This window comes from Providencia sp. PROV073 (assembly GCF_033688125.1).
In the GTDB taxonomy this organism is placed as follows: Bacteria; Pseudomonadota; Gammaproteobacteria; order Enterobacterales; family Enterobacteriaceae; genus Providencia; species Providencia hangzhouensis.
Window position 1 is genome coordinate 980,416 of the sequence record NZ_CP096353.1, and the last position, 115,343, is coordinate 1,095,758.

A 115,343-nucleotide genomic window follows, 5' to 3' on the forward strand; every position below is an offset into this window, starting at 1 on the left:
GCGGTAACTATGGGCTTTTTTATGAAAACAATCATTACATATGGTACTTTCGATCTATTTCATGTTGGTCACATAAGACTTCTAAAAAGATTGAAAGAGTTAGGTGATAGATTAATAGTTGGCATTTCATCTGATTCTTTTAATAGCATTAAAGGCAAAAAGTCTTTTTTTTCCTATGAAGAAAGAGCTGAAATAGTTTTAAGTTGCAAATATGTTGATTTGGTTTTTCCTGAAAATAATTGGGAACAAAAAGAAAGTGATATTTTAAAATATAATGCAAACATTTTTGCTATCGGAGATGACTGGAAGGGTAAATTTGATTATTTAAAACCTCTCTGCGATGTAATTTATTTACCAAGAACAGAAAATATTTCAACAACAGATATAAAAAAACAATTATCTAATATTAGTAAAGATGATTTAAAAAAAATAGAAACTTATCTATCTCAAGTTAATGAAATTATTTTGGCCATTTCACGATGAAAAATTAATGAATAAAAAAATCTATTTTGAGATACAATCAATTATATCTCAAATACATCATAGCTGCCAATTAAAAAATGCAACAACTAGCTCACAGTCTTCTTATGTTATAAGTTTAACTTCATACCATAAGAGATTAAAAACATTACATATAACCTGTGAAAGTTTGCTTAGGCAATCTCTTCCTCCAAAGTCAATATATGTTTGGCTTAGTGAGGAAGAGATTAAAAAATCTGATGGAATACCTAAAAAGATGAAAACCCTTGAAAGTAGGGGGCATTAAAATAAAGTCTGAAAATATTTATTCATATAAAAAACTTTCATATTTTAATGAAATAGATATTAATAATATAACTCATATATTAACAGCTGATGGTCGAGTATTCAATGAGTTGATAATGAGGTAAACTGAGCTTTTCTGTTGAGGCTTAGTATGGCTACCATTTCAGTAAAATGCCGATTCTGTGGATTAACCGCCCCTGTTAAAAAACATGGCACCGGCAATGGAGGTCATCCCCGTTATCGCTGTCAGGCCTGTTGCCGCACTTTTCAACTCGATTATACCTACAACGCTTGTCAGCCCGGCATCAAAGAGCAAGTGGTTGAGCTTGCCATGAATAATGCGGGTATTCGTGACACCGCTAGGGCATTACATATCAGTATCAATGCCGTCGTCCGCACTTTAAAAAACTCTCGCCACGGAATGTAACAACACTGCCCCTAGATAACCTACAAATTCAGCTCATTTGTGAGGTCGATGAGATGTGGTCATTTATCGGTAACAAAAAACGTCAGCGTTGGTTGTGGTATGCATGGGAGCCTCGCTTAAAGCGGATTATCGCTCATGTATTTGGTTCCCGAAGCAAGAAAACACTGGGGAAATTGTTAAAACTGCTGTCTGGGTTCCGTATCGCTTTTTGGTGTACGGATGGTTACAGGGCGAACAAAGAGACACTCCCTAGCGAAAAACATATTTTAGGAAAGCTATACACACAGCGAATTGAGCGTGAAAATCTGACGTTGCGTAACCGATTGAAACGACTTAATCGCAAGACGTTAGGGTATTCAAAATCATCCGGCATGCATGACAAGATCATTGGGACTTTCATTGAGCGAGAGTATTACGTTTGAAATGCCATCAACCCTTTGGATACGTGACCAAAATTCATTCATAAAAATACAAATCAACATATTGGATACTTGACCCAAATGAACATGAAAAAAATAAAACAAACATTAATAAACCTACCAAATAAAAGTAAATTAGCAGCTAGTCTATTAAAATTTATAAATATATTTAGACCTAAAAAGAAAATTATAAATCAGGCTAGCCACGCAGAGAATGTTTTTAACCTAATAAATTCACTAAGCGTTCCAGTGATCCCATTCTTTGGGACATTGTTAAGTATTTATAGAGAAAAGAATATTACTTATGCAGATGACTTTGATTTTGCGACCACTAACACAAATGTGTTTACATCTGATTTTATAGAAGAAATAGAAAATAAAGGGGCTGCGCTAATTGCAGTTTCAGTTGTAGATAAAGAATTAGTTGAATTAACGTTTGATTTAAATGGTGCTAAAATTGATATATTCTATTTAGACAGTGATGATGAATATTATATTCATCGGTGTCCAAACTTCAGAAAAGAAAGAGCACAAAAAGAATTCACTCTTATCGAGAAAAGTATCTATACTTCCTACTTTCAAGTTAAATATCCAATATTTGGATTAAAGAAAGATGATTTTTCAAAACTTTCGATTCCTGATAATTGCCCAGAAATCTTTATTCGGCATTATGGTAATGATTGGATGATCCCCAAAAAAAATAACTTTATTGACTTTAAATCATACGAATTTATTAATAAAGAAAGCTACACTGCTTTTGGTTGTAGCGAAAATATTAAAAAACACCTCTTAGATAATAACTTATTAAGTAACAAATGAAAAAAAACATTATCTCTAGAGCGTATTTATCTTTGTAGTGCATATTTCAATCGACTCACATTGGGAGCCACATGATTGAAAATGCTAAAGCAACAACACTTTCATAATTTCGGGCTAATTTGTCATACCGAGTCGCCACTGCTCGGTATTTCTTTATTTTTAGGAAGGCATTTTCAACTAAATGACGATATCGATATAAGCACCAATCAATATCTTTATTCCCTTGTTTACTATTCCCTTTTCTTGGGATGACATGCTGACCCCGACGGCTTTTTATCAACTGTCGTAAGGCTTCACAGTCATAGCCTTTATCTGCAATAACAACTTCGGCTTCCGGTGAAGAGGTAACCAATGTTTCTGCATAACTCACATCATGGGCTTGCCCACCTGACAACTCAAAATGAACCGGAAGACCACTGCTATCTACCGCTAAATGTATTTTAGTTGAGTTGCCGCCTCGACTTTTGCCTATAGCCTGCTTTGAAGCATCTTTAACGTTGGCTCCATCTTGATGCGTTTTCACGATACTGGCATCAATAAATAGCCACTGAGGATCATTTAAGCGAGATAGAAATTGGAAAATTTCCATCATCACGCCTTTCTTTGACCAAAGGTTAAAACGTCTAAATACCGTATTCCATTCACCAAATTGACGAGGTAAATCGCGCCATGGAATGCCTGTTCTTATTCGGAATAAAATACCTTCAAGGGTCATTCTATGTGCTGGTTTGTTATAAATACGTCCGGTTAGGTGCATGATCTTTGATAGTAACTTCCAGCTATCATCTGTTAACATAAGTCTCGGCATTTGGGGGTGTTTTTTTGATTTTTGGCGAAACCATTATAACAGCCCCATTTGCTGTCTGCTTTTTATACCGAAAAGATCAACACGCTCTAGTCTGATTTATAGATAATTTGCTTAAAAACTATCTTTCTCAAGTTTATTTAGATATAATACCCCAAAATTATTAGAGTTAATTAAGAATAATCAGTGAACTGGTAGCTGTAAGCCCGGGGCGGTAGCGTACAAAAATTATGTGATAACTACTTCAGTGTCTGTTTTCTATGATTAAAATTCGATTCATTATTCCAAAATGAAAATATTAGTTACTGGTGGGGCAGGCTTTATTGGTTCAGCAGTTATTCGCTTTCGCTGAATTACTAATAACATCAATGACACCTTTATTAATGTTGATAAATTAACTTCTGTAGGAAGCTTAGACTCTATCTCAATAGGACTTTATTCCAGACGATGAGATCACAGGCAAAATGCAACATCGCCTCGTAATTTTCGATCTTTTTATCCTATCGGGCCAGTATTCGGCGAAAGCGATTCATCCAACAGTGCGTTTTTTCGACGACCCAACGATGGGCGTTGAAGTCCGTGTTTTTACTGGCATCAGACTCTTCTTTACGGGACTGAATATATGGCTCGTAACGACGGTTCTGTAGATAGGTTTTCAGCCAGCCTGCATCACGCCGCTCCGGTGTGCAGAACTCGTTGAACATATCCCAGTGGCGTTGAGCGCGTTACACTGGCAGCCAGTCTTGAGTACAAATAATATGGTATCCATGGTAGCACGGTTATCAACTCGTTTGCGGTGAGTGCCGAGCGGATGATTGGTTTTGTGTTCAGGGATAAGCGGTGCTAGTTTTTCCCAGAGTTCATAACTGATACGCCATCTGCTACCTGTCATATTTTCACCTTCAGAAATTACCTGTTACGACATTCTGATAATCCCTTTTAGGATAGGTTCTTAGTGATACTATTAGGTACTAACAGTTCGCTTAGGCATGGAAGTTTTGCGGCATTCTGGCTACACAATAACAAGAGAAGACTTACTCGTGGCTGCAACCCTGCTTACTCAAAATCTATTCAAACATGGTTACGCTTTGGGGAAATTATGAGGGGATCTCTCAGTACTAAGCATATTATTGACCCTTATCCAGATGAAATTTCAATTCCTATATCTTTTTTATATTAACGATGACAATTAAAAAAAAATTAATCAGTAACTTTTCCTATTTAAGTATTATACAAATAGTAACGTTATTAATTCCATTTATATATTACCCATACATAATTAGAAAATTCAGTATAGAATCTTATGGATTAGTCATTTTCATTCAAAGTATAATTATGCTTATGTCTATAATTGTTGATTTTGGTTTCAACATTTATGGAACTAGAATTGCATCAGAAAATGCTCATAGCAAGAAGAAACTATCTATTATATATAGTAGTATAACTTATATAAAACTATTATTGGTTTTAATATCTTTTTTAATATTCCAAACTTTTATTTGTTTTAATAGCAAGTTAAATGAAAACTATTATCTTTCTAATATTTTATTTTTTATTGTATTGGGTGAGGCTTTATTTTCACAATGGTTATATCTTGGTTTGGAAAAAATAAAATATGCAGCATTAATTAATCTTTTTTCAAGATTATGTATGTTGTTAATAATATTTATAGGCTCTTATACTTTTATTGGATTTTATTCATTCCCTCTAGCATTGGTTTTTTCTTCTTTGATTAATGGAATGTTATCATTATGGTTCGTGAACATTAAATTGAAATTGAAATTTATACCAGTATCTTTGAAAAGGATAAAGAAAGATATTAAAGAGTCATATTCATTTTTATTATCTCGTTCTATTGGCATTATAATTTTAAAATTAAACACCTATTTAATTGGTAATTATATCGGATTTGCTCAGGTTGCCTATTATGATCTAGCTGAAAAACTAATTAATTTAGCACTAATTCCTATAAATTTACTAAATCAAGTACTCTATCCTTATATTGCAAGAACAAAAAACTTTGGTGTAACATTTTCAACTATTAAGTACTTAATAGTTATTTATTTACTAATATATCCCATATTGCTTTTGTTTGGAGAGGATTTTATCATCTTATTCGCAGGCGATGATATGGCAAAATCTTATACCTATTTATTAATATTGTATTTTATACCTTTGTTAAATATACTTTCATATTTTTTAGGAAACTGTGCATTAGTTCTTATAGATAGAAAGAAAGATTTTAATAATAGTATCTATATTGCTGCATTTTTTTATATCTCATTTATTTTACTCATGAGCCAATTTGGATATGTAACTATAAGTACTCTTTGTTGGGCTATTGTATTGAATGCATTCATTACTAGTTTATACAGAACTTTAAAATGTATAAAATATAAAAACTTACTTAAGGAATAATATGTTAATTAATTTTTTACGCAAAATTTAAAAATTCTATTAAGTCTGCATATTGTACTTTTCCTCTTACTCGACTTAACCAGTACCAACCCAGCTTCTCAACGGATTTATACCATGGCACTTTAAAGCCAGCATCACTGACAATGAGCGGTGTGGTGTTACTCGGTAGAATGCTCGCAAGGTCGGCTAGAAATTGGTCATGAGCTTTCTTTGAACATTGCTCTGAAAGAGGGAACGCTTTCTCATAAAGAGTAACAGAACGACCGTGTAGTGCGACTGAAGCTCGCAATACCATAAGCCGTTTTTGCTCACGAATATCAGACCAGTCAACAAGTACAATGGGCATCGTATTGCCCGAACAGATAAAGCTAGCATGCCAACGGTATACAGCGAGTCGCTCTTTGTGGAGGTGACGATTACCTAACAATCGGTCGATTCGTTTGATGTTATGTTTTGTTCTCGCTTTGGTTGGCAGGTTACGGCCAAGTTCGGTAAGAGTGAGAGTTTTACAGTCAAGTAATGCGTGGCAAGCCAACGTTAAGCTGTTGAGTCGTTTTAAGTGTAATTCGGGGCAGAATTGGTAAAGAGAGTCGTGTAAAATATCGAGTTCGCACATCTTGTTGTCCGATTATTGATTTTTCGCGAAACCATTTGAACATATGACAAGATGTGTATCTACCTTAACTTAATGATTTTTATCAAAATCATTAGGGGATTCATCAGGTTAAAGTATCAATAAATTTACATCCGGAAACAAATTATTTAATTAAAAGTAAAGAAACATCTAAAACATTCAAAATATTATTCAAGTTAAATAACCTTAAAATGAATTTTTTATGCAAGATACTACTAAAAATTTACCTAGTCCACCTTGAAATAAAAAGAACAAAACTAATCTTAATTTATAATTCATTAATGAGCAATTTTAAAAAAATTAATCATAGCTCAATCAAGATTTAATAAGTGCTAATAAAATGAAAAATAAACCTTTAAATATCTAGAATTTAGCATTTATAGCTCTAACAAAAAAATAAAAAAAAACTTATTAAAAATGTAATGGGTTTTTCATTTATTCAATATTTTCAATAGTAACTTATCTATCAGGAATAAATATGCCATTAGTAAGCGTCATTGTCCCAGTATATAACACTAGTAAATACTTAAAAAAGTGCATTGATAGTATCCTTGCTCAAACACTAAAAGATATTGAAGTAATTATTGTAAACGATGGTTCTACTGATGATAGCTTATCTATCATTAACCAATACTCTGATGATAGAATAGTTATAATAAATAAAGAGAATGGTGGATTATCATCCGCTAGAAATAGTGGGATAGAAGAAGCTAAGGGAGATTATATTCTTCATGTTGACAGCGATGATTGGATTGATACTGATTATTGCCTAGATACTTATTGTTACGCAAAAAAAAATGACCTTGATATGGTTATTACTAATTTAAATATGTTATGGAATGGTATTGAAAAAGAAAAAAAATCTATTGAAAATTTACCGACAAAAGAAATAATAACAAACTTAGAATACTTGGATTTTTGGAGTAAGAACAAAGTTATCTCTAATTGTGTTAATAGGCTAATACGAACATCTTTATATAAAGATAATGATATATTACACCCAGAACATATATCTTTAGGAGAAGATTTAGTAACTACACCAAGGTTATCTTTTTATTCTAAGAAAATTGGAATTATCGATAAGGCATATTATAATTACATTCAAAACTCCGAAAGCATAATGAATTCAGGAACAATACGCAAGATATATGATATCATATATGTATTTTCTATATTAGATAATTTTTTCGAACAAAAAAAAATAAATATGAACACTAGCTATCTTAAAGCTTATTATTATTCTACGTTAATATCTAGAAAATACGATGTTAATGATGTGTTTTATAATGAAGCCATAAGCGAGTATATATGTGTGATGAAGAAAAGTAAAATACCATATCAACTTAACTTACATAGTGTAAAATTCATTCTAATCAAGATCCTATTGAATATTAGAGGTACAAAAAACACGGTTAAGTTTATTAGAGATATAAATTGCTTTTTCATTTCAATAAAACATCATCTTAATAAATAAAGATATAATATGTCAAAGAATTTAAGTTATTATTTTTTATGCATACCTCCATTGTTCTATTTAAATATTTTTGGATATGATAATATTGGCTCTATATTATCATTGGTTGGTTTGACCATAGCAATTATTTTTTATTTTCCTTTTAATTTAAGCCTTAACCAAAAAAAAATAACATTATTATTTTTTATTTTTATTTTTATTTTTTATTTATTTTCTAATAATATACTACTTAACCCTCAATTAAATGCATTTTCTGGCACTTACTGGTGGATTTATCTTTTTATATCAATATTGATATTCTCTCCTCCACCAAAAAGGCTACTAGAAAAATTATCACACTGTACGATTATTACTAGTATTTTTATTTTGCTTTTGGATTGTTATTATCGTTTCTTTATTAATACAATAGAAAAAAACGATGTAGGAAGATATGCTTATAAATTCGGATTAATTGATATGGATTCAAACTTTTCTGGTATTTATGCATCCTTGATTTTTTTTTATTGCTTATTTTTGCGTAAAGTTTGCTATAAATATACTCTAATTTATATGATAGTACTGTATATGCTCGTATTATCTTCTTTATCATTAGCAGCTATATCTATTACAACTATCTTATTTATCTATTTCCGTTTATCTAAAAAGATTAAAATATATTTATTACCTATCGGAATATTTTGCATGATATTATCATCATCATTCATTATTCACATGATAGAAATGGATGGTAGTGGTTCTACTAAAATCAATTTTATTAAACGTGGATTTGAAATGTTGATATCTCGTGATATTTTTACAACATTATTTGGAACAGGCCTTTTTAGTGTTAAGTTAAATGGATATGACCCGCATATTGTTATATTGCAATTGCTATTGCAGTTAGGATTAATTGGGTTTATATTATATTATCTGATTCAGTTCATTCTCATAATTAATTACAAACGTATTCTTATATATGTGGTACTTCCTTTTTTTCTTATTGGCCTTTCTGTTGCCTCAATTTCTAGTCCTATATTCACTACTATTATTATTTTGTTATACTATCAATCTTTTTATATTCAGAATGATGACTCTAAATTCCATGTTCCTTATAGAGAACTAATTAATAATTAATGGCTTATATTTTATGAAGATAATTGCTTTTTTAGGTGAGAAGTATTTTCACTATAATAACGAATATTTTGCAAATCCAACATCAGCAGCTTTCTTACAAAAAATGCTAGGTGATGAAAATATATATGTAATTTCACCGTCTATTGGTGTCTCTGAAAAACCTATAACTTTCAGTTCTAAAGTCAGAGAGGATAAATTTACGACATCTCCTTATTATACTTCGACTCTATTTCATTATGGCATAGCTATTCTTGCACTACTTTTTATTTTCTCAAGGAAATTAAACTATCACTATTTAATTATTAATAAAGCAAAAGGATTCTTATTATTAATATCATCGATTATGCTAATAAATTTAGTAGTATTAAATATAGAAAGTATAATTTAATTTACCCGATTTAAATATTATATTGGCTCAGACTCCTATCTTGGAAATAAATCATGGTCTTCAATTCTATTTACATTCGTCTTTTTGGCATTATTACTTTATGGAATAAAAGTAAATGTTAGTTATAGAATACCTATAGTCAAATTATCTATTATCATTCTTGTTTTTTGTTTATCTACACCTTCAATTGCAGTCTTATCTGGACGAGCTTTACTTGTCTTCTTAGCTATTTCTCCCATATTGATATATGAATTATTTAGAATATCAAAATTGAATTTATATACTGCTCTACTGCTAATCGTATACATTATAACGAACATATCCTTTTATATTAAAAATGACTATTACTTTTATTAAATGAAACTATTACACTTATACCATAAAACATATAATGCCGGTGATGGTATTACTAATGTTGTATCTAATTTATCTAAATATCAGAATAAAATACCACATATAGAAAGTCTCCACCTTGCTTTTTCCTCTGATGATAAGTTAAAGCAAAAAGCTGAATTTAAAACAATTTCTTTTTTTAAATTACTCTTTCAGATAAAGTCTTACTCTCCAGATTTTATCTATGTGCATGGTATTTTTAAAATAAAATCACCTATTTTAATTACATCACTGAAACTGATGGGATTCAAAATAATACTTGTCCCTCATTGTTCTTTAATGAAAAGAACTATACTTCATAAAAAAATAAAGAAGTCAATTTACCTTTCTATATTTAAAAAAATATCATTTCAACATGTTAACTTCATACAATACTTAAATGAAGAAGAAAAAAATGATTCTATTTTTATTTCTAATAAAATAAAAACATATATTTTACCTAATGGAGTGGGTGTGAATACTCCCATAAAGCAAAAAAACTTTAAAAAAATAAAACCTTTCTATTTAGGTAGGTGTGATATTTACCACAAAGGATTGGATCTATTAATAAACAGTCTTAACATTTTTTATAAAAAAACACAAAGTAATATTTTATTTAATATCTACGGTGCTGATAAAAAACAAACTATTGAATTAACAAATCTAAAACCCAATAAAAACATTATAATTAGGCCACCTATATTTGGACTTAAAAAAGAAGAAGTTTTAGAAAGTAATAATATATTTATTATGACCTCTCGTTACGAAGGCCTACCAGTATCAGTATTAGAAGCACTAGCGTATGGAAACATTTGCTTACTAACTGAAGGAACTAATATGGCGAAAATTGTAAAAAAATATAACTGTGGCTTTGTTATAAAAAATATCAACGACATTTATTATACTTTAAACAAAATAAAAAATATGCCTGAGAACGAATTAATAGAAATGTCAACTAATGCAAAAAATTTAGTAAATGAAAGTTATAATTGGCAGTCAATTGCTAATTTATCTATAAAAAAAATAATTAGTTAATTTATATTCTATACTATTGAGGTAACTACTTTCAACGAAATTAAAACAACTATAGCATAATGCGACCCTAATTCTAAATGAAGTAAAAATTTAATATTTTTTATGAAAAAGATTAGTGTGTATTAACCTTTCCGGTATAAAAAATAGCTGGCAGATGGAGCTATTATAATGGTTTCGCCAAAAATAAAAAATGCCTCCAAATACTGAGCAATGACGGCTCGGTATGAAAAATGAGCCAAAAAATCAAAAAAGACTATAATGGCCTGCATGTTCTAGTTATAGAATATACTATGTCAAACTCAGAGTATTAAAATAGATATTACTATGCTTCGTTTAGTTATAAATTTAGAATCTATCCCAAAAGGAGTTGTCAGATAATACATAATGATAATTTATGACGGCAAAGCATGGTGGGCAACAAGTGGCAAATCAGTGATGAACTGTGGGAGAAAATGGCTCCTCTCATCCCGGAGCATAGAACTCAACACCCGCTGGGTACGCACCGCAAGCGGGTTGATAATCGCTCTGCAATGAACGCCATTTTCTTCGTACTCAGGACCAGTTGCCAGTGGAATGCGCTAAATGCCACCGGTATATGCTCGTCAAGCTCTGCTCATCGCCGATTTCAGGAATGGCGGGATGCTGGCGTATTTGAACGCTTCTGGCAAAACGGGTTGCTTGCTTGCGAACAGTTGGACGCTATTGACTGGTCGTGGCTGTCGATGGATGGTTGTATGACCAAATCACCGCTGGCAGGCTCAAAAAAACAGGCAGGAACCCAACAGACCGGGGAAAACGGGGCGTAAAGCGCAGTCTGATGACTGACGGGAACGGGCTTCCTCTTGCGCTGGTTGTCGCTGGAGCAAATACGCACGACATAAAGCTGGTTGCGGATACGCTCGATGCCCTCCAGACGGGCAGACCGGGCAAGAGGCTCCGGTTGTGCATGGACAAAGGGTATGAAGCGGAATGGTTGGGAGCGTATCTGAACAACAAGGGCTATGAGCCTCATATCCAGTCACGGAAGGATGAATCAGAAGCCATCAAACACACGGATTTTAAGGCTCACCGCTGGGTTGTAGAGAGAACACACAGTTGGATGAATCGCTACCGTCGTATCCTGACTTGTTGGGAGAAGAAGGTCTAGAATTATGAGGCGATGCTGCATTTTGCCTGTGGTATCATTGTCTGGAATAAAACTCTATTGGGATAGGTTCTTACTGGTCTATTTGTGATATGAAACGTTTTTTGAACGAGAAAAATATTTTTCATCAATATGAAAAAAACATTAATAATGCATATCTCGTTCACTATGTATACAGAATAGCAAAACTATCTATGATGCATGGTCAAAATATTAACTATCTAGATAAATATAAAAAATCTGAATAAAAATATTTTTACTTTTAAAAACACACCATTACCTTTAAAAAAATTGGGAGCTCCTTGTTCTTATTAAAAGTAAACACATTATTGTTTTTACTCACTCGTTAAACTAAAAGCATAGCTTTAAAGGAGAGTATAAAAATTGAACTATATACTTCTTTAGAGCCTATCTCAATAGGGATTAATTATCGCATAAAAAATATATTATCACTGTAACCAAAACCTTATACAGCCTGACTTTTAAACATCGATATGGCTGGGTAAGGTGATGAATTTACCTCCTATTGAAATAGGCTCTTAATATACAAATAGGTAAACCAATGAAAACTGCAGTTTTAATCCAAACACACAAAAACTCAAAATATCTTTGCATATTAGCAAAGAAAAATCCTACGATTAGGTTCTATATACATGTTGATAAAAAAAGCCCATTAATTTATGAAGAAATCAAATCACAAAATATACCGAATATTACCTTATTAGAAGATCGAATTGATGTATATTGGGGGGGGTATAGTCAAGTCGCTGCTACTTTAAAACTATTAACAACTGCACTATTAGAACCTAATAATAAATATTTTCATTTTTTGAGTAGTGAGTGCTACCCACTAAAAAGATTTAATGAAATTGAGGAAGAATGGAATATAACACCTCAAAATAACTATATTGAAAGTCATCTTAATAAGAGCAATGATTGGAGGTTAAAAGTTTTAATTCCTCATGTTGATACTCATTTTTTTCGTTCTTTTCTAGGTAGAGTTTTAAATAAACTAATAAAATTATCATCATTTATAGTTCACAATTCTAAAATACCAAAAGATAATTTTTATTTTGGTTCGTCCTGGTTTTCAATAAATAGAGATTTAGCACAATCTATTATAGACATAAACAATTCAACCACATTCTTCCATGACTTCAAAAAAATAACTTGCAGTGATGAACATGCATTTCAAATTTTAGTTAGAAAATTTAATATTCAAGGCATCACTGATGATAATAAAAGATTTGTTATTTTTAAAGGAAAAGCGAATCCAGAATATCTTACCATCCAACAAATAAAGGAGGTGCAAGAAAAAAATAATTACTGGTTCATTAGGAAAGTAGATGAGAAAACGAGTTTATCTCTATTAGATAACAAATAATTATCTAAGTATTATAATGTAAAATTGTTAATTCACTGATGGTAAAAATGCTAAAATTTTCAGTTCTTTTATCCGTATATAAAAATGAAAAACCTCAATATCTAGGACAGGCACTTAGAACCTATCCCAAAAGGAATTGTTAGATAATACATAATGATAATTTATGAGGGCAAAGCATGGTGGGTAACAAGTGGCAAATCAGTGATGAACTCTGGGAGAAAATGGCTCCTCTCATCCCGGAGCATAGAACTCAACACCCGCTGGGTACGCTCCGCAATCGGGTTGATAATCGCGCTGCAATGAACGCCATTTTCTTCGTACTCAGGACGGGTTGCCAGTGGAATGCGCTAAATGCCACCGGAATGCGCTAAATGCCACCGGTATATGCTCGTCAAGCTCTGCTCATCGCCGATTTCAGGAATGGCGGGATGCTGGAGTATTTGAACGCTTCTGGCAAAACGGGTTGCTTGCTTGCGAACAGTTGGATGCTATTGACTGGTCGTGGCTGTCGATGGATGGTTGTATGACCAAATCACCGCTGGCAGGCTCAAAAAAACAGGCAGGAACCCAACAGACCGGGGAAAACGGGGCGTAAAGCGCAGTCTGATGACTGACGGGAACGGACTTCCTCTTGCGCTGGTTGTCGCTGGAGCAAATACGCACGACATAAAGCTGGTTGCGGATACGCTCGATGCCCTCCAGACGGGCAGACCGGGCAAGAGGCTCCGGTTGTGCATGGACAAAGGGTATGAAGCGGAATGGTTGGGAGCGTATCTGAAAAGTCGTCGCTATGAACCTCATATCCAGTCACGGAAGGATGAATCAGAAGCCATCAAAAACACGGATTTTAAGGCCCATCGCTGGGTTGTAGAGAGAACACACAGTTGGATGAATCGCTACCGTCGTGTCCTGACTCGTTGGGAGAAGAAGGTCGAGAATTATGAGGCGATGCTGCATTTTGTCTGTGGTATCATTGTCTGGAATAAAATCCTATTGGGATAGGTTCTTATACATGGAAGATTATAATTTGTGGATTAGGATTATTGCCGCTGGCCACAAAGTTGCTAACTTACAAGATTGCTTAGTTAAAGTAAGAGGCGGTGATTCAATGGTAAAAAGGCGCAAAGGCATAGCTTATATAAAAAGTGAATTTCAACTAGCTAAATTGAAGATTGAGAAAAAAAATTGATTCACCCGTCAATGCATATACTAATTTCATCATGCGTAGTATCCCTAGGTTATTACCGACCTCAATACTTTCAACGCTTTACAAAAAATTAAGAAAATAAAGGTTTATTATGTTAACAATCATCGGTGGCTCTGGTTTTATCGGTACTCGCCTATCTAACCAACTAAAATCCCAAAACATTGATTTTAAAATCGTCGACATTCAAAAAAGTGAAGCTCACCCTGAAAAGTGGGAGTTTGGGGATGTGACTAAACCTGAAACACTTGTTGAGCCATTAAAAGGAAGTGATGTAATCATTAACCTTTCCGCCCAACATAAAGATAACGTTCATCCTATTAGCCTATACTACGAAGTAAACGTGGATGGAGCGAAAAATGTCTGTGATGTCGCTGAACAACTTGGTATTAAACATATCGTATTTACCTCTTCCGTTGCTGTTTATGGCTTTGTAGAAAAAGAGACTGGTGAAGATGGTGAATATCATCCATTTAATGATTATGGAAAATCAAAATTACAAGCCGAACATGTGTATGATGCTTGGCAAACTAAATCAAGTGACAATATACTAGTTACTATTCGTCCAACGGTGGTATTTGTCGAGAATAATCGTGGAAATGTTTATAATCTATTCCGTCAAATTGCTTCCGGTCGTTTTTTAATGATTGGTGGTGGTAATAACCAAAAATCGATGGCATATGTTGAAAACGTTGCAGCATTTATCCATTTCGCTACTACCTTCACTGAAGGTAAACACGTTTTTAACTATATTGATAAGCCAGATTTTACGATGGATGAACTAACTACCGTCATTTGTAATGCTTTAGGTAAGTCCAAATCTAATATTCGTATTCCTTATCCTATCGGTATTATGGGCGGGTATTGTTTCGATATCTTATCTAAACTGACAGGTAAAGAATTTTCAGTAAGCAGTATTCGAGTGAAAAAATTTTGTGCTAGAACACAGTTTAAGTCAAACTATATTGCTGACACCTCTTTCACACCGCCAGTCACACTGGAGAAAGGGATTGCTAATACTGTTCAGTATGAATTTAAATAAATAAAATATTTTTAATCATCTTGCCAAAGGGATCGCGAGTGTTTATGAAACGTCTTTCTGTTATTGCAATCATGCTCACAGCATTAACTGGCTGTACTGTTACCCCTGGTGTCTATATGTCTACCTCGGGAAAAAATGTCGTCGACACTGGCGATCGTGATATTTCTAAATTTGTCGATATCTACCCGATCTCGCCAAAACTATTAGATGAGATGTATACCCCACAAGTTATTGCAAAACCCAACCCAACCCTAGAGAAGCAACTGGCAACCTATGAGTACCGTGTTGGTGTGGGTGATGTATTAACCATTACGGTATGGGATCACCCTGAGTTAACCATTCCTGCCGGCTCTTACCGTAGCGCTGCGGACTCCGGTAACTGGGTGCATTCCGATGGTACTATCTACTATCCGTATATCGGTAAAGTGAAAGTCATAGGCAAAACGGTCACTGAAATCCGTAATCTAGTGAGTAACCGTCTATCGACTTATATCGAATCACCACAAGTGGATGTCAGTATTGCCGCCTTCCGCTCACAGAAAATGTATGTTTCAGGTGAAGTGGCTAAACCCGGTACATTACCGATTACTAACGTGCCGCTAACAGTTTTAGAGGCTTTTAATAATGCAGGCGGCCTGACTGAAAAAGCCGATTGGGACAATGTCGTACTCACCCGAAATGGCAAAGAGATAAAAATCTCACTGCAAGCATTAGTTCAGTATGGCGACCTAACCCAAAACCATCTGATGCTACCGGGTGATGTACTATATGTACCACGTAATGACGGGCAAAAAGTGTTTGTGATGGGCGAAGTGGGTCAGCCAAACACCCTAACCATTGACCGTGCTGGCATGAGTATTACTGAGGCACTGAGTAAAGCAGGCGGTACAGATCAAAATACCGCTAATGCAACTGGCGTATTTGTCATCCGTCCAATTAAAAACCAAACCTCAGGGGATAAAGAGCTGGATGCCCTACTGCCGAAAAAAATGGCGGCGGTCTATCAGTTAGATTTATCCGATGCCACTGCCATGGTGATGGGAACGGAATTTAAACTGCAACCTTATGACTTAGTTTATGTTACTGCCGCTCCAGTTGTACGTTGGAACCGCCTAATCACCCAATTGCTACCAACCATCGCGTCATATAATCAGTTAACCGAAGGGACTAAACGTATTCATGACTGGTAATCCATATGTTTAATAATATTCTCGTTGTCTGTATGGGGAATATTTGCCGCTCCCCCACGGGGGAGCGCCTATTACAAACCCATTTCCCCGATAAAAAAGTGCACTCCGCAGGCATTATCGCCAAAGAGGATCGCCCCGCTTATGATAGCGCCATCCGTATTGCACAAAACCACAATCTCTCTTTAGATGGTCATCAATCACGTCGTTTAACCAGTGAATTATGTAAAGAAGCAGACTTAATCCTAGTGATGGAAAACGACCATATTGATAGAATCCATCAACAATTCCCCGAGACGCGTGGCAAAGTCATGCTGTTCGGCCAGTGGCTAAATAAAACCGAGATCCCAGATCCGCATAAACGCAGTGATGAAATGTTCGAGCATGTTTATCAACTGATGGAAAAAGCCGTTATACAGTGGCAAGGGAAAATTTAATTTTACTATTTGAAGGCTTAACGTTAATTGATTATGAACACGACAAAAACCAGCTCCGCTGCCTCTGACGAAATCGATCTGCTGGCGCTCTTTAAGATACTCAAATCCAGCTACCTTAAAATCGGCTTTTTTACCCTCTTTTTTATTGTTATTGGTGCCGCTTATAGTTTTCTAGCGACACCAATCTATCAAGCCAATGCGACACTGCAATACGATAAAATGAGCCAAGTTTCATTGTTAGATCAAATGAGCGATGTGATGCCATTTGCTAATAGTAATAGCCAAGCCGATTCCGAAATCGAGGTCATTAAGTCTCGGATGGTGCTCGGTAAAACGGTTGCAGACCTTAATTTAGATACCCACACCGCACCGGCTGGTTTTTTCGATAGGCTTTGGGGAGACAAAGCTTCTATCGCTATTTCCCTCTATTCTTTACCTGAACATCTTATTGGTGAACCCGCTATTGTGACCTATTTAGGCGAAAACCGTTATGCTCTTCATATTGATAACCAAACCTTTGAAGGCAAAGTGGGCGAACTCCTAAAACAAGATGAAATCAGCTTGCTGGTATCCTCAATCAATGCTGAAGTCGGACAAGAATTTACCTTATCTAAAGATGCCCGTTATTCGACCATTGAAAACCTACGTAATACCTTAACGATTGCAGAAGTCGGTAAAGGCACGGGGATTATTAATCTTGCTATTAAAGGTGCCGATAAAGCGAAAAATGTGCAAATTCTGAATAGTATTATTCAAAATTATGTGGCTCAAAATACCGAGCGCAAAAAAGAGGTTACCAACAATACTCTACTATTCCTAGATGAATACTTACCGAAAGTAAAAACTAAATTGGACAACTATGAAAACCAATTAAATGCTTTCCGTAAAAAGAATGAATCTATCGACCTGTCCTTAGAGGCTAAATCAGCTCTTGATAGCGCCTTGCAAGTCGAAGAAAAACTCAATGAATTAACCTTTAAAGAGGTAGAGATCCAGCAGCTCTATACCCGTAACCACCCTGCTTACCAATCATTGTTGGATAAGCGTCAGCAACTGTTACGTGAAAAAGAGAAAATCAGTAAAAATATCCAAAAACTTCCCAATACCCAGCAACAGATAGTACGTTTAACCCGTGATGTAGAGTCCGAGCAAGCTATCTATAATCAGCTAGTGGCCAAACAGCAAGAGCTGAGCGTATTAAACTCCGGGATCACCGCCGATGTGCGTATTATTGACTCGGCAGAATCCCAACCTAATGCCGTGGCACCGAAAAAAGCGCTCATAATGGTTCTGGCGACGATCCTCGGTTTTATTGTGGGTTGCGCTTATGTGATCGCCCGTGAGTTCTTTAATAATAAGATTAAAGGTACTGAAGATATCGATGCATTAGGTGTTAACGTCTATGCCACTATTCCATTCTCTACTCATGAGAAAAAATTAATTGCAGCGGGGAATAAGCGCCCACTTGCATTGGAAAACCCAGCCGATACGGCAGTAGAAGCCATCCGTTCCCTGCGTACCAGCGTTTACTTCTCGGTGATGAACCAAGGGAATAACTTGGTGATGATCAGTAGTGCGTCACCGGGCGTAGGTAAAAGCTTTGTTACCTCTAATATGGCGGTTGTATTAGCTAATGCGGGTAAAAAAGTCCTCTTAATTGATACCGACTTACGTAAAGGCCGTATTCATAAAGCCTTTGGTTTAAGCAATAAAGCGGGGTTATCCGAATATTTGGCTCAGCAGGACATTACGCAACCGACCATCCACCGTGGTGTGATTGAAAACCTAGATGTGATCTGCCGTGGTAAAAATGTCACTCACTCTTCTGAGTTACTGATGGGAGAACGTTTTAAACACCTGCTCGACACGGTGAAAGGGCAATATGATATCGTGGTTATCGATACCGCCCCAATCTTAGCAATCACTGACTCCGCGATTATCGGTAAGTACGTCGGCACCTCACTGCTTATTGCCTACTATGGTGTCAATACGGTGAAAGATATTGAGCTATCGCTAAAACGCTTTAAACAAAACGATATCGAAATCACAGGCGTGATCCTCAATGGTATCGATGCGAAATCAGACGACTATAACTATGTCTATGAGTACTAGTCGTACAGGAATTTAAAATGAATCATACAAAGGTCTTAGTCACAGGCGGTCTTGGCTACATTGGTAGCCATACCTGTGTGCAGATGATTGAACAAGGCATGCAGCCAATTATTTTAGATAATTTATGTAATGCCAACCCAGAAGTACTCAACCGCATTGAAACCATCACAGGTAAAAAACCTGTCTTCTATGCCGGTGATGTACGTGATAACGCTATTCTGGATACGATTTTTGCTGAGCACCAAATCACATCGGTGATCCACTTTGCTGGGTTAAAAGCGGTTGGTGAATCCGTTCAAAAACCGATTGAGTATTATGATAATAACGTCAATGGCACGTTAGTATTACTTGCCAGTATGCAAAAAGCGGGCGTCAAAAGCTTAATTTTTAGCTCATCGGCTACTGTGTATGGTGATCCAGAAGAAGTACCATTAACCGAAGACTCTAAAGTCGGTGGTACTACCAACCCATATGGCACCAGTAAATATATGGTTGAGCGTATTCTTGCTGATCTATATATTGCACATAACGATTGGTCGGTTACTTTACTACGCTACTTTAATCCCGTTGGCGCACACCAATCAGGTTTAATTGGTGAAGACCCACAGGGTATTCCAAATAACCTAACACCTTATATCGCTCAAGTAGCAGTTGGTCGTCATAAAGAAGTCATGGTATTTGGCTCTGATTACCCAACTCCAGATGGTACTGGCGTACGTGATTATATCCATGTTATGGATTTAGCTAGCGGTCATATTGCAGCATTAAATAATGTCAGCCATCAAGCAGGCCTACATATCTATAACCTAGGTACGGGTAAAGGAACGAGTGTATTAGAGATGATTGCTGCTTTTGAAAAAGCATCAGGTAAACCTATCCCGTATAAAATTGTTGAGCGCCGCCCTGGCGATATCGCTGAATGTTGGTCTAGCCCTAAAAAGGCCTTTAATGATTTAGGATGGAAAGCACAATATTCAGTACAAGATATGGTTAATGACAGCTGGCGTTGGCAATCGCAAAACCCCAACGGCTATAAATAGTTTTATTTGACTTAGGTTAAGATGTGAATATTGATATAGATTCTTTTGCTCTATATATTGGTGTTAAGGCAGAATATTTAGCCATGTTATATAGAACAACGTGTGAATTAGAAGGATTATCGTTACCGAAAAGAAATAGGCATGGTAAGGTAAAAATGAGTGAGGTTTTGGTTTTTAAACAACACTTTGAAGATAAAACAAAGAATATCAATGAAAATAAAACGTTAACTTAAACGATGGCTACAGCTCAAAGAGCTGATGGATAAAATATGCAAATTATTACTTTAAGAGTCTATCCCAAAAAGATTTGTTGTATAATGAACTAAGATAATTTCTAAGAATAATGGGCAGCAGGTAGTAAGTGATAAATATTAGCTATGAACGCTGGAATAACATGGCTTCGCTTATCCTAGAATATAAAATCCACCATTCTCTTGTAGCATATCACAGACGCATAGATAATATGACTGTAATGAATAGTATTTTTATTTGCTCAGAACTGGTTAGCAGTGGAGTATTCTAAATGCAACAGGTATCTGTTCATACAGTATTGCTTATCGTCGTTTTCAGGCTTGGCATGATGCTTACGTTTATGAATTCTTCTAGCTGAATGGGTTACTGGCTTGCGATAGATGGCTGAATGACTAAATCGATACATGCAAGTTCCAAAAAAATGGGAAGAAGTCTCATTAACTGGGAAAATCAAGGCGTAAAACATAATTTAATCACATAGAGATATTTCATCAGTGTTTAAAAAAAATATCATTAAAAATAAATAGAAAATTAAAAAATATAGTCAGTAATAAGTTTATTAGAAATGTTATAATTATAGCAAGTGGCACAGCTGGTGCTCAAATAATAAGTATGCTGTTTTCACCAATTATAACTCGCTTATATGGCCCTGAAGTATTTGGTATATTAGGAACATTTACAGCTGTTTTAACAGTATTAGCGCCAATAGCAGCCCTTACTTATCCCATTGCTATTGTGTTGCCTAAATCAGACGCAAATGCTAAAGGTATTGCTATTCTTAGTATTAGATTGGCAATCTTAGTATCGGTATTAATAGCATTGATCTTGTTAATAGAAAATGATTGGATAGCTAACATTTTAAGACTTGGGATTATAAAAGAATTTTTACTTTTTATTCCGATGGTGATGTTTTTTTCAGCATATCAAGAAACACTTACTCAATGGTGCATTAGGAAAAAACAATTTAAACTCACAGCTCGTGTAACAATTATACAGGCAATTATACTTAGAACCTATCCCAAAAGGAATTGTCAGATAATACATAATGATAATTTATGACGGCAAAGCGGTCATGTATTCAATCCGGTGATTAACCTGTAATATAGGGTAATTTATCGGAGAATATTCATGGCTAAAGTCGATGTAAGGTGCCCATTTTGTCAACAAACGCCCCCAGTGAAAAAACATGGATTAGGTAGCACTGGTCATCAACGTTATCGTTGCCAAGATTGCTGACGAAGCTTCCAACTCGATTATAAATATCGTGCTTGCCAACCCGGAACTAAAGATAAAATTATCGACCTCACGATGAATAATGCCGGTATTCGTGATACTGCTAGGGCCCTTCATATCAGCATTAATGCGGTTGTTCGCACTTTAAAAAACTCTCGCCACGGAATGTAACAACACTGCCCCTAGATAACCTACAAATTCAACTCATTTGTGAGGTCGATGAGATGTGGTCATTTATCGGTAACAAAAAACGTCAGCGTTGGTTGTGGTATGCATGGGAGCCTCGCTTAAAGCGGTTTGACTATCATGTTGTTGTCCTATCCCCCCGTATGATAAACATGCTCTGCTATCAGCACTTTGAGCCGATGAAAATAGTATGCGGCAGTGTTCCTGTGGACACCAACCAGCTCTGCGGCAATACGGGCTGTAGAGCCTGCAATAAACAGCTCAAGTAACCGTTCCTGTTTGTACTGACTGAGTCTGCTTTTTCTCATGAAACTATCCTAGACGATCTTAGTTATCTAGGACAGCCCCAAATGAATTTATTTATTAAAATGACGCCTAAAACTCCATGTTGTATAATGGAAGATATCTATTTTTAATTGTTATAATCTATGAGTAACACGATGACCTTACGTACTGATAATATCGCTGTCATTATGAGTATTTATAAAAATGATAAGTTGGAATATATCAAAGATGCCATCAACAGTATTTGTCAGCAAGAAAATATCATCCCTCTTATACTTATATATGTTGATGGTATCATCCCAAAACAAGAATTTGAATACCTAGAATGTTTACACAAACAGCATATTATTGAATTAATACATTCCGAATATAATAGAGGGTTATCATTTGCACTTAATGCACTAATTGATAAAGTTCTTATGTATCCTCATATAGAGTATATCGCCCGCATGGATAGTGATGATATTTCATTACCACGACGTCTAGAAAAGCAAAAGCAGTTCATGGATATCCATACTGAAATTGATATTCTAGGTACAGCTTGTGAGGAATTTGGAACATCTTATGCTCTTGTTGAAAAAAAATTACCTTCTCAGCATTCAGAATTAGAAGATTTCAGTATAACTAGATGTCCATTTATTCATCCCTCCGTCATGTTTAGAAGACGTGTATTTGAAAAAGGAAACCGGTATCCAACTCACACTTGCTTTACAGAAGATATGGCTTTTTGGTTAGAACTACTTTATAAAAACTATAAATTCCATAATTTACCTGATGTTTTACTACGATATAGACTGGAAGAAAATACGATGACTCGTCGAGCTGGACTTTCAAAGGCTAAAAGCGAAGTATCCTTAAGATTAGGCTATATGTTTTTGCTGAATAAGTTTAGCTTAAAAAATATGCTGTTAATATACAGTCGCTATTGTTTTCATTTGTTACCCCCTAAGCTAATGAGCTTAGCTTATAAATATTTAAGATAATTTTGCAAAAGGATTCTTAGAACCTATCCCAAAAGGAATTGTCAGATAATACATAATGATAATTTATGAGGGCAAAGCATGGTGGGGAACAAGTGGCAAATCAGTGATGAACTCTGGGAGAAAATGGCTCCACTGATTCCGGAGCATAAAACTCAACACCCGCTGGGTACGCACTGCAAGCGGGTTGATAATCGCGCTGCAATGAACGCCATTTTCTTCGTACTCAGGACGGGTTGCCAGTGGAATGCGCTAAATGCCACCGGTATATGCTCGTCAAGCTCTGCTCATCGCCGATTTCAGGAGTGGCGGGATGCTGGCGTATTTGAACGCTTCTGGCAAAACGGGTTGCTTGCTTGCGATAGATAATTTCGGCAACTACATTTGTTTTAACAAGGAAAATGATACGGTCGTCTTTCTGGATTTTGAGACAGGAGAAACAGAGCTGATCGACAATACGTTTTCTGATTTCTTGCTCAAAATCAATAGGTAATATAAAAGAAACTTAAAGCGAGAATATTAGTAGAAATAAAGGGCCAAACTGGTCACTTAATTGGCTTATTAAAGCGACCAGTTTGCAATATTTTTCTACTTCTTATAGGAGCAATCAGTTATTCCCCGAAATTTCTTCCGTCGCCTCCTGACGCAGTTTCTGGGCATCCATTCCGTTTAGCCGTTCAATGGCTCTGTCTGCGGCACTTTGACGGTTTCCATCCACGTTTAGCGTACTTCCTGAGCCAGTGACGGTACTTCGGGTAGGTTGCCCGTGATCGACAAAATAGGTATCCATTCATCCAGATTGACTTGGCTCCAATCTACCTGATTTAACTGACTCGCGGTCAAACCTTCACAGTTTGGTGACTTCACACTGCCCCAACCAAGACCCAATTGCGGACGCACTTGAATGATCCGTGAAAGTGGCGAAGTAAAGCAGCAATATGACTGCCGTTTTTCAACACAGGCACCTAAGAACTTAGACTTGCGGTTAGAGCCTACATAATGGCAACTCTTCAATACCCGCTTAGCGTTCATTTCAAACTCACTCAGCTCACATTTCCAGATAAGTTGAATGAGGATCATGGTGACTGAATAAATCATGTAGGCCGTCAGATAAGTATCCATTTAATAGTTTGAATTAAATAAAAAAAGAATACCATAATATCCATCTTTACGGATATCCGTAAAGATGGCTTAAAATAGAGTTTAGTTTGATTAATGTTCTAGCTTATGGATGTCATTGGGGTACCACGACATTCTTTATTTCCCGCCTTAAGGGATGAAAGCGGTTTGACTCTCATGTTGTTGTCCTATCTATCCCCCCGTATGATAAACATATCCTCCACTGTGAAAAATCCCCCCTTGTTCAAGGCAAACATCTCGTCCATAGCGTTCATAGTCAAAGTAATGGGATAAATGCCCCAGTTGTGCTAAATCATAACAACCACTTTCTTCTATCCAGTAATAACCTAAATCATATTCATTATTGACCCCCGCTAATTGCTGGAAAGAATCTAAATTATCCGCTAAATGAATTAAATCATGAATTGAACTCGTTGAAGAACAGATTTCAATGGCTGCCTGATAAAGGTCAATTTCATCAGGCGATAACATGGCTAATCGCGAGGCTAACTCGTTCAACTCATCTAAAAGGCTATATTCTGAAATGTAAGAAGAAAGGCCATCAATTGAAGATTCATAGTCGGTCAAGAAATACTCTTCATAGTGAATATCATCAATGCCAATCCGCATTAAACACTGTTCGATCTCTTTTGAGGTTGCTGGAAGCTCAAGCCACTCACCGACCAGTTCACCTTCGTTATATTTACCTAAATTCGTAATAAAAACAGAAATCATCCCCGATTTTAGGTATGGGGAAGCCGTCGCAGTTATACGCATATTCATGTCCTATTATTGATGTATTGTGATTTAATTAATGTCGATATTTTGATAAAGGGATCTATTTCCCTTTAGAAGCTGATGTTGATATAAAATCCCCATCAGCTGAAAATAGATAATCTGCTTTAAAGCGTGATTAATGACGGTTTAGAGCAAGATAATGAGTTGCCTTACAATCCCGATAACATGTTATGCTTTCTATCATGATCTCAATTTGCGTGGGTTAAAACGAAAAAAGCCCCTGTCCAATAAACTAGGGGCAGTTCAGACTCACAGACTCCTAAGAGATGAAACCCCATCAGGGGTTTCCGTTAATTTATCGCTATCAATCAAACGTGTATTCACACTCGATACATTCATAACGATCAAATACCACGCCATCTAAAGCTGAACCACTCACAGCCCCAGCAGTAGCTCCAGCGACTAAACGTCCAAATAGAGCGCCTACCGCAGCACCAGCAATCGTCCCTACAACAGGAATAGCAGAGCCGATAGACGCTCCAGCTAGTGCGCCTGATACGCCACCAGCAACAGCTCCGGTCTTTTTCCCGATATGACGTTCACGAATACGGGTTGAATCGCAGGCCGGGCAACGAATGTAATTTTCCATGATAATTTCCTTTTAGGTTGATTTAAAAGCAAAAAAGCCCCTGTCCGTGAGGACAGAGGCTTATGAGATAATGGTTAATTATTGAATGAGACGTATTACTGTTAGATGAATTATACCTTAAATGGGTTATTCACTTTGGCATAGTCAAATGGTGAGATAGCTTGTTCTCTATTGGCATCGAGGAAATCAGCCCACCATTGCACCATTAATCGACGTTCATCAATATGTTCTGCCTTATGAATATAAGCAGCCCTCACTGAGTTACGTTCTTGGTGGCTCATTTGTCTTTCTACTGCATCCTTCGACCATAAACCTGATTCAACTAATGAACTACACGCCATCGTTCTAAAACCGTGCCCACAAATTTCAGTCTTCGTATCATAGCCCATCACACGTAAGGCTTTATTGACTGTATTTTCGCTCATAGGCTTAAAGGGATTATGAGCGCCCGTTAGGATCAATTCATGTTCACCCGTCCATGCCCAAATTTCTTTCAGTATAGTGATGGCTTGGTGGCTAAGGGGAACTAAATGCGGAGTGCGCATTTTAGCGCCTCTATGAGAGAATTTAACGCCGGGTATAGGCTTTCGCTGAGCAGGAATCGTCCATAAGGCTTTATCGAAGTCAATTTCAGACCAACGCGCATAGCGAAGTTCGCTTGACCTAATAAACACTAATAAATTTAACATCACAGCTAGGCGAGTGACGGGTTGCCCTTTATAAGCATCGATACGGGCAATGAGTTCAGGTAGACGGTCAAGGTTAAGAGCTGGACGATGTTGGCGTTGTACCGTCGTTACAGCCCCTGCGGTATCAATGGCAGGGTTATAACCAATAATACCGGATTGCACCGCATAACGCATGACAGCAGCGATACGTTGCTGTAAACGCGCAGCTATCTCATAAATCTCTTTACTTTCTGCTGCACGGATAGGAATAAGCAGGTCAGGGGTTTTGAGGGTAGTGATATCGCGTAATCCAATATAAGGAAAGACATGCGACTCCAAACTCTTTAAAACCTTTTCACTGTGTGATTCAGACCATTTTTTATTGCTGGCATGCCATTGTCTTGCGATGGTTTCAAAAGAGAGATTTGCATCAGAAGCTGCTTTAGCCACACGTTTTTGTTCGCACGGGTCAATACCGTCAGCAATCAACTTTCTTGCTTCATCACGTTTTAAACGCGCCTCTGATAAAGAGACATCAGGGTATAAACCCAATGCTAAGGTTTTCTCTTTACCTAAGTGGCGATAGCGTAATCGCCAGTACTTAGAACCATTAGTGTGAACCAATAAGTGCAGACCTGCACCATCGGTTAATTTATAGGATTTCACATCGGGTTTCGCCGCCCGAATTTTAGCGTCAGTCAGTGCCATAGTGAGCTTCCTGAAAGATAAAATGGGTACAAAATTCTATCGAACTAGTGTATACCCGCAATTGTACCCGCACAATGGGGTTGATGTGGGTAGAATCGAGTAGAATTCAGTGGAGTTGAAACTTTGGGAGAGTGTTGATTTTAGCGGGCTTTACAAACAAAAACAGACGTCGGTTGACGTCTGTTGATAATAAGGTGGTGCCCGGACTCGGAATCGAACCAAGGACACGGGGATTTTCAATCCCCTGCTCTACCGACTGAGCTATCCGGGCAACGGAGCGTATTAAACCTGATTTCATTGGTTGAGTCAAGGCGCTTTCAATAAACTTTTGACTGTATGCGCTTTTTTTCAACATGTTAGCTAGTTTTTAATCGAAAACACATAAAATTATTAAGGTTAATGACTAATGCCAGCCTTAAATCAGATTTTGGCTGGCATTCACTATTGGAAAATTTTAACGTAGATAATTTTTCTGTGCTTTGTTCACTTTAATCAGGTAATTACGTGACTCAGCTGCAGGGTGCTTAGTGGACAAGGTTTCATACACTTCACCCGGTTCTAAATTATTAATACGCTGCGCGGCTTGCTTTTTATCGCTGTGGAACACCCGCAGAACGCTGCCTGCGCCGCCATTATATGCGGTAATAACAGCATAACGGCGTGAGGTTTGATTACGAATATCGCCTAAGTAGCTGTTTTGCAATATGGCTAAGTAAGCCGTACCCGTATCAATATTTTTTTCTGGGTCAAACAAATAGCTACGGCTAGGAACACCGGATTTCCCTTGTGAGCGGAAAACATCTTTGCCGGCGGTATTTGGCATAATTTGCATTAAACCAAGCGCATCAGAGCGGCTAACTGCATAAGGGTTGAAACTCGACTCAATTTGCATAATCGCGAGGATTAATGACTCATCAACACCATATTTGGCCGCAGATTTCTTAATATAAGGTAAATATTTATGAGCCCGTTTATCTAAATGGTTTGGTACTAATTGCATAGTCACGGACCAAACAATATTCATACCAGACTGTCTGCGCTGCATTTTATTTTCAATCAGATAATCAGCAAACTTTGTGGCTCTCCATTCCCAACGAATCGCTTCTCCTGTGTTATCGAGCACTTGGCCAAATAAAAAGGGTTCTTTGCTGTGAGGAATATCATTGATATCAGAATAGAGGTCAATGGAATTGGGGTCGTCCCCCATTAATAAGGTGGTGACAATAGCTTTCTTTAAGTGCTGTGAAGGCTCTACCGCTGAAATAGTCTCAACCGTAATGGTCCCTGCATCAAAATTAATATGGCTACGAGTTCGGTATTCATCGGTATATTTTACGTAGTCTTTTGGACCCGCAATTAATACTTCTTTAATGCCCCAAATATTTTCAATATTGTGGGCAAATTGACCCATTAATATATCGAACCCATTGGTATCTTTGACATAATCAGGGTTAAAGTCAGATTTTTGCTTGCTAGAACAAGAAATAATTAGAGGGATCAACAAACTCAGCGCAAATAGTTTTTTCATACGATTCACAGTCTTGGGGCAAAAGTCTACCTACTAAGTAGGTAGACAAACAGATTATTTTTCAGGTGTATAGCCATCAATATGGATATCGTGGCCTTCAAACAAGAACTTAATCATTTCTTGTTCTAACATTTTACGGTCATCAGGGTTCATCGTATTAAGTTTCTTTTCATTAATGAGCATGGTTTGCTTTGCCATCCACTGGCTCCACGCCTCTTTTGAAATCTCGTTAAAAATACGTTTTCCTAACTCACCTGGGTAAAGCTGAAAATCTTGCCCATCTGCATCACGTTGTAAAAATGTACAAAAAATGGTTCTACTCATTAATTTTTCCTCAAATATCAGGTAGTAAGGCGAGCTGTTTTAGTAAACTTTCAACTGGGGCAGCAAGGCCGATAGTTGCGCCTAAGTGTAAGTTATACCAGAGTCCTTTGCCTTCATCCATGGCAGAATTAAATGCCTGAATCTTAACTTTTACAGGGATAATATCTAAATGAAAATGGCTAAATGTGTGACGGAAAGAAATTAATTGCTCTAATTGAGTATACTCAAAGCCAGATTCGTTCAGCCAATCATTGAGTTGCTCTAAAGAATCAAACTGTGGAAAGGCAAATAATCCCCCCCAAATACCGGATGGTGGGCGTTGTTCTAACCACACATCATCGTCGTGCTGAATAATTAGAAACCAAGCACTCTTTTCAGGGATTTTCTGTTTTGGTTTTTTACCTGGGTAGTTTTGCCATGAATGATTAGCATAGGCCATACAGCCAAAATTAAGCGGGCATAGTTCGCATTTTGGTTTACTGCGAGTGCAGATCATTGCGCCTAAATCCATCATCGCTTGGTTAAAAAATTCAACTCCCACTTGTGGGGTGACATCAGTGCTGATTTCCCACAAACGGTTTTCGACTTCTTTTTTACCCGGCCAGCCATCAACCGCATAAGCTCGAGCTAATACGCGTTTAACATTACCATCGAGGATAGGGTAATGCTGTTTTTGCGATAATGATAAAATTGCCCCAGCAGTGGACCGGCCAACCCCGGGCAGCGCTAAAACCTCATCAAATGTAGTGGGAAATGAGCCACCATATTGAGTCGCGATCACTTGAGCGGTTTTATGGAGATTTCTAGCCCGGGCGTAATAGCCGAGCCCTGTCCATAAGTGCAAAACTTCATCAAGAGGAGCGTTGGCAAGGGCGGTCACATCCTCAAAGCGAGAGATAAACTTCTCAAAATAAGGGATTACAGTACTCACTTGGGTTTGTTGCAGCATAACTTCTGATAACCAAACATGGTAGGACGATTTTTCCTGTTGCCATGGCAACGTCTTACGACCATATTTGTGATACCAGTTAAGTACTGCAGATGAAAATTGTTGAGCTTCCATTAATAATTTTATTTTTTATTGATATTTCCAGTCATGGTAGGAATTGCAACATAGACGAAGGGGGCTGTAAACCGCTATTGTGTTGTTTAGTGTAAAGTTAGCGAATTATCAACTGCATCCTTGTGGAAGTTTTGCTAAACTCCGATATCCATCATGCCTCAAGGGTAAAGTTAATCACTACAACTTGGGCATTTAGGGCTGTAAATTGATAGGTTTGGTAACCAATCACCTTATAAACTTGATTGTTGGCACATTAACTTAATTGGGCACTCATTTTAGAACCTTTATTATGATCAATAATGTTATCTCCCCCGAATATAATGAAGATGGGCGGGTTATGCGCCGAGTCCGTAGTTTTGTCCGCCGTCAAGGGCGTCTGACAAAACGTCAGGAAGACGCATTAGAAAAAGAATGGGCAGAAAAAGGCATCGATTTTATCAATGAACCTTTTGATTTTGCCAAAGTATTCAATAACTCAAATCCAGTTACCTTGGAAATTGGGTTTGGGATGGGCGCCTCATTGGTGACCATGGCATCTCAGAATGCAGATAAAAACTTTTTAGGTATTGAAGTTCATGCTCCCGGTGTTGGCGCATGTTTAGCATCAGCAAAAGAAGAAAACGTCACCAATTTACGTGTGATGTGCCATGATGCAATAGAAGTTTTAGACTGCATGATCCCAAACGGCAGCCTTGCGATGGTTCAGTTATTTTTCCCTGACCCATGGCATAAAGCGAAACATAATAAGCGCCGTATTGTGCAAGTTCCGTTTGCAGAAAAAATTCGTAGCAAACTAGCTATCGGCGGTGTTTTCCATATGGCAACAGATTGGCAGCCTTATGCAGAGCATATGCTTGAAGTGATGACGAGTGTCGAAGGGTATAAAAACTTATCACCATCAGGTGATTACGTTCCTCGTCCAGAAACAAGACCAGAAACAAAATTTGAAAAGCGCGGCCAGCGGTTAGGGCACGGTGTATGGGATTTAATGTTTGAGAGGATCAAATAATGGCTAAACAACCACGTAGTCGTCGTTTACGTAAAAAATTACGCTTGGATGAGTTCCAAGAGTTAGGCTTTACTGTTAAGTGGAGCTTTAAAGAAGGTACGCCGATTGAGGAAGTTGACAGCACCGTTGACCAACTGATTGCAGAAGCGATTGAACCGAATGGTTTGGCGTTTGAAGCAAGTGGCTATATGAACTGGGAAGGGATCGTTTGCTTACAAAAAATTGGCAAATGTACCGAAGAGCACCGTCAACTTGTTGAAAATTGGCTAAAATCAAAAGGCATGAATGACGTCGTCGTTTCTGAGCTGTTTGATGTTTGGTGGGAAGAATAATTTTATTGAGTCAATCTCAATAAATAAACTGAGCTTTCAGTCGCTTGAAGAGGCATCCAAAAATTGGGTGCCTTTATTTTCTGTTGAAAATACTATCTGGAGTCAACGTTTTGAGCGCCATGTTTTCTAACCAGCTACTCAACGATATCCTAGACCAAGTTCGCCCACTGATTGGGCAAGGTTGTGTTGCAAATTATATTCCTGCTTTAGGTTGCGTACCTTCCCACCATTTAGGCATTGCGGTATCCACGATTGACGGTGATATTTTCACCGCAGGGGACGCATATCAACGTTTTTCAATTCAATCTATTTCAAAAGTATTAAGCCTCACGCTTGCAATGACACGTTATGAGGAAGAGGAAATTTGGAGCCGCGTAGGTAAAGAACCCTCAGGGCTACCCTTTAATTCGTTAATTCAAATTGAAATGGAAAAGGGGATACCTCGAAACCCGTTTATCAATGCGGGAGCCATTGTTATTGCTGATATGTTGCAATCACGCCTAAGCGCACCTAAACAGCGCATGCTAGAGTTTGTCCGAAAGTTGTCCTGCGAACCGGATATCATTTATGACACGGTTGTCGCTCGTTCAGAATTGGAACACGCCAGTCGTAATGCAGCTATTGCTTATCTTATGAAATCTTTTGGGAATTTTGAAAATGATGTTTTAACGGTTCTCGAAACTTATTTTCATTATTGCTCTCTAAGTATGAACTGTGTTGAATTAGCGAGGTGTTTTTCCTATTTAACATCGCAAGGGATGTCATCTTGCTCCATTGACCCCATTATCACGCCACTACAATCAAGGCAAATCAATGCATTAATGATGACTTGTGGTATGTATGACGGTTCTGGTGAGTTTGCATTTCGGATAGGAATGCCCGGCAAGTCTGGTGTTGGTGGCGGTATTGTTTGTGTGGTTCCAAACCAATTTACCGTAGCGGTTTGGTCACCTGAGCTAGACTCGGCGGGGAACTCTTTAGTCGGTTGTGCGGCTTTAGAGTTATTATCGAAACGAATTGGGCGTTCTGTTTTTTAATTAATGCTCTACTAGGAGATTTTATGTTACGCCGTACATTAATTGCATTTTCACTCCTTGCTTGTGCGACGAGCCAAGCTGCAGATTATAACTGTTCTGTAACACCAAAGGATGACATCGTTATGACACCTGAAAGTGTGCAAGTTATTGGTGCAAGTGGCGATTTAAAAATTACGCCAAATGGTGATATCACGCTTAACGGTAAAAATGTTGCTGCAACAGAGGCCCAAAAGCAGCAAGCGATTCGTTACCAAGCCGCTATCCGTCAGGATTTACCTTGGATAAAACAAGAATCAGAAAAAAAATTATCAACTTCAAGGGAAACGATAGACAAAGTTGTCGTTAAAGTGGTCGGTAGCGATAGCAATATCCGTAACCGGTTAACAAAATTAGAAAAAGAGCTTAATGGGCAAATCAACCAAATTATTGAGACTCGCCCTAGTGGTTATGTGTTTCACCATGAAGCCATGAAAACCGTTGAAGCGAAAGGGCGAGAGCTAGTTAATGAAAGCTTAGGCGGCATTTTACAAGACAGCATCAACGAAATGGGGCGCAAGCAATTATTATCGGGTGGTGATGCTAATAAAGCGCTACAAGGTATGTTAGGGAACTTAGGCGGGTTACAACAAGAGCTCGAATCTGAATGGAAAAAACAAGAAAAAAGCTTCCAGCAATTTGGCCAACAAGTTTGTTCTAAAGTAACCTCAATAGAGCAACAACGCGTCTCATTACTTAATTCAATCAAAAGTAGCTGATAGCACTAAAATCACAATAACCTTATGAGCAGTAATGTATTTTTTGTACATTACTGTTTTTTTATTTTATCTCTATCATCAATTTGTGTGATATTAATTCCATTAATGGGAATGAAAATGAAATTGATTCTTATTTGATTGACATCTAAGCTGCTCACTTTACAATGCGGGTTTGGCTTAATGACTAAATTGGGATCATTTAAATGAAAAAGTTCATTCCTGCTCTGCTTGTTTCTGTGTTGTCATTCTCTGCGCCTTTCGCTCTCAGCGCTGAATCTACCACTTTCACGCCAAATGCGGTGATAGCACAAGGTGTTGAAAAAGTGACGATCAAACACCTATCAGGTGAAACTGAAGTCGTGAAAAAACCACAAAAAGTGGTTCTGTTTGATTTCGGTGTTTATGACTCAATGCAAAAACTCGGCTTAGGTGACAAGGTTGTTGCACTACCAACTGGCAATGCTCCCGCTTATATAAAAGGCAGCATCCCTGCATCAATGGAAAATGCAGGTGGAATGAAACAACCTGATTTAGCCAAAATCGCGCAATTAAAACCTGACCTGATTGTGATCACGGGTCGTCAAGGTAAGTCTTATGATGAGTTATCAAAAATTGCACCCACCATCAATTTAGGCTCTGATAGCAAGCACTATATTGATTCTGTAAAAGCCAACATTGGTGTGATTGGTGAGCTCTATGGTAACCAAAAAGCGGTTGATGAGCAGTTGGTTCAATTAGATAAAGTCATCGCAGACGCCCAGAAGAAAGCGGCTGATTCTAATAAAAAAGTGTTAGTGCTGATGCATAATGACGGCAAATTAATTCCAAACAGCCAAGCTGTTGTTTACAACGTTGTGAAAGCGCAACGCGCTGACCTACCTGTTGATGAAAGTGCAGATAAAGCAAAACGTCGTGTAGTGGATACCAAAACTATTGCTCAAGCGAATCCAGACGTGATCCTGATTGTTGACCGTAGCGAAGCGATTGGTGCAGGTAAACTGGATAAAACGGTATTTGAAGACAGCAATATTCAAGAAACCAAAGCTTATAAAGACGGCAAAATTACTTACCTGCAATCTGACTTATGGTATTTGTCAGGTGGTGGTTTAGTTAGCTTAACTGAACAAGTTAATGCGGTAGTTAATGCCCTGTAACTGATATCTGCCACTGTCTTATTGATAGTGGCAATATGTATTACCTCAATTGTTATTCTTGTCTATTTCATTTTTATCTCTAAACAAAAGCCCACGTCAAATAAAGTGGGCTTTCATCTAATTTATAAGTGAAATGATATTATAAATAAATCGAATAACCGCTACTCTTCACCTAAAAATAACTCTAATAGGGAATTGAGAAACAATTTTCCATGCTCAGTGATCTGCCATTCATCCACAGTTTCTGTGATATAGCTTTTCGCTAAGGCTTCATCAATAGCCGCTCTAACTGTTGATTCTGGTAACCCTGTATATTGGGTAAATTCAGCGCGAGGCATAGCTTCAAGCAGGCGAAAGCGGTTCATGAAATATTCAAATGGCCTATCGGAGGCATCAACATCATAGGATTGGTGCATATAACGCGCCTCCATATAACCTCGAGGGTGTTTTGTTTTTACGGTTCGTAAAATTTGACCATCTTCAAAAGAAATTTTTCCATGAGCACCACAACCGATGCCTAAATAGTCACCAAAGCGCCAGTAATTGAGATTGTGTTGACATTGGTAACCGGGTTTAGCATAGGCGGATGTTTCATATTGCTGATAACCTGCCGCGCTCAATAATTTATGGCCTTCGGTGTAAATATCCCATAGTGTATCGTCATCGGGTAATACCGGAGGACGTGAGCCAAACTGAGTGTTGGGTTCAATGGTTAATTGGTACCAAGACAGGTGCGGAGGTGCAAGTTCAATGGCTTGGCGCAGGTCAGATAAACCTTCAATTTGAGTTTGCGCAGGTAACCCATGCATTAAATCGAGGTTAAAGCTTCTTAAATTAAGATTAGTGGCCAACTGAGCGGCGCGCTTCGCTTCATCAGCGCCATGAATTCGTCCTAAAGTGATTAATTTGTCATTACCGAAACTTTGTACGCCAATAGAAATACGGTTGATTCCTGCTGCTTGGTAACCTGCAAAACGGTCAGCCTCAACAGTGCCGGGGTTTGCTTCCATGGTGACTTCTGCGTGAGGGTCTAAATCAACTCTCTGACGTACGCCATCCATTAATGCTTGCATTGACTCAGCACTTAATAAACTGGGCGTTCCACCCCCAATAAAAATGGTTTTTACCGAACGCCCTGCAACTAATTTTGCATCAATGTCTAAATCGGCCAACAAGTGTGCCACATATTCTTGCTGAGGAATTTCCCCCTTAAGTGTGTGCGAGTTGAAGTCACAATAAGGGCATTTTTGCACACACCAGGGGATATGGATATACAGGCTCAGTGGGGGTAATTTAAGCATTCTTCAGCGCATCCAACATCATTGTGAGGGCTCTTCCACGATGTGAAACGGCTTGTTTTTCTGCTTTTGTTAACTCTGCTGAGGTGCAACCTAATTCAGGAACATAAAATATAGGGTCATAACCGAAGCCACCTTGGCCTTTGCGTTCATGAGTTATGACACCGTGCCAGCGACCATGAAAAACCAACGGCGTTGGGTCTTCTGCATGGCGTAAATAGACCAGAACGCAGTTGAATTGAGCCTGACGTTGGTCGTCAGGCACATTTTTCATTGCTTCAAGTAATTTTATCAGGTTTTGCTCATCGGTCGCATCTTCCCCTGCATAACGTGCAGAGTAAATGCCAGGTGCGCCACCGAGTGCATCAACAGAAATTCCTGAATCATCAGCAATTGCGGGTAACCCGGTTTGTGCTGCTGCATGGCGTGCTTTTAAGATCGCATTTTCAATAAAGGTTAAGCCTGTTTCTTCTGCAGATTCAACACCTAATGAGGTTTGTGCGACGATATCCATCCCAAAATCACGTAATAGGTCAGCTAACTCATTCACTTTCCCGGGGTTACCGGTGGCTAAAACAACTTTTTGCATTATTTAAAACTCGTTTTTACATAATACCAATGGAATACATCATTGCAGTCAATGATGGGTCAATCATCAGTGAGATATCAACACGCAGATAATTCAGCGCGATTAAAATAAACATTACAATCATTGCGGAGAAATCTAACCCGCCCATAGCAGGGATGATACGACGAATTGGCGCCATTAAAGGTTCTGTTAATTGGTATAATAAATAGTCTACAGGATTACGGCCTTGGCTGACCCAGCTTAAAATTGCACGGATTAAAATCATCCAAAAAATCAATTTACCGGTATAGGTTAATAATAAAATCAGCCCCATAGGTAAAATACTTATGCCTAAAATAGGGAGCAAGTTAGTCGCCCACATACCAAAAATAATAGCTGCAATGGCTAAAATAAATGCCACAACCACTGAAGCGGTATCTATTGCGCCAAAAGAAGGAATGACTCGGCGCAATGGTGCGACGATAGGCTGTGTTGCTTTGACAACAAATTTCGAAAAGGGATTGTAAAAATCTGCACGCACCCACTGCATCCATACGCGCAGTAGTAATACAAAAATATACAGTTGAATCAGGGTAGTAACGACGAATACTAAGGTCTGCATGGTGAGTTCCGCGATTAATTTAAAAAAGTTTTTCCATTTCTTCCGCTCTATTTATTGCGCTTTGCATTGCATCGGCAACAATCTGCGGAAGATTTCCATTATAAAATTGCTCTAAAGCCATCGCGGTGGTACCGCCTTTAGAGGTGACTTGTTCACGTAGAGTCGAAAAAGCCGTGTCATTTTGTGACTTAGCAAGTTCTACAGCCCCCTCAATCGCATGAAGAACGAGCTCTCTAGCTTGTTGTTTATCATAACCGAGTTGCTCTGCTTTTTGCTGCATTGATTCCATAAATAGAAAGAAATAGGCAGGAGAGCTACCAGTAATAGCAATAATGTTATTGATTTCTTGTTCTTGTTGGCACCAAATCGTTGAGCCGACACTTTGCATCAGTTCTTGTGCAAATTGTTTGTCTTGCTCTGAAACTTTCCCTTGAGCAAATAGCCCACTAACGCCTTTCCCTACCAATGATGGCGTGTTTGGCATGATGCGCACTAAATTCAGCGAATGAGCGAAATAGTCGTTATAACGTTCTGCTGGGATCCCAGCCGCAATGGTTAGGACTAATTTTTGCTCAAAATCAGCCGCATTTTGTAGTGGTTCACATACTTCTTTCATCATTTGCGGCTTAACGGCAAGGACAATCACATCCGCAGCTTTGACAGCGGCTAAGTTATCATGACTGCTGATAATGCCATATTGTTCAGCCAGTTTATCTCGACGCACAGGTGTAGGAGAACACACCGTGATCATCGATGCAGGGTAACCATGGTTAACCAGCCCAGCAATGATGGCGTGAGCCATATTTCCGGCGCCGATGAAGGCAATTTTACGATGTTGCATTCTGTTCTCCTATTTATTGGTGATATTGTTATTGGTGATATTGGCGCGCGCCAAAAATAGCGGTTCCTATGCGAACAAGTGTTGAACCGCAATGGATTGCTGCACGCATATCGTCAGTCATCCCCATTGAAAGAGTGTCAACCGTGGGATAAGTGGTTTTTAATTGCTCAAATGCCTCATTCATTTGATGAAACACCGCACACTGGCGTTCATAATCCGTTTCAGGTGCAGGGATCGTCATCAGGCCGCGTAACACTAGGTTTGGCATAGTAGCGACCTGTGCAGCAAGTTCTGCGACTTCTGCTAGTGTTATACCCGATTTACTGTTTTCATCGCTGATATTAATTTGGATTAGCACATTGAGAGGGGCTTTTTCACTAGGACGTTGGTCATTTAAGCGCTGAGCAATTTTCGCTCTGTCTAAAGTATGAAACCAGTCAAAATGTTCAGCGACAAGGCGGCTTTTATTTGACTGTAATGGGCCAATAAAATGCCAAATAAGGTCATTTCTATGTGAAAAATATTGAATTTTCTCAACACCTTCTTGAACATAATTCTCACCAAATTGGCGCTGACCTGCCTCAATGGCTTCTGAAATAGCTTCACAAGGTTTTGTTTTACTTACCGCGAGTAGCGTAATGTCCTGTGGTGAGCGCTGACACTCTGCGGCAGCATGCTCAATACGCGCGGTGACATCAGAGATATTATTTTGAATGGTCATTATTTTATTCAATATGGTTTATTCAATACTATTTTATTCATGTCATACATGAATAGCGACTGTAGACCATAGTGTAAAGCAAATTACATCAGAACGGCACCATGGCGTGAGGTTAAGCTAAAAATAACCACGCAAAATACGCAATAATTACATCTGTTGTTCAAACCAGCTTTCAAGGATCACCACGGCAGAGGCTGAATCAACTTTACCTTTGCTTAGTGCTCGATAACCGCCTTGTTCAAAAAGGCCTGCTTTTGCTTCAACCGTGGAAAGACGTTCATCATGTAGTTCGACTTTAACACCAAAACGGCCATGAATTCGATTTGCAAAATTACGGGCTTGGCTTGTAACCAGTTGCTCCGTACCATCCATATTAAGGGGAAGGCCGACAATAACCAACTGTGGTTGCCATTCTTTAAGTAACTTTTCGATTTGTTGCCAATCAGGGCGGCCGTCACTGGCTTTCAATGAGGTTAATGGCCGTGCAGTACCTGTAATTTCTTGTCCAACTGCAACACCGATGCTTTTGGTTCCAAAATCAAAGGCTAACAAAGTTCTTCCAGACATTAAGCATGCCCCGCTTGCATTGAAATTGTATGAATATCAACACCAATTAATTTAGCCGCGGCACTCCAGCGTTCATGAATGGGTGTGTCAAAAATAAGCTGAGGAGAAGCTTCAACGGTTAGCCAGCTATTTTCCATAATTTCACGCTCAAGTTGGCCTGGTTCCCAGCTTGCATAACCTAGCGCCACTAATGAGTTGGTAGGCGAGTGCTCACTTCCTAAAGTCTCTAAGATATCTTTTGACGTCGTCACCATAACGTCATCATTTAAATGCAGGCTAGATAAAAAGCCTTTAATTGGTGTGTGTAAGATAAACCCATGTTCTTCTGCAACAGGGCCTCCCGCAATGACGGGCTTTTTTAAATTACGGTTATCAATTTTATCTGAAATCGTAATTTCGAGTTTTTTGAGCATCGTATCGACAGAAAAGTCATCAATAGGTTTGTTAATCACGATCCCCATCGCCCCTTTTTCATTGTGCTCACACACATAAACGACCGACTGTTCAAAATAAGGGTCTGTTAAGGATGGCATGGCGATAAGAAAATGGTTTTGCAGATTCAAACTTAGACTCCAGCAAATTTAAAAACAATTGATAGAACACAATAAAAGGCAAAACTATAAGGTGGTAAATAAAACTGATGACTTTTACCGTTTGAAAACAATATATCTTGTTAAAACAATATATCTTGTTAAAACAATATATCTTGTTTTAACAATATATCTTGTTAAAACAATATATCTTGTTAAAACAATATATCTTGTTAAAACAATATATCTTGTTAAAACAATATATCTTGTTAAAACAATATATTGTGTGAAAAAATAAAAATCATCAGTAAAGATAAACCACTGCTATAAATTATTTATTGAGACGGCGTTCAATGGCATCCATTAACATACCGGTAATGGAGATATCAAATGCGGCTTCAATTTCCCGTGCACACGTTGGGCTGGTCACGTTAATTTCAGTTAAACGGTCACCGATGATATCAAGACCAACAAAAATTAAGCCTTTTTCTTTTAATGTTGGCGCGACAGCACGCGCAATGGCCCAGTCACTTTCACTTAATGGACACGCTTCCCCACGGCCACCCGCAGCAAGGTTACCTCGGGTTTCGCCTTGAGCTGGAATTCGTGCTAAACAATACGGAACGGGTTCACCATCAACAACTAAGACACGTTTATCACCATCCTTAATTGCTGGCAGGAAGTTTTGTGCCATGCAGTAACGGGAGCTATGTTCTGTTAGCGTTTCAATAATCACACCCACATTTGGGTCATCTTGTTTGAGGCGGAAAATCGAAGCGCCGCCCATACCATCGAGTGGTTTAAAAATGACATCGCCATGTTTTTGGTGAAATTCTCTCAACTTTTGTGGGCTGCGAGTGACTAATGTGTCCGGTGTTAATTCAGCAAACCAAGCCGTAAACAATTTCTCATTACAGTCGCGTAGGCTTTGCGGCTTATTCACAATTAGGGTGCCGGCTTGTTCCGCTCTTTCTAAAATATAAGTCGCATAGATAAATTCAGTGTCAAAAGGCGGGTCTTTACGCATTAAAATGGCATCAAGTGAACTTAGGGCGATATCTTGTTCGCCATGAAATTCATACCATTTTTCAGGGTTTTCTTCGACCGTCACGATTTTTGTTTGTGCGCGAGCTTCACCTTGGTGTAAATACAGGTCATTCATTTCCATATAATGGATTTCATAACCACGACGCTGAGCTTCCAACATCATTGCAAAACTGGTGTCTTTCTTGATTTTGATGGATGAAATAGGATCCATCACTATACCGAGCTTGATCATTTTTTCTCCTTACCCCAGATCACCTAAGCGCACTTGCAGTGCTGTGATAGCGGTTAGCGCAGTCGTTTCTGTTCGTAATACTCGAGGCCCTAACAGTATATCGGTAAATTGATAGTTTGCTGTCATGGCAATTTCGTCTGCTGATAAGCCACCTTCAGGGCCAATCAACAATCGTACTTTCTTTAGTTCAGTGGGTAGCGTATTAATACTTTCTGTTGCCCGTGGGTGTAAATTGACTTTAAACGCACCGTCATTCTCGGTGCACCAGGCTTCAAGGGTTTGCACTGGGCGAATTTCTGGAATTCGGTTGCGGCCGCATTGTTCACAGGCTGCAATTGCAATTTTTTGCCATTGTAGTAATTTTTTTTCGAGTCGTTCGCCATCTAAGCGAACACCACAACGTTCTGATAATAAAGGTGTTATTGTATTAACTCCGAGTTCGACAGATTTTTGGATGGTAAATTCCATTTTTTCCCCACGAGACATGACTTGCCCTAGGTGCAAATCGAGCGGGGATTCTCTATCATCAATTTGGCTATTTTCAATGTGTACGAATACGTTTTTTTTAGTTGCTTCAGTAATTTCAGCACTAAAGGTCTGATTGCTGCCATCAAAAAGTTCGAGTTTTTGGCCAGCAGTCATGCGTAGCACCCGGCCGACATGGTTTGCGGCATCATCACCAAGAGAAATTGTTGTATTTATTTGAAGAGGCTCTGGGTGATAAATGCGTGGAATGCGCATAGCTTTTCCTTAGTACAAACTGGGTTAATAAATAATATAACTTTGATGAATATGGGGGTTGAATTGTTAAACTCAAGCGCTACTACCTAGTTTATAACGAAATACTGACCTTTTATAGTATGTCTGTGCCATAAGCGATATCTTAAACAGTGATGAAAGCAAACTAGGAGATCATGATATTCGAATAAACCGACTCCACTCAACGGAATTAAAGTGTTGGGAGCATCGAAAATTCACAGTATATTTATTTTTATCTCCATAAAGGAATAAGGAGTTAATATGAGGGAACTAATTTGTATTTTTATATCATCAGCTATATCTATTATTTCACCGTCTGAGCAGTTTATATTATCATGCCAAAATGGAAAATTTACAAATCCGTTTGATTTTGTTTGTATTTTTTCTGCTTTGATTATGTTATTAATCTCTTTTTTCTCGACTAAAAAGCTGCTTGTTTATTTACCAGTTGTTTTTTTTGATAAATCAAAAATTTTTATTAAAAATACTATTCTACTTCTAATATATGGCGTATTAATTTTTATAATATATTGGACATCTGATGGTTTATATATGGTTTTATTTTTGACACTATATATTAATTTGATAATTCCATTATTCATCATTGATAATAAAATAGGTTATCTCCCTGATATTCTTACATACCCATTATTATGGTTGGGGCTGTTATATCAAATTCATTTGCCAAATGGGAATGTGGTTTCAGCTATTTACGCGGTGCTGATCAGTTACTTAGTAATGCTTATGGTGGTGACATTGGTTGAAAAACAAACGTCTCAGCCACAAATGGGGAGGGGGGATTTTAAACTCGTTGCCGCTTGTTCTGCCTGGCTTGGGGTTTGGCAGCTTCCTTACTTTCTGGGGACTGCCGCAGGGGTAGGGCTATTACAATATTGGGTAATCTATGGGTTATTGCCTAAAATATATCAAAAGAAGCAACAGGCGAATCAGGCCTACCCTGAGATACTATCTGGGGCAAAAATAGCTAAAAAAACGAAGACGATCCCATTTGGCCCTGCGCTAATTATTAGTGCTAGCATATGGTTGTATTTATCAATAATTGAATATTAAATTAAAAGACAACCATACGTGCATGCATGAAAGGGGTGAGTAAAAATCGGAGTTGTAGTTGTTAAGACGCTGCTGTTACTAGAGAGTCTAAAAACTGCTGCCATTTACTCGGCTCACCGAGGTAATTTTGTAATGGAACACGCAACCATCTATCCTGTTGTTGTATTAACAGTGTTGGAAAACCGGATGCACCTGACTGCGCTAACAGAGCCTTACTTGTTCCAATGTGGGCCGCAGTTTCATGTTGCTCACACTCACTGTAGTCGGACACATACTGGGTTACATCGAGGCCAATTTCTTTGGCGAGCTCAAGAAGTACCGCGGTATCTTTAATATGGCGTCCTGAAATATAGTGTGCTTTTTGAATGGCTTTAAGCATTTCAAAGCCTTTGCCTTGCTTGGTTGCCGCTAATATAGCGGTTTGCGGTGGTGTTGAGTCCATAACCAAATTAGGTTCGTGTAGCATTTTTATATAGTCATCGCCAAACACTTGCCCTGTCATTGATGCAATGCGCTTATCGGATTGCAGAATATATTGGCGAAAATTATCATCTAAATGTAGACGAGCGTCACCTGCTAGCATGCCTCCACCATGCATTTCAATGTTGATACTTGGGTGTTGCTTGGCAATTTCGACTAAAGGCGCAGCGGCATAGCACCAGCCGCAATAAGGGTCATAAATATAGTGTAGGGTGATGTTACTCATAATCGTTCTCTTTATTTGCTATTTTTAAGTAATTTGAATTAAGTTGTATCATTATCATCAAAAGATTAATACCACTGTCATCTAGTTAAATCAGCCAAATTGTTTTAGGTAAGTCATTCAGTGTGTAGATACGGGACATACCGCGCAACTGGCTGAAATAGTGAATATTACTTAATTACTGAGGCCATTTCATTTCGCCTTTAATGACTTTTGCACTAAGTTCTAAGCTTGATTTATCATCTAATTGTGGATACTTCGCTGCAACTTTTTGGATGAGCTCACCTGAGTTTTTACTTGTTTTATATGCACTTTCAAAGTCCTGTAAATATTTTTGAGTGAAAGAAGCCGTCGTTACATCTAATTTAGACGCCCCCGTAAAGTGGCCGGGAACAACGGTTGCTGGGTTCAGAGCTTTGATGTCTTTTAATGTTTGCAGCCAATTTTTGCGTGACTCTTCTGTTTGGGTATCCGCTACCCAAACATGAATATTGTCAGAAACAATAACGCCACCCACAACGGCTTTTAATGATGGAACCCAGAGATAAGTTCTATCTGGTGACACGCCATCAAGGCCTTTAATTTCAAGTTTTTCGCCATCAACGGTGAAGTAGTCTCCTTTAATCACTTCAGGGACGATAACATGGGCAGGGGCTTCATCTTTTAATACACCGCCCCAGTAAGCCAGCTTGCCATCTTTAGTGGCTTTAATGGCTTCAACTGTGTTTGCTGTTGCGATCACTTTAGCCTCTGGGAAGGCGTTTGTTAGGGTATCTAGCCCAAAATAGTAGTCTGGGTCAGAATGGCTAATGTAAATCGTAGTTAATTTTTTATTGAGTTTTTTAATCTTATCAACCAATTGTTGTGCATCATTTTTTTGAAATTGTGCATCAATCAACACCACTTCACTTGAACCGCTAATTATTTCAGAGGAAACTGGAAATACGCTGTTATTTCCAGGGTTATAAACATCTAGTGTGAGTGTTTCAGCTTGGGCCAGATTTATCGTTGTGGCAAATAGCGCGGTTGCCGCTAATAAGGTCAATTTCATGTTGTATCCTAAAATGAAGTTATACAGAAAAGTTTGTTTTGCATGTCGTGTATACTAAATTGCAATGATGAGATGAAAAACCCCATAATTAGGTGTTGTTTGTTGCATAATTCGGTCAAATGAGAATGGTATGGATAGATTAAAAGCGGCTGAGGTATTTATTACTATCGTTGAACAAGGCAGCCTAAGTGGAGCCGCAGAAAAACTGGATATGTCTAGAGCGATGGTGACACGCTATTTGTCAGAAATGGAGCAATGGGCGGGAGTACGTTTATTAAATCGCACCACACGGAAATTAAGTCTAACTTCAGCAGGGGAAGGGGTATGTCAACAATCTTTGCAACTTAATGCTATTTCCCAAATGGTGCCTGTGCAGCAAGAGCTTGATGCAAAAGCATTATCTGGTTTAGTGCGTATTAGTTGTTCACAATCAATCGCCCAAAGTGCGCTTTCTGTGGCTATTTCTGAGTTTATGAAGCTCTACCCGAATATGGCTATTGATATGCAAATATCGAATAAATCGGTAAATTTGATAGAAGAACGAATTGATTTGGCAATCCGTATCACGAATCAATTGGAACCGAGTTTAATCGCAAAATCCTTGTCAACTTGCCATTCTGTCATTTGTGCTTCACCTGACTTTTTAAAAGGAAAAAAAACAGCCTGAAAAGCCAGAGGATTTAGTTTTGCTTGATTGCTTAACCTACAATTTTTTTGGTCGTAGCTTATGGGTATTTGAAAAAGCAGGCATGCAGCATAGAGTGTTAGTTGATGGGCGCTTAAGTGCTAACGAATCCGTATTTCTCGCTGAAGCAGCATTGCAGGGGGCGGGTATCTCTATGCAACCTTATTATTCAGTTGCTAATCATTTGGCTTCGGGTGAGTTAGTTCAGTTATTACCTGAATATACTCCAATGCCACTAGGTATTTACGCTGTGTATACTAGCCGCCAAAAAATGCCAACCGCCCTGAGGGTGGTGATTGATTATCTCGCTAATTGGTTTGAAACTTCACCTCATTGGCAGTTATTGATGCAACAGCGCGGAAGTTAGCTGAGTTTTTATTTGATTAAAGTTATCCTCTAAATGTTGAGTAAAAATATTGGTCAATTGTGATGAAGGGCGGTGAATTGGCCTTATTAAACTAACAGTAAAAGGAATCGAAAAACTGAGTGGGCGTAGAGCTAACTTCCCAGCTGATTGTTGATGGAAATCTAATGCAGTTAACGGGTTAACAATAGAAACTCCAATCCCTTTTAGTGCCATAGCGCAAATGGATGATGCCGAATGCGTTTCCATGACCATTTTTCGTTCGACGTGGTGTTCCGCAAAGGTTGAGTCAATCAACTGACGGTAGCTGTCAGTTAATGACAGGCTAATAAAACGTTGGCCTTGAAAATCGCTGGGTGTTAACACTTCTTTTTGGGTTAAAGGGTGGCTCGCCGGTAAGACACACACTTCATTTAAACTTCCTAGTGTTTGTTGTTCAGTTCCTGGTGGCATTTGTAGATGCTCTGTTAAGCCGAAATCGTAACGTTGGGCTGACAACCATTCCTCTAATACAGGGGACTCTTGTGGGATCACCGTGATGCTGACATCAGGGTAATTTTCCATAAACGATTGGCAAACCTGAGGTAATAAAGATTGGGCGAAAGCAGGTAGACAGGTTATCGATATTTGCGCATGTTCGAAACGCCGGATGGTTTCCGCTGAATTTTTAATGCGTTCTAAACCATAATAGGAGCGTTCAACCTCTTCAAGAAACCGTAAACCTTGTGCAGTAGGTTGTAACCGCCCTTTGACTCTATCGAATAACTTAAACTGTAAAAGGTATTCTAAGCGAGCAAGTTCACGGCTGATAGTGGGTTGTGAAGTGTTCAGCAGCGCAGCGGCTTCCGTCAGGTTGGGGGTGGTCATCACCGCACGGAATATTTCGATGTGCCGCCATGAAATGGCTTGCATAAAAAGTCCTTAAATAAAGTCTATATCAAATATGAATAGATTTTAGCAAAATAGATATTTTTTTTCCCGTATTATTCTTTGAATAATAGCTTTTAATATAATAAAAACTTGCAAACGAGAAAGACAATGACTTCATTCGCAACGACAACAAGCCAATATTTAACCCCTGAGTATTTACGCGCATTACCTGAGCAGTATGGTAGCCCTGTTTGGGTTTATGATAGCGCGGTGATCATTGAGCGTATCAAGCAATTACAAGTTTTTGATACCGTGCGCTTTGCACAAAAAGCGTGCTCGAATATTCATATCCTTCGCTTAATGAAACAACAAGGCGTTAAAGTCGATTCCGTTTCCTTAGGGGAAATTGAACGTGCGCTGGTGGCAGGATTCCAGCCCGGGCGTGAAAACTCAGAAATCGTCTTTACAGCAGATGTGCTCGATAGGGCGACATTAGCGAAAGTGACTGAGTTAGATATCCCTGTGAATGCAGGCTCGATTGATATGCTTGAACAAATTGGCGAGCAAAAAGCTGGCCATCCTGTTTGGCTGCGTATCAACCCTGGTTTTGGTCACGGTCATAGCCAAAAAACTAATACTGGCGGCGAAAATAGTAAGCACGGTATTTGGCATGAAGACTTATCTTTAGCGTTAGAAAAAATTCGCCATTACAATTTGTCATTGGTTGGTATTCATATGCATATTGGTTCTGGGGTTGACTATCAACATCTTGCCGATGTGTGTGATTCTATGGTGGCGCTAGTCACAACCGCAGGGGTTGACCTTCATGCCATTTCAGCAGGTGGTGGGTTATCAACCCCTTATCGTGAAGGTGATGAATTAATCGATGTGCAGCATTATTACAGCTTATGGGATAACGCTCGCCAACGTATCGAACAACACTTAGGGCACAAAATTGAACTTGAAATAGAACCTGGCCGATATTTGGTTGCGGAATCAGGCGTATTGTTAGCTGAAGTGCGAGCCGTTAAAGATATGGGTAGCCGCCACTATGTGCTTGTAGACAGTGGTTTTAATGACCTAATGCGCCCAGCGATGTATGGCAGCTATCACCATATTTCAGTATTACCCACGGATGGACGTAATGTTGATGGGGCTCAACTAAAAGACACTATTGTCGCTGGCCCTCTGTGTGAATCAGGAGATGTATTTACCCAGTTAGAGGGCGGTTTAGTGGTAACCCGCGCTTTACCCGAGGTGAAAGTTGGCGATTTTCTGGTTTTTCATGACACTGGCGCTTATGGTGCATCCATGTCTTCAAACTACAATAGCCGCCCATTATTACCCGAAGTGATGTTTGTGAATGGCAAACCACAATTGATTCGCCGTCGCCAAACGATAGAGGAATTATTGGCGTTGGAGTTGTAATTTAAATAATTCCTCAAAAAATTAATGGGTCCAGCTATTAAATAAATGGCTGGATTTTTTTGTTTTTAATTAAGGTTAAAACTACTCTTTTAGGTTATTTACAATACTTTTTTATATGTAAAAATAAATTTATTTTCTTCTAATGATTGATTTTATTTAAATGAGAATAATATGAAATTGATGATTTTTATACTTGGCTTAGCCTTTTTAGAGTGTAAAGCTAATGATTTTAAAAGAGATATCATTATGCCATCATATAGGATGTTATCATTTAATTATGATAGTAAGTATTTAATATATGAACCATCTATTAGTGATGAGTACCCACCACCAAGAAATGAAAAAGATTTCTTTTTGTTAGTTGAAAAGGCTGCATCAGGAGATTCAAATAGTAATTTATTATTTTTTAAATTATTCCTTAAGGATTCTAATTGCAAGTATTTTGATTTTAAACCGTCGATACCTAATTTCATCTGCAAAAAAGCTGTTAATTACTTAATTGAATCAGTTAATATAAATCCTGATAATAATATGGCGTTATTTGAAATGAGTAAACTTTATCATAAAGGGGTTGTATTGAATGAAAATGAAAATAAAGCAAATCTAATTCTAGATGAAATAATAAAAAAAGGAGGGAGAGATTCTGTATTAGTCTGTGATTACTTAGTTGAAATTACTCTTTTTGATGATGATGGAAATATAAAAAATATTGATAAATCTAGATATTATGCAGATATTGGTGCTAAAAATGGTAGCGAAAAATGTAAAAAATATCTCAATGATATAGATAACTATATGAGAAATTAATAGAGATAAAAGGAGGGATGTATGGATGTTAAAGAATATATACCAGAACATTATTTACAAAGCGTAAATGAAGGTGATAGTCGATTGTTTGAATTAGATGATAATGGTTTCTCTAGCTATGGAGGACCTAGCTTTACTATATTTGTTTCTCCGCCAGATAGCCAATATATAGATGTTGTAGGTGATAATACAAATATAGGGGATTCTTCTTTTGGTCATATATTTATTGGCCTTAAAGGCATAAATCCGGAAAGTAACCAATTTGAAAGCGTATCTATAGGTTTTAGTGCTGGTAATAGTTTTTTGACCAATACGGATAATATTTCATTCGATGATCATAATAAGTATTCAGAAGCATCATCTTTGACAATTGTGGGACAAGGACCTGTGTTTGATAATGATTTAAATAATTTATTTAAGACATATAATTCAATCAAAAATAATTCGGATGGTAATGAAAATTATAACTTGATATCAAATAATTGTATTGACTTCGTGAGTGAGTTTCTTGAGAAGTCTGGTGTCAATGGTATTAAATTAGCAGGAACACCGAAGAAAAACTTAAAGAAAATAAAGGAAATAGCAAAGGACTATAAAACACCTTTAATTATTGACTTAAATAATAATGGAGTGGAAACTTTATCATATGATTTTGGTGTGCTATTTAAATTTAATGGAGAGCTAAAAAAAACCGGATGGGTTTCTCCCAGTGATGCATTATTGGTGATGGATAAAAATAGTGATGGAATTATTAATGATTCTAGTGAGTTATTTGGGGGTGATTATCTGAAAGAAAATGGTTGTTTTGCATTAAATGGCTTTGATGGCTTAATGGATTTTGATAGCAATAATGATGGATTTGTTAGTAATGATGATTTTTACTGGGAATATCTTAAGTTATGGCGAGATAAAAACAGTGATGGTAAAACGCAGTCTGAAGAATTATTAGGTTTGAGTAAGGCCGGTATTTCATCAATAAGCTTAAATTATTCATTTTCTGATTATGTGGATGGAAATAGTAATCAACATAAATTAATATCAGAGGTAACTTGGATTGATGGAAAAAAACAGATATTGTTGATGTGTGGTTTAAACAAAAAGATATAGCTCATCCTGAAAATCAACTAGCAGAGTTGATTTCATTATTTAATAGTGAGTCATCTATAAGCTTAAATAATGTATTAATGACTACAATGAAAAATACACTACCATTTTTAAAATCAAATAACGATCGCGTATTTAATGGGTTAATATGAAATGGTTATTGGTTGTGTTAGTTTTTATTCTCAGTGGATATGATTCATATTCATATAGTGAAAATTTTTTACAAAGTAGTGACGTGAAACCTCCGTCGTATAGGATGCTTGCTTTTTCTACTAATAATATGAAGCATGAAGAAGAGAAAAATTTTTTTCAGGCCATGACACCAATTGAGACAGCAGAGAAATTTTATCTACTCAAAAATAAAGTAGATGAAGGTGACGCCAAAACCCATTATCTTTTATTTTTATTATATTTTGATGATTCGACCTGTTCTGAAAAAAGTCTAGTCAATTTAAAGCGAATTGCAGATGAAAATTGTTTAATTGGTTTAGAATATTTAAATAAAGCTGTAATGATTGATCCTAATTTTCAGCTGGGTTTATACCGATTAGCTTACTTTAATAACCACGGAGTTGGTGTGGAGATTGATTTAGAGCAGTCAATAAAATATTGGGAAAGGTTGATAGAAACTAAAGGTTATTACCGTCTATTAGCGTTAGAGGCCGCCTCTGAAATCTATTTTTATGAATTTGGAAAAATAGACAAAGCAAAAGAGTATCTAACAATTTGTGCAAATGAAGGTGGGGAGATTTGTCAATTTAAGCTAGGTGACTGGGATAATAAAATTAAATTACGACCTTATATATTAGAGGCTAAACAACGAGCAAACTCCCCGAGTACGTAGAAAATTGATGTATAATTTGCACTAATAAAAAACTCAAGGGGCGAATAACTCCTTGAGTTTTTTTATTACTTAATAAACTTAATAATTAATTAAGCCGCTTTCTTTTTCTTACTAGTTTCTTCATTTGAAGGTTCATCTGGTGACTTTTTTGTCGGAAGTACACCCAAATCATCAAACTCAAACTCATCGACGTTAATCGTCCGTAACCGGCTTGCTTCTGCTTTACGCAAGATATCAGCTTCTTCTTGCGTAATTACGTTTTCAGGAAGTAGTTGGTCAGCAAGCTTATCTAAGCGAGTAAAGCTGAGCTTACGCTCTTTTAAGCGGCAAATACGTTCGAAAATAGGTTCAGCGGCAATGATATCCAGCAAGGCTTGGTTAACTAAGCCATGAGGGTTGTTTTCCGTAGGTGTTAAATACTGCCCACGGCCCAATCTGTCGCGTGTTTCTGATGGCTCCATCAGAATTTGAGCCAGTTTATGGTCTAGTCGGTCTGATGGTGTCGACATCGCACGGCCAGTAGGGAACAGTGTGATGCGCATGATCCCGGCAACCAATTTGTTAGGGAAGTTTTTCAGGAGGTCATCCATCGCTTTTTCTGATTGATATAAACAATCTTCAACCGCCCATTTCACTAATGGTAAGTCTGCTTTCTGGCGACCTTCATCTTCATAACGTTTTAAGGTTGCAGATGCGAGATACAAGTGGCTTAAAATATCCCCTAAACGAGCAGAGATACGTTCACGGCGTTTCAAGCTACCGCCTAACACACCCATAGCAACATCGGATAGCAATGCTAAGTTGGCACTTTGGCGGTTTAGCATTTGATAGTAACGACGTGTTTCATCTTTGGTTGGTGCATGACTTCCACGGCCATTGGTTAAACCAAGCCAGAAGCTACGGAATTGGTTACTAACCACATGTCCAATATGCCCAAATACGGCTTTATCGAATTTATGTAAGTTATTGTCCTGCGCTGCGGCCATTTCTTCTAATACAAAAGGATGGCAACGGATAGCGCCTTGACCGAAGATGATCATACTGCGGGTTAGGATATTTGCCCCTTCAACTGTAATGGCGATAGGTGCGCCTTGATAGGCTCTGGCAACAAAGTTTGAATCCCCAAGACAGATTCCTTTACCACCCGTAATATCCATGGCATCAATAATGGCGCGCTGGCCACGGTGTGTACAGTGGTATTTAACAATAGCGGATAAAACGGCAGGTTTCTCACCTAACATAATTCCAGAGGTGATGAGAGTTGCTGCTGCATCCATTAGATAGGTATTACCCGCGATGCGCGCTAGCGGCTCTTCAATACCTTCCATTTTACCAATAGGTAATTTGAATTGACGGCGAATATAGGAATAAGCGCCCGTTGCCATTGCAATGCTTTTTAAGCTCCCCGTTGAATTGGATGGCAATGTAATGCCACGACCCACTGAAAGGCACTCAACCAACATTCTCCAACCTTGGCCAGCCATTTTTGGCCCACCAATAATGTAATCGATTGGAACAAAAATATCTTTTCCACGTGTAGGACCATTCATAAATGGAATATTTAGTGGGAAGTGGCGGTGACCAATTTCAACACCTGGGGTATTAGTTGGAATTAACGCACAGGTGATACCAAGGTTTTTCTCGCCACCTAAGAGTTTATCAGGGTCTGAAAGTTTGAATGCGAGACCTAGTACAGTGGCAATTGGTGCTAAGGTAATATAGCGTTTGTTCCATGTTAAACGCATTCCTAATACTTGCTCACCTTGCCATTCTCCCATACAAACGACACCTGAATCTGGGATTGCACCAGCATCTGAGCCTGCTTCAGGGCTCGTTAATGCAAAACATGGAATTTCTTCACCCGTCGCTAAGCCCGGTAAATAGCGTTGTTTTTGTTCGTCAGTCCCATAATGCTGTAGTAGTTCGCCAGGGCCTAATGAATTTGGAACACCAACAGTGATAGCAAGAATACCGGATACGCCAGCGAGTTTTTGTAGAACTTGAGACTGTGCATAAGCAGAAAACTCAAGGCCACCATATTCTTTTTTGATGATCATAGCGAAGAAACGGTGATCACGTAGGTATTGCCACACTTCAGGAGGAAGATCCGCAAGTTCATGGCTAACTTCGAAGTCATTGACCATACCACAAACAGTTTCAACGGGCCCATCCATAAAAGCTTGTTCTTCTGCGGTTAATTGTGGTTTTGGGTAGTTATGCAGTTTATTCCAATCTGGAGCACCACGGAAAAGGTCACCTTCCCACCACGTTGTTCCAGCGTCAATGGCTTCTTTTTCTGTACTTGACATTGGCGGCATGACTTTTTGGAACATTTTCATCGCGCGGATAGAGAAAAGCGATTGACGTACGGGAGTGAAGACAAAAGGAAATAAAACCAAGGCAACTGGCAGTAACATCCAGTAGCTCCAAATATTGATGACCCCCATAACCGCGGTATAGGCCAATAATAATATTGAGCTAAAAACTAAAGAGGTTTTGTGGTAACAAAGTACGCCGATTAAGGCGAGAAATAACACAATGCTGAGAAGGATCATAGTTAAGCTCCTGTCCACTTGTAAGAGGTCTGACCTGTTTGTTGCTTTAATCTATACCTATTAATAAAGGATTAGCAATGTATTTACATCTTAATTACAACTTAGCTCACAAAAACGTCATATAAAGGAAATTATCGTAGTAATTAGTCTTATTTGTTTTATGAAAAGTCAGGTTATTGGTTATGAGATACGGTGAATTTTGTCGATAGGGTCATGACAGCACAATCAAAAGTAGAAACAAAATTATCCCTGTGCAACAATCTGACTATTAAAGATTAATTACTGATATCTATCTGAGTTTTGCCATGGAACGCCATTTTTCTTTTAGGATAATTTGGATGTAAATTAATCGTAATTTCTGTAACGTATTCTTAATTAAGAGGAAATCTCATGTATCAAGACTTAATCCGCGGCGAGCTGACTGAAGCGGCCGAGACGTTATCGAATTTCCTTAGCGATGATGCCAATATTAATGCTATCCAACAGGCTGCCGTTCTACTTGCTGACTCTTTTAAAGCAGGTGGCAAAGTATTATCTTGTGGTAATGGGGGCTCTCACTGTGATGCAATGCATTTTGCTGAAGAATTAACTGGGCGTTATCGCGAAAACCGCCCAGGTTATCCTGCGATTGCTATTTCAGATGTGAGTCATTTATCTTGTGTGAGTAATGACTTCGGCTATGAGTTTGTTTTTTCGCGCTTTATCGAAGCTGTTGGCATGAAAGGTGATGTTTTACTCGGAATTTCTACCTCAGGTAATTCAGGAAACATTATTAAAGCGATTGCCGCTGCGCGTGAAAAAGGTATGAAAGTCATCACGCTAACAGGGAAAGATGGCGGGAAAATGGCTGGAACCGCGGATATTGAAATTCGTGTTCCACACTTTGGGTATGCCGACCGTATCCAAGAAATTCATATTAAAGTTATTCATATCTTAATTCAGTTAATCGAAAAAGAGATGGTGAAGTAACGTTATTATTGTTTCAGGAGCTTTTAAATGTGCGAGTTACTTGGCATGAGTGCCAATGTTCCAACCGATATTTCGTTTAGCCTAAGTGGGTTAATTTCCCGAGGGGGCCAAACAGGCCCACATAAAGATGGTTGGGGAATTACCTTTTATGAGGGACTCGGGTGTCGCACATTTAAAGATCCTCAACCTAGTTTTTTATCACCTGTCGCTCGTTTTGTGCAGGAATACCCGATTAAATCAGAAAGTGTTGTTGCGCATATTCGCCAAGCAAATCGAGGGGATGTGTCGTTAGCAAATACTCACCCCTTTACTCGTGAGCTATGGGGACGTAATTGGACTTATGCGCATAATGGGCAGTTAAAGGGGTATCGTACACTGAAAACTGGACGTTATTGCCCAATAGGTGAAACTGATAGCGAATGGGCATTTTGTTGGATACTTCATCAACTCAGTGAAAAATACCCACGCAGGCCATCGAATTGGAAAAGCGTGTTCCGTTTTATTGCGACATTAGCTGACCAATTACGTCATAAAGGGGTATTTAATATGTTGCTGTCTGATGGGCAATATATGATGGCCTTTAGCTCGACGAATTTACATTGGTTAACGCGTAAGGCACCGTTTGGTAAAGCAAAATTACTTGACCAAGATATTGAAATCGATTTTGAGCAGTGCACGACCCCCACTGATGTGGTCTCTGTTATCGCAACGCAACCACTAACGGGTAACGAAAACTGGCAGCGAATTGACCCTGGTAATTTCGTCTTATTCTATCTTGGTGAGCGCATATTGTGATTTAGACCCTAACAATTTTGTTGGGGTATCAGCTTGGTCAATAACCGCATATTTACCTAAAGCGACCGACACCTCGGCAGGCCTTCCTGTGCGGTTGAAATACTCGTAAGCGGGTTGTAGCTGCTTCCAGAAGGCATAATGGCTGGAATTACGGTAGCGCAGCATATTTTCATTTGTCATTTTAAATGGGTAAATGTTGACATTAATGACCGACTGTCCGCTGAGTAAGGCCGTTTCTACTGTTTGGTAAATCTCACCCATATATTTATCGGTCATGGCATAACATCCCACCGAAACGCAACTGCCGTGGATCATAAGATAGCTACCGCTATAGCCTTGCGCTTTATCAAACTCATTAGGAAAACCAATATTGATAGATCGGTAATACCGACTATTAGGATTGAGCTGTTCCGCTGTAATTTGATAAAATCCTTCTGGACTTTTCAGGTCGCCTTCAATTTTTTTGGGACCTAGCCCTCCTGAAAACTTACAAATTGGGTAAGTTTTCGACAGTTTATATTTTCCTGATGGTGTTTTTTGGTAGAGTTCTAATAAACCTTCTTGCTTAAATATTTGAATAAAAATGGATGAGTTTGAGCTATCCGATACGTTATTATTAAGTAGAAATGAATAGTTACTTGCCTGAATAGCAGGAGAATATATGAGTACAAATAAAAAAATTGCACTAAAAAATTTACTTAATTTCATATTTAAGCCATATCAAGAAAATGTTTTTGAACAAAAAGAGTACATATTTTATGCATTCTAGACGAGTAAATCGAAAATTAATATAGTTTGTTAATAGTTTTTAAATGAACCTTTATTGTGTAAATAATAAACAATGATCGATAAATATGAGCTTAAATATCGATAATACCGAATTGTTAACAGAAAAATTTAAATATTAATGCAATTTGCTTGAACTATGTCACTTCTATAGCCGGACATAGAGAGTGGGAACTGATAAAATTGTGGGTGGCAGAAGATAAAATTTAGTAACAATTATGTGAGAATACCTGCTTAAGTGATGACGATTACTTGAGCTATTTTTTATTTAATGAGTCGCTATCATTCATTGCTGAATCGTTAGCTTAGGGTTTAACTGATAAACTTGTGCAGATCTTATGATTAAAATTAAAAAAGGCCTCAACCTTCCTATCGCAGGTGAGCCAGCCCAAGTGATAGAAGACGGCCCGAAAATTCAACACGTAGCTGTGCTAGGTGAGGAATATGTCGGAATGCGTCCTTCGATGCTGGTTAAAGAAGGTGAGCGTGTAGTTAAAGGACAGGTTCTTTTTGAAGATAAAAAGAACCCAGGGGTTTTATTTACAAGCCCAGCCTGCGGTAAAATTGTTGCTATTCATCGTGGTGAGCGTCGTGTGCTTCAATCTGTTGTCATCGAAATTGATGGTGATGAACAAGAAACATTTGCAGCTTATACTCGTGATGAGCTATCAACATTAACGCAACAACAAGTCGAAGATAACTTGATCAAATCGGGTCTGTGGACATCTTTAAGAACGCGTCCATTTAGCCGTTCACCACAACCGGGTTCTTCACCTATCGCTATTTTTGTCACTGCAATGGATACTAACCCACTTGCAGCGGATCCTGTTTTAATTATTAAAGAGCAAGAACAAGCATTTAACGATGGGCTTTTGGTTCTAAGTCGTTTAACAGAAGGTAAAATCCATGTGTGTCATGGAGAGGGAGACTTACCGAAGAATACGGCACATAACCAAATTTCTTATACTCAGTTTGCAGGGCCGCATCCTGCTGGTTTAGCGGGAACTCATATTCATTTCTTAGAACCTGTGAGTATTAAGAAAAAAGTTTGGAGCCTTAATTATCAAGACGTTATTGCTATTGGTAAGCTATTTGTTACGGGTCACCTATACACAGACCGCGTGATTTCATTAGCAGGGCCACAAGTTGAAAAACCTCGTCTTCTGCGTACTCGCCTAGGTGCTGATTTATATGAATTAACACAAGGTCAGCTTAAAACGGGTGAAAATCGTATTATTTCCGGTTCAGTCCTTTGGGGCGTGACATGCGATGATACCCATCACTATCTTGGTCGTTTTCATAATCAAGTCTCAGTGTTAGCCGAAGGTCGCAATAAAGAGTTATTTGGCTGGATTATGCCTGGTGTTAATAAATTTACGATTACTCGTACCACAATCGGGCATTTCCTGAAAAATAAACGTTTTAATTTTACAACGACAATGAACGGTGGCGAGCGTTCGATGGTGCCAATTGGTAACTACGAGCGAGTCATGCCTCTCGATATCATGGTCACTCATTTATTGCGCGATCTCCTTGCTGGAGACACTGACTCATCACAAGAATTGGGCTGTTTAGAGTTGGACGAAGAAGATTTAGGTTTATGTACCTACGTTTGCCCAGCGAAATATGAATATGGTCCGGTGCTACGCGATGTTCTGACCAAGATTGAGCTAGAAGGGTGATTCCATGGGTCTGAAAAATTTATTTGAAAAGTATGAGCACCATTTTGAGCCCGGTGGAAAGCTAGAAAAATACTATGCGTTATTTGAAGCAGTTTCGACTGTTTTTTACACGCCGGGTACGGTAACAAAAGGGCGTTCTCATGTCAGGGATACTATTGACCTGAAACGTATGATGATATTGGTGTGGCTAGCGGTTTTCCCAGCTATGTTCTGGGGAATGTATAACGTTGGTAACCAAGCCATCCCAGCTTTGCATCAATTATATAGCGGGGCTGAATTACAGCAAGTTCTAGCTAGTGATTGGCATTATAGCTTAGCGCAGTTTTTAGGCGCATCACTTTCGATGGATGCGGGATGGGGAAGTAAAATGCTGCTGGGTGCAGTGTATTTCCTTCCTATTTATGCAGTCGTTTTCTTAGTCGGTGGTTTCTGGGAAGTTTTATTCGCCATGATCCGCGGCCATGAAATAAACGAAGGCTTCTTTATTACCTCGATTCTATTTGCCTTAATTGTGCCGCCAACCATTCCTTTATGGCAGGCTGCATTGGGTATCACGTTCGGGGTTGTTATTGCGAAAGAAATTTTTGGCGGTACTGGGCGTAACTTCTTAAACCCGGCATTGGCTGGACGTGCTTTCTTATTCTTTGCTTATCCTGCTCAAATATCAGGTGACTTAGTTTGGACCGCTGCAGATGGCTTCTCTGGTGCAACACCATTATCACAATGGGCAACAGGTGGTGAGCATGCGCTAATGAACACAGTGACTCATGAGCCTATTACTTGGATGCAAGCCTTTTTAGGTAATATGCCAGGTTCAATTGGTGAAGTGTCAACTCTGATGCTGTTTATTGGTGGGGCTCTTATCATGTTCTTCCGTATCGCATCATGGCGCATTGTTGCTGGTGTGATGGTTGGTATGATTGCAATGTCCTACCTATTCAACGCGATTGGCTCTGATACCAACCCGTTATTTGCTATGCCATGGTGGTGGCACATGGTACTCGGTGGCTTCGCATTCGGTATGATTTTTATGGCGACAGACCCAGTATCAGCTTCATTCACAGACAAAGGTAAATGGGCGTACGGCATTCTGATCGGTGTAATGTGTGTTCTTATCAGGGTTGTTAACCCAGCTTATCCAGAAGGGATGATGCTGGCGATCCTATTCGCCAACCTGTTTGCTCCTCTGTTTGACTATCTGGTCGTTCAAGCAAATATTAAGCGGAGAAAAGCTCGTGGCTAATGAAAAACCAATTAATAACGATAGCGTCGGCAGAACATTTCTAGTTGTTTTTATTCTTTGTCTAGTGTGCTCTATTGTCGTCGCAGGTGCTGCCGTTGGTTTAAAACCACAGCAGCAAGAACAGATTCAGTTAGATACTCAACGTAACATTTTAAGTGTTGCTGGGTTGCTACAGCCTAAAATGACCGCTGAGGAAGTTCAAAATGTGTATAAGGATCGCATCGAACCTAAACTTTTGAATTTTAAAACTAATGAATTATCTGATAGCACTAGCCGTTATGACTTAAATAGCGAGCTACGCAGCGAAGAAACGAGTATTGCACTCTCTCCTGCAGAGGATATTGCAAAAATCCGCCGTCGTGCCAATAGCGCTGAAATCTATTTGGTTAAAGATGAAGCAGGAAAAGTATCACAAATTATTTTACCTGTTTACGGTTCTGGTTTGTGGTCTGTCATGTATGCCTTTATTGCGGTAGATGTAGATGGTGTTACCTCTCGTGGTATTACTTACTACGCACATGGTGAAACACCAGGGCTGGGTGGTGAGGTTGATAACCCTCAGTGGAAAGCACAATGGCCAGGTAAAAAGCTGTTCAATGAACAGGGGGTTCCGGCAATTAAAATCGTGCGCGGTGGTGCTACAGATAACCCATACGGTATCGACGGCCTTTCAGGTGCGACTCTAACATCGAACGGGATCCAACATATGTTTGATTTCTGGTTAGGGGATAACGGTTTTGGTCCGTTCCTGAAAAAAGTACGTGAAGGAGCGCTGAATAATGGCTGATTCAAAAGAAGTAAAACGCGTCCTACTTGGGCCGCTATTTGATAACAACCCAATTGCTTTACAGGTATTAGGGGTTTGTTCTGCACTTGCAGTGACAACGAAGTTAGAAACCGCGCTCGTTATGACGATTGCTGTAACCTTAGTAACGGCTTTTTCTAACTTCTTTATCTCACTCATCAGGAACTATATTCCGAGTAGTGTGCGTATTATTGTTCAAATGGCGATTATTGCGTCTTTAGTTATTGTCGTTGACCAAATTTTACGTGCATACGCCTATGAAATATCAAAACAACTTTCTGTATTTGTTGGCTTGATTATTACTAACTGTATCGTCATGGGACGTGCTGAAGCTTACGCAATGAAAGCACCACCAATTGAAAGCTTCATGGACGGTATTGGTAACGGCCTTGGTTATGGTGTGATCCTTGTTTTAGTCGGCTTTTTCCGTGAGTTATTTGGTTCCGGCAAATTGTTTGGTATCACAGTTTTTGAATCACTACAAACCGGTGGTTGGTACATGCCAAATGGCTTGTTCCTCCTCGCGCCAAGTGCATTCTTTATCATTGGTATGCTGATTTGGGGACTACGTACTCTGAAACCAGCTCAGGTAGAGAAGGACTAATCACATGGAACACTATATTAGCCTATTTGTTAAAGCCATTTTTATTGAAAATATGGCATTAGCGTTTTTCTTGGGAATGTGTACTTTCCTTGCGGTGTCGAAGAATGTAAAAACCGCTTTTGGGCTGGGTATCGCTGTAACGGTAGTTCTGGGGATCTCTGTCCCAGCCAATAACTTAGTATACAACTTGGTGTTACGTGATGGTGCGATTGCCGAAGGTATCGATTTATCCTTCTTGAACTTCATCACTTTTATCGGTGTTATTGCCGCGTTAGTTCAGATTCTTGAAATGATTTTAGACCGCTACTTCCCGTCACTGTATAACGCGTTAGGTATCTTTTTGCCATTGATTACCGTTAACTGTGCCATTTTCGGTGGTGTTTCTTTCATGGCTCAGCGTGATTATAACTTTAGCGAATCGATTGTGTATGGGTTCGGTTCGGGGATCGGTTGGATGCTCGCAATCGTATTGCTGGCGGCTATCCGTGAGAAGATGAAGTACTCAGATATTCCATCGGGTCTAAAAGGGTTAGGTATCACCTTTGTGACAACCGGTTTAATGGCATTGGGCTTTATGTCCTTCTCCGGTGTGCAGCTATAAAGGCGAGAAGAATTCATGGAAATTATTATTTTAGGTGTCGTGATGTTTACCCTGATTGTCTTGGTGCTGACAGGTTTAATCCTGTTTGCTAAATCCAAGCTAGTCAATACAGGGAACATCAAAGTTGAAGTTAATGGCGATCCAGACAAAAGTTTTGAAGCTCCGGCGGGCGACAAACTGTTAGGCATGCTATCAAACCAAGGTATTTTTGTTTCATCAGCATGTGGCGGCGGTGGCTCTTGTGGTCAGTGCCGTGTGAAAATCAAAGAAGGCGGTGGTGATATTCTGCCAACTGAGCTTTCACACATCAACAAACGTGAAGCAAAAGAAGGCTGCCGATTAGCGTGTCAGGTCAACGTTAAGCAAGATTTAAAAATTGAGCTTCCAGAAGAAATTTTTGGTGTGAAAAAATGGGAGTGTGAAGTTATTTCTAATGATAACAAAGCCACTTTCATTAAAGAGCTTAAACTGAAAATTCCAGAAGGAGAGGTAGTTCCTTTCCGTGCGGGTGGTTTTATTCAGATTGAATGTCCGGCACATGTTGTCAAATACGAAGATTTTGATGTACCAGAAGAGTACCGCGAAGATTGGGATAAATTTAACCTGTTCCGTTATGTATCTGAGGTTAAAGAGCCAACTGTTCGCGCCTATTCGATGGCAAACTACCCGGAAGAGTATGGCATTATCATGCTAAACGTGCGTATTGCTACGCCACCACCTCGTAATCCAGATGTCCCACCGGGGATCATGTCTTCTTATATTTGGTCATTAAAGCCAGGGGATAAAGTCACTATTTCTGGGCCGTTTGGTGAATTCTTTGCTAAAGAAACGGAAGCAGAAATGGTGTTTATCGGTGGTGGTGCGGGAATGGCGCCAATGCGTTCTCACATATTTGACCAACTGCGTCGTTTGGATTCTAAACGTAAGATCAGTTTCTGGTATGGTGCGCGTTCAGTCCGTGAAATGTTCTACACTGAAGATTTTGACCAACTTGCCGCAGAACATGAAAACTTTACATGGCATGTCGCGCTTTCAGACCCTATGCCTGAAGATAATTGGGATGGTTATACAGGTTTCATCCATAATGTCTTATATGAAAACTACTTAAAAGACCATCCAGCGCCAGAAGATTGTGAGTTCTATATGTGTGGACCTCCAATGATGAATGCTGCTGTGATTAAAATGTTGAAAGACCTCGGTGTTGAAGATGAAAATATCCTGTTGGATGACTTCGGTGGTTAAGCAACTTAGCTGATTTTATTAGACTTATCAAAGTCAGTAGACAGTAACACTTTAAAGAGGGAAAATATTTTCCCTCTTTGTGATTTTAGTAAATCTATTAAGTGCTAATTAGTTAGCGCTTAATAGGTAGATTTATAATTATTTTGACTGGAACATTCTCTGCATGGGTGACGATGTAAAGTGTGTTAATAGTCTGGGCGGCCTTAACAAAATGCGCTCATGATTGACGCGGAGAAAATTATGCTAAGTAAAAGAATCTATACCCCAATACTGCTATTTGTTGCAGCTCTGTTTCTTACTGCCTGTGGTGGACCTGAACAACAGAATCTTCAGGGGCAAACGATGGGGACGTACTATTCGGTTAAATATGTTACAGATTCTTCGGAGCCAAAGCCTGAAGTCATTCAAGCCGAAATAGATAAACGTTTGGAGGAAGTTAACGACCAAATGTCAACATATCGCCCAGATTCAGAATTAAGTCGTTTTAATCAATTTAAAGAAGTGAATACGCCGTTCCCAGTTTCTGCAGCAACCGCAACTGTGGTTAAAAAAGCCATTGAAATTAATAAGCTTACTAATGGTTCATTAGATGTAACGGTTGGGCCTTTAGTTAATTTATGGGGTTTTGGCCCTGAAGGAAGAGTGACTAAAGCGCCTTCTGATGAAGAGTTGGCTAAGCGTAGAGCCTGGACTGGTATCGAGAAACTCTCGGTTCAGGATAATAACCTAATTAAAACGATCCCTGAGCTGTACGTCGACCTTTCCTCAATTGCTAAAGGTTATGGTGTCGACGTTGTTGCTGAATATTTAGAATCATTGGATATCAATAATTATATGGTTGATATTGGTGGTGAAGTGCGTACGAAAGGAACAAATGGTAAAGAAGTACCATGGCGTATTGCAATAGAAAAACCTGTAGCGGATGGGGTAAGCCAAACAGCACAAGAGATTATTGAACCAGGTGACCGTTCTATCGCTACATCAGGAGATTACCGTAATTATTTCGAGCAAGATGGCGTTCGTTTTTCTCATACCATTGACCCAAAAACAGGCAAGCCAATCACTCATAATTTAGTTTCTATTACGGTGATTGCAGAAAATTGCATGAGTGCTGATGGCCTATCTACGGGGCTAAATGTTTTAGGGCCTGAAGTTGGCTTTGATTTAGCTGAAAAAATGAATATTCCTGTTTTTATGATTGTTAAGACAGATAAAGGTTTTGAAGAGCGTTATACTAAGGCATTCGAACCATTTTTAACTAAAAAACAGTAGTTTTGGGAGGATAAAAGATGCTAAATGTTTTTATTGCAGCCTTTGTACTGTTTTTGCTGGCCTTTTTAGGCATGTCACTTGGATATATTATTAAGCGTAAGAGTATCCAAGGTAGCTGCGGCGGGTTAAGCAGTATTGGTGTTGATAAAGTGTGTGATTGCCCTGAGCCTTGCGATGCACGTAAAAAGCGTATGGCACGTGAAGAAGCCCGCCAAAAAATACTGGATAAAAACCGTATTATTTGAATAGTAATATTTAACGGTTCTATAACTAGTAATGAGCCGGAGATGTCTAAATATAGTTATTAGACATCTCCAAATATTACTTTCCCGTTATACAGCCTAAATTAATTGCATTTTCTTAGCACATGAAACAGAGACAGGGTAATTAACATGCATGCTTTTTGTCTCACCATCAAATCTAATCGTGACCTTTCCATTATCATTGTTGTTAATTTGGCAAGGTAAAAAATCACCACTACTCCACAGTTCATTATTTTTCGTAGTAATTTTAGCTTTCCAAGCACTTTTACCTGTTGTTGAGTAAGGGAATGAATTTACGTTAGAGCTAGATGTGGCATGTGCTAGATTATAAAATATAAACACATTATCATAGGGGTTATCACTATTATGATAATGTATTTCAACTTTCCTTAATGTTTCATTCCAATAATTCTCGACAATCATTGTTCCAATATTTGACATATAAAACCTTTTTTATATTATTTTAAATAGAATTTTTGTGATGGATTAAATATATCAAGTTTTCTATAGCAGTAAATTAAGAACAATTGTTATTAATTGATGAAAAGAATGTTTTTAAGATGTGATTTAATTCCTAAGCTATTATTAAAGTAATAATAGCTTAGGTGATGTTATTAGATTATTTTTTAAATGCTTTTGGGGAATCAACCATTACAGCATCAACACCAATTTCTTTTGCGAGTTGGTAGTCACTGTCATTATTAACACCAAAGACAATGATATAGGCATTACCATTTTTTCTAAAACAGTCGATGGCCTCTTTATCCCATGAAAGGGTAGCTGGTGAGCGTGCCTCACCTAATGTATATTTTTCAACTACTTCAACTTTACGATGTAGCTCAAAGCCATACCAACGAGTAGTGGTTTTGTCATTTTCTATTGAGCATTGATGGTTCATCACGATATTTGCCAACATAGTCCGAGTTTCATCACGGCTTTCAAATAGTGAAATTTTTGATGAAAGGGATTTTAGCGCTTTTAAAAATTCATCATTAGTGGAATAAAAACGTACTTGGCTAAATGAATTAGTTTTATCTAGTAATGCAAGGATAGCTTGTGCTTGGATATTAGGGTCTGCATCAGGTGATTTTAAATCAATATAAAAAGTCGTATCAGGGTATTTTTTTAAAATAGTTTCTAGTCTACTAATAGTAGTATCTTGCATAGGTAGTTGCAGGTTATTTTTTATATTGTATTTATATGCAGCATTTATACGGTTAAGTTGCAGGGCATTATATTTTGATACTGGACCTTCATGGTCTGTAAGTGAGCTTAAGTCACTTGGACGATATAAAACGAGTTGATTATCTTTACTTAACTGAACGGTAAGCCAAATAGCGTCAGCATTATTTTTCTTTGCTAAATCAATTGCATAAATTGTATTTTCTGGTGCATCAGCCGTTCCTGCACGGTGAGCAACAATTTTAGGGGATAGTGCAAAAACGGTTTGGCTAGCAAACAGTATTATGAGAGTTGCCATAAATTTAAAATATTTTGATGTTGATGTAATTGCCATAGAGATGATCCATAAATAGTTTTTCAAGGTATTGTCGTTGGTAAAACAACTCTTTTTATTACTTTTTTGTTTAAAAGTAAGTATTAACACTTATTTTTAAGACAAACTTTAAATAAAATCTTTATTGGATAGATTGGCAGATGATTATTGCAATATGATGAATTACCTAGTTATCATTAAGTTAGCTTGTTATTCATCCATTTATGGTGGTCTGATAATAATTGCATGGCTATTAAAGATACTGTATATTTAAACAGTTGATTGATTGTTAGGGTATACTCGTGCGTAAAATTATTCATATTGATATGGACTGCTTTTATGCCGCCATCGAGATGCGTGACGACCCAAGCCTTCGCAATGTACCTATTGCGGTGGGAGGTAGCGCAGATCGCCGAGGAGTGATTAGTACTGCAAATTATGAAGCACGTCGCTACGGTGTTCATAGTGCGATGTCTACAGCGATTGCACTTAGGCTTTGCCCTCACTTGAAAGTGGTTCCTGGGCATATGGCACTTTATAAAGAAACCTCTCTTCATATTCGAAAAATATTTGCGCGTTACACAGACCTCATAGAACCGCTTTCTCTTGATGAGGCTTATTTGGATGTTACGGATTGTACGCAATTACACGGCTCTGCAACGTTAATTGCTGAGGCTATCCGTAAGCAAATCTTTGATGAATTACAGCTCACTGCTTCAGCGGGGATCGCTCCAATAAAATTTTTGGCAAAGATTGCTTCCGATATGAACAAACCGAATGGCCAATTCGTGATCACACCACAAGATATCGATCAATTCGTTCTTAAATTGCCGCTAAAAAAAATACCAGGAGTGGGTAAGGTAACAGCCCAAAAATTAGCGGATATGGGGTTGGTGACTTGTGCCGATGTTCAAAAATATGATGTAGTTGCGTTGATTAAAAGCATGGGGAAATTTGGGCAGGTACTTTGGGAGCGTTGCCATGGTATCGATGAACGTGCGATTAACCCTGATAGGCTTAGGAAATCGGTAGGAGTTGAACGTACACTTACAGAAGATATCTATCAATGGGAAGATTGCTTGCCGTTGTTGGATAAATTATACGATGAACTCCAACTGCGTTTAGCAAAGGTAAAGCCTGACCTTCGTATTGCTCGCCAAGGTGTAAAATTTAAATTTGCAGACTTTCAGCAAACGACACAAGAACATGTATATCCAGTTCTCAATAAACAAGATTTGGTACAAATAGCGAAAAAAGCTTGGGATAACCGCCGCTTAGGGCGTGGCGTTCGGTTAGTTGGTTTGCATGTGATGCTGCAAAGTCCTCAGCTTGAACGGCAATTATTACTTGAATTATAAAAAACACCCATCGTATGATAGGTGTTTGATTTACAATTAATTAGTTGTTTATTCTTTAACTGGAATTGCTTTTAAAACCGCAGTTAATAATTTCCAATACTCACCAACGCTTGCAATATGCACACGCTCATCAGGGGAGTGCGCACCACGAATAGTTGGCCCAATTGAAACCATATCCATGTCTGGGTAAGGCTTTTTGAATAAGCCACACTCAAGGCCTGCGTGGATCACCATCACATTAGGAATTTTACCGAATAGTTTGTTGTAGGTATCACTGACTAAATGCATCACTGGTGAGTCTGCATCGGGCTGCCAACCAGGGTAGCTGCCTTCTGCTCGATATTGGGCTTGTGCTAATTTACTGATAGATGTCAGCATGTTAACAACGTAGTTCTTGCCGCTATCGATAAGTGAGCGAACAAGGAAGATAATTTCTGCTTTATCTTCAGTTAGGCGTACCACACCTTCATTAAGTGACGTTTCAACCACGCCAATAGCCACATCGCTCATGCGAATTACACCGTTCGGTGCTGCATTTAAGAAGAAAACAAAACGCTTTTGGCAATCATCAGAAAGGGCTTTTAGCTCACTTTGCGTTTCGTCAAGTAGCAGAACAAGGTTAGGCTCAACAACAGCTAATTCATTTTTCAGAATATCTTCATAGCGCGTTCTCAGTGCCGTTAATTCAGCAACTTTGTCTGCTGGAACAGCAATAATGGCATAGGCTTCACGAGGAATCGCATTGCGAACAGTACCCCCTCTGAAATCTAATAATTTTAGGCTTAAATCTTCTGCGTGCCCTGCTAGAAAACGAGCTAACAGCTTATTGGCATTACCTAAACCTAAATGTACATCACCACCGGAGTGACCACCTTTTAGGCCTTTTAGGGTCATTGTGAAGGTTTTATAGCCTTGTGGTAATGCTTCACGAGTCAGGTCAAACGTGGTTGTAAAATCAACACCACCAGCGCAACCCATGTAAATTTCACCTTCTTCTTCGGAGTCGGTGTTTATCAAAATATCTGCTTGTAACCAGCCTGCTTTCAAGCCAAAAGCACCTTCCATACCGGCTTCTTCGGTCATGGTCAGGAGAACTTCCATTGGCCCATGCTCAACGCTATCGTCAGCAAGAACAGCCAAAGCAGAAGCTAAGCCAATGCCGTTATCAGCACCTAAAGTGGTGCCTTCAGCAGTAACCCACTCACCATTAACATAGGGACGAATTGGATCTGTTTTAAAGTCATGTACCGTGTCGTTATTTTTTTGTGGCACCATGTCCAAGTGAGCTTGTAAAACAACACCTTTACGGTTTTCATAACCAGGCGTAGCAGGTTTACGGATCAGAATATTGCCTACTTCATCACGTTCAACGTGAAAGCCTTTTTGTTTTGACCAATCAACAATATGCGCGGCTAAGGCTTCTTCGTGATACGAAGGGTGTGGGATAGAACAGATTTTAGCGAAGATATCCCATAGCGGTTGGGGGGATAATGTAGCTAGCTCAGACACGTCTCTCTCCTTTTATTTTCCCTTTATATTTCAATCTGTAGCGTTGTTGGCTTCATTCATAAATCCCAGTCACATACTTATGTATGCTCCTAGGATTTACTCATTTGCCGCCTAGCTACAAATTGAACTATTTAGGGATAATATCCTGAATAACCCAGTAGGAGCTGATTGGCAACCAACGTTAATTTCAGCTTCAATTTTAAAAGGAATATTGCTGTAATTATGACCTAACAGCCTGAAGTTTCGAATTAAAGGCTGCCTCTTTTATAAACTCAGGATAACACTTTCTTTTGAGCAATGGACAGTGTAAATGATAATAATTAATGGCGAATGGTGCTTTTTGCTGGTTTTTAACCGGCCAAATCACTATAATCTCGCGCAACCTTTTTTCCGCAAGACACTTTTCAGATTTACTCAGCAGTCGGGACCCGAATTTTATGAGCGAAAAATATGTCGTAACGTGGGATATGTTGCAAATACATGCCCGTAAACTCGCACAACGTTTATTACCAGTAGAACAATGGACCGGTATTATCGCGGTTAGCCGTGGTGGCCTTGTTCCTGGAGCACTGCTTGCACGCGAACTTGGTATTCGTAACGTTGATACCGTTTGTATTTCTAGCTATGACCATAATAACCAGCGCGAATTAACCGTGATTAAACGTGCAGAAGGTGATGGTGAAGGCTATATTGTCATCGATGATTTAGTAGATACAGGCGGCACAGCTCAAGCTATCCGTAACATGTACCCTAAAGCACATTTTGTCACCATCTTTGCAAAACCTGCAGGCCGTCCATTAGTTGATGACTACGTAGTTGATATTCCACAAGACACATGGATCGAACAACCATGGGACATGGGTGTCGTTTTTGTTAAACCATTGTGTGAACAAGATAAATAAATCTGTTTTTCATGAGCGTTTTAGGTGAAAACATTGTAATTATAAAGCGTTATAGGTTTTATTGATTGCAAAAACACATTAATACCTAAAATTTTTGAGCTAAACACGATATAATTTGGGGAGTGCATTTTTGCATTCCCTTTATTTTTGGCCAAATTCAACTCTGATCGACAAGGAAATAGGGATGACTCAGCAAAACCTTTCAGAAAAACTTTTCAAACCTAAAGTCAGACAAGTTGAAACATCAACATTAGTCTCTTATTCATCTCAAACAATTTCTCAAATTAAAGAACACAGTGTGTTAAGTGGCTCCCATCATGCGGGTTGGTATCGTATGATTAATCGCTTAATGTGGATTTGGCGAGGAATAGACGCCTTAGAAATTGAAGAAGTACTAAGTCGTATTGCTATCTCAGATGCTGAGCGTAGCAATGATAACTTGTTGGATACGGTCATTGGCAACCGTCGTGGAAACTGGTGTTTCGAATGGTCCCAGCAAGCCATGCGTTGGCAGCAAAAAGCATTAGAATTTGAAAAAGGTGCAGAGGCAGGGGAGGCTTGGTTACGTTCAGCTAACTTGTACAGCATTGCCGCTTATCCTTTTATCAAGGGAGATGAGCTTGCTGACCAAGCTATTTTGCTGGCTTGCAAAGCTTATGATAGTGCCGCAAAATTTTCTCAATATCGCCTAAAGAAAATTCCTTTCAAAGTTGATGGTGGGAAAGAAGTTTGCGGTTTTTTACATATTCCTTCACAGGGGCAAGGGCCTTATCCGACAGTGATGATCTGTGGCATGTTAGATAGCTTACAGATTGATTTTTGTCGCTATTTTCGCGACTACCTCGAACCACTCGGTATTGCGATGCTAACACTGGATATGCCGTCAATTGGTTATTCGGTTAAACACAAGCTTACGCAGGAAACGAGCACCTTACATGAGCAAATCGTTCGCCAGCTTGGGGATATTGCTTGGATTGATCATACGCGTTTTGGCATCGTTGGTATGCGTTTTGGCGCAAATATAGCGTTAAGATTAGCTTATATGTGCCCTGATAAGATTAAAGCGGTTGCTGTCATAGGGCCAATTGTCCACAGTTTATTGCATGAAGAGAAATATCAACAAGATATTCCTCGGATGGTTTTGGATGTATTCGCCAGTCGTTTGGGTATTTATCAAGTTGATGGTTCAGCTTTACGTCATGAATTAAGTTGTTATTCACTTAAAAATCAAGGGCTTTTGGGGCGGCGCAGTAAGGTTTCAATGCTATCGGTTAGTCTTAAAGATGATATTTACAGCCCCAAAGCAGAGTCTGATTTAATTCGACGTTCATCGATGGATGCTGACACGATAATGCTACCAAGCCAGCCCGTTTTTGCTAATTTTGAAAAGGCGCTAAGTGAAACTACTAATTGGTTAAAAGCAAAAATACTTTAATTTTATTTAATAACTTGCTTATTTTTTCCCATTTGTTAAAAAGGTGTCTTCCCAAGAAGGAGATCCTTAACATGGCTTTACCGACTGATTACTCAAATGGAAAGTATTTAAAGAAGTTTGCTTCGATAGGACCTTATTTACGTGAAAAACAATGTTTAAATGGCTGTTATATATTCGATAGTCTCGTTGTTTGCGTGAATGCAAATATTGCCCCAGAAAAACGTGAATTTTGGGGGTGGTGGCTAAAATTGGTTGCAACTGATAAGGGGTTTGAATTTACTTATCATTTGGGCCTATACAACAGCCATGGTAGTTGGCAAGTCAAAGCATTAAAAGATGCACCAACCATTGAGGCGACAGAGCAAAATTTAGTGTCTTTTCACCAAGCCCTTGCAAAACAGCTATCTGAACTTGAGTTAAGCCTCTTTCCCTCCCCGCTAATGACAGAATTAAAACTGGAATTAAGCGCATAAATTTGTTTTAAACCAACTTTTGTTGAATTTTGCGTTATGCCTGTTGGCATAACGCGCTTCTCCTGATAAAAATGATACCTACTTTTTGGTTTATTAATCCTAATGGCAGAAAAATGATGAAAAATAGCCAGACGCTGGTAGTTAAATTAGGGACCAGTGTATTAACAGGGGGCTCGCGCCGTTTAAATCAAGCTCATATTGTTGAGCTGGTTAGGCAGTGCGCGCAGCAATATGAAAAAGGGCATCGTATTATTATTGTGACTTCTGGGGCAATTGCCGCAGGTCGCGAACACTTAAATTACCCCGAATTGCCGGCTACCATAGCATCTAAACAGTTGCTTGCGGCGGTCGGTCAAAGTCGTTTAATCCAGTTATGGGAACGGTTATTCTCCATTTATGGCATTCATATCGGGCAAATGTTACTGACACGAGCCGATTTAGAAGACAGAGAACGTTTCTTAAATGCACGAGATACCTTGCAAGCACTGCTAGATAACGGAATCATTCCAGTTATCAATGAAAATGATGCTGTGGCTACCGCAGAAATCAAAGTCGGTGATAATGACAATCTATCCGCTTTGGCCGCGATTCTTGGCGATGCAGATAAACTGCTATTATTGACAGATATCGAAGGCTTATATGATGCTGATCCACGCAGTAATCCAAATGCAAAATTGATCCCTGAAGTGTATGGTATCAATGATGAACTTCGCGAAATGGCGGGGGGAAGCGTTAGCGGGTTAGGAACCGGTGGAATGGCAACTAAATTACAAGCAGCAGATGTCGCGGGCCGCGCAGGAATTGATGTTATCATTGCAGCAGGCAATAAACCGGATGTTATTAATGCGGTTATTGAAAATCTTCCAGTTGGTACCCGTTTTTATGGGCAAAAAAATCCAATGGAAAATCGTAAACGTTGGATTTTCGGTGCTCCAGCAGCTGGAGATGTGTACATTGATGATGGTGCACAACTGGCAATTATGGAAAAAGGCAGTTCATTATTGCCAAAAGGTATTAAGAAGATTGAAGGCGATTTCTCCCGAGGCGCAGTGATCCGTATTCGTAATATGGCAGGGAAAGATCTTGCTCATGGGGTCAGCCACTATAACAGTGATGCACTTAGAATGATTGCTGGGCACCATTCACAAGAAATCAGCAAAATACTTGGCTATGAACACGGTTCTGTGGCTGTTCATCGTGATGATATGATAGTGAGTTAATTATGTTAGAGACAATGGGTAAGGCTGCAAGGGTTGCTTCATGGCAATTAGCTCAGTTAAGTACCAAACAAAAAAATGCAGCACTATTACAAATTGCAGATCTACTAGAACAAGATAATGCAGTTATACTTGCAGCGAATCAAAAAGACATGGCGCAGGCAAAAGCAAGCGGTATGACTGAGGCGTTACAAGACCGCTTATTACTGACGCCAGAGCGTTTAAAAAGTATTGCTGATGATGTTAGAAAAGTATGCCAATTAGCTGATCCTGTTGGGCAAATCATTGATGGAAGCCAATTGGATAGCGGCTTAAATTTACAGCGCCGCCGTGTCCCATTGGGGGTTGTCGGTGTCATTTATGAAGCCCGCCCTAATGTCACCGTTGATGTGGCTTCGTTATGTTTAAAGACAGGTAATGCGGTCATTTTACGTGGCGGGAAAGAGACGCATCATACTAACCTTGCGGTGGTGGAAGTTATTCAAAAAGCATTGGAAAATAGCGGCTTGCCAGCAGATGCAGTACAAGCTATTAATAACCCTGACCGTGAATTAGTTGCGCAATTACTCAAATTAGATCGCTACGTGGATATGCTAATCCCTCGCGGCGGTGCGGGTTTACATAAATTATGTCGTGAGCAATCAACGATCCCAGTAATTACCGGGGGAATTGGTGTTTGCCATACATTTGTTGATAAATCGGTAGATTTTAATAAAGCCATTAACGTGATTATTAATGCAAAAGTTCAGCGCCCAAGCGCTTGTAATTCACTGGAAACATTATTAGTTCATAAAGAGATTGCGAATGAATTTCTGCCGTTTTTAAGTGAAAAAATGGCACAACAACAAGTCACATTACATGCGAGTGAAAAAGCGCTTCCATTGCTGAAACAAGGTCCAGCTAAAGTTGTTGATGTAAAACCTGAAAACCTTGTCGATGAGTGGCTCTCACTGGATCTTAACGTAGACATTGTTGAAGATATTGACGCTGCTATCGACCATATTCGTCATTATGGTACAGCTCATTCTGATGCTATCTTGACAGAATCTATTCACCAAGCTGACTATTTCGTTCAATGTGTAGATTCAGCCGCGGTATATGTTAATGCAAGCACTCGCTTTACCGATGGTGGGCAGTTTGGTTTAGGTGCAGAGGTCGCAGTGAGTACGCAAAAATTACATTCACGTGGCCCTATGGGGTTAGATGCACTAACAACGTACAAATGGATCGGGTATGGTGACTTTTTAAGTCGTCCATAATGAGTAAAAATGATGAGATAGCCACACTTGTGTGGCTTTCTTTTTTTATTTGCCAAACTAGGCAGTTTATCATAAGCAAATTTGTAATCGGTATTGCTTAGTATTTATGATGATGGGATGAAATTTAATGTTTTACATTATCGGTCCAAGAGGTTCGGGTAAAACCACAATTGGTAAAAAATTTGCAGAATCTAAAGGTTATCAATTTGTTGATACAGATAAATTGATTTTAGAAAAAGCGGGAAAAAGTATCGCAGAAATTGTTGAACAGCACGGGTGGGATTACTTTCGCCAGCTAGAGACTGACGTCCTTAAGTCGATTACGCAAAGCGATATGATTGTTTCAACTGGTGGGGGGCTTGTTCTTGCAGAAGAAAATCAGCAAATTATGCGTAATAACGGCACCGTGATTTACTTAAATACCCACCCTGAAGTTTTAGCAAAACGCCTCGCTGCGGAACCGCAAGCGGATCAGCGACCAAGTTTGACAGGAAAATCTTTAGTTGAAGAAATTGAAGAAGTAATGCAACAAAGGGAGCCTATCTACCGTGCGACAGCACATCATATTATTGATGCGGCGCAGCCTGTCGACGACATCATCGCACAACTTAATGATTTAACTTAAACTCATGAGTGATAAGCCAGCGGTGTTTTCGGAATATACTAATTAGAGTAAAGGGAGTAGCTCAGTAAGATAGAAGTCACTAAAGGTATAGTCGTATCACACTAATATATAAAAATATAATCATAGTATAGGGACTCATTATGTTGGCAAAGATAGTCAAAACAGTACTTAAATTTTTGTTTCGCGTACAAGTTATTGGCGACGCGAAAGAATTTAATCAAGATAAATGCTTAATTACGCCCAATCATGTTTCTTTCCTAGATGGTGTATTAATCGCACTTTTTTTGCCTGTCAAACCTGTATTTGCTGTTTATTCAACATTTGCCACACCGAAAATGGTGAAGCGCCTTAAGCCCTATGCGGATATTGTCCCTCTTGATCCTGCCAACCCTCTAGGTATTCGTCATCTAGTTAAAGAGGTAGAAAAAGGGCGCCCAATAGTTATTTTCCCAGAAGGCCGAATTTCGGTTCATGGCTCTTTAATGAAAATATACGAAGGAGCGGCTTTTGTGGCAGCAAAGTCAGAAGCAAAAGTTGTTCCTATTCGTATAGAAGGTGCACAATATAGCCATTTTGGGCGGCTGAAAGGAATTTTTCCATTAAAATGGTTTCCGAAGATCACATTGTATATCTTGCCAGCACAAGAAATTCCAATGCCAGAAGCTCCTAGAGCGGTAGAGCGTCGTGCTCTGGCTGGTGAAAATCTGTACCAAATCATGAAGTCCGCACGTATGTCTTGTTTACCACAAGTCACATTAGTTGAAGAATTTATTCAAAGTGTTCAGTTTTTTGGGCGCCGCACGCCTTGTATTGAAGACATCGCATTTAAAGAGGATTCATATCAATCTCTATTGAAAAAAACCTTAGGGGTTGGTCGTATTATTGAACGCTATACTCATGAAAATGAAAGAGTTGGCCTATTATTGCCAAATGCGACAGTCACCGCAGCCGCGATTTTTGGCGCTTTAATGAGAGGCCGAGTACCTGCCATGCTTAATTACACTGCGGGCAGTCACGGTATTAGTAACGCTTTAAAAGCTTCAGCAGCGAAAGTGGTCTTTACTTCCCGCCAATTTTTGGAAAAAGGCAACTTAACGCATATTCCAGAACAAGTGCCAGAAGCAAGTTGGATTTACCTTGAAGATTTAAAAGACACGGTAACATGGCAAGATAAAATATGGATTATTAAGCACTTATTTAATCCTAAGAAAGCCATTATTCCCCGAAAGCCGTCCGATGAAGCGATTGTTTTATTCACATCCGGCTCGGAAGGTACACCGAAAGGTGTTGTCCACAGCCATGCCAGCTTGATGGCAAACGTAGAGCAAATTAAAACGATCGCTGATTTTACACCTCGTGACCGTTTTATGTCGTCACTTCCATTATTTCACGCATTTGGTTTGACGGTTGGCTTATTTATCCCTCTATTTTCAGGTAGCCGAGTTTTCCTTTATCCAAGCCCATTACATTACCGGATCATTCCTGAATTAGTCTATGACAAAAACTGTACGGTATTATTTGGAACATCAACCTTTTTAGGTAACTACGCACGATTTGCTCATCAGTATGATTTTGCACGTTTGCGTTATGTGGTTGCGGGCGCAGAAAAATTATCAGATAAAACCAAAAAAATCTGGTTCGATAAATTTGGCATCCGAATTCTTGAAGGCTATGGGGTAACTGAGTGTGCACCTATTGTTTCAATTAATGTGCCAATGGCCGCTAAAGAAGGCTCTGTAGGGCAAATTTTACCCGAAATGGAAGCGCGAATTATCCCCATTTCTGGTATTGAACAAGGTGGTAAATTACAGCTTAAAGGCCCAAATATCATGAAAGGGTATTTGCGTGTGGAAGCGCCTGGGGTACTTGAAACACCACGAGCTGAAAATGCACAAGGTGAAATAGAGGAAGGTTGGTACGACACAGGTGATATCGTTGAATTAGATCATAAAAATTTCTGTACGATAAAAGGCCGTGTTAAACGTTTTGCTAAACTTGCGGGTGAAATGGTTTCTCTCGAAAGTATTGAGCAAATGGTGGCATCTCTTTCTCCTAATGCAAATCATGGTGTGGTTACAAAGCCAGATAGCAGTAAAGGTGAAGCGCTTGTTTTGTTCACAACAGATAAAGAACTAGACCGTAGCGCATTATCTAGTGCAGCCAAAAGCAAAGGGTTAACCGAGTTAGCGGTTCCACGTGATATTCGTTTTGTTAAAGAGTTGCCAGTACTGGGTAGCGGTAAAACGGATTTTGTCACATTAAAGCAAATGGCATTAAAGGATGAATAATATGCAAGAGAATGCTTCCAATGTACCGTTAATGAGCAGAGGAATGAAAGCTGTTCTTGCTTCACAGTTTCTTTCTGCATTTGCAGATAATGCTTTATTATTTGCCATATTAGCCCAACTTAAAGCCGAGTTTTATCCTGAATGGAGTCATCCTATCTTACAAATGGTGTTTGTTTTCACTTACATCGTTTTAGCGCCATTTGTTGGGCAAATTGCAGATAGGTTCTCAAAGGGCCGAGTGATGTTGTTTTCTAACATCTTTAAGTTTATTGGGGCATTAGGGATTTGTTTTGGCCTAAACCCATTCCTTTGCTATGGGTTAGTGGGAATCGGCGCTGCTTCATATTCACCAGCTAAATACGGTATTTTAGGTGAGCTCACTGGTGGAGATAACCTTGTTAAGGCCAATGGTGTCATGGAGGCTTCAACAATCGCAGCCATTTTAGTGGGATCGGTTGTCGGAGGAATGCTTTCCGATATTAACTTAATCTTAGCGCTAGGCACATGTGCTGTATTGTATGCGTTAGCCGTTATTGCGAATTTTTTCATCCCACACTTAGCTGCCGCGAGGCCTGGAAAAGGTTGGGATCTTAAACTGTTAATTACTTCTTTTTTCAATGCCTGCCGGGTGCTATGGGCTAACCAAGAAAGCCGTTTTTCACTAGTTGGAACCAGCTTGTTCTGGGGAGCAGGGGTAACGCTGCGTTTTCTGCTCGTTGCATGGGTGCCTGTGGCATTGGGATTACAAGACAATACAACGCCGACTATTTTAAATGCGATGGTTGCCGTGGGAATAGTTGCAGGAGCCGGGCTTGCTGCCAAGTTTATTACCTTAAAAACGGTTTATCGCTGCATTCCTGCGGGAGTTATTATAGGTGTGATGGTGGTGTTACTTTCGTTGCAAACTAATATTATTCCATCCTATTTTATTTTAATCATCCTTGGGATCTTCGGCGGTTTATTTGTCGTTCCGTTGAATGCATTATTGCAAGAAAAAGGGAAGGAAACCGTTGGAGCAGGGAATGCGATTGCAGTACAAAATTTAGGTGAAAATAGTGCAATGCTAATTATGTTAGGCTTGTACTCATTAGCAATTAAAGCAGGTTTGTCAGTTGTGAATGCCGGTATTGGTTTCGGTGCTGTATTCGCAATTGCGATTGCGGGTTTATGGGTTTGGGATCGCGCTCGTAAAAAAATGGCATAAAGGTAGATAACATCATGATAGATGAGAAGCGGCTTGAAACTCTGAGTATTCAGGTTGGGCTGAAACTGAAAGAACAGGGTAAAACAGTCACAACCGCAGAGTCATGTACCGGGGGCTGGGTTGCCAAAGTTTTAACCGATATATCGGGTAGCTCAGATTATTTTCAGCGTGGCTTTGTGACATACAGTAATGAAGCAAAGCATCAAATGATCGGTGTTAAAGATGAGTCTTTACAGCAGTATGGCGCTGTAAGCCAACAAGTCGTTACTGAAATGGCGACAGGCGCTTTACAAGAAGCCTGTGCAGATTTTGCTGTTTCAGTTAGTGGAATAGCAGGCCCTGGGGGCGGTAGTGTAGAAAAACCTGTTGGTACAGTATGGTTTGGTTTTGCACAGAAACAGGCAGACCAAACGGTATTAGTCACAACACAACATCAAGTGTTTCAAGGAAACAGAAATGAAGTTCGTTTTCAATCAACACTTTATATACTTGAAACACTTTTAAAGCAGTTAAGTTAAAAATCTTCTTGATACTGTATGATTATACAGTATAATTAATTTCAACAAACCGAATTCAATCGTTTTATTTGCAGTGGTCAAATCATTGCACTTAGGGAGTAAACATGGCTATTGATGAAAACAAACAAAAAGCACTTGCAGCAGCATTAGGCCAAATTGAAAAGCAATTTGGTAAAGGTTCCATTATGCGTCTTGGTGAAGACCGCTCTATGGATGTTGAAACTATCTCAACAGGCTCCTTATCCCTTGATGTTGCATTGGGTGCTGGTGGCTTGCCACTAGGTCGTATTGTTGAAATCTACGGCCCTGAATCTTCAGGTAAAACAACACTAACTCTGCAAGTTATTGCTGCAGCGCAACGTAGTGGTAAAACATGTGCTTTCATCGATGCTGAACACGCTTTAGACCCTATCTATGCTAAAAAATTAGGCGTTGATATCGATAACTTACTATGTTCTCAACCGGACACCGGTGAGCAAGCGCTAGAAATTTGTGATGCATTAACTCGCTCAGGTGCGGTTGATGTGATCATCGTTGACTCCGTTGCTGCATTAACACCAAAAGCTGAAATTGAAGGTGAAATTGGTGATTCACATATGGGCCTAGCTGCTCGTATGATGAGCCAAGCAATGCGTAAGTTAGCAGGTAACTTAAAAACATCTAATACCTTACTGATCTTTATCAACCAAATTCGTATGAAGATTGGTGTTATGTTTGGTAACCCAGAAACAACAACAGGTGGTAATGCATTAAAATTCTACGCATCTGTTCGTTTAGACATCCGCCGTATTGGTGCTGTTAAAAATGGCGAAGAAATCGTCGGTAGTGAAACTCGCGTTAAAGTGGTAAAAAACAAAGTTGCAGCACCGTTCAAACAAGCTGAATTCCAAATTTTGTATGGTGAAGGTATTAATACCTTCGGCGAGCTAATTGACTTAGGTGTAAAACATAAGTTAATTGAAAAAGCAGGGGCTTGGTATAGTTATAACGGCGATAAAATTGGCCAAGGTAAAGCTAACTCAACAAATTATTTAAAAGAGCACCCTGAAGTCGCTCAAGAAATTGATACCAAACTGCGTGAAATGTTATTGAATCATACTGGTGAATTTAGTAGTGCAGCAACAGACTTTATCAGTGATGCTGATGAAGAAGAAACACCAGAAGAATTTTAATTTTAATCTAATTAATTGATTAACAAGTAAATTATAGGCGCTCCGCTGATGTGGTGGCGCCTATTTTATTTTTAACCTATTACATTAATAGTTTATTGAACAGTTTTTCTGTGGAAAAATACACCAGTGCAAGGTATAAACATACTTTCAGAAAATATCTAGACGCTTTACAATGAAAGCTGCGAATGGATGTATCTATATTTTACTTCTGCACAAAGAGACTTTATCTTATCAGTCACTTTTTAATCGGAGAGTTGATTAGAGGTGATGTTACATTCCATCTCAACAATTCGTAATTCTGTTTCCAGCTTGATATCGGGATAAATATGAGTAAAAGCACCGCTGAGATCCGTCAAGCGTTTCTCGACTTTTTTCATACAAAAGGTCATCAAGTGGTCTCTAGTAGTTCACTAGTGCCAAATAATGACCCTACACTATTGTTCACAAACGCAGGGATGAACCAGTTCAAAGATGTATTTCTTGGTCTGGATAAAAGAGCATATTCCCGAGCGACAACCGCGCAACGCTGTGTGCGTGCAGGTGGTAAACATAACGACTTAGAAAATGTAGGCTATACTGCCCGCCACCATACATTTTTTGAAATGTTAGGCAATTTTAGCTTTGGCGATTACTTTAAGCATGATGCTATCCGTTTTGCTTGGGAGTTATTGACTAGCGAAGAATGGTTTAACTTACCAAAAGAAAGGTTGTGGGTGACCGTTTACGCAACTGACGATGAAGCTTATGATATCTGGAATAAAGAAATTGGTATTCCAGTTGAGCGTATTATTCGTATTGGTGATAACAAGGGCGCACCATATGCGTCAGATAACTTCTGGCAAATGGGTGATACCGGTCCCTGTGGCCCATGTACCGAGATTTTCTATGATCACGGTGACCATATATGGGGGGGGCCTCCAGGAAGCCCAGAAGAAGACGGTGACCGCTATATTGAAATTTGGAACTTAGTCTTCATGCAATTTAACCGTCAGTCTGACGGGACAATGGAGCCTCTACCAAAACCTTCAGTTGACACAGGAATGGGCTTAGAGCGTATTTCTGCGGTATTGCAGCACGTTAATTCAAACTATGAAATTGATATCTTCCGTGACCTTATTGCTGCGGCAGCTAAAGCAACAGGTGCGACGGATTTAGAGAATAAATCATTACGTGTTATTGCTGACCACATTCGTTCTTGTGCATTCCTTGTTAGTGATGGTGTTATTCCATCAAATGAAGGTCGTGGTTATGTTCTGCGTCGTATTATTCGACGTGCTGTTCGTCACGGTTATATGCTTGGTGCCAAAGACACTTTCTTCTACAAATTAGTCGCGCCACTGATTAAAGTCATGGGGCCTGCGGCAGATGAACTTGCACGCCAGCAAGCTATGGTTGAAAAAGTTCTCAAGACCGAAGAAGAGCAATTTGCACGCACGTTAGAACGCGGTCTTCAATTATTAGATGAAGAACTTGCTTCACTGAAAGGGGATACACTGGATGGTGAAGCGGCATTCCGCTTATATGACACCTATGGCTTCCCAATCGATTTAACGGCAGATGTTTGCCGCGAGCGCAATATTAAAGTCGACGAAGAAGGTTTTGAGCGGGCGATGGAAGACCAGCGTCGTCGTGCGCGCGAATCCAGTGGTTTTGGTGCGGATTATAATTCTTTAATTAAAGTTGATAAGCGTAGTGAATTCTCCGGTTATCAATATGATGAGCAACAAGCCACTATTACTGCATTATATAAAGATGGCCAGCCTGTAGACAGTTTGAATGCGGGTGAAGAAGGCTTAGTTATACTAGATAAAACTGCATTTTATGCAGAGTCTGGTGGGCAAGTCGGTGATACTGGTTACTTAAATAATGACAATGCGAGCTTTAAAGTCACTGACACGCAAAAATATGGTCAAGCAATTGGGCATATTGGTAAGGTAGAGGCGGGTTCACTGGTTGTTAACCATAGAATTACCGCTTTTGTGGATAGCGCTAGACGTGATGCGATCCGTTTAAATCACTCAGCAACACACTTACTGCATGCGGCATTACGCCAAGTATTAGGCGACCATGTTTCTCAAAAGGGTTCATTGGTTAATGACAAATACTTGCGTTTTGACTTCTCTCATTTTGAAGCGATGACACAAGAGCAACTACGTCAAGTAGAAGATATTGTGAATGCACAAATCCGTAAAAACTCAGAAATTGAAACTGAACTGATGGATTTAGAAGGCGCTAAAGCAAAAGGTGCTATGGCATTATTCGGTGAAAAATATGAGGAACGTGTACGTGTTCTGAGTATGGGTGATTTTTCTATCGAGTTATGTGGTGGTACACATGCGCGTCGTACAGGAGATATTGGTTTATTCCGTATCTTGAGTGAATCTGGTACGGCTGCAGGTGTTCGTCGTATTGAAGCGACTACAGGCTCAATGGCGATTGAAAGCATTCACAATCAGTCAGAGCAACTTTCAGCAATTGCACACTTAGTGAAAGGTGATATTAATAGTCTTGTCGAGAAAGTAAAAGCGGCGTTAGACAAATCTCGCCAACTCGAAAAAGAAATTGTGCAACTAAAAGATCAACAAGCATCTCAAGAAAGTGCTTCACTAAGTAGCAAAGCGAAAGACGTGAAAGGCATCAAATTATTAGTCACTCAATTAGCGGATACTGATCCTAAGTTATTGAGAACTATGGTTGATGATCTTAAAAATCAGTTGAAATCAGCGATTATCGTGCTTTCAACAACAAGTGGTGATAAAGTCAGTATGATCGTTGGGGTAACTAATGATTTGACTGCTAAAGTTAAAGCAGGGGACTTAATTTCCTATATTGCAAGTCAGGTAGGTGGTAAAGGTGGCGGTCGCCCAGACATGGCTCAAGCGGGAGGTACTGACGTTAGCGCATTACCTGCTGCTATGGCAAGTGTCGAAGAATGGGTCGAAGCGCGTCTGTAAGCACTTACAAAGTTGCCTCATTAAAATATGAGGCAACTTTAATCTGTTGCGGCATTGTTAATGTATCGTTTGTAGTGCTATATTTTGCTTGTAAATAATTAGAATGCTTGTATTGATGGCATCAATGCTTTAGGTGAATGTCATTGCTTTACGTTTTCACGGTGTGTGATGGACAATAGCGGGGATACCTAGAGACCCGACTCTTTTAATATTTCAAGGAGCAAAGAATGCTTATTCTGACTCGTCGAGTTGGTGAAACACTCATGATAGGCGATGAGGTAACAGTTACTGTATTGGGTGTCAAAGGCAACCAAGTTCGTATTGGTGTTAATGCCCCAAAAGAAGTTTCTGTTCACCGTGAAGAAATTTATCAACGGATCCAGGCTGAAAAGACTCAACCAGATAATCAATAATAATGAATAAGCGTCCAATGATTGATCACACAGCAAGAATGGGCGCTTGTCTTACTCACATTATTTCTAAAAATATCCTTTCGTTTTTATAATTCTCTAGCATCAAACTCATTTTATTGTTTAGTCTTCGGTTCTCTTGTACGAAATCTTGTTTTCCTTTGTATGAAATATAGGCTAATCAATCCAGTGAGCTTATTTTTATTCACTTATAGAATAATTTTTTTCTGTATTTTTGTTTATAAAGTTAGTGTCATAAGGGCTGAAAAATATCTTTTTCGGTGTTAAACTAAGCATCTTGCTTGTGAAATGTGCAAACAGACAACGGAATGCAAAAAGTTTGGAAAAATTGTTTGACTTCTAAGTCTAGGAAAGTAATATGTGCGCCACACAGCAACGAGATGTTTGAAAAAACAAATCGTGTGTAACTAAAATATGGTGAGGTGGCCGAGAGGCTGAAGGCGCTCCCCTGCTAAGGGAGTATGCGGTCAAAAGCTGCATCGAGGGTTCGAATCCCTCCCTCACCGCCATTTTAGATTATGCATCCGTAGCTCAGCTGGATAGAGTACTCGGCTACGAACCGAGCGGTCGGAGGTTCGAATCCTCCCGGATGCACCATCTTTAACCCTATGAGAGAATCTGATGGGGTTTTGTTTTGGTTTTAGCAACCAAACAAAGTAGTAACTAAGAAGTTGATTTATAGAAGTAGAAGTTGATAAAGAAGTTTGAGAGAGCAGCACATCTTGCATTAAGTATGCATCCGTAGCTCAGCTGGATAGAGTACTCGGCTACGAACCGAGCGGTCGGAGGTTCGAATCCTCCCGGATGCACCATCTCTTAGCTAATAATTTAGCATATCAATAATACCTTTTAATTTAACTCAGAAAAGTTATTGAGAATGTATCGATTTCAAATCGAATGAATTTTGCATCCGTAGCTCAGCTGGATAGAGTACTCGGCTACGAACCGAGCGGTCGGAGGTTCGAATCCTCCCGGATGCACCATCTTTAAGAAACTCCTCGTTCGAGGAGTTTTTTTTTGCCTAAAATTACCATTCATAAAATTAATTAAATCGTATTTTCTATACCTCTTTGATTTATTCCCTCATAAACCACACATCTAGACAGCGACAATTTATGTGATTTAAGCTAAAGTAATTGCCTTAATAAAATAAATTAACATCACAGGCGGGAGGTCGACTTGATCCCGGACGTATCGAAAGCGCTCTCATGGTTAGAGGCGCACCCAGAAACACTTAATGGTATTCAACGTGGTATTGAGCGTGAAACATTGCGTGTAACCCCCACAGGCGCAATTGCAGAGACCTTGCATCCAGAAGGGCTGGGAAAAGCTTTAACACATAAATGGATCACGACAGATTTTGCGGAGTCCTTACTCGAATTTATTACTCCTGTAGATAAAAGCATTAGCCATAATTTGGCTTTTTTGCGAGATTTACACCGCTATACAGCTCGTCACCTTCAAGATGAAAGAATGTGGCCGCTGAGTATGCCATGCTTTATTGAAAGTGAAGATAAAATCACTCTTGCGCAGTACGGCTCTTCTAATGTGGGGCAGTTTAAAACGCTGTACCGCGAAGGCCTTAAAAATCGTTATGGTGCTTTGATGCAAACGATAGCAGGGGTGCATTATAACTTCTCTTTGCCGATTGAATTTTGGCAAGCATGGGCGGGTATTGAAGACGAAGAAAGCGGTAAAGAAAAAATTTCTGAAGGCTATTTACGTCTAATTAGAAATTACTACCGCTTTGGTTGGGTTATTCCTTATCTATTTGGCGCATCTCCAGCTATTTGCGGCTCTTTTTTGAAAGATAGAGATACAACGCTATCATTTGATAAAACAGACTGTGGTACGTATTACTTGCCTTATGCGACATCATTACGCATGAGTGACTTAGGTTATACAAATAAATCACAAAGTGATTTAAACATCACATTCAATAAATTGGATGAATATGTAGGGAACCTGAAAAAAGCCATCCATAAGCCTTCAGCTGAATTTGAAAAACTGGGTGTAAAAAAAGACGGCAAATATATTCAACTAAATACGAATGTGCTGCAGATTGAAAATGAGCTCTATGCCCCAATACGGCCCAAACGCGTTCCTAAAGGCAATGAATCACCTTCTGACGCATTATTACGTGGTGGTATTGAGTACATTGAAGTCCGTTCACTTGATATCAATCCATTTAGTGCGATAGGCGTTAATGAAACGCAAGCTCGTTTTGTTGATCTATTCTTAATATGGTGTGTACTTGCTGATGCACCTGAAATGAATGCTCAGGAATTAGACTGTTGCCGTCAAAACTGGAATCGTGTCATTCTTGAAGGTCGTAAACCAGGCCAAGTCATTGGTTTCGGTTGTGGCAGCGAAGTTAAACCATTAGTTGACGTTGGGCAGCAATTATTTAATGACTTGATCCGTGTGGCTGAAGTGCTAGACACTTGTTGCGATGCAAAATATCAAGAAGTTTGTCACCAATTTGTTGCTATGTTTAAAGACCCAACTCTTACATATTCAGCGCTTGTTATGGATGAAATGTTAGAAAAAGGTATTGGTGGTTACGGGTTAGAATTAGCTGAAAAATATTTTGAACAGTTAGTGAACGAGCCGTATGAAGTGATAACTGAAGAGCAATTTGAGCAAGCACGATTAGCTTCAATAGCGAAGCAAGCGAAGATGGAACAAAGTGAGAGCGAAAGCTTTGAGGACTATCTACGCATTCATGCAGGACGCTAAAAGAAATGGCCACTCTAGGTGGCCAAAAAAAATCTCTTAGAGAATTAGGGATGATAACAAATTGCGCGTCTTTCAATAATTCAGACTCTGTATTTTCAAAATAGTTTCATTTATTTTAGAAAATATTTTTTATTTTCGAGGAGGTCACGAAATGCCATTATTAGATAGCTTTACTGTCGATCATACTCGCATGTCAGCACCTGCTGTACGTGTGGCAAAAACCATGAAAACACCAAGCGGTGATACCATCACAGTTTTTGATTTGCGTTTTACTGTACCAAATGAAGAAGCCATGACAGAAAAAGGGACGCATACTTTAGAGCACCTTTTTGCAGGCTTTATGCGTGATCACCTCAACGGAAATGGTGTTGAAATTATTGATATTTCACCAATGGGGTGCCGTACTGGTTTTTATATGAGCCTTATTGGCCAGCCAGATGAACTGCGTGTTGCTAATGCATGGAAAGCGGCAATGGAAGATGTTTTGCAAGTGAAAGACCAAAACAAGATCCCTGAATTGAATGTCTATCAGTGCGGTACATACAAAATGCACTCACTGGAAGAAGCCCAGCAAATTGCACGTAATGTTCTTGCATCAGAAATTGGTATCAATAAAAATGATGAATTAGCATTACCTGCAGAGAAACTTGAACAGCTACACGTTTAGTTTTTATCAAATATTCTCTATAAAAAGAGCCAATTAAGGCTCTTTTTATTTTATAAGAGAATTAAATTGCAAGTTTATGGCTAAATTAAAGATCAGGGACTTGAGAACTAAATGTAAGAGGTGTGATCCTAACCTGTTTAACGATATTTTCACTCATCGCTAATACCTCGATAAGGTAATGCCCCACCACGATTTGCTCTTCAAGCTGTGGAATATCACCAATGACCTCTAAAACCATGCCATTAACCGTCCTAGGGCCATCTATGGGGAGATTCCAATCAAAAGCCTTATTCAGCTCACGAATATTAGCAGAACCGTCTACAAGAACGCTTCCATCACTTTGTGGCAAGACTTCTTCGGCTAAAGATGGTGACATCGAGGTTGTGAAGTCACCCACTATCTCTTCTAATATATCTTCGACAGTGATAAGGCCTTGAATTTCACCGTATTCATCAACAATGATCCCAAGTTTTTCTTTATTGTGCTGGAAGTTAACTAACTGAACATTTAATGGTGTACTGTTAGGAATAAAATAAATGTTATCTGCAGCTTTAATTAGGTTTTGCTTATTAAACTCACGTTTTTCCATCATAAGACGGTATGCTTCACGGACGCGTAAAATGCCAATAGAGTCATCAAGTGAGTCGCGATAAAGCACAATACGGCCATGAGGGGAGTGCGTGAGCTGCCGAATGATTGATTTCCAGTCATCATTGACATCAATACCAACAATCTCATTCCTTGGCAGCATAATATCGCCAACAGTGACTTTGTCTAAGTCTAAAATTGAAATTAACATGTCTTGATTTCGGCGGCTAATTTTATGCTTTGATTCGTTAACAATGGTGCGTAGCTCTTCCTTATTAACCGCATCAGTTCGTGCGGTTAGTGACTTCACCCCAATGCAGCGTAACAGTAGCGCGGAAATAGTATTAAATGCCCAAACAATAGGCATCATGACTACTTGTAATGGTTTTAAGAGGTAACTACTTGGAAATGCGATTTTTTCAGGGTACAGCGCTGCCAGTGTTTTTGGCATGACTTCGGCAAAAATGAGGATCACAAATGTCAGGATCCCTGTAGCCATAGCTACACCTGCATTCCCATATAATCGCATACCAATGATGGTCGCTAATGCGGAAGCGACTATGTTGATTAAGTTATTACCAATAAGGACTAGGCTTAACAGCTTATCAGGGTGTTTAAGAAGTTTTTCAACGCGGATCGCTGAGCGATTACCTTGTTTTGCTAAATGTTTTAACCGATAACGGTTTAGCGTCATCATCCCTGTTTCTGATGCAGAGAAATAGGCTGACATAAAAATTAAAACAATCAATATGATGATTAGCGTACTCGTGGACACATCATCCAAAACAAGTTTCCTTATATTGTGAAAGTCGTGGCTTTATTTGCGTCAAAATACCATAAACTCCTGTATTAAACGGTTACCAAAAAAAGCCATTGTTAAGATGATTGAGCCACCAACATGGAAAAATAGGACGCGCTTACCTCGCCATCCTCCATGGAAATGTCCCCAAAGTAGAGTGATATAAACAAACCATGCAATGACGGATAATACCGATTTATGGATATTTTCTTTATCAAAAATATTATCCATATAAATAAAGCCAGTACACAAGGTCAGAGTCAGCAAAATGACCCCAACTTGAGTGATGTGGAACATTTTACGTTCAATTACCATCATGGGTGGCATATCTGGACTAAATTTTAAGGTTTTGTTCTTTAGCTGATGGTCAATTAAAGCCACTTGTAATGCATATAAAGCCGCAATAAGGAGTGTCGCATAGCTCAACAAAGCTAGACCAATATGAACAAAAAGTGGTACTCGAGCTTCAAGATGCGTAATAAACTCACCAGGCATTAGCGTTGACAGCATCAAGTTAATAATGGCAAAACTATAGACTATAGGCGTTAAGTACCAAGCTTTTCCCCAGTAAGCGACAACAGTCATAATCACACACATGAGTAAGCTCACTGTTGAGCCTAAATTCAACAGAGTGAGGTTTTGTCCCTCGGCTTCACTGAAAATCAAAAATTTCAATGTAATAGCGTGAGTTACTAACGCAACAACGGCAAGAAAAAGCGCGAGGTGGCGGTAGAACGGCTGTTTACGCACTTGGCCAGGGACGATCAGTAACAGACTGACCATGTATGTACAAACTGCTATGACTGCAAATACGGGCATAGTATAGTGTCGTTAATCATTTTTAGTGGAAAGTTATTCATAGTATAACTTGTACGAGTGTAGGCTCCAACTATTGGACAAGCCAATCACAATATATTCATTGCTGATAGCATTTCATGCGCCTACTGCTTGGTTTGTATTATTAAATTCATGCCATAATAACCTGTATCATCTGTTTCAAACAGGGGGCAGCGAAAAAACTGCGGGCATGTTACAATGGGGCATTATTTTGCCGCGATTATTTTTAGTGTTGGTTTCCCTTCATCATTGTGAAGGTATTGATGCTTATAATTCAAGTTGTTAGGTGACACGCACTTGAAATTATCTGTATTAGCAACCAGATCAGGCTGACATCGGCCCATCAACAGAATTGAGCTAAGACATATGTTTGATAATTTAACTGACAGACTATCGCGCACGTTGCGCAATATCAGTGGGCGTGGGCGTCTAACTGATGAAAATATTAAAGAAACACTACGCGAAGTTCGCATGGCCTTGCTGGAAGCTGACGTTGCTTTGCCAGTTGTCCGTGAATTCATTCAAAAAGTTAAAGAAAATGCCGTTGGGCAAGATGTCAATAAAAGTCTAACACCTGGCCAAGAGTTCATTAAAATAGTTCAAAATGAACTGACTAGGGCGATGGGGGACGAAAACCACCAACTTAATTTATCCGCACAACCTCCTGCTGTTGTTTTAATGGCAGGTTTGCAAGGTGCCGGTAAAACGACCAGCGTTGCAAAATTAGGTAAGCTCTTAAAAGAAAAGCAAAAGAAAAAAGTATTAGTTGTCTCTGCTGACGTTTATCGCCCTGCAGCGATTAAACAACTAGAGACATTAGCTGAAAGTGTTGGAATTGACTTTTTCCCTTCAGAAGTACAAGAAAAACCCACTGCAATTGTTCAAAAAGCATTAAAACACGCACAATTACAATTCTACGATGTGCTGTTGGTGGATACCGCAGGTCGCTTGCATGTTGATGAAGCGATGATGGAAGAAATCCAAGAAGTTCACCGTATTATTAAGCCAGTTGAGACCTTATTCGTCGTTGATGCGATGACAGGGCAAGATGCGGCAAATACAGCGAAAGCATTTAATGAAGCCTTACCACTGACAGGGGTTGTGTTGACCAAGGTCGATGGTGATGCACGAGGCGGTGCGGCACTTTCAATTCGTGCGATTACGGGGAAACCTATTAAGTTCTTAGGTGTTGGTGAAAAAACTGATGCCTTAGAACCATTCCACCCAGAGCGCGTCGCGTCTCGTATCCTTGGTATGGGTGATGTGATTTCTCTGATTGAAGAGATTGAGCATAAAGTTGACCGTGATGAAGCTGAAAAGCTTGCTAAAAAACTTAAAACGGGAGATGGCTTTGATTTAAATGACTTTTTAAGTCAATTGAAGCAAATGCGTAATATGGGCGGCATGGCGAGCATGATGAGCAAAATGCCAGGAATGTCTCAGTTACCCGATGCCGTTAAGTCCCAAATGGATGATAAAATCACCGTTCGTATGGAAGCGATGATTAATTCCATGACACGTAAAGAACGTGAAAAACCGGAAATTATTAAAGGTTCACGAAAACGTCGTATTGCGGCAGGTTCGGGAACTACCGTGCAAGAAGTTAATCGCCTCTTAAAACAATTTGATGACATGCAACGCATGATGAAGAAAATGAAAAAAGGCGGTCTAGCCAAGATGATGCGCGGCATGAAGGGTATGATGCCACCGGGTTTTCCGGGGCGTTAAGCAATAAAGCCTCAAACAAAACGCACTTTTGATTGATTTTTGCGTCAAAGTGAGTAAACTTTTCGGGCTTTTTATATGACAGCCGGACTCTATCCCTCGATGGAGTCTGGTTGTTTTGTTAACTAATGAGGATGTTATGGTAACAATTCGTTTATCTCGTGGCGGCGCTAAAAAACGTCCGTTCTACCAAATCGTTGTGACTGATAGCCGCAATGCGCGTGACGGTCGTTTCATTGAGCGTATCGGTTTCTTCAACCCGATCGCTGCAGGTCAAGCAGAAGAACTGCGTTTAGACCTGGACCGTGTTGAGCACTGGGTTGGCTTAGGCGCAACTATTTCTGACCGTGTTGCACAACTGGTCAAACAAGCTAAGAAAGCAGCTTAATCTGTCGCGGTGGTAACAATGAGCAAGCAAACTAAACTACAGCCACCTGAAAACCCAATTGTATTGGGGAAATTAGGTGCGGCATACGGTATTCGTGGTTGGCTCAAAGTTTTTTCGTCCACCGAACATGCTGAAAGTATTTTTGAGTATCAGCCTTGGTTTATCCAACGTTCAGGTCAATGGCAACACATTGAAATTGAAGATTGGAAACATCATAACAAGGATATCATTGTCAAGCTGAACGGGGTCGATGACCGCGATGCAGCCGCGCTTTTGACTAACTTTGAAATTGCGGTTGATTCAACCCAACTTCCTGAGTTAGAAAACGAATACTACTGGAAAGACCTGATGGGCTGCCAAGTAGTGACGTTACAAGGCTATGACCTTGGTACCATCACTGACATGATGGAGACCGGTTCAAATGATGTGCTGGTCATTAAGGCGAATTTAAAAGATGCATTTGGCATCAAGGAGCGGTTGGTTCCGTTTCTTGATGGGCAGGTTATCAAGAAAGTCGATCTCGATGCCAAACTTATTGAAGTGGATTGGGATCCTGGTTTTTAAATCTCCGGTTGAACGGTTTTGATAAGTGGGACGAAATTATGTGGATTGGTGTAATTAGCCTGTTTCCCGAAATGTTCCGCGCAATAACCGAGTACGGGGTAACTGGTCGGGCAGTGAAAAATGGCCTGCTAACATTTGAGTGCTGGAATCCGCGAGATTTTACTCACGATAAGCACAAAACTGTTGATGATCGCCCCTATGGTGGTGGTCCAGGCATGCTGATGATGGTGCAACCGCTTAAGGATGCAATCAACGCAGCAAGAACTGAGGCTGGTGAGGGTGCAAAGGTTATTTATCTTTCACCGCAAGGGCGCAAACTTAGTCAAGACGGTGTTTGCGAGCTGGCAACCAATGAGAAATTGATTCTTGTTTGTGGCCGCTATGAAGGCATTGATGAGCGTATCATTCAAACCGAAGTTGACGAAGAATGGTCAATCGGTGATTACGTTCTCAGTGGCGGGGAACTTCCCGCGATGGTGTTGATTGACTCAGTTTCACGGTTTATACCGGGAGTACTTGGTCATCAAGCTTCTGCTCAAGAAGACTCTTTTGCAGATGGTTTGTTAGATTGTCCGCACTATACCCGCCCTGAAGTGTTAGATGGCATGCAAGTTCCTGATGTTTTACTTTCAGGAAACCACGCTAAAATAGATAGCTGGCGCATGAAACAATCACTCGGCCGTACCTGGCTTAGAAGACCTGAGCTTCTGGAAAGCCTAGCTCTGACTGACGAGCAGAGGATGTTGCTGGCTGAATTCCAACTGGAATATCAGTCTGAGCAACAAATGAATCCAGACAATTAATTGTCTAAACATATCAGTTTACCTAGGGTAAGAGAGTTATTATGAGCAACATTATTAAACAACTTGAACAAGAGCAAATGAAGCAGGACGTACCTTCATTCCGTCAGGGTGACACCGTGGAAGTTAAGGTATGGGTCGTAGAAGGCTCTAAAAAACGTCTGCAGGCATTCGAGGGCGTGGTTATCGCTATTCGTAACCGCGGTCTGCACTCTGCATTCACTGTTCGTAAAATTTCTAACGGCGAAGGTGTTGAGCGTGTATTCCAAACTCACTCTCCAGTCGTAGATAGCATTGCTGTTAAACGTCGTGGTGCTGTTCGCAGATCTAAACTGTACTACCTGCGTGAGCGTTCTGGTAAGGCAGCTCGTATCAAAGAGCGTCTGAACGCCAAGTAATACGCTTTCGCTACATCCGAAAGTTATGTTATGAGAGAGGCCCGCTTTGCGGGCCTTTTTATATTCGTCACTATATTCTTCATATTTCAAATTGTAGCTGTGTTGGCAGCACTCAGCCCCACAGGCCACATACCTTATTCGTCATATTTCAAGTTGTAGCCGTGTTGGCTGCGTTCAGCCACACAGGTCACATACTTGTGTATGCTCCCTGCGATGTCCTCACTTTGCCGCCTTGCTACAACTCGAACTATTTAGAATATAGCTGATAACTTATGCTTACCTGTAAATAAATGCTTACAGATTGCTTATTTTTCTTTAGTCTATTAAAATATTTTAATGTTAAATTAATGTAAAACTGTAATTTATTCAATTAATTATGGTGGTGTAAATAATTCAATACGATAGTGGAAATATTTTACATAAATGGATTGAATTGTTTACGATGCATGGTATGTTATTACTCATACACCCAAACACAATACGTAAATAATAAACTAAGCAAATATAAGCTAATAAGTAGGTAAAAAATGATCATGCAAAAAGATGTACTCAACAACGTGAATATTCAAGACGAGCAGGTATTAATCACTCCTGAGAGTCTGAAAGAGAAATATCCGCTGAGTCGCAGCAACCTGCATGCCATTGCGACATCGCGCCAAGTGATTGCTGACATTATTCATCAACGCGACCCTCGCTTACTCGTGGTATGTGGTCCTTGCTCAATCCATGATGTGGATGCCGCTATTGAATATGGTGAGCGCCTGAAAGTATTAGCCGAAGAATTAAGTGATAGCTTATATATTGTGATGCGTGTGTATTTTGAAAAACCTCGTACAACCGTAGGTTGGAAAGGTTTGATTAGTGATCCATTTATGGATGGTTCTTTTGAAATGGAAAAAGGCCTACATATTGCTCGTGACTTGTTGACCAATTTAGTGAATATGGGACTGCCATTAGCGACAGAAGCATTGGATCCTAACAATCCTCAATACTTAGGGGATTTATTCAGTTGGTCAGCCATTGGTGCAAGAACGACTGAGTCACAGACCCACCGTGAAATGGCATCTGGTTTATCTATGCCTGTTGGTTTCAAAAATGGAACCGATGGGAGTTTATCTACAGCGATTAATGCGTTAAAAGCAGCAGCGATGCCACACCGTTTTATGGGAATTAACCAATCTGGCCAAGTTTGTTTATTACATACCAAAGGTAATAGTAACGGACATGTCATTTTACGTGGTGGGAAAACGCCTAACTACAATGCTGAAGACATTGCGGCTTGTGAAGCGGAAATGAAAAAAGCAGGTTTAGAGCCGTCCCTTATGGTGGATTGTAGCCATGGAAACTCGAATAAAGATTACCGCCGTCAGCCATTAGTTGTTGATTCTATTATTGAACAAATTATTAATGGTAATGAATCAATTACAGGTATTATGCTAGAAAGTCATATTAATGAAGGGAATCAAACATCTGAACAAGCCCGTGACACAATGAAATACGGTGTGTCAGTGACAGATGCCTGCATTAACTGGCAAACGACGGAAACGGTATTGCGTAAATTACATCAAGCATTGTTGCCTGTGCTTGAACAACGTGCGCAAAAATTGAGTAAAGTGAGCTGATCAAGGTATTGGTATGTCTGTTGAGTTATCCCATTTACGGGAACAAATTGATGAAGTTGATAAATCGTTACTAGATTTATTAGCAAAAAGGCTGCAACTGGTTGCTGAAGTCGGTGAAGTGAAAAGCTTACATGGTTTACCGATTTATGTGCCTGAACGAGAAACAAGCATGTTGGCAGCACGTCGCGCCGAAGCTGAGCGTATGGGGATCCCACCTGATCTGATAGAGGATATTCTAAGGCGGATCATGCGCGAATCTTACGCACGTGAAAATGATAAAGGGTTTAAAACACTGAACCCATCAGCTGGCCCAATTGTGATTGTAGGTGGTGATGGGAAAATGGGGCGGTTATTTCACCGTCTCCTTAATTTATCAGGCTATCAGGTTAAGACATTAAACGAAGATGACTGGGCACAAGCAGAATCTATAGTTGCTGGTGCGAGCGTCGTGATGGTTAGTGTACCAATACATTTGACAGTACAAGTCATCAACCAGCTGCCTAAACTGGATAAAAGCACGGTCTTGATGGATATCGCATCGATTAAGCAACAGCCATTAGAAGCGATGTTAGCAGCCCATGATGGGCCAGTACTTGGGCTTCACCCGATGTTTGGTCCTGATATTGGTAGTGTTGCAAAGCAAGTATTTGCTTACTGTAATGGCCGTGGCTCAGAGTCTTATCAGTGGTTTCTTGAACAGTTATTAGTTTGGGGGGCACGTTTGAAAGAAATCTCAGCCGAAGAGCATGATAAAAACATGAGCTTTATTCAGGCATTACGCCACTTTACAACATTTACTTACGGGCGAAATCTTGCTGAGGAAAATATCGATTTACAGCAATTACTTGATTTATCATCGCCTATTTATCGTTTAGAGCTCGCGATGGTTGGGCGGCTGTTTGCTCAAGACCCTCAACTCTATGCAGACATTATTATGTCTTCAAATGAAAATGTTGAATTGATACGCAGATATCATCAATTGTTAGGTGATTCAATAGCGCTACTGGAGAAAAAAGATAAAGCGGAATTTATTCGCCAATTTAATCAAATTAGCCAGTGGTTCGGTGAAGATGCCCATCATTTTATGAAAGAAAGCCAATCATTACTGCAACGAGCAAACGATAATCGAAAATAATCATCCCGCCTTCTATCGTGTTTTATAGCGGTAGAGGGCTTTATTTTCTTGTTAATTTTTTGTTACCTTCTATGTTCTTCTATTTCAGTTAATCTCACCAAGAATGTTTATTTAAAATAGGTAATTGTACTTATCTATATAATTTCTATCGAATAATATGCTAATCAGATAAAAACTGAATTTATTCACTATCTAATTTCAAATTAATCAATTTTTAAAATCAATATTTATAAATCGATCGATTTATATGATAAAGATTTCACCTGTTTTACCGATAACACTACTCATTAAATGATGGTTAGCGTGGTAAATATATGTCTTTTAAAAATCTCAAAATTAGTATGAAGTTAACGGTAGCATTTGGTGGTTTTGTTGCGCTTATTATCCTAAGTTCACTTTTTTCTTTAGCCAATATGAACCGAGCTAATGATGGCATGAAACAAGTCCTGTATGAAAGTTATCCTATTGCCTCTACCGCAGGACAAATGATGGATAACTTTTATTCTTTTATAGGGATCCAAGAGCTAATTTTACTTGATGATCGTGGTAGTGATAAACGCAGAGAAGAGTTGGCTAAAATTACATTAAAAATTAATGGATTGATGGAAAGCTTAGAAAATAACGTTACAGATGATCGCTCTAAAGAAGTCTTGGCTGATTTGCGTGTTATTCGCCAACAGTTTCATTCATCAATTACTCGCATCAATACCTTTTTATCAGAGAATAATCGCCAAGCTGCTATTGATGAAATGATGACTAAAACGTCTAGTATTCAACGTGATTATCGTGATCAAATTCAAACTTTAATGGCTATCCAAGATTTGGAAATGCAAGAGGTTGGCCGTAAAGTGAATGCGGATTATGAAAACAATAAACTATTACTAGCGGTGTTATCAATCTTGAGTATTGGCGCGGGCTGCGTAATGGGCTGGTATATTACGAACATTATCACAAGGCCATTGGAAAATGCGGTTAATTTCGCGCAGTCAATTGCAAATGGGGATCTGACTAAAGATATTCAGGTCACCTCAAAAGATGAAACGGGTGTATTGTTAAATGCACTTAATGATATGAAAGAGCACTTGCTGGAAATCGTTCAAGAGGTTCAACAAGGTTCTGAAAGTATTTCGGCAGCAGCAGGGCAAATTGTCGCGGGGAACCAAAACCTGGCGGCGCGTACCGAAGAACAGGCTGCATCAGTTGAAGAAACGGCCAGTTCAATGGAACAAATAACTTCAACCGTTCAAAACACGACTGAGCACACTCATGAAGCTAGCATGCTTGCAGACCAAGCGGCAATTATTGTACAAAACAATGGCGACATGATGAGCCAAGTCACGAACAAAATGCGTACAATCAATGGTTCATCATCACAGATGACAGAAATTATTAATCTAATCGACTCTATTGCATTCCAAACCAATATTTTAGCATTGAATGCATCTGTTGAAGCTGCAAGAGCTGGTGAGCATGGGCGAGGCTTTGCCGTTGTTGCCGGAGAAGTGAGATTATTAGCACAAAAAAGTGCCGCTTCCGCGAGTGATATTCGTGTGTTGATTGAAAATTCATCGGCACAAACACAAGAAGGCATGGAACTTGTTGAAAAAGCAACTCAACAAATACATGGCATGGTTGATAGTGTAAAAGAGATGAATGCGTTATTACGTGAAATTGGGCAGGCTAGCCGTGAGCAAAGCGATGGCATTTCTCAAATCAATAGTGCGGTCGGGCAGCTTGATTTAACTACACAGCAAAATGCGAGTCTAGTTGAAGAATCTGTTGTCGCAGCGGACTCATTAAATGAACAGGCGTACCATTTGAAGGAGCTAGTCAATTATTTCAGAGTGAAATCTTCGAATTATCAATCTGAAGTGAGAGCATAGTTTCAGTTTAGTAGGCTGCACTGAAAAAATGCAGCCTAATTATATTTTAATTAAGGCGTAATTTTTTCAGGTTCAACAGGAACCACATTTTCGGATGGGTAGCAGCCTAATATTTTAATTGACCTAGTAATTGTTGAAAGCTCTCTTAAAGCTTGTTGCATATTATCTGAACGTAAATTGGCATGCACATCAACATAAAACATCTCTTCCCATGGTTTTCCATTTATTGGGCGTGATTCTAACTTGCTCATGATTATCTTATTATTTTTCAAAATAACTAATGCATCAACTAAGGCACCAGCTTGTTGGCCAGTGGTCAGAAGCAGTGTTGTTTTAGCCGGTACTTGTTCAGTGACTTCAATTGGTTGTGGTGCAACAACAATAAAGCGTGTCATGTTAATTTGCTGATTAGCGAGATTATGCTCTATTACGCTTAAATCGTATAAGGCGCCACCGGCTTCACTTCCAAGTGCCGCGACACTCGGTGAGTTTTGGTCTGCGACCATTTGCATTGCAGTTGATGTGCTATCACAATATTTTATTTCCCAGTGTGGGAATTGTGCTAAGTATTGGCTGCATTGTTGGAAAGGCTGAGGGTGGCTATACACGGTTTTGATCTGGCTGAGATCGGTATTTCCTGTTGTTAAGAGGCAATGGTTAATTGGGAGCCGAATCTCTCCGACGATTGATAATGATGTATTTTGCAGTAAATCGTAAACATCGTTAATTGCGCCCGAACTGGTGTTTTCTATTGGTAAAATGCCATATTCCGCTTGCCCATTTTCAACTAATGAAAAAATATCTTGGAATTTATGGCAACTGCATTCAACTAGTTGGTCAAAATGACGGGCTGAGTACTGGCGTGCCGCAATGTGTGAATAAGAACCTTTCGGCCCTAAAAATGCGAAACGCGCGGTATCACTAGGGGTTAAATTTAAATGCTTTTGTAAAATAGCCTGTTGCGTAAGAACAGAGTCCTCAATAATCATCTGGAATAGGCGAGTGATATAAAAGCCATCAAGCCCTAGCGGTTTGCCTTTGTTGATTAAAACATCAAGAAGCTGGCGCTCACGGTCTTTATCACGAATAGGGCGGCTATCATCAATTTTTGTTTCAGCGACTTCAACAGCATAACCACGGCGCTTTGCTAAAAGATTTAGTAATTCACTATCCAGTTGACTTATTTTCTCTCTTACTTTTAATAAATTAGTGCTGTTTTCCATGCTGCCCACCCTGTTAATATCATGATATAAAAAAAGCCCCCTAGAGGGGGCTTTCTAATTTTGTCTTCTTTTCTTTCTCGAACGACAAAAGCCCCCAATTAGGAGTTGCTAAAGAAGAAAAAGAAAACAAAATTAAGATTCATATGAACACCTTTAGTCAGATTCAATTTAAATAAACCCGATACTCACTAAGAAGTCAATAGGTAAGGGTCATAAACATAAAAAAACGCGCCCATGGTGAGCGCGTTTATAAGGTTCAAGATTAGTTGATAGATAATATAAAATTATAACGTAACAGTATTATTCGCTTCTTTTACACTATTATATGCTCTTCTTGATTCTCCTTTATGTTGCACTTTATTAAGTTGTCTTTCGAGTTTGTTAATTAGTTCATTAATTGCAACGTACATATCTTCATGCTTGGCACTTGCGACCAATTTTCCTGTCGCTGTTTTTATGTTGGCATCAACCATAAAACCTTGTGGCTCTTTTGATAATACGACATGCGTATTTATTAGAGATACTTGCCACTTATCGAGTTTTGTTAGACGGCTCTCAATGTGCTCACGAATCGCTGGGGTAATGTCCATTTGTTTGCTAGTAATGTTCACTATCATATAGTTACCTCTCATTGTTTCCGTCTTTGTTGATTTCAGAATACCCGTTCTTGCTAAGAAAAAATTGATGTAGATCACATCTCATTCAGGGGAAGAGTAACAGCTATCTGAAGTGTGATTTCACATAAAAAAGGGGCGAAAAAGCATTGCCAAAATGAATGGATTAAGGGACACTGATTGAGTTGGCTAGGGGAACGGTAAATAGCCGGAACTTTTTTTGGGTTAAAATTAGTACCCTAAATGAGCAAGCAACTAAATCGCCGCTAGCAAAGAAAAACAGCAGCCATGGCTGCTGTTTTAGATCGCACGATGATATTATTGTGGGTTTGCAGCAATAATACTCGCAACTTTATTCGCTTCTTGGTTTAGCCCCATCTCATTATAAGCAATTTCCATGTATGCTAAGGCATTACGTGTTGCTTCTGTGTCTGGGTAGTCTTTTAGCATTTGTTGAACACGATTAACAACCGCGACATAAGCACCGCGTTTGTTGTAGTATTCGACAACAGAAAGGTCGAATTTCGCTAAGCGGTCTTTTAAGAAGACTAATCGCTTACTCGCATCATTGGAGTATAAGCTGTTAGGATAGTAGCGAACTAACTGACTGAAATCTTTGAATGCAACTCGTGCATGCTGTGGGTCTCTGTCTGAGCGGTCAATACCAAAGAGGCCTTGCAATAAGCTATCATCCAGAGCCATCGCGGTTAAGCCTCGCATATAGAGGACATAATCAATATTTGGATGAGTTGGGTTCAAACGCATGAAACGGTCAATTGCGGCTATCGCCATTGGCAGCTCTGCTGATTTATAATATGCATAAATCAGGTCTAATTGAACCTGCTGAGCATATGGACCAAATGGATAACGGTTATCAAGAGCTTCAAATTGTTTAATCGCTGCTTTAAAATTGCCGTCCTGTAATTTTTGCTGACCCGTTGCATATATTTCAGCAGGGGTGCTATCAGGGCTGACTTCAGGAGTGCTGGAACAGCCGACTAAAATCAGGCTCAACGTGGCTGCAGCCACCAGATTTTTCATACGTATCATCACGTGTAGGTTATCCTCTGAGTGTTTCGAGGGAGTCTATCCATAAGGCTCCCGGCAAAATTCGAGTTACAATAGCATATATTTTAAATGAAACGGCACTGCCGTCAAAATACAAACACCAAAAAGTAGATTAATTTATGGCTCAACAAGTACAACTTAGTGCAACTATCGCTGAATCACAGCTTGGTCAACGTTTAGATCAGGCTTTGGCCGAATTGTTCCCTGATTATTCACGTTCTCGCATAAAAGAATGGATTTTAGCTGATAGAGTGCAGGTTAATGGCAAAGTTATCAATAAGCCAAAAGAAAAAGTTTTTGGCAGCGAACAAATTTTAATCGATGCCCTCATTGAAGAAGATAATCGCTGGGAACCACAAGATATCCCACTTAATGTGATTTATGAAGATGAAGATATCCTAATTATTAATAAACCGCGTGATTTAGTTGTCCACCCTGGAGCTGGAAACCCAGATGGCACAATTCTTAATGCGTTGTTATATCGTTATCCTGAAATTGCTGATGTGCCGAGAGCAGGTATTGTTCATCGTTTAGATAAAGACACGACAGGCTTAATGGTTGTCGCAAAAACAGTTCCAGCTCAAACACACCTTGTAGAAGCATTGCAACGTAGAGAAATTACGCGTGAATATGAAGCGGTTGCGGTCGGCCGTATGACAGCGGGTGGCATGGTAGAAGAACCTATCTCTCGTCATCCAACTAAACGAACCCATATGGCTGTGCACCCAATGGGTAAACCTGCCGTAACACATTATCGTGTGATGGAACACTTTAGACCCCATACTCGTTTACGTTTACGTCTGGAGACGGGCAGAACTCACCAAATTCGTGTTCATATGGCTCATATCAATCATCCATTAATTGGTGATCCCTTATACGGTGGCCGCCCGCGCCCACTAAAAGGGGCGACCGAAGAATTTTTAGAGGTCATGCGTAATTTTGATAGGCAAGCACTGCATGCCACTATGTTACGCTTATATCACCCAATTTCAGGTATTCAAATGGAGTGGCATGCACCGTTACCTGATGATATGGTTAAGCTTATAGAAGCTCTAAAAGCAGACACTGAACTGCATAAAGACGATATGGACTGGTAATGAATACATTGATTTTCCCTGATTGGCCGCAACCTAAAAACATAGCTAGCTGTAGTACAACTCGAGTGGGTGGTGTGAGCCTGCCACCTTTTGATAGCTTGAATTTAGGTGATCATGTTGGGGATATACCCAATGCCGTCAGTGAAAATCGTCAACGCCTTGAGACGCTTGCTCAGCTACCACAACAACCAGTTTGGCTTGAGCAAGTTCATGGAACGGATGTGCTTCAGCTTGTTGGTGATAAAATTCATAATAGGCAAGCGGACGCCGTGTACAGTAATCAGGTTGGCCAAGTTTGTGCCATTATGACTGCGGATTGCTTGCCTGTGTTATTGACTAATCAAGCAGGAACGGAAGTGGCTGCAGCCCATGCAGGATGGCGCGGCCTATGTCATGGGGTTCTTGAAAATACAATCAATCAATTTATTAGCCCTGCAAATGAAATTATCGCTTGGCTTGGCCCCGCTATTGGTGCTGAGAAATTTGAAGTCGGTAAGGAAGTCAAAGAGGCTTTTGTTAATCAATCATCTGATTTAGCCTCTGCTTTTGTTCCTTATAATGATAAATATCTCGCTGACATTTATTTATTAGCACGTAAAAAACTACGGGCTGCTGGCGTAACGAAGGTCTATGGTGGTGATTTTTGTACAGTAACAGATGAAAACAGATTTTTTTCCTATCGAAGGGAAGGAAAAACCGGCAGGATGGCTTCATTGATATGGATAAATACCTAGTATTGGGGTTTTGTTCTAAATTAACGGATATATCAAAAATAATTCCTTGCAAAACTTGAATATTTAAAAACTGACCTCATCTAGTATCCAGTAGCAAATTTAATCTCATTTATTGGAGGTGTTATGCGTCTGGACCGTTTAACTAATAAATTCCAGCAAGCTCTCGCTGACGCCCAATCACTAGCCCTTGGGCGCGAAAACCAGTTTATTGAACCTATTCATCTATTAAGTGCCCTGTTTAATCAAGAGGGTGGCACAGTTCGTCCATTGCTGACGACGTTAGGCGTGAATGCCGTACAATTCCAGCAAAAAGTCGAAGATGCATTAGGGCGTTTACCTCAAGTGCAAGGTGTTGCGGGAGATGTTCAACCATCAAGTGACTTAATGCGTCATTTGAATTTATGTGATCAGTTGGCACAAAAGCACGGAGATGAATTTATCTCCTCAGAATTATTTCTTGTCGCCGCTTTAGAAGCCAATACGACATTAGCAGACATGCTCAAAGCAGCAGGTGTTAATAAAGATAATTTAAAAAAGGCAATAGAACAGATGCGTGGTGGAGAAAAAGTGAATGACCAAAGCGCTGAAGACCAGCGCCAAGCCTTGAAAAAATATACGGTTGATTTAACTGAACGTGCAGAGCAAGGCAAATTAGACCCAGTAATTGGTCGAGATGAAGAAATACGTCGGACCATTCAAGTACTGCAACGTCGTACTAAAAATAACCCTGTGCTGATTGGTGAACCAGGTGTAGGTAAAACAGCAATTGTTGAAGGGTTAGCACAACGTATTGTTAATGGTGAAATTCCAGAAGGGTTAAAAAACAAACGTGTATTATCCCTTGATATGGGGGCGCTGATTGCGGGTGCGAAATATCGTGGTGAGTTTGAAGAGCGTCTGAAAGCTGTTCTAAATGATCTTGCCAAACAGGAAGGTAACGTCATTCTGTTTATTGATGAATTACACACCATGGTTGGTGCAGGTAAAGCAGATGGTGCGATGGATGCGGGTAACATGTTAAAACCTGCGTTGGCTCGCGGTGAATTACACTGTGTTGGCGCTACCACATTGGATGAGTATCGCCAATACATTGAGAAAGACCCTGCATTAGAGCGTCGTTTCCAAAAAGTGTATGTGGCTGAGCCATCCGTTGAAGACACAATTGCTATTTTACGTGGTTTAAAAGAACGTTATGAACTGCATCACCACGTGCAAATAACTGACCCTGCGATTGTGGCAGCGGCAACGTTATCGCATCGCTATATTACTGACCGTATGTTACCTGACAAAGCGATTGATTTAATTGATGAAGCGGGTGCAAGTTTACGTATGCAAATGGATTCGAAACCTGAATCCTTAGATAGGCTGGAACGCCGTATTATTCAGCTCAAACTTGAACAGCAAGCGCTGAAAAAAGAATCGGATGATGCAAGTAAAAAACGTCTTGAGATGTTAGAAGAAGAGCTCGCAGAGAAAGAACGTGAGTACTCTGCGTTAGAAGAAGAATGGAAAGCTGAAAAAGCATCATTAACAGGTACTCAGCATATTAAAGCTGAACTTGAAAATACACGTATCGAGATGGAAAAAGCACGCCGTATGGGTGATTTGGCAAAAATGTCCGAATTGCAATACGGTAAAATTCCAGAATTAGAGAAACAGCTTGAAGCGGCAACCAAAGCTGAAGGCAAAAGCATGAAACTGTTACGTAACAAAGTAACAGATGTCGAAATTGCTGAAATCTTAGCTCGTTGGACTGGCATCCCTGTATCTCGAATGCTAGAAAGTGAAAGAGAAAAACTGTTACGTATGGAACAGCAACTTCATCAGCGTGTTATTGGACAAGATGAAGCGGTAGTTGCAGTATCGAATGCAATTCGTCGTAGTCGTGCAGGGTTATCAGACCCGAACCGCCCAATTGGCTCGTTTATGTTCTTAGGACCAACAGGGGTAGGTAAAACTGAATTGTGTAAAGCGTTAGCAAATTTCATGTTTGATAGCGATGATGCAATGGTTCGTATCGATATGTCTGAATTTATGGAAAAACATGCGGTATCACGTTTAGTGGGTGCACCTCCAGGGTATGTTGGTTACGAAGAAGGTGGGTATTTAACTGAAGCGGTTAGACGTCGTCCATATTCAGTCATTTTATTGGATGAAGTTGAGAAAGCACACCCTGATGTTTTCAACATTTTATTACAAGTGCTTGATGACGGGCGTTTAACGGATGGACAAGGTAGAACAGTGGACTTCCGTAATACGGTGATTATCATGACATCTAACTTGGGTTCTGACTTAATCCAAGAAAGATTTGGCATGATTGGTTACTCAGAAATGAAAGATATGGTGATGGAAGTGGTATCCCATAGTTTCAGACCTGAATTTATTAACCGTATAGATGAAGTTGTTGTATTCCATCCATTAGGTAAAGAGCAAATTACGAATATTGCCAATATTCAATTGGCTCGTTTATATAAACGTCTTGAAGAGCACGGTTATGAAGTTAGTGCGACACCTGCTGCACTGGAGAAAATTGGGGAGGCTGGTTTTGACCCAATCTTCGGAGCAAGGCCATTAAAACGCGCAATTCAGCAGGAAATTGAAAACCCTCTGGCACAAGAAATCTTGTCAGGTAAGTTATTACCAGGTAAACCTGTCGTTTTAGATGTAGAAAATGACGAAATCGTTGCTAAACAGTAATTGATATTATTGTAAAATCAAAAGGTGGCTATTGTTAGCCACCTTTTTTATATCAAATTACGTATAAAATCACTTTTTTTGCTTGATAATTGGGCGTAAAGTATAAAATATCACCACTTGAAAATTTTTTTCAAAAAAACACTTGCCAGATTTTTCTGACTCCCTATAATGCGCCACCACTGACCGGGAACAAGACAACGCAAAGCGCGATGAACACTGAAACGGCAGCGAGAGATTCTGAAAAGAAAAAGCAAAAAATTGCTTGACTCTCACGGAGGAAAACGTAATATACGCCTCCTCGCAGCAACGACCGAAAGGGTGGTTTTCATAAAGAAAAGCTGCAACGCTCTTTAACAATTTATCAGACAATCTGTGTGGGCACTCACAGGACACTATCAAAAAAATATTTGATTTTAAGTCTTGAAGAGTGACTAACACGTTAATTCATATATATGAACTAATAGGTAATATGTTTTCGCAAGAAGACATACGACAGTAAACATTCTTTGAGCATCAAGCTACTTTTAATTGAAGAGTTTGATCATGGCTCAGATTGAACGCTGGCGGCAGGCCTAACACATGCAAGTCGAGCGGTAACAGGGGAAGCTTGCTTCTCGCTGACGAGCGGCGGACGGGTGAGTAATGTATGGGGATCTGCCCGATAGAGGGGGATAACTACTGGAAACGGTAGCTAATACCGCATAATCTCTCAGGAGCAAAGCAGGGGAACTTCGGTCCTTGCGCTATCGGATGAACCCATATGGGATTAGCTAGTTGGTGAGGTAATGGCTCACCAAGGCGACGATCCCTAGCTGGTCTGAGAGGATGATCAGCCACACTGGGACTGAGACACGGCCCAGACTCCTACGGGAGGCAGCAGTGGGGAATATTGCACAATGGGCGCAAGCCTGATGCAGCCATGCCGCGTGTATGAAGAAGGCCCTAGGGTTGTAAAGTACTTTCAGTCGGGAGGAAGGCGTTGATGCTAATATCATCAGCGATTGACGTTACCGACAGAAGAAGCACCGGCTAACTCCGTGCCAGCAGCCGCGGTAATACGGAGGGTGCAAGCGTTAATCGGAATTACTGGGCGTAAAGCGCACGCAGGCGGTTGATTAAGTTAGATGTGAAATCCCCGGGCTTAACCTGGGAATGGCATCTAAGACTGGTCAGCTAGAGTCTTGTAGAGGGGGGTAGAATTCCATGTGTAGCGGTGAAATGCGTAGAGATGTGGAGGAATACCGGTGGCGAAGGCGGCCCCCTGGACAAAGACTGACGCTCAGGTGCGAAAGCGTGGGGAGCAAACAGGATTAGATACCCTGGTAGTCCACGCTGTAAACGATGTCGATTTGAAGGTTGTTCCCTAGAGGAGTGGCTTTCGGAGCTAACGCGTTAAATCGACCGCCTGGGGAGTACGGCCGCAAGGTTAAAACTCAAATGAATTGACGGGGGCCCGCACAAGCGGTGGAGCATGTGGTTTAATTCGATGCAACGCGAAGAACCTTACCTACTCTTGACATCCAGAGAACTTAGCAGAGATGCTTTGGTGCCTTCGGGAACTCTGAGACAGGTGCTGCATGGCTGTCGTCAGCTCGTGTTGTGAAATGTTGGGTTAAGTCCCGCAACGAGCGCAACCCTTATCCTTTGTTGCCAGCGATTCGGTCGGGAACTCAAAGGAGACTGCCGGTGATAAACCGGAGGAAGGTGGGGATGACGTCAAGTCATCATGGCCCTTACGAGTAGGGCTACACACGTGCTACAATGGCGTATACAAAGAGAAGCGACCTCGCGAGAGCAAGCGGAACTCATAAAGTACGTCGTAGTCCGGATTGGAGTCTGCAACTCGACTCCATGAAGTCGGAATCGCTAGTAATCGTAGATCAGAATGCTACGGTGAATACGTTCCCGGGCCTTGTACACACCGCCCGTCACACCATGGGAGTGGGTTGCAAAAGAAGTAGGTAGCTTAACCTTCGGGAGGGCGCTTACCACTTTGTGATTCATGACTGGGGTGAAGTCGTAACAAGGTAACCGTAGGGGAACCTGCGGTTGGATCACCTCCTTACCATTGAAGTGTTTTTGTGAAGTGCTCACACAGATTGTCTGATGAAATAGAGTAGCGGTATCGATAGGCTTGTAGCTCAGGTGGTTAGAGCGCACCCCTGATAAGGGTGAGGTCGGTGGTTCAAGTCCACTCAGGCCTACCACTTTTCTCTTATGCTGCGTTATGGCTCAGCTCATTTACCCAAAAGTAAATTTCGCTAACCCACGCCTTGCCTAAGAAAAAAGACCTCCGAATAAGAAAATCTTATAAAGAGATTAATTGATACCGAAAATACCTTTATGGGGCTATAGCTCAGCTGGGAGAGCGCCTGCCTTGCACGCAGGAGGTCAGCGGTTCGATCCCGCTTAGCTCCACCATAATTTTTCTGGTTATTCAGAATAGATTAGTAATAGTCTATTGCGAATAATTATGCTCTTTAACAATCTGGAACAAGCTGAAAATTGAAAACAACGCACATTGTTTATCGCTTAAACAATGTGAGAGTCTCTCAAAATTTCAGACCTGAAATTTTCGGTCACAAACTCGAGTGGCATGAGCGAGCAGTCAGTCCTTCGCGGCGGCCAGCGCACAGCAAGCGCAGCATACATAAGTATGTGAGCATTGCGAGCACTGCCCAACAAAGAAGGAATGCACGCACAGCCATGACAGTAAAGTGAACGTTGAAACAATTTCGGGTTGTGAGGTTAAGCGACTAAGCGTATACGGTGGATGCCTAGGCAATCAGAGGCGATGAAGGACGTGCTAATCTGCGATAAGCGTCGGTAAGGTGATATGAACCGTTACAACCGACGATTTCCGAATGGGGAAACCCAGTGCAATTCGTTGCACTATCGTTTGATGAATACATAGTCAAACGAAGCGAACCGGGGGAACTGAAACATCTCAGTACCCCGAGGAAAAGAAATCAACCGAGATTCCCCTAGTAGCGGCGAGCGAACGGGGAGCAGCCCAGAGTCTTAATCAGCATTAGCATCAGGAGAACGGTCTGGAAAGTCCGGCAGTAAAGGGTGATAGCCCCGTATCCGAAGGTGTTAGTGTTGTGAACTCGACGAGTAGGGCGGGACACGTGTTATCCTGTCTGAATATGGGGGGACCATCCTCCAAGGCTAAATACTCCTGATTGACCGATAGTGAACCAGTACCGTGAGGGAAAGGCGAAAAGAACCCCGGCGAGGGGAGTGAAATAGAACCTGAAACCGTGTACGTACAAGCAGTGGGAGCCTTGATTTATCAGGGTGACTGCGTACCTTTTGTATAATGGGTCAGCGACTTATATTCTGTAGCAAGGTTAACCGTATAGGGGAGCCGTAGGGAAACCGAGTCTTAACTGGGCGAATAAGTTGCAGGGTATAGACCCGAAACCCGGTGATCTAGCCATGGGCAGGTTGAAGGTTGGGTAACACTAACTGGAGGACCGAACCGACTAATGTTGAAAAATTAGCGGATGACTTGTGGCTGGGGGTGAAAGGCCAATCAAACCGGGAGATAGCTGGTTCTCCCCGAAAGCTATTTAGGTAGCGCCTCGTGAACTCATCTTCGGGGGTAGAGCACTGTTTCGACTAGGGGGTCATCCCGACTTACCAACTCGATGCAAACTACGAATACCGAAGAATGTTATCACGGGAGACACACGGCGGGTGCTAACGTTCGTCGTGAAGAGGGAAACAACCCAGACCGCCAGCTAAGGTCCCAAAGTCATAGTTAAGTGGGAAACGAAGTGGGAAGGCTCAGACAGCCAGGATGTTGGCTTAGAAGCAGCCATCATTTAAAGAAAGCGTAATAGCTCACTGGTCGAGTCGGCCTGCGCGGAAGATGTAACGGGGCTAAACTATGCACCGAAGCTGCGGCAGCGATATGTAAATATTGTTGGGTAGGGGAGCGTTCTGTAAGCCTGTGAAGGTGTGCTGTGAGGCATGCTGGAGGTATCAGAAGTGCGAATGCTGACATAAGTAACGATAATGCGGGTGAAAAACCCGCACGCCGGAAGACCAAGGGTTCCTGTCCAACGTTAATCGGGGCAGGGTGAGTCGACCCCTAAGGCGAGGCAGAAATGCGTAGTCGATGGGAAACGGGTTAATATTCCCGTACTGGTGATAATTGCGATGGGGGGACGGAGAAGGCTAGGCTATCCGGGCGACGGTTGTCCCGGTTTAAGGATGTAGGCAGGTGAATTAGGCAAATCCGGTTCACTATATGCTGAGGTCCGACGACGAGTCACTACGGTGATGAAGTAGCTCATGCCCCGCTTCCAGGAAAAGCCTCTAAGCTCTAGATTATCATTAATCGTACCCCAAACCGACACAGGTGGTCAGGTAGAGAATACTCAGGCGCTTGAGAGAACTCGGGTGAAGGAACTAGGCAAAATGGTGCCGTAACTTCGGGAGAAGGCACGCTGGCATTAGGTGAAGTGATTTACTCATGGAGCTGAAGCCAGTCGCAGATACCAGCTGGCTGCAACTGTTTATTAAAAACACAGCACTGTGCAAACACGAAAGTGGACGTATACGGTGTGACGCCTGCCCGGTGCTGGAAGGTTAATTGATGGGGTTATCCGTAAGGAGAAGCTCTTGATCGAAGCCCCAGTAAACGGCGGCCGTAACTATAACGGTCCTAAGGTAGCGAAATTCCTTGTCGGGTAAGTTCCGACCTGCACGAATGGCGTAATGATGGCCAGGCTGTCTCCACCCGAGACTCAGTGAAATTGAACTCGCTGTGAAGATGCAGTGTACCCGCGGCAAGACGGAAAGACCCCGTGAACCTTTACTATAGCTTGACACTGAACATTGAGCCTTGATGTGTAGGATAGGTGGGAGGCTTCGAAGCGTGGACGCCAGTCTGCGTGGAGCCAACCTTGAAATACCACCCTTTAATGTTTGATGTTCTAACGTTGCCCCATTATCTGGGGTGCGGACAGTGTCTGGTGGGTAGTTTGACTGGGGCGGTCTCCTCCCAAAGAGTAACGGAGGAGCACGAAGGTTGGCTAAGCATGGTCGGACATCATGCGGTTAGTGCAAAGGCATAAGCCAGCTTGACTGCGAGAGTGACGGCTCGAGCAGGTACGAAAGTAGGTCTTAGTGATCCGGTGGTTCTGAATGGAAGGGCCATCGCTCAACGGATAAAAGGTACTCCGGGGATAACAGGCTGATACCGCCCAAGAGTTCATATCGACGGCGGTGTTTGGCACCTCGATGTCGGCTCATCACATCCTGGGGCTGAAGTAGGTCCCAAGGGTACGGCTGTTCGCCGTTTAAAGTGGTACGCGAGCTGGGTTTAGAACGTCGTGAGACAGTTCGGTCCCTATCTGCCGTGGGCGTTGGAAGATTGAAAGGGGCTGCTCCTAGTACGAGAGGACCGGAGTGGACGCACCACTGGTGTTCGGGTTGTCATGCCAATGGCATTGCCCGGTAGCTAAGTGCGGAAGAGATAACCGCTGAAAGCATCTAAGCGGGAAACTTGCCTTGAGATGAGTCTTCCCTGACTCTTAAAGAGTCCTAAAGGAACGTTTAAGACTAAGACGTTGATAGGTTGGGTGTGTAAGCGTAGCGATACGTTGAGCTAACCAATACTAATGAACCGTGAGGCTTAACCTGACAACACCGAAGGTGTTTTAGAGAGATAGAGTTGTTTTCAAAGAAAGTGAGAAGCCGAAGGGTGAAGGACACACAGCTTGTTTAAGATTGAAGTTCTGGTTTAGTGGAAAGTACTGAACGGGAACAAAACAGAATTTGTCTGGCGGCAATAGCGCGGTGGTCCCACCTGACCCCATGCCGAACTCAGCAGTGAAACGCCGTAGCGCCGATGGTAGTGTGGGGTCTCCCCATGTGAGAGTAGGGAACTGCCAGACATTAAATTAGTGAGAAAGCCACCCATCGGGTGGCTTTTTTGCGTTTGGAGAAAAAAAGAAAAACAGTGGATGTTGAGGTTAGGTGGGGTGCCTAAGTTTTAGTTCCTGAGTTCCTTAGTTCCTTAGCTCCTTAATGTTTTAACCCCTAATTTTAATCCCCTCTTCATCTCTTTTAGCTACTTTTAGGGCTCTCTCTATCTATCACCATCATTAATGAGAGTGTGTGATGCAAAGTAGTGAGTAACAGCTCACAGATTATTTAGGGTAGCGGAATTTTAATAAAATCAAATAAATATTGTGGATTGGATGCTTGCCCATCACGGTGATGAATGATACCGCTTAGGTGGGGTGCCTAACATACTTATCATTTCAAAGGGAGTAGTAAAAGAAGGCATGAAGCATTACTCATTTATAGATAGCGCTAATGAAAAACTTAAAGACCCTAGGGTTAAGATGGCAGTTACATTAAATTTGATAAGCTATAACACCTCAAATTTGATATACTACCTACAGTAACTAATCAAAAAGTGTAAGATTTTCATTATTTTTCTGTGATATAGGGACTTCAAATTTGGCGAAAAGAACCTATTCTGTTCGGTATATTGCAGGTGAGCCCGCTAAACGTATTCAGCCCATGCCTGTACATATGTTAGGAGAATCACTTCCAATAGGTTTACCGCTATTTGCTGCGGGTGAAACTCTTGATGTGGTTACATGGAACATTTATAAGCAGCAGCGCCCAAATTGGAAATATACACTTAATGAGTTAGTGAAAGATAGAAAACTTATTTTGTTGCAAGAAGCTCAAATGTCACCTGAGCTAATATCTTTTGCTGCATCACACAAATTAATTGCTGACCAAGTACCTGCATTACCTTTTTCTCCTCATCCCGCTGGTGTGATGACGCTTGCAGCTTCACACCCAATATATTGCTGTCCTTTAAGAGAAAAAGAACCATTTTTACGGTTAGCTAAATCTGCGTTGATTACGGTATATCCCCTACCAAATGGAAAACACTTGATGGTAGCGAATGTTCATGCAATTAATTTCAGTTTTGGAGTAGATGTTTATACTCGGCAACTAAGTAAATTAGGTGTTCATATTGCTAAACATGTAGGGCCAGTAATCCTAGCGGGTGATTTTAATGCATGGAGTAGACAGCGTGTGAATGCGTTGAAACGATTTATTCGCAGTGTAGGCTTGAAAGAAATTGTATTTAGTGATGATTACCGTACTAAGGCTTTTGGTCGTCCTTTGGATTACGTGTTTTATCGTGGATTGAACGTTAAAGATAGCACTGTACTACCGACAGATGCTTCTGATCATAACCCTATTATGACCAAATTTACGCTTTCTAAGTAATTAAGATTATCTCCCTTATTTTCCCTCGTATTTAATTGTAGATTCGATGAACTACTTTTATGGGGAATATCAGATTGAAATCATCGTTTTTATACATTCTTTTCTTTTTTGCACAAATAGCTAATGGGTCTAGCTTATTGTTGGCAAAACATGCTGAACAGTTGCCTCGTTTAGTTATTTATGACTCATCTTATCGACAAATTTCTTATCCAAATGGTGATGTGCCCGAACAATATGGTGTCTGTTCTGATGTAGTTATACGAAGCTACCGAAAAATTGGTATTGATTTACAAAAATTAGTACATGAAGACATGAAAGCAAACTTTAGTCAATATCCCAGCCAACGTATATGGGGATTACGTAAGCCAGATACAAATATTGATCATCGTCGTGTACCTAATTTAGAGGCTTTTTTCTCGCGAAAAGGGAAAAAAAAGCCTATATCAAAGAATGCCAGTGATTATATTCCCGGCGATATTGTCTCTTGGCGTTTAGATAATGGTCGGCCACATATCGGTGTTGTAACTTCGATAAAGCCACCAAGTACACAAAGTTATTTAGTTATGCACAATATTGGATATGGCCAAGTTGCTGAAGATGTTTTATTTCGTTGGGATATTGTTGGACATTATTCTTATTAAGTGAAATGGTTTTTATATAATATAATTTCCTAGATTATAATTTTAAAAATTAACTTACTCAAGAGGTTTTATATATGTAAGTGATTAGTTTTAATTGTTGTTTTTAAAATTATATTCTAATTATTGTATTAGCATTAATTCACTATGAACTATATTTATAACAGGTAGGTGGTATGTCGTATAGAATTTAATTATATATAAATGGTGGTTAATGTTATGAAAAATATAGTTATTGTTGGCGGTGGAACGGGTGGGACGATGCTAGCAAATACACTTGCTAGAAAATTGAGTAGAGAAATTTTTTCGAAGAAAATAAAAATAACATTAATTACTGATAATCCAATCCATTATTATAAACCTGCATTTATGTATGTTGCTTTTAATTTATTTTTTAAGGATGAACTGAGTCGCCCTGAAAGAGAATTGCTAAGACCTGAAATAGAGTTAGCCATTGATAAAATAGAGCATTTTGATTTTAAAAATAAAGCGCTAAACTCTAAGCATGGAAAAAAATATAACTATGATTTTCTTGTGATTGCAACAGGTTGCATACCTAAACCTGAGCGAATTGAAGGTTTAAAAGATATCGGTAACCACTTTTATGCATATGAAGCATCGAGAAAGCTAGCAGATCAACTTGCTAAGATTGAAAAAGGTCGAATTTTTATTACGGTATCATTCCCTGAAACGCCAAATGTACCCCATCAGTGTGGCATCGCGCCGATGGAAACAACATTAATGATTGATGAATTTTTACGTAAACGTCGAGTTAGGGATAGTATTGAAATCGTTTATACCTATCCAACAGTTTCACAATTATTGCGTAACTGTTTATTCATGCAACAACCTGTTTGTGAAGTTATTCCTGAAGTATTTACTGCTAAAAATATTAAAGCTCAGAGAGGGTTTACTTTAGATAAAGTTGATCCAGATAAAAAAATAGCTTATTCGAAAGAAGGTGATGAGCAAAATTTCGACTTATTGATCAGTACTCCGCCAATTACCGCGGTTGAGGCAGTTATTAATACCGGATTAAGTGAGCATAATAATGGTGAAGGTTGGTTACCTACCGACCATGAAACTATGCAAGTTTATGGTGTTGATGGCGTTTATGTTATAGGTGATACCGTTGATTTACCGATCAGTAAAGCAGGTGGAAGCTGTCATAATCAGGCTGCAATTATAGCTGATAATATCTGCGGAGAATTAATTTATGGTTATCCGGCAGCTATCTATGATGGGCGAGTTCAAGCTGTTGCTCAAATGGGATTAACTGCAGGGATGCCTTTACAATACGATTATAAACACGATGTTATTCCTACGCCTCCGACTAAATTAGGGGGATTACTAAGAAATGGCTTTAATAGAGGTATTTATTGGGCTGCTATTCGTGGCTTAGTTTAAGGAGGAAATCAAAATGTCTAATAATGAAAATCAAAGTAAACTAATTGAACTTCTTAATTCTGAGTCGGGTGATCATTTCGCAGACAAATTAGCACCGCTATTACAATTGAATCGTTTAGATAATATTATTGATTTACTTTCTCTAATTTCTGACCTTATTGACATTACTGATAATAGCACGGTAGAAAAACTGGCAAACTCATTTGAGGATACTCTAGCGCCAGTCTGGGAATTCGGCACTGCATATAATATGGCTAAAATGGAGGAAATATATAATAGTAAAAATCCAAATTTTCGTTCGGTGTATGCTTTATTAAAAGATCCAAATACATTACGTGGAATTAGTACCGTTTTACGAACCTTGCAAATAATGGGTTCTCGATTGTCTTCCCCCCAAGAGGGATAATATTTCGGAGGTGGTATGATATTAGATAGACTGTATTCTTTTGATACGCGTGTGATACATAATTACTATGATGCAGCCGAAAATTTAGGATCACTAGCTTCTCCTATTTATCAAACGTCAACTTACGTATTTGATAGTGTTGAAGAAGGTGCCGCTTGTTTTAGCGGTGAATCGGATGGGTATATTTATACACGAATAAATAACCCAACATTAAGTTTGTTGGAAAAGCGGCTTGCTGATTTAGAAGAGGGGGATGCCGCAATTGTATTTTCTTCAGGGATGGGGGCAATAACATCGACTCTTTGGACCTTACTAAGCCCAGGAGATGAGCTGTTAGTTGATATGACGGTTTATGGCTGTACATATGCATTCTTTCATCATGGGTTAGCTCGATTTGGTGTCAAAGTTCGTCACATTGATATGAGTGACCCAAATAATGTGGCACAGGAACTCACTGAAAAAACAAAGATGATATTTTTCGAATCACCTGCAAACCCAAATATGCGCTTAGTTGATATTAATGCTGTAAGCAATATCGTTCATCAATATAACCTTGCAAATAACCAAGAAATATTGGTGACAGTAGATAATACCTATTGTACTCCTTACATTCAAAAACCACTTGAGCTTGGGGCGGATATTGTTGTTCATTCATTAACGAAATATATGAATGGGCATGGTGATGTGATGGCTGGCGCTGTTATAACAACTGAGGAATTAGCGAAGCAAATCAGATTGGTTGGGCTGAAGGATATGACTGGAGCATGTTTATCCCCTCATGATGCAAACCTGATATTGCGAGGAATGAAAACACTGCCAATCAGAATGGAAAGAGTGGTTGAGAATGCACAGAAAGTTGCGGAATATTTGGCCTCACTATCTGAAGTTTCTCAAGTGATGTATCCGGGTTTACCGAGTTTTCCTCAATACACATTAGCTCAAAGGCAAATGAAGCTGCCTGGAGGGATGATTGCTTTTGAACTTGGAGGGGGACTTGAGGCGGGTAAGCAGTTTCTGAACCGTTTACAGCTATTTTCTTGTGCGGTTAGCTTAGGTGATTGTGAGTCATTGGCCCAGCACCCTGCAAGTATGACCCATTCTACTTACACTGCTGAGGAACGAAAACAGTATGGGATTAGTGATGGGCTTATTCGTTTGTCAGTTGGGTTAGAAAGCGCTAATGATTTGATTGCCGATATTAAGCAGGCGCTCATTTGATACCAAAATAGGTAACAAAAGGCCCTATATCATATAAATATAGGGCCTAAATTTACTTTACGAATGCTTTAGTCGATTAAGGTTTTTGAAATTTACGCATGACAAAGAAGGTGACGCTCAATATAGCGACCCATGCAAACCCGACGAGAAGGGCAACTTGTGTATCTTTAAAGAAGCCAAGTAGTGCAATAACAAAGACCATAAATGCGATAGTAATTGCAGGGCCAATTGGCCAGAACGGTACTGGGAATTTGAGTTTTTTAACCTCTTCAGGGTTCATTTGGCGACGCATTGCGACATGAGAAAGTAGTATCATTAACCAGACCCAAACGGTCGCAAAGGTTGCGATTGACGCAATAATCACAAAGATTTTTTCTGGAAGTAGGTAGTTTAAATAAACGCCCAGTAACATGACAACAGACATCACCAGTACAGTGACCCAAGGCACCCCACTTTTAGTCAACTTGGTAAAGACTTTTGGTGCTTGTTTGTCTTGTGCCATACCATACATCATGCGACCAGCACCGAAAATATCACTATTGATAGCTGAAATTGCCGCGGTTATCACCACGATATTTAAGATATTTGCCGCTGATTGAATGCCTAAGCTATCAAAAATTTGGACGAATGGACTGCCATTTTGACCAATTTGATTCCACGGGTAGATACACATCAGAATAAAAAGTGTTAACCCATAGAATAATAAAATACGAATGGGTACCGCATTGATTGCTTTAGGAATGGTTTTCTCCGGGTTTTGCGCTTCACTGGCGGTAATACCGATCACTTCGATACCCCCAAAGGCGAACATTACGA

Annotated in this window: 101 protein-coding genes, 7 tRNA genes, 3 rRNA genes, 12 pseudogenes and 1 other annotated feature (1 of these 124 running past the window's edge); of the genes and pseudogenes, 87 read left to right on the top strand and 36 right to left on the bottom strand. The window is 39.8% G+C overall.

The window, feature by feature from the left end; genetic code table 11:
- Positions 1-21 precede the first annotated feature (21 nt).
- From tagD to M1F17_RS04285, 4 genes and pseudogenes are all read left to right on the top strand, one after another.
- Positions 22-399, top strand: a pseudogene (gene tagD / locus M1F17_RS04270) (glycerol-3-phosphate cytidylyltransferase); the annotation flags it as partial.
- A gap of 91 nt (positions 400-490) precedes the next feature.
- Complete coding sequence (locus tag M1F17_RS04275) at positions 491-766, top strand: hypothetical protein (protein WP_249999988.1); 276 nt, start codon at positions 491-493, stop codon at positions 764-766.
- A 150-nt stretch (positions 767-916) separates the two neighbouring features.
- Positions 917-1,614 (top strand): IS1 family transposase gene (locus tag M1F17_RS04280; protein WP_249999991.1). Its coding sequence is split into 2 segments (ribosomal slippage): positions 917-1,166 and positions 1,166-1,614, totalling 699 coding nucleotides; the frame shifts between segments, so codons are not numbered across the junction.
- A gap of 78 nt (positions 1,615-1,692) precedes the next feature.
- Positions 1,693-2,430 carry a hypothetical protein gene (locus tag M1F17_RS04285; protein WP_220699179.1) on the top strand — a complete coding sequence of 246 codons (738 nt, stop codon included), beginning with the start codon at positions 1,693-1,695 and terminating at the stop codon, positions 2,428-2,430.
- A gap of 55 nt (positions 2,431-2,485) precedes the next feature.
- Here M1F17_RS04285 and M1F17_RS04290 read toward each other — a convergent pair whose 3' ends face one another.
- A complete protein-coding gene (locus tag M1F17_RS04290; RefSeq protein ID WP_220699178.1) occupies positions 2,486-3,238 on the bottom strand; it encodes an IS5 family transposase in 753 nt (250 codons plus the stop codon).
- Between the two features lie 286 nt (positions 3,239-3,524).
- Between M1F17_RS04290 and M1F17_RS04295 the strand changes: the two are divergent.
- Positions 3,525-3,659, top strand: a pseudogene (locus M1F17_RS04295) (dTDP-glucose 4,6-dehydratase); the annotation flags it as partial.
- On the opposite strand, the pseudogene M1F17_RS04300 reads toward M1F17_RS04295, so the two are convergent.
- Positions 3,655-4,127: pseudogene (locus M1F17_RS04300) on the bottom strand (transposase). The pseudogenes M1F17_RS04295 and M1F17_RS04300 overlap by 5 nt on opposite strands.
- An 82-nt stretch (positions 4,128-4,209) precedes the next feature.
- Here M1F17_RS04300 and M1F17_RS04305 point away from each other — a divergent pair.
- Positions 4,210-4,338 (top strand): annotated as a pseudogene (locus M1F17_RS04305) (IS4 family transposase); the annotation flags it as partial.
- A 79-nt stretch (positions 4,339-4,417) separates the two neighbouring features.
- Positions 4,418-5,653, top strand: coding sequence for an oligosaccharide flippase family protein (locus M1F17_RS04310; protein ID WP_272513648.1), 1,236 nt, complete (start codon positions 4,418-4,420; stop codon positions 5,651-5,653).
- Between the two features lie 40 nt (positions 5,654-5,693).
- Here the strand turns inward: M1F17_RS04310 and M1F17_RS04315 are convergent.
- A pseudogene (locus tag M1F17_RS04315) lies at positions 5,694-6,269 on the bottom strand (IS4-like element ISVsa5 family transposase); the annotation flags it as partial.
- A gap of 496 nt (positions 6,270-6,765) precedes the next feature.
- Here M1F17_RS04315 and M1F17_RS04320 point away from each other — a divergent pair.
- Genes M1F17_RS04320 through M1F17_RS04330 form a run of 3 tightly spaced genes read left to right on the top strand, consistent with a single transcriptional unit; the run spans position 6,766 to position 9,262 of the window.
- Positions 6,766-7,761, top strand: a complete 996-nt coding sequence (locus M1F17_RS04320; RefSeq protein ID WP_181468808.1) for a glycosyltransferase family 2 protein — start codon at positions 6,766-6,768, stop codon at positions 7,759-7,761.
- A 9-nt stretch (positions 7,762-7,770) separates the two neighbouring features.
- Complete coding sequence (locus M1F17_RS04325; protein WP_318837253.1) at positions 7,771-8,874, top strand: hypothetical protein; 1,104 nt, start codon at positions 7,771-7,773, stop codon at positions 8,872-8,874.
- 13 nt (positions 8,875-8,887) lie between these two features.
- Positions 8,888-9,262 (top strand): hypothetical protein, encoded by a 375-nt coding sequence (locus tag M1F17_RS04330; RefSeq protein ID WP_181468810.1) that lies wholly within the window; start codon positions 8,888-8,890, stop codon positions 9,260-9,262.
- A 122-nt stretch (positions 9,263-9,384) separates the two neighbouring features.
- Here the strand turns inward: M1F17_RS04330 and M1F17_RS04335 are convergent, their stop codons facing one another.
- Positions 9,385-9,570, bottom strand: coding sequence for a hypothetical protein (locus tag M1F17_RS04335; RefSeq protein ID WP_181468811.1), 186 nt, complete (start codon positions 9,568-9,570; stop codon positions 9,385-9,387).
- Positions 9,571-9,619: 49 nt separating this feature from the next.
- On the opposite strand from M1F17_RS04335, the gene M1F17_RS04340 reads away from it, so the two are divergent.
- From M1F17_RS04340 to M1F17_RS04405, 13 genes and pseudogenes are all read left to right on the top strand, one after another.
- A complete protein-coding gene (locus tag M1F17_RS04340) occupies positions 9,620-10,669 on the top strand; it encodes a glycosyltransferase family 4 protein (protein ID WP_211838789.1) in 1,050 nt (349 codons plus the stop codon).
- A gap of 407 nt (positions 10,670-11,076) precedes the next feature.
- A pseudogene (locus tag M1F17_RS04345) lies at positions 11,077-11,882 on the top strand (IS5 family transposase).
- A 493-nt stretch (positions 11,883-12,375) separates the two neighbouring features.
- Positions 12,376-13,197, top strand: a complete 822-nt coding sequence (locus M1F17_RS04350) for a beta-1,6-N-acetylglucosaminyltransferase (protein WP_318837254.1) — start codon at positions 12,376-12,378, stop codon at positions 13,195-13,197.
- Between the two features lie 176 nt (positions 13,198-13,373).
- Positions 13,374-14,199, top strand: a pseudogene (locus M1F17_RS04355) (IS5 family transposase).
- Between the two features lie 10 nt (positions 14,200-14,209).
- Positions 14,210-14,386 carry a hypothetical protein gene (locus M1F17_RS04360; protein ID WP_318837255.1) on the top strand — a complete coding sequence of 59 codons (177 nt, stop codon included), beginning with the start codon at positions 14,210-14,212 and terminating at the stop codon, positions 14,384-14,386.
- Positions 14,387-14,495: 109 nt separating this feature from the next.
- Positions 14,496-15,443 (top strand): NAD-dependent epimerase/dehydratase family protein, encoded by a 948-nt coding sequence (locus tag M1F17_RS04365; RefSeq protein WP_318837256.1) that lies wholly within the window; start codon positions 14,496-14,498, stop codon positions 15,441-15,443.
- Between the two features lie 44 nt (positions 15,444-15,487).
- Positions 15,488-16,633: a polysaccharide export protein gene (locus tag M1F17_RS04370; protein ID WP_193450906.1), complete on the top strand. Its 1,146-nt coding sequence runs from the start codon at positions 15,488-15,490 to the stop codon at positions 16,631-16,633.
- A 5-nt stretch (positions 16,634-16,638) separates the two neighbouring features.
- Positions 16,639-17,067: a protein-tyrosine-phosphatase gene (locus M1F17_RS04375; protein WP_014657219.1), complete on the top strand. Its 429-nt coding sequence runs from the start codon at positions 16,639-16,641 to the stop codon at positions 17,065-17,067.
- A gap of 33 nt (positions 17,068-17,100) precedes the next feature.
- On the top strand, positions 17,101-19,179 hold the full coding sequence (locus M1F17_RS04380; RefSeq protein ID WP_318837257.1) for a polysaccharide biosynthesis tyrosine autokinase: 2,079 nt from the start codon (positions 17,101-17,103) through the stop codon (positions 19,177-19,179).
- A gap of 17 nt (positions 19,180-19,196) precedes the next feature.
- A complete protein-coding gene (gene galE, locus M1F17_RS04385; protein ID WP_181468816.1) occupies positions 19,197-20,219 on the top strand; it encodes a UDP-glucose 4-epimerase GalE in 1,023 nt (340 codons plus the stop codon).
- A 23-nt stretch (positions 20,220-20,242) separates the two neighbouring features.
- The gene (locus M1F17_RS04390; RefSeq protein ID WP_318837258.1) at positions 20,243-20,452 is read left to right on the top strand and encodes a hypothetical protein; all 210 of its coding nucleotides are present in this window, start codon (positions 20,243-20,245) and stop codon (positions 20,450-20,452) included.
- A gap of 631 nt (positions 20,453-21,083) precedes the next feature.
- The gene (locus M1F17_RS04400) at positions 21,084-21,530 is read left to right on the top strand and encodes a lipopolysaccharide biosynthesis protein (RefSeq protein WP_318837259.1); all 447 of its coding nucleotides are present in this window, start codon (positions 21,084-21,086) and stop codon (positions 21,528-21,530) included.
- 69 nt (positions 21,531-21,599) lie between these two features.
- Positions 21,600-22,012 (top strand): annotated as a pseudogene (locus M1F17_RS04405) (IS1 family transposase); the annotation flags it as partial.
- Between the two features lie 21 nt (positions 22,013-22,033).
- Here M1F17_RS04405 and M1F17_RS04410 read toward each other — a convergent pair.
- A pseudogene (locus M1F17_RS04410) lies at positions 22,034-22,198 on the bottom strand (IS1595 family transposase); the annotation flags it as partial.
- 132 nt (positions 22,199-22,330) lie between these two features.
- On the opposite strand from M1F17_RS04410, the gene M1F17_RS04415 reads away from it, so the two are divergent.
- The 3 genes and pseudogenes from M1F17_RS04415 (at position 22,331) to M1F17_RS04425 (ending at position 23,648) form a co-directional block, all read left to right on the top strand.
- Positions 22,331-23,158, top strand: a complete 828-nt coding sequence (locus M1F17_RS04415) for a glycosyltransferase (protein WP_318837260.1) — start codon at positions 22,331-22,333, stop codon at positions 23,156-23,158.
- 78 nt (positions 23,159-23,236) lie between these two features.
- Positions 23,237-23,521, top strand: a pseudogene (locus M1F17_RS04420) (transposase); the annotation flags it as partial.
- Positions 23,469-23,648: an SMI1/KNR4 family protein gene (locus M1F17_RS04425; RefSeq protein ID WP_163762181.1), complete on the top strand. Its 180-nt coding sequence runs from the start codon at positions 23,469-23,471 to the stop codon at positions 23,646-23,648. The pseudogene M1F17_RS04420 and the gene M1F17_RS04425, both read left to right, overlap by 53 nt.
- A gap of 114 nt (positions 23,649-23,762) precedes the next feature.
- On the opposite strand, the pseudogene traN reads toward M1F17_RS04425, so the two are convergent.
- From traN to mutY, 8 genes and pseudogenes are all read right to left on the bottom strand, one after another.
- A pseudogene (traN, locus tag M1F17_RS04430) lies at positions 23,763-24,277 on the bottom strand (conjugal transfer protein TraN); the annotation flags it as partial.
- Positions 24,278-24,466: 189 nt separating this feature from the next.
- A complete protein-coding gene (locus M1F17_RS04435) occupies positions 24,467-25,051 on the bottom strand; it encodes an antirestriction protein ArdA (protein ID WP_318837261.1) in 585 nt (194 codons plus the stop codon).
- Positions 25,052-25,376: 325 nt separating this feature from the next.
- A complete protein-coding gene (locus tag M1F17_RS04440) occupies positions 25,377-25,661 on the bottom strand; it encodes a membrane protein (RefSeq protein WP_004917096.1) in 285 nt (94 codons plus the stop codon).
- Positions 25,662-25,771: 110 nt separating this feature from the next.
- The gene (locus tag M1F17_RS04445) at positions 25,772-27,037 is read right to left on the bottom strand and encodes a tyrosine-type recombinase/integrase (RefSeq protein WP_318837262.1); all 1,266 of its coding nucleotides are present in this window, start codon (positions 27,035-27,037) and stop codon (positions 25,772-25,774) included.
- Between the two features lie 195 nt (positions 27,038-27,232).
- Positions 27,233-27,308, bottom strand: a tRNA-Phe gene (locus M1F17_RS04450).
- 183 nt (positions 27,309-27,491) lie between these two features.
- Positions 27,492-28,565: a membrane-bound lytic murein transglycosylase MltC gene (gene mltC / locus M1F17_RS04455; RefSeq protein WP_004264664.1), complete on the bottom strand. Its 1,074-nt coding sequence runs from the start codon at positions 28,563-28,565 to the stop codon at positions 27,492-27,494.
- Between the two features lie 54 nt (positions 28,566-28,619).
- Positions 28,620-28,889 carry an oxidative damage protection protein gene (locus M1F17_RS04460; RefSeq protein WP_042848738.1) on the bottom strand — a complete coding sequence of 90 codons (270 nt, stop codon included), beginning with the start codon at positions 28,887-28,889 and terminating at the stop codon, positions 28,620-28,622.
- 10 nt (positions 28,890-28,899) lie between these two features.
- Positions 28,900-29,952 (bottom strand): A/G-specific adenine glycosylase, encoded by a 1,053-nt coding sequence (gene mutY, locus M1F17_RS04465; RefSeq protein ID WP_112307878.1) that lies wholly within the window; start codon positions 29,950-29,952, stop codon positions 28,900-28,902.
- Between the two features lie 289 nt (positions 29,953-30,241).
- Between mutY and trmB the strand changes: the two genes are divergently transcribed.
- The 5 genes from trmB to M1F17_RS04490 all read left to right on the top strand — a co-directional run bounded on the left by trmB (position 30,242) and on the right by M1F17_RS04490 (position 34,239).
- Positions 30,242-30,961 (top strand): tRNA (guanosine(46)-N7)-methyltransferase TrmB, encoded by a 720-nt coding sequence (gene trmB / locus M1F17_RS04470; protein WP_004264669.1) that lies wholly within the window; start codon positions 30,242-30,244, stop codon positions 30,959-30,961.
- Entirely contained in the window at positions 30,961-31,293 is a 333-nt protein-coding gene (locus M1F17_RS04475) for a YggL family protein (RefSeq protein ID WP_318837263.1), read from the top strand. Before trmB ends, M1F17_RS04475 begins: the two co-directional genes overlap by 1 nt.
- Positions 31,294-31,403: 110 nt before the next feature.
- Positions 31,404-32,330: a glutaminase B gene (gene glsB / locus M1F17_RS04480; protein ID WP_318837264.1), complete on the top strand. Its 927-nt coding sequence runs from the start codon at positions 31,404-31,406 to the stop codon at positions 32,328-32,330.
- Positions 32,331-32,353: 23 nt separating this feature from the next.
- Entirely contained in the window at positions 32,354-33,085 is a 732-nt protein-coding gene (locus M1F17_RS04485) for a DUF2884 domain-containing protein (RefSeq protein WP_181488614.1), read from the top strand.
- Between the two features lie 203 nt (positions 33,086-33,288).
- Positions 33,289-34,239, top strand: coding sequence for a siderophore ABC transporter substrate-binding protein (locus M1F17_RS04490; RefSeq protein ID WP_110592327.1), 951 nt, complete (start codon positions 33,289-33,291; stop codon positions 34,237-34,239).
- A gap of 161 nt (positions 34,240-34,400) precedes the next feature.
- Here the strand turns inward: M1F17_RS04490 and hemW are convergent, their stop codons facing one another.
- The 9 genes from hemW to rsmE form a co-directional block, all read right to left on the bottom strand.
- Positions 34,401-35,540 carry a radical SAM family heme chaperone HemW gene (hemW, locus tag M1F17_RS04495; protein WP_318837265.1) on the bottom strand — a complete coding sequence of 380 codons (1,140 nt, stop codon included), beginning with the start codon at positions 35,538-35,540 and terminating at the stop codon, positions 34,401-34,403.
- On the bottom strand, positions 35,533-36,126 hold the full coding sequence (locus M1F17_RS04500) for an XTP/dITP diphosphatase (RefSeq protein ID WP_094962051.1): 594 nt from the start codon (positions 36,124-36,126) through the stop codon (positions 35,533-35,535). The genes hemW and M1F17_RS04500 overlap by 8 nt, the downstream gene beginning before the upstream one ends.
- A gap of 16 nt (positions 36,127-36,142) precedes the next feature.
- A complete protein-coding gene (locus M1F17_RS04505) occupies positions 36,143-36,727 on the bottom strand; it encodes a YggT family protein (RefSeq protein WP_094962050.1) in 585 nt (194 codons plus the stop codon).
- 19 nt (positions 36,728-36,746) lie between these two features.
- Entirely contained in the window at positions 36,747-37,568 is an 822-nt protein-coding gene (proC, locus tag M1F17_RS04510) for a pyrroline-5-carboxylate reductase (RefSeq protein WP_004264693.1), read from the bottom strand.
- A 28-nt stretch (positions 37,569-37,596) separates the two neighbouring features.
- Positions 37,597-38,289, bottom strand: coding sequence for a YggS family pyridoxal phosphate-dependent enzyme (locus M1F17_RS04515; RefSeq protein ID WP_094962049.1), 693 nt, complete (start codon positions 38,287-38,289; stop codon positions 37,597-37,599).
- Positions 38,290-38,436: 147 nt separating this feature from the next.
- Entirely contained in the window at positions 38,437-38,856 is a 420-nt protein-coding gene (gene ruvX, locus M1F17_RS04520) for a Holliday junction resolvase RuvX (protein ID WP_004264697.1), read from the bottom strand.
- Positions 38,856-39,419 carry a YqgE/AlgH family protein gene (locus M1F17_RS04525; protein WP_094962048.1) on the bottom strand — a complete coding sequence of 188 codons (564 nt, stop codon included), beginning with the start codon at positions 39,417-39,419 and terminating at the stop codon, positions 38,856-38,858. The genes ruvX and M1F17_RS04525 overlap by 1 nt, the downstream gene beginning before the upstream one ends.
- Before the next feature lie 298 nt (positions 39,420-39,717).
- Positions 39,718-40,665, bottom strand: a complete 948-nt coding sequence (gene gshB, locus M1F17_RS04530) for a glutathione synthase (protein ID WP_318837266.1) — start codon at positions 40,663-40,665, stop codon at positions 39,718-39,720.
- 9 nt (positions 40,666-40,674) lie between these two features.
- A complete protein-coding gene (rsmE, locus tag M1F17_RS04535) occupies positions 40,675-41,406 on the bottom strand; it encodes a 16S rRNA (uracil(1498)-N(3))-methyltransferase (RefSeq protein ID WP_004264709.1) in 732 nt (243 codons plus the stop codon).
- A gap of 279 nt (positions 41,407-41,685) precedes the next feature.
- Here rsmE and M1F17_RS04540 point away from each other — a divergent pair, with 279 nt between their 5' ends.
- Positions 41,686-42,495 carry a prepilin peptidase gene (locus M1F17_RS04540; protein WP_094962047.1) on the top strand — a complete coding sequence of 270 codons (810 nt, stop codon included), beginning with the start codon at positions 41,686-41,688 and terminating at the stop codon, positions 42,493-42,495.
- A 61-nt stretch (positions 42,496-42,556) separates the two neighbouring features.
- Here M1F17_RS04540 and M1F17_RS04545 read toward each other — a convergent pair whose 3' ends face one another.
- Together M1F17_RS04545 and M1F17_RS04550 are read right to left on the bottom strand one after the other, a co-directional pair.
- A complete protein-coding gene (locus M1F17_RS04545) occupies positions 42,557-43,201 on the bottom strand; it encodes a DsbA family protein (protein ID WP_004264718.1) in 645 nt (214 codons plus the stop codon).
- 175 nt (positions 43,202-43,376) lie between these two features.
- Positions 43,377-44,249: an MBL fold metallo-hydrolase gene (locus M1F17_RS04550; RefSeq protein ID WP_318837267.1), complete on the bottom strand. Its 873-nt coding sequence runs from the start codon at positions 44,247-44,249 to the stop codon at positions 43,377-43,379.
- 130 nt (positions 44,250-44,379) lie between these two features.
- Between M1F17_RS04550 and M1F17_RS04555 the strand changes: the two are divergent.
- A pseudogene (locus tag M1F17_RS04555) lies at positions 44,380-45,301 on the top strand (LysR family transcriptional regulator).
- Here M1F17_RS04555 and M1F17_RS04560 read toward each other — a convergent pair.
- The gene (locus M1F17_RS04560; protein ID WP_094962044.1) at positions 45,275-46,210 is read right to left on the bottom strand and encodes a LysR family transcriptional regulator; all 936 of its coding nucleotides are present in this window, start codon (positions 46,208-46,210) and stop codon (positions 45,275-45,277) included. The pseudogene M1F17_RS04555 and the gene M1F17_RS04560 overlap by 27 nt on opposite strands.
- Before the next feature lie 126 nt (positions 46,211-46,336).
- On the opposite strand from M1F17_RS04560, the gene lysA reads away from it, so the two are divergent.
- From lysA to M1F17_RS04580, 4 genes are all read left to right on the top strand, one after another.
- A complete protein-coding gene (gene lysA, locus M1F17_RS04565; protein ID WP_004264731.1) occupies positions 46,337-47,596 on the top strand; it encodes a diaminopimelate decarboxylase in 1,260 nt (419 codons plus the stop codon).
- A 171-nt stretch (positions 47,597-47,767) separates the two neighbouring features.
- Positions 47,768-48,403, top strand: coding sequence for a sel1 repeat family protein (locus M1F17_RS04570; RefSeq protein WP_318837268.1), 636 nt, complete (start codon positions 47,768-47,770; stop codon positions 48,401-48,403).
- Positions 48,404-48,424: 21 nt separating this feature from the next.
- A complete protein-coding gene (locus M1F17_RS04575) occupies positions 48,425-49,510 on the top strand; it encodes a hypothetical protein (protein ID WP_272674216.1) in 1,086 nt (361 codons plus the stop codon).
- Between the two features lie 145 nt (positions 49,511-49,655).
- A complete protein-coding gene (locus M1F17_RS04580; RefSeq protein ID WP_004264740.1) occupies positions 49,656-50,351 on the top strand; it encodes a hypothetical protein in 696 nt (231 codons plus the stop codon).
- 89 nt (positions 50,352-50,440) lie between these two features.
- Here M1F17_RS04580 and fadE read toward each other — a convergent pair whose 3' ends face one another.
- The gene (gene fadE / locus M1F17_RS04585; RefSeq protein WP_198633783.1) at positions 50,441-52,906 is read right to left on the bottom strand and encodes an acyl-CoA dehydrogenase FadE; all 2,466 of its coding nucleotides are present in this window, start codon (positions 52,904-52,906) and stop codon (positions 50,441-50,443) included.
- A gap of 390 nt (positions 52,907-53,296) precedes the next feature.
- Here fadE and lpcA point away from each other — a divergent pair, with 390 nt between their 5' ends.
- Positions 53,297-53,875: a D-sedoheptulose 7-phosphate isomerase gene (gene lpcA / locus M1F17_RS04590; protein WP_164564681.1), complete on the top strand. Its 579-nt coding sequence runs from the start codon at positions 53,297-53,299 to the stop codon at positions 53,873-53,875.
- 27 nt (positions 53,876-53,902) lie between these two features.
- Entirely contained in the window at positions 53,903-54,670 is a 768-nt protein-coding gene (locus M1F17_RS04595) for a class II glutamine amidotransferase (protein ID WP_004264748.1), read from the top strand.
- On the opposite strand, the gene M1F17_RS04600 is transcribed toward M1F17_RS04595, so the two are convergent.
- Complete coding sequence (locus M1F17_RS04600) at positions 54,641-55,378, bottom strand: L,D-transpeptidase family protein (RefSeq protein ID WP_094962038.1); 738 nt, start codon at positions 55,376-55,378, stop codon at positions 54,641-54,643. The two genes, M1F17_RS04595 and M1F17_RS04600, sit on opposite strands and share 30 nt — an antisense overlap.
- A 416-nt stretch (positions 55,379-55,794) precedes the next feature.
- Between M1F17_RS04600 and M1F17_RS04605 the strand changes: the two genes are divergently transcribed.
- The 8 genes from M1F17_RS04605 (at position 55,795) to nqrM (ending at position 63,150) form a co-directional block, all read left to right on the top strand.
- Positions 55,795-57,138, top strand: coding sequence for a Na(+)-translocating NADH-quinone reductase subunit A (locus tag M1F17_RS04605; RefSeq protein ID WP_112307888.1), 1,344 nt, complete (start codon positions 55,795-55,797; stop codon positions 57,136-57,138).
- 4 nt (positions 57,139-57,142) lie between these two features.
- Entirely contained in the window at positions 57,143-58,381 is a 1,239-nt protein-coding gene (locus M1F17_RS04610) for an NADH:ubiquinone reductase (Na(+)-transporting) subunit B (protein ID WP_004264756.1), read from the top strand.
- Complete coding sequence (locus M1F17_RS04615) at positions 58,374-59,168, top strand: Na(+)-translocating NADH-quinone reductase subunit C (protein ID WP_110592315.1); 795 nt, start codon at positions 58,374-58,376, stop codon at positions 59,166-59,168. The genes M1F17_RS04610 and M1F17_RS04615 overlap by 8 nt, the downstream gene beginning before the upstream one ends.
- Positions 59,161-59,790 (top strand): NADH:ubiquinone reductase (Na(+)-transporting) subunit D, encoded by a 630-nt coding sequence (locus M1F17_RS04620; RefSeq protein WP_004264762.1) that lies wholly within the window; start codon positions 59,161-59,163, stop codon positions 59,788-59,790. The genes M1F17_RS04615 and M1F17_RS04620 overlap by 8 nt, the downstream gene beginning before the upstream one ends.
- A gap of 4 nt (positions 59,791-59,794) precedes the next feature.
- Positions 59,795-60,391: an NADH:ubiquinone reductase (Na(+)-transporting) subunit E gene (nqrE, locus tag M1F17_RS04625; protein WP_004264764.1), complete on the top strand. Its 597-nt coding sequence runs from the start codon at positions 59,795-59,797 to the stop codon at positions 60,389-60,391.
- A 15-nt stretch (positions 60,392-60,406) separates the two neighbouring features.
- Positions 60,407-61,633: an NADH:ubiquinone reductase (Na(+)-transporting) subunit F gene (gene nqrF / locus M1F17_RS04630; RefSeq protein WP_004264766.1), complete on the top strand. Its 1,227-nt coding sequence runs from the start codon at positions 60,407-60,409 to the stop codon at positions 61,631-61,633.
- Positions 61,634-61,873: 240 nt separating this feature from the next.
- Complete coding sequence (locus M1F17_RS04635; protein ID WP_036958908.1) at positions 61,874-62,905, top strand: FAD:protein FMN transferase; 1,032 nt, start codon at positions 61,874-61,876, stop codon at positions 62,903-62,905.
- Positions 62,906-62,922: 17 nt separating this feature from the next.
- Entirely contained in the window at positions 62,923-63,150 is a 228-nt protein-coding gene (gene nqrM, locus M1F17_RS04640) for a (Na+)-NQR maturation NqrM (RefSeq protein ID WP_004264769.1), read from the top strand.
- A gap of 96 nt (positions 63,151-63,246) precedes the next feature.
- Here nqrM and M1F17_RS04645 read toward each other — a convergent pair whose 3' ends face one another.
- Together M1F17_RS04645 and M1F17_RS04650 are read right to left on the bottom strand one after the other, a co-directional pair.
- Positions 63,247-63,609, bottom strand: a complete 363-nt coding sequence (locus M1F17_RS04645) for a hypothetical protein (protein ID WP_210852687.1) — start codon at positions 63,607-63,609, stop codon at positions 63,247-63,249.
- A gap of 178 nt (positions 63,610-63,787) precedes the next feature.
- A complete protein-coding gene (locus M1F17_RS04650) occupies positions 63,788-64,684 on the bottom strand; it encodes a glycerophosphodiester phosphodiesterase family protein (RefSeq protein ID WP_110592314.1) in 897 nt (298 codons plus the stop codon).
- 281 nt (positions 64,685-64,965) lie between these two features.
- On the opposite strand from M1F17_RS04650, the gene dinB reads away from it, so the two are divergent.
- Positions 64,966-66,021, top strand: a complete 1,056-nt coding sequence (dinB, locus tag M1F17_RS04655) for a DNA polymerase IV (protein ID WP_036958912.1) — start codon at positions 64,966-64,968, stop codon at positions 66,019-66,021.
- Between the two features lie 48 nt (positions 66,022-66,069).
- On the opposite strand, the gene pepD is transcribed toward dinB, so the two are convergent.
- Positions 66,070-67,530: a beta-Ala-His dipeptidase gene (pepD, locus tag M1F17_RS04660; protein ID WP_004264782.1), complete on the bottom strand. Its 1,461-nt coding sequence runs from the start codon at positions 67,528-67,530 to the stop codon at positions 66,070-66,072.
- 437 nt (positions 67,531-67,967) lie between these two features.
- On the opposite strand from pepD, the gene gpt reads away from it, so the two are divergent.
- From gpt to luxS, 18 genes are all read left to right on the top strand, one after another.
- The gene (gene gpt / locus M1F17_RS04665) at positions 67,968-68,432 is read left to right on the top strand and encodes a xanthine phosphoribosyltransferase (protein ID WP_036958965.1); all 465 of its coding nucleotides are present in this window, start codon (positions 67,968-67,970) and stop codon (positions 68,430-68,432) included.
- Between the two features lie 184 nt (positions 68,433-68,616).
- Positions 68,617-69,867 carry an esterase FrsA gene (frsA, locus tag M1F17_RS04670; protein ID WP_180312387.1) on the top strand — a complete coding sequence of 417 codons (1,251 nt, stop codon included), beginning with the start codon at positions 68,617-68,619 and terminating at the stop codon, positions 69,865-69,867.
- 71 nt (positions 69,868-69,938) lie between these two features.
- Positions 69,939-70,340, top strand: a complete 402-nt coding sequence (crl, locus tag M1F17_RS04675; protein ID WP_036958914.1) for a sigma factor-binding protein Crl — start codon at positions 69,939-69,941, stop codon at positions 70,338-70,340.
- 116 nt (positions 70,341-70,456) lie between these two features.
- Complete coding sequence (gene proB / locus M1F17_RS04680) at positions 70,457-71,560, top strand: glutamate 5-kinase (protein ID WP_036958967.1); 1,104 nt, start codon at positions 70,457-70,459, stop codon at positions 71,558-71,560.
- Positions 71,561-71,562: 2 nt separating this feature from the next.
- Positions 71,563-72,816, top strand: a complete 1,254-nt coding sequence (gene proA, locus M1F17_RS04685; RefSeq protein WP_110592310.1) for a glutamate-5-semialdehyde dehydrogenase — start codon at positions 71,563-71,565, stop codon at positions 72,814-72,816.
- 127 nt (positions 72,817-72,943) lie between these two features.
- Entirely contained in the window at positions 72,944-73,441 is a 498-nt protein-coding gene (aroL, locus tag M1F17_RS04690; RefSeq protein WP_004264804.1) for a shikimate kinase AroL, read from the top strand.
- A 140-nt stretch (positions 73,442-73,581) separates the two neighbouring features.
- The gene (gene aas / locus M1F17_RS04695) at positions 73,582-75,729 is read left to right on the top strand and encodes a bifunctional acyl-ACP--phospholipid O-acyltransferase/long-chain-fatty-acid--ACP ligase (RefSeq protein WP_144140912.1); all 2,148 of its coding nucleotides are present in this window, start codon (positions 73,582-73,584) and stop codon (positions 75,727-75,729) included.
- 1 nt (position 75,730) lies between these two features.
- On the top strand, positions 75,731-76,933 hold the full coding sequence (gene lplT, locus M1F17_RS04700) for a lysophospholipid transporter LplT (RefSeq protein WP_036958917.1): 1,203 nt from the start codon (positions 75,731-75,733) through the stop codon (positions 76,931-76,933).
- Between the two features lie 14 nt (positions 76,934-76,947).
- A complete protein-coding gene (pncC, locus tag M1F17_RS04705) occupies positions 76,948-77,451 on the top strand; it encodes a nicotinamide-nucleotide amidase (RefSeq protein WP_004264808.1) in 504 nt (167 codons plus the stop codon).
- Positions 77,452-77,555: 104 nt separating this feature from the next.
- Positions 77,556-78,623 carry a recombinase RecA gene (gene recA / locus M1F17_RS04710; protein ID WP_094962029.1) on the top strand — a complete coding sequence of 356 codons (1,068 nt, stop codon included), beginning with the start codon at positions 77,556-77,558 and terminating at the stop codon, positions 78,621-78,623.
- Between the two features lie 326 nt (positions 78,624-78,949).
- Positions 78,950-81,577 carry an alanine--tRNA ligase gene (gene alaS, locus M1F17_RS04715; RefSeq protein ID WP_094962028.1) on the top strand — a complete coding sequence of 876 codons (2,628 nt, stop codon included), beginning with the start codon at positions 78,950-78,952 and terminating at the stop codon, positions 81,575-81,577.
- Positions 81,578-81,804: 227 nt separating this feature from the next.
- On the top strand, positions 81,805-81,990 hold the full coding sequence (gene csrA / locus M1F17_RS04720; RefSeq protein WP_004264815.1) for a carbon storage regulator CsrA: 186 nt from the start codon (positions 81,805-81,807) through the stop codon (positions 81,988-81,990).
- A gap of 434 nt (positions 81,991-82,424) precedes the next feature.
- Positions 82,425-82,517, top strand: a tRNA-Ser gene (locus M1F17_RS04725).
- An 11-nt stretch (positions 82,518-82,528) separates the two neighbouring features.
- Positions 82,529-82,605 (top strand) — tRNA-Arg (locus M1F17_RS04730).
- A gap of 138 nt (positions 82,606-82,743) precedes the next feature.
- Positions 82,744-82,820, top strand: a tRNA-Arg gene (locus M1F17_RS04735).
- Positions 82,821-82,914: 94 nt separating this feature from the next.
- Positions 82,915-82,991: transfer RNA gene (locus M1F17_RS04740), tRNA-Arg, on the top strand.
- 196 nt (positions 82,992-83,187) lie between these two features.
- Entirely contained in the window at positions 83,188-84,747 is a 1,560-nt protein-coding gene (gene gshA, locus M1F17_RS04745; RefSeq protein WP_094962027.1) for a glutamate--cysteine ligase, read from the top strand.
- 151 nt (positions 84,748-84,898) lie between these two features.
- Positions 84,899-85,414: an S-ribosylhomocysteine lyase gene (luxS, locus tag M1F17_RS04750; RefSeq protein WP_004914042.1), complete on the top strand. Its 516-nt coding sequence runs from the start codon at positions 84,899-84,901 to the stop codon at positions 85,412-85,414.
- A gap of 85 nt (positions 85,415-85,499) precedes the next feature.
- On the opposite strand, the gene M1F17_RS04755 is transcribed toward luxS, so the two are convergent.
- Together M1F17_RS04755 and M1F17_RS04760 are read right to left on the bottom strand one after the other, a co-directional pair.
- The gene (locus M1F17_RS04755; protein ID WP_036958918.1) at positions 85,500-86,786 is read right to left on the bottom strand and encodes a CNNM domain-containing protein; all 1,287 of its coding nucleotides are present in this window, start codon (positions 86,784-86,786) and stop codon (positions 85,500-85,502) included.
- A gap of 42 nt (positions 86,787-86,828) precedes the next feature.
- The gene (locus M1F17_RS04760; RefSeq protein WP_004264820.1) at positions 86,829-87,620 is read right to left on the bottom strand and encodes an inner membrane protein YpjD; all 792 of its coding nucleotides are present in this window, start codon (positions 87,618-87,620) and stop codon (positions 86,829-86,831) included.
- 384 nt (positions 87,621-88,004) lie between these two features.
- On the opposite strand from M1F17_RS04760, the gene ffh reads away from it, so the two are divergent.
- The 8 genes from ffh (at position 88,005) to M1F17_RS04800 (ending at position 96,153) form a co-directional block, all read left to right on the top strand.
- Positions 88,005-89,366 (top strand): signal recognition particle protein, encoded by a 1,362-nt coding sequence (gene ffh, locus M1F17_RS04765; RefSeq protein ID WP_094962025.1) that lies wholly within the window; start codon positions 88,005-88,007, stop codon positions 89,364-89,366.
- A 136-nt stretch (positions 89,367-89,502) separates the two neighbouring features.
- Positions 89,503-89,751 (top strand): 30S ribosomal protein S16, encoded by a 249-nt coding sequence (gene rpsP / locus M1F17_RS04770; protein ID WP_004264823.1) that lies wholly within the window; start codon positions 89,503-89,505, stop codon positions 89,749-89,751.
- A gap of 18 nt (positions 89,752-89,769) precedes the next feature.
- Positions 89,770-90,315 carry a ribosome maturation factor RimM gene (gene rimM, locus M1F17_RS04775; protein ID WP_004264824.1) on the top strand — a complete coding sequence of 182 codons (546 nt, stop codon included), beginning with the start codon at positions 89,770-89,772 and terminating at the stop codon, positions 90,313-90,315.
- A 38-nt stretch (positions 90,316-90,353) separates the two neighbouring features.
- A complete protein-coding gene (gene trmD, locus M1F17_RS04780) occupies positions 90,354-91,118 on the top strand; it encodes a tRNA (guanosine(37)-N1)-methyltransferase TrmD (protein WP_094962024.1) in 765 nt (254 codons plus the stop codon).
- Positions 91,119-91,159: 41 nt separating this feature from the next.
- The gene (gene rplS, locus M1F17_RS04785; RefSeq protein ID WP_004264827.1) at positions 91,160-91,513 is read left to right on the top strand and encodes a 50S ribosomal protein L19; all 354 of its coding nucleotides are present in this window, start codon (positions 91,160-91,162) and stop codon (positions 91,511-91,513) included.
- Between the two features lie 527 nt (positions 91,514-92,040).
- Complete coding sequence (locus M1F17_RS04790) at positions 92,041-93,135, top strand: 3-deoxy-7-phosphoheptulonate synthase (protein ID WP_004264828.1); 1,095 nt, start codon at positions 92,041-92,043, stop codon at positions 93,133-93,135.
- 13 nt (positions 93,136-93,148) lie between these two features.
- Positions 93,149-94,270 carry a bifunctional chorismate mutase/prephenate dehydrogenase gene (gene tyrA / locus M1F17_RS04795; RefSeq protein ID WP_110592306.1) on the top strand — a complete coding sequence of 374 codons (1,122 nt, stop codon included), beginning with the start codon at positions 93,149-93,151 and terminating at the stop codon, positions 94,268-94,270.
- Between the two features lie 314 nt (positions 94,271-94,584).
- Entirely contained in the window at positions 94,585-96,153 is a 1,569-nt protein-coding gene (locus M1F17_RS04800; protein WP_206277439.1) for a methyl-accepting chemotaxis protein, read from the top strand.
- 50 nt (positions 96,154-96,203) lie between these two features.
- On the opposite strand, the gene pheA is transcribed toward M1F17_RS04800, so the two are convergent.
- The 3 genes from pheA to bamD form a co-directional block, all read right to left on the bottom strand.
- Entirely contained in the window at positions 96,204-97,376 is a 1,173-nt protein-coding gene (pheA, locus tag M1F17_RS04805; RefSeq protein WP_004264832.1) for a bifunctional chorismate mutase/prephenate dehydratase, read from the bottom strand.
- Positions 97,377-97,402: 26 nt separating this feature from the next.
- Positions 97,403-97,520 (bottom strand) — a sequence feature (Phe leader region).
- 140 nt (positions 97,521-97,660) lie between these two features.
- On the bottom strand, positions 97,661-97,993 hold the full coding sequence (raiA, locus tag M1F17_RS04810) for a ribosome-associated translation inhibitor RaiA (protein ID WP_036958924.1): 333 nt from the start codon (positions 97,991-97,993) through the stop codon (positions 97,661-97,663).
- A gap of 315 nt (positions 97,994-98,308) precedes the next feature.
- Entirely contained in the window at positions 98,309-99,040 is a 732-nt protein-coding gene (gene bamD / locus M1F17_RS04815; protein WP_004264835.1) for an outer membrane protein assembly factor BamD, read from the bottom strand.
- Between the two features lie 137 nt (positions 99,041-99,177).
- Here bamD and rluD point away from each other — a divergent pair, with 137 nt between their 5' ends.
- The 13 genes from rluD to megL all read left to right on the top strand — a co-directional run bounded on the left by rluD (position 99,178) and on the right by megL (position 114,527).
- Positions 99,178-100,155 (top strand): 23S rRNA pseudouridine(1911/1915/1917) synthase RluD, encoded by a 978-nt coding sequence (gene rluD / locus M1F17_RS04820; RefSeq protein ID WP_318837269.1) that lies wholly within the window; start codon positions 99,178-99,180, stop codon positions 100,153-100,155.
- Positions 100,155-100,889 carry a purine nucleoside phosphorylase YfiH gene (yfiH, locus tag M1F17_RS04825; RefSeq protein ID WP_094962021.1) on the top strand — a complete coding sequence of 245 codons (735 nt, stop codon included), beginning with the start codon at positions 100,155-100,157 and terminating at the stop codon, positions 100,887-100,889. Before rluD ends, yfiH begins: the two co-directional genes overlap by 1 nt.
- A gap of 123 nt (positions 100,890-101,012) precedes the next feature.
- Positions 101,013-103,586: an ATP-dependent chaperone ClpB gene (clpB, locus tag M1F17_RS04830; protein ID WP_094962020.1), complete on the top strand. Its 2,574-nt coding sequence runs from the start codon at positions 101,013-101,015 to the stop codon at positions 103,584-103,586.
- A 525-nt stretch (positions 103,587-104,111) separates the two neighbouring features.
- Positions 104,112-105,651 (top strand): 16S ribosomal RNA (locus M1F17_RS04835).
- Between the two features lie 65 nt (positions 105,652-105,716).
- A tRNA-Ile gene (locus M1F17_RS04840) sits at positions 105,717-105,793 on the top strand.
- A gap of 138 nt (positions 105,794-105,931) precedes the next feature.
- Positions 105,932-106,007: transfer RNA gene (locus M1F17_RS04845), tRNA-Ala, on the top strand.
- 325 nt (positions 106,008-106,332) lie between these two features.
- A 23S ribosomal RNA gene (locus M1F17_RS04850) occupies positions 106,333-109,241 on the top strand.
- A 138-nt stretch (positions 109,242-109,379) separates the two neighbouring features.
- Positions 109,380-109,495, top strand: a 5S ribosomal RNA gene (gene rrf / locus M1F17_RS04855).
- Together the 16S, 23S and 5S rRNA genes with 2 tRNA genes alongside form the textbook arrangement of a ribosomal RNA operon.
- A gap of 571 nt (positions 109,496-110,066) precedes the next feature.
- Positions 110,067-110,858: an endonuclease/exonuclease/phosphatase family protein gene (locus tag M1F17_RS04860; protein WP_164455152.1), complete on the top strand. Its 792-nt coding sequence runs from the start codon at positions 110,067-110,069 to the stop codon at positions 110,856-110,858.
- A 59-nt stretch (positions 110,859-110,917) separates the two neighbouring features.
- Complete coding sequence (locus M1F17_RS04865) at positions 110,918-111,499, top strand: DUF1287 domain-containing protein (protein WP_180312391.1); 582 nt, start codon at positions 110,918-110,920, stop codon at positions 111,497-111,499.
- Positions 111,500-111,715: 216 nt separating this feature from the next.
- A complete protein-coding gene (locus M1F17_RS04870) occupies positions 111,716-112,903 on the top strand; it encodes an FAD/NAD(P)-binding oxidoreductase (RefSeq protein ID WP_096865156.1) in 1,188 nt (395 codons plus the stop codon).
- 13 nt (positions 112,904-112,916) lie between these two features.
- Positions 112,917-113,309, top strand: a complete 393-nt coding sequence (locus M1F17_RS04875) for a hypothetical protein (protein WP_318837270.1) — start codon at positions 112,917-112,919, stop codon at positions 113,307-113,309.
- 15 nt (positions 113,310-113,324) lie between these two features.
- On the top strand, positions 113,325-114,527 hold the full coding sequence (gene megL / locus M1F17_RS04880; protein ID WP_096865138.1) for a methionine gamma-lyase: 1,203 nt from the start codon (positions 113,325-113,327) through the stop codon (positions 114,525-114,527).
- Between the two features lie 76 nt (positions 114,528-114,603).
- On the opposite strand, the gene M1F17_RS04885 is transcribed toward megL, so the two are convergent.
- A protein-coding gene (locus M1F17_RS04885; protein WP_318837271.1) for an amino acid permease crosses the window boundary here: on the bottom strand, positions 114,604-115,343 show its 3' portion. The gene runs 628 nt beyond the window's last position; only the last 740 of its 1,368 coding nucleotides appear in the window; the start codon falls outside the window, past its right edge; its stop codon occupies positions 114,604-114,606.

What these genes read in the sequence shown, in the direction of transcription:
- M1F17_RS04275 (WP_249999988.1), top strand. Translation starts at nt 491, where the DNA reads ATGAATAAAAAAATCTATTTTGAGATACAATCAATTATATCTCAAATA.
- M1F17_RS04285 (WP_220699179.1), top strand. Translation starts at nt 1,693, where the DNA reads ATGAACATGAAAAAAATAAAACAAACATTAATAAACCTACCAAATAAA.
- M1F17_RS04290 (WP_220699178.1), bottom strand. Translation starts at nt 3,238, where the DNA reads ATGCCGAGACTTATGTTAACAGATGATAGCTGGAAGTTACTATCAAAG.
- M1F17_RS04310 (WP_272513648.1), top strand. Translation starts at nt 4,418, where the DNA reads ATGACAATTAAAAAAAAATTAATCAGTAACTTTTCCTATTTAAGTATT.
- M1F17_RS04320 (WP_181468808.1), top strand. Translation starts at nt 6,766, where the DNA reads ATGCCATTAGTAAGCGTCATTGTCCCAGTATATAACACTAGTAAATAC.
- M1F17_RS04325 (WP_318837253.1), top strand. Translation starts at nt 7,771, where the DNA reads ATGTCAAAGAATTTAAGTTATTATTTTTTATGCATACCTCCATTGTTC.
- M1F17_RS04330 (WP_181468810.1), top strand. Translation starts at nt 8,888, where the DNA reads ATGAAGATAATTGCTTTTTTAGGTGAGAAGTATTTTCACTATAATAAC.
- M1F17_RS04335 (WP_181468811.1), bottom strand. Translation starts at nt 9,570, where the DNA reads ATGTATACGATTAGCAGTAGAGCAGTATATAAATTCAATTTTGATATT.
- M1F17_RS04340 (WP_211838789.1), top strand. Translation starts at nt 9,620, where the DNA reads ATGAAACTATTACACTTATACCATAAAACATATAATGCCGGTGATGGT.
- M1F17_RS04350 (WP_318837254.1), top strand. Translation starts at nt 12,376, where the DNA reads ATGAAAACTGCAGTTTTAATCCAAACACACAAAAACTCAAAATATCTT.
- M1F17_RS04360 (WP_318837255.1), top strand. Translation starts at nt 14,210, where the DNA reads ATGGAAGATTATAATTTGTGGATTAGGATTATTGCCGCTGGCCACAAA.
- M1F17_RS04365 (WP_318837256.1), top strand. Translation starts at nt 14,496, where the DNA reads ATGTTAACAATCATCGGTGGCTCTGGTTTTATCGGTACTCGCCTATCT.
- M1F17_RS04370 (WP_193450906.1), top strand. Translation starts at nt 15,488, where the DNA reads ATGAAACGTCTTTCTGTTATTGCAATCATGCTCACAGCATTAACTGGC.
- M1F17_RS04375 (WP_014657219.1), top strand. Translation starts at nt 16,639, where the DNA reads ATGTTTAATAATATTCTCGTTGTCTGTATGGGGAATATTTGCCGCTCC.
- M1F17_RS04380 (WP_318837257.1), top strand. Translation starts at nt 17,101, where the DNA reads ATGAACACGACAAAAACCAGCTCCGCTGCCTCTGACGAAATCGATCTG.
- galE (WP_181468816.1), top strand. Translation starts at nt 19,197, where the DNA reads ATGAATCATACAAAGGTCTTAGTCACAGGCGGTCTTGGCTACATTGGT.
- M1F17_RS04400 (WP_318837259.1), top strand. Translation starts at nt 21,084, where the DNA reads ATGCTGTTTTCACCAATTATAACTCGCTTATATGGCCCTGAAGTATTT.
- M1F17_RS04415 (WP_318837260.1), top strand. Translation starts at nt 22,331, where the DNA reads ATGACCTTACGTACTGATAATATCGCTGTCATTATGAGTATTTATAAA.
- M1F17_RS04425 (WP_163762181.1), top strand. Translation starts at nt 23,469, where the DNA reads ATGCTGGCGTATTTGAACGCTTCTGGCAAAACGGGTTGCTTGCTTGCG.
- M1F17_RS04435 (WP_318837261.1), bottom strand. Translation starts at nt 25,051, where the DNA reads ATGCGTATAACTGCGACGGCTTCCCCATACCTAAAATCGGGGATGATT.
- M1F17_RS04440 (WP_004917096.1), bottom strand. Translation starts at nt 25,661, where the DNA reads ATGGAAAATTACATTCGTTGCCCGGCCTGCGATTCAACCCGTATTCGT.
- M1F17_RS04445 (WP_318837262.1), bottom strand. Translation starts at nt 27,037, where the DNA reads ATGGCACTGACTGACGCTAAAATTCGGGCGGCGAAACCCGATGTGAAA.
- mltC (WP_004264664.1), bottom strand. Translation starts at nt 28,565, where the DNA reads ATGAAAAAACTATTTGCGCTGAGTTTGTTGATCCCTCTAATTATTTCT.
- M1F17_RS04460 (WP_042848738.1), bottom strand. Translation starts at nt 28,889, where the DNA reads ATGAGTAGAACCATTTTTTGTACATTTTTACAACGTGATGCAGATGGG.
- mutY (WP_112307878.1), bottom strand. Translation starts at nt 29,952, where the DNA reads ATGGAAGCTCAACAATTTTCATCTGCAGTACTTAACTGGTATCACAAA.
- trmB (WP_004264669.1), top strand. Translation starts at nt 30,242, where the DNA reads ATGATCAATAATGTTATCTCCCCCGAATATAATGAAGATGGGCGGGTT.
- M1F17_RS04475 (WP_318837263.1), top strand. Translation starts at nt 30,961, where the DNA reads ATGGCTAAACAACCACGTAGTCGTCGTTTACGTAAAAAATTACGCTTG.
- M1F17_RS04485 (WP_181488614.1), top strand. Translation starts at nt 32,354, where the DNA reads ATGTTACGCCGTACATTAATTGCATTTTCACTCCTTGCTTGTGCGACG.
- M1F17_RS04490 (WP_110592327.1), top strand. Translation starts at nt 33,289, where the DNA reads ATGAAAAAGTTCATTCCTGCTCTGCTTGTTTCTGTGTTGTCATTCTCT.
- hemW (WP_318837265.1), bottom strand. Translation starts at nt 35,540, where the DNA reads ATGCTTAAATTACCCCCACTGAGCCTGTATATCCATATCCCCTGGTGT.
- M1F17_RS04500 (WP_094962051.1), bottom strand. Translation starts at nt 36,126, where the DNA reads ATGCAAAAAGTTGTTTTAGCCACCGGTAACCCCGGGAAAGTGAATGAG.
- M1F17_RS04505 (WP_094962050.1), bottom strand. Translation starts at nt 36,727, where the DNA reads ATGCAGACCTTAGTATTCGTCGTTACTACCCTGATTCAACTGTATATT.
- proC (WP_004264693.1), bottom strand. Translation starts at nt 37,568, where the DNA reads ATGCAACATCGTAAAATTGCCTTCATCGGCGCCGGAAATATGGCTCAC.
- M1F17_RS04515 (WP_094962049.1), bottom strand. Translation starts at nt 38,289, where the DNA reads ATGACCATTCAAAATAATATCTCTGATGTCACCGCGCGTATTGAGCAT.
- ruvX (WP_004264697.1), bottom strand. Translation starts at nt 38,856, where the DNA reads ATGTCTGGAAGAACTTTGTTAGCCTTTGATTTTGGAACCAAAAGCATC.
- gshB (WP_318837266.1), bottom strand. Translation starts at nt 40,665, where the DNA reads ATGATCAAGCTCGGTATAGTGATGGATCCTATTTCATCCATCAAAATC.
- rsmE (WP_004264709.1), bottom strand. Translation starts at nt 41,406, where the DNA reads ATGCGCATTCCACGCATTTATCACCCAGAGCCTCTTCAAATAAATACA.
- M1F17_RS04540 (WP_094962047.1), top strand. Translation starts at nt 41,686, where the DNA reads ATGAGGGAACTAATTTGTATTTTTATATCATCAGCTATATCTATTATT.
- M1F17_RS04545 (WP_004264718.1), bottom strand. Translation starts at nt 43,201, where the DNA reads ATGAGTAACATCACCCTACACTATATTTATGACCCTTATTGCGGCTGG.
- M1F17_RS04550 (WP_318837267.1), bottom strand. Translation starts at nt 44,249, where the DNA reads ATGAAATTGACCTTATTAGCGGCAACCGCGCTATTTGCCACAACGATA.
- M1F17_RS04560 (WP_094962044.1), bottom strand. Translation starts at nt 46,210, where the DNA reads ATGCAAGCCATTTCATGGCGGCACATCGAAATATTCCGTGCGGTGATG.
- lysA (WP_004264731.1), top strand. Translation starts at nt 46,337, where the DNA reads ATGACTTCATTCGCAACGACAACAAGCCAATATTTAACCCCTGAGTAT.
- M1F17_RS04570 (WP_318837268.1), top strand. Translation starts at nt 47,768, where the DNA reads ATGAAATTGATGATTTTTATACTTGGCTTAGCCTTTTTAGAGTGTAAA.
- M1F17_RS04575 (WP_272674216.1), top strand. Translation starts at nt 48,425, where the DNA reads ATGGATGTTAAAGAATATATACCAGAACATTATTTACAAAGCGTAAAT.
- M1F17_RS04580 (WP_004264740.1), top strand. Translation starts at nt 49,656, where the DNA reads ATGAAATGGTTATTGGTTGTGTTAGTTTTTATTCTCAGTGGATATGAT.
- fadE (WP_198633783.1), bottom strand. Translation starts at nt 52,906, where the DNA reads ATGATCCTTCTCAGCATTGTGTTATTTCTCGCCTTAATCGGCGTACTT.
- lpcA (WP_164564681.1), top strand. Translation starts at nt 53,297, where the DNA reads ATGTATCAAGACTTAATCCGCGGCGAGCTGACTGAAGCGGCCGAGACG.
- M1F17_RS04595 (WP_004264748.1), top strand. Translation starts at nt 53,903, where the DNA reads ATGTGCGAGTTACTTGGCATGAGTGCCAATGTTCCAACCGATATTTCG.
- M1F17_RS04600 (WP_094962038.1), bottom strand. Translation starts at nt 55,378, where the DNA reads ATGAAATTAAGTAAATTTTTTAGTGCAATTTTTTTATTTGTACTCATA.
- M1F17_RS04605 (WP_112307888.1), top strand. Translation starts at nt 55,795, where the DNA reads ATGATTAAAATTAAAAAAGGCCTCAACCTTCCTATCGCAGGTGAGCCA.
- M1F17_RS04610 (WP_004264756.1), top strand. Translation starts at nt 57,143, where the DNA reads ATGGGTCTGAAAAATTTATTTGAAAAGTATGAGCACCATTTTGAGCCC.
- M1F17_RS04620 (WP_004264762.1), top strand. Translation starts at nt 59,161, where the DNA reads ATGGCTGATTCAAAAGAAGTAAAACGCGTCCTACTTGGGCCGCTATTT.
- nqrE (WP_004264764.1), top strand. Translation starts at nt 59,795, where the DNA reads ATGGAACACTATATTAGCCTATTTGTTAAAGCCATTTTTATTGAAAAT.
- nqrF (WP_004264766.1), top strand. Translation starts at nt 60,407, where the DNA reads ATGGAAATTATTATTTTAGGTGTCGTGATGTTTACCCTGATTGTCTTG.
- M1F17_RS04635 (WP_036958908.1), top strand. Translation starts at nt 61,874, where the DNA reads ATGCTAAGTAAAAGAATCTATACCCCAATACTGCTATTTGTTGCAGCT.
- nqrM (WP_004264769.1), top strand. Translation starts at nt 62,923, where the DNA reads ATGCTAAATGTTTTTATTGCAGCCTTTGTACTGTTTTTGCTGGCCTTT.
- M1F17_RS04645 (WP_210852687.1), bottom strand. Translation starts at nt 63,609, where the DNA reads ATGTCAAATATTGGAACAATGATTGTCGAGAATTATTGGAATGAAACA.
- M1F17_RS04650 (WP_110592314.1), bottom strand. Translation starts at nt 64,684, where the DNA reads ATGGCAATTACATCAACATCAAAATATTTTAAATTTATGGCAACTCTC.
- gpt (WP_036958965.1), top strand. Translation starts at nt 67,968, where the DNA reads ATGAGCGAAAAATATGTCGTAACGTGGGATATGTTGCAAATACATGCC.
- frsA (WP_180312387.1), top strand. Translation starts at nt 68,617, where the DNA reads ATGACTCAGCAAAACCTTTCAGAAAAACTTTTCAAACCTAAAGTCAGA.
- crl (WP_036958914.1), top strand. Translation starts at nt 69,939, where the DNA reads ATGGCTTTACCGACTGATTACTCAAATGGAAAGTATTTAAAGAAGTTT.
- proB (WP_036958967.1), top strand. Translation starts at nt 70,457, where the DNA reads ATGAAAAATAGCCAGACGCTGGTAGTTAAATTAGGGACCAGTGTATTA.
- proA (WP_110592310.1), top strand. Translation starts at nt 71,563, where the DNA reads ATGTTAGAGACAATGGGTAAGGCTGCAAGGGTTGCTTCATGGCAATTA.
- aroL (WP_004264804.1), top strand. Translation starts at nt 72,944, where the DNA reads ATGTTTTACATTATCGGTCCAAGAGGTTCGGGTAAAACCACAATTGGT.
- aas (WP_144140912.1), top strand. Translation starts at nt 73,582, where the DNA reads ATGTTGGCAAAGATAGTCAAAACAGTACTTAAATTTTTGTTTCGCGTA.
- lplT (WP_036958917.1), top strand. Translation starts at nt 75,731, where the DNA reads ATGCAAGAGAATGCTTCCAATGTACCGTTAATGAGCAGAGGAATGAAA.
- pncC (WP_004264808.1), top strand. Translation starts at nt 76,948, where the DNA reads ATGATAGATGAGAAGCGGCTTGAAACTCTGAGTATTCAGGTTGGGCTG.
- recA (WP_094962029.1), top strand. Translation starts at nt 77,556, where the DNA reads ATGGCTATTGATGAAAACAAACAAAAAGCACTTGCAGCAGCATTAGGC.
- alaS (WP_094962028.1), top strand. Translation starts at nt 78,950, where the DNA reads ATGAGTAAAAGCACCGCTGAGATCCGTCAAGCGTTTCTCGACTTTTTT.
- csrA (WP_004264815.1), top strand. Translation starts at nt 81,805, where the DNA reads ATGCTTATTCTGACTCGTCGAGTTGGTGAAACACTCATGATAGGCGAT.
- luxS (WP_004914042.1), top strand. Translation starts at nt 84,899, where the DNA reads ATGCCATTATTAGATAGCTTTACTGTCGATCATACTCGCATGTCAGCA.
- M1F17_RS04760 (WP_004264820.1), bottom strand. Translation starts at nt 87,620, where the DNA reads ATGCCCGTATTTGCAGTCATAGCAGTTTGTACATACATGGTCAGTCTG.
- ffh (WP_094962025.1), top strand. Translation starts at nt 88,005, where the DNA reads ATGTTTGATAATTTAACTGACAGACTATCGCGCACGTTGCGCAATATC.
- rpsP (WP_004264823.1), top strand. Translation starts at nt 89,503, where the DNA reads ATGGTAACAATTCGTTTATCTCGTGGCGGCGCTAAAAAACGTCCGTTC.
- rimM (WP_004264824.1), top strand. Translation starts at nt 89,770, where the DNA reads ATGAGCAAGCAAACTAAACTACAGCCACCTGAAAACCCAATTGTATTG.
- trmD (WP_094962024.1), top strand. Translation starts at nt 90,354, where the DNA reads ATGTGGATTGGTGTAATTAGCCTGTTTCCCGAAATGTTCCGCGCAATA.
- rplS (WP_004264827.1), top strand. Translation starts at nt 91,160, where the DNA reads ATGAGCAACATTATTAAACAACTTGAACAAGAGCAAATGAAGCAGGAC.
- M1F17_RS04790 (WP_004264828.1), top strand. Translation starts at nt 92,041, where the DNA reads ATGATCATGCAAAAAGATGTACTCAACAACGTGAATATTCAAGACGAG.
- tyrA (WP_110592306.1), top strand. Translation starts at nt 93,149, where the DNA reads ATGTCTGTTGAGTTATCCCATTTACGGGAACAAATTGATGAAGTTGAT.
- M1F17_RS04800 (WP_206277439.1), top strand. Translation starts at nt 94,585, where the DNA reads ATGTCTTTTAAAAATCTCAAAATTAGTATGAAGTTAACGGTAGCATTT.
- pheA (WP_004264832.1), bottom strand. Translation starts at nt 97,376, where the DNA reads ATGGAAAACAGCACTAATTTATTAAAAGTAAGAGAGAAAATAAGTCAA.
- raiA (WP_036958924.1), bottom strand. Translation starts at nt 97,993, where the DNA reads ATGATAGTGAACATTACTAGCAAACAAATGGACATTACCCCAGCGATT.
- bamD (WP_004264835.1), bottom strand. Translation starts at nt 99,040, where the DNA reads ATGATACGTATGAAAAATCTGGTGGCTGCAGCCACGTTGAGCCTGATT.
- rluD (WP_318837269.1), top strand. Translation starts at nt 99,178, where the DNA reads ATGGCTCAACAAGTACAACTTAGTGCAACTATCGCTGAATCACAGCTT.
- yfiH (WP_094962021.1), top strand. Translation starts at nt 100,155, where the DNA reads ATGAATACATTGATTTTCCCTGATTGGCCGCAACCTAAAAACATAGCT.
- clpB (WP_094962020.1), top strand. Translation starts at nt 101,013, where the DNA reads ATGCGTCTGGACCGTTTAACTAATAAATTCCAGCAAGCTCTCGCTGAC.
- M1F17_RS04865 (WP_180312391.1), top strand. Translation starts at nt 110,918, where the DNA reads ATGGGGAATATCAGATTGAAATCATCGTTTTTATACATTCTTTTCTTT.
- M1F17_RS04870 (WP_096865156.1), top strand. Translation starts at nt 111,716, where the DNA reads ATGAAAAATATAGTTATTGTTGGCGGTGGAACGGGTGGGACGATGCTA.
- M1F17_RS04875 (WP_318837270.1), top strand. Translation starts at nt 112,917, where the DNA reads ATGTCTAATAATGAAAATCAAAGTAAACTAATTGAACTTCTTAATTCT.
- megL (WP_096865138.1), top strand. Translation starts at nt 113,325, where the DNA reads ATGATATTAGATAGACTGTATTCTTTTGATACGCGTGTGATACATAAT.